The following is a 110,136-nucleotide window of genomic DNA, read 5'->3' on the forward strand; positions in this document are numbered from 1 at the left end:
CGCAGTCGAAGACATGGTTGCCGGTGACGGAAAGGTCCCGGCTCTCGATGGCGTAGAGGGCGTATTCGGCCGCGCCCGAAAGCCGGTTGCGCTCGATGCGCCCGCCCGAGCGCTCCAGGCAAACGGCGGTCTTCGACGAGCCCTGGACCTCGCAGTTCTCGATGACGACGGTGGCGACGCCGCGCAGATGCACGAGGCCCTGCACGGTGTCGTCCAGCCAGCGGTTCGCGCCGTCGATGACGAGATTGGCAAGCTCGATCCGGCCCGCTCCGTCGGCCGCGAAGAGATGGCCGTCGCCGCCATAGACGATGCGGGTCGCGCCCGGCACGCCTGTCAGCCGCGTGTTGTCCGGCAGGGTGATGTTGGAGATCACGTAATCGCCGGGCGGCAGAAAGACGGGCGTGTTCTTCGCGGCGGCATCCTTCAGCAGCTTCGCGAACGCCTTGCTCTTGCGGTCGCCCGCGCCGGGGCGGATGCCGTGTTCTGATGCGTCGATGCTGCCGCGCAGGTCGACGTCGACGATCGGCAGCCGCTGCGTGCGGGCGGCCGCCGGTCCCGCGATACCCGCCGCACCCAAACCGAGACCCGAGAGAAATAACCGCCTGGTAACCATGGAAGCTCCTTGCCGGCCTTGCTGCAGGAAGCGTGCCAATTGGTTTTGTATTGAAACGGAACATTTTGGGTATTGCCCGCTGAGGTTGCCGGCCGGCGCCCGCAAGTGGCCGGATTAGCGGTATTTCGCCGGTTTCCTTTAGGGTTGGATAACGACTTTAAGTGTACCTTCGGCTGTTCCGGAAAGAGGAGGCGGCCGGCAAAGTCCTTCCTTGCGTTGGAAGATTGCAGGGATTCGTACCGATGAAACTGTCTCACCTTGGCAACGAGGACGCCGATGCGACGGCGCGCCTGATGTCCGCCAGCCAGCGCCTCATCGACGAGGCGGCGCGGCTCTTTCCGCTGGCGGCGGCGCAGAACGACCGCACGATCTGGCTGGAGGCCATGATCGACGAGGTGCCGGACTATCTCTATTTCAAGGACCGCAACAGCCGCTTCGTCGTGGCCAACCGCGCCATCGTCAACGACAACAGGCGCGAGGGACTCGACAGCCTCGAAGGCCTTTCCGACTTCGACATCCATCCCGAACACGTCGCCCGCGGCTTCTTCAACACCGAGCAGGAGATCATCCGCACCGGCCGCGCCATGCTCGACATGGAGGAACTGATCCGCGATTCCGGCGGCAGGTTCAAATGGCTGCTCACCTCGAAGCTTCCCGTGCGCGACGGGGCGGGCGACGTGATCGGCATCGTCGGCATCGCCCGCGACATCACGGAGCGCAAGCGCGCGGAAAGCCTGCATCTCGGCCAGGCGCACCTGCTGAAGATGATCGCCCTCGGCGCGCCGCTCACCGACGTCTTCTCCTCGCTCATCCTGCTGATCGAAGCCCATGTCTCCGATGTCACCGGCTCGATCCTCATGCTGGCGCCTGACGGCAGGCACATCGTCACCGGCGCGGCGCCGAACCTAGACCCCGCCTTCTGCAAGCTGATCGAGGGAGCGGAGATCGGCCCGGCTGCGGGGTCCTGCGGCACGGCCATGTGGCGCGGCGAACAGGTCATCGTCAGCGATATCGAGACCGATCCGCTCTGGGCCGGCTTCAAGGCGCTCGTTGCGCCCTACGGGTACCGCGCCTGCTGGTCCGCGCCCATCCGCTCCTACCAAGGCAAGGTGCTCGGCACCTTCGCGCTCTATTCGCGAACGCCCGGCGAGCCCACGGCGGAATGCATGAAGCTCGTCGGCATGGCCACGCACATCGCCGGCATCGCCATCGAGCGCAAGGAGGCGGAAGACAGCATCCAGTTCATGGCCCACCACGACACGCTGACGGGCCTGCCGAACCGCAGCATGCTGGACGAGCGCGTCGCCTCGGCCATCGAGGCGGCGGACGACCGTGGCGGCACCATGACGCTCGCCTTCCTCGACCTCGACAATTTCAAGCTGGTCAATGACAGCCTCGGCCACCATGCCGGCGACGAGCTGCTGAAGATCGTCGCCGCGCGCATGCTGCGCTGCGTGCGGGCGAGCGACAGCATCGTGCGCCTCGGCGGCGACGAGTTCGTCGTGCTGATCAATGGCGGGATGCGCAAGGGCGAGACGGTGGAGGACCGGCTGCGCGCCGTGCGCGAGGCCATCGCCGAGCCGGTGGTGATCGAGGGCCGCTCCTTCCAGGTCACCTGTTCCATGGGCGTCGCCGCCTATCCGGAGCACGGCCGCAACGCAACGGAACTGCTTGCCCGGGCGGACGCTGCCATGTACCGCGCCAAGGAGATCGGCCGCGACGCCATGCAGGTCTTCACCGCCGAGCTTGCCAACCGTGCCCACGAAAAGCTGGAGCGGCAGGAGGAATTGCGCCGCGCGCTGGCGCAGGGCGAGCTCTTCCTGCAATACCAGCCGCAGATGGACCTTGCCACCGGCCGCATCTTCGCCGTCGAGGCGCTGATCCGCTGGCGCCATCCCGAGCGCGGCCTCGTCGGCCCGGGCGATTTCATCCCGCTTGCCGAGGAGACCGGCCTGATCGGCCCGATCGGCGACTGGACGCTGCGCGCCGCCTGCCGGCAGAACAAGGCCTGGCAGGTCTCCGGCCTGCCGCCTATCGTCGTCAGCGTCAACGTCTCGGCCCGCCAGTTCCAGGAGAAGGACTGGGTGGAGCGCGTCGCCGCGGCGCTCGAGGAAAGCGGGCTGGAGGCGCGCTACCTCGAGCTGGAGCTGACCGAAAGCCTGATCATGCAGGACGTGCAGCAGGCGGTGGAGACCATGCACAGGCTGGAGCAGCTCGGCGTGCATCTTGCCATCGACGATTTCGGCACGGGCTATTCCAGCCTCAGTTCGCTGAAGCGCTTCCCGGTCGGCCGGCTCAAGATCGACCGCTCCTTCGTGCAGGACCTGCCGAACGACAGCGACGATGCGGCGATCGCCCGCGCCGTCATCTCGCTCGCCCGCACGCTCCAGCTCCGCGTCATCGCGGAAGGGGTGGAGACGCGCGAGCAGGTCGATTTCCTGCGCGAGGCCGGCTGCCACGAGATCCAGGGCTTCTATCTCAGCCGCCCGATCGATGCGCGCGCCCTCCAGGCAATCCTTTGCATTCCAAATCCCTGATATTCGACGCCCCGGCGGCATCTGCCTCTTGACTTTTTTACGTTGATATCAACAGTAAGAAACATGTCCGACGATGTCCTGATTCCCTATGAAACGACCCTCTTCGTGCGGGACCATTGCCTGTGCCTGCATGCGCAGCGCGCGGCGCGCGCGCTTGCCCGCCGGTTCGACGATGCGCTGCGCCCGGTCGGCCTCACCAACGGCCAGTTCTCGCTGCTGATGGCGCTGAACCGCCCGGAGCCGCCGCCGATGGGGCCGGTCGCCGCCGTGCTCGCCATGGACCGCACGACGCTGACGGCGGCGCTGAAGCCGCTGGAGCGCCGCGGCCTCGTCATCGTCGAGCCCGACCCGCGCGACCGGCGCGGCCGCCTGCTGCGCCTGACCGGGGAGGGCCGCCGCCTCCTGACCGAAGCCTTCCCGATCTGGAAGGACACGCATGCGAAAGTCGACGCGCAGCTTGCCGCCGTCGACATGACCGCGCTGCGCGCCGGCATGCTGGCGATTGCCTGACGGCGACCACTGGCAGAGCGCGTCAAAGCCGCTATCTTTCCCGCCATGAAGCCCGATCAGCTCCTCCATCCGGCGCCCGCCGGCCTCTATTGCCCTGCCGGCGATTTCTACATCGATCCCGTCCGCCCGGTGGCAAGGGCGCTGATCACGCACGGCCATTCCGACCACGCCCGCGCCGGCCATGGCGCGGTGCTGGCGACGCGCGAGACGCTGGACATCATGGAGATCCGCTACGGCGAGGATTTCTGCGGGTCCACGCAGGCGGCCGCCTTCGGCGAGCGCATCGATCTCGGCGGCGTCACCGTGTCCTTCCATCCCGCCGGCCATGTGCTCGGCTCGGCGCAGATCGCGGTCGCAAAGGACGGCCTCACCATCGTCGCCTCCGGCGATTACAAGCGCGGTGCCGACCCGACCTGCGCGCCCTACGAGCCGGTGCCCTGCGACGTCTTCATCACCGAGGCGACCTTCGGCCTGCCGGTCTTCCATCATCCCGAGCCGAGGGCCGAGATGGGCAAGCTGCTGACGTCGCTCAGGCAGTTTCCCGAGCGCAGCCACCTCGTCGGCGCCTATTCGCTCGGCAAGTCCCAGCGCGTCATACGGCTGCTGCGCGATTGCGGCTACGACGCGCCGATCTACATTCACGGCTCGCTCGCGCGGCTCTGCGACTACTATGTCAGCCGCGGCATCGATCTCGGCGACCTGCGCCCCGCCACGCTGGAAAAGGGCGACCCGACGGATTTCCGCGGTGCCGTCATCGTCGGCCCGCCGTCCGCCTTCGCCGACCGCTGGGCACGACGCTTCAACGAACCGCTCATCGCCTTCGCCTCCGGCTGGATGATGGTGCGCCAGCGGGCGAAACAGGGCGGCGTCGAACTGCCGCTCGTCATCTCCGACCATTGCGACTGGCCCGAACTGACCGAGACGATCCGCGCGCTTGCGCCGAGCGAGGTCTGGGTGACGCACGGCCGCGAGGAGGCGCTGGTGCGCTGGTGCGAACTCGCCGGCGTGCCGGCCCGCCCGCTCCATCTCGTCGGCTACGAGGATGAGGGGGATTGATGGTGGCGGCCCAAATTCAGCGAAGCGAGTGCGGCCTGCCCCCCTCTGCCCTGCCGGGCCAGGACCCCTCCCCAACCCCTCCCCACAAGGGGGAGGGGCTTAACCCGTGGCGTCCTCGGCGTAAAAAGGGAAATGAAGAGCAAGCGGCTTGCGTTCTCCCCCCTTGTGGGGGAGATGCCGGCAGGCAGAGAGGGTCTTCCCATCCGTCTGCACTATCCTCAAAGCGAAGATCCCTGGCAGGGCAGAGGGGGGTAGGCCACACCCGCCCTGCGAAAGGCCACCACCCATGAGAGCCTTCGCAACCCTCCTCGACCGCCTCGTCCTCACCCCCTCGCGCAACGGCAAGCTGAAACTGCTCGCCGACTATTTCCGCGATACGCCCGATCCCGACCGGGGCTACGGCCTTTCCGCCATCGCCGGCACGCTGGACCTGAAGAGCGTCAAGCCGGCGCTGCTCCGCGAACTCGTGCTGGAGCGCATGGACGAGGTGCTGTTCCGTTATTCCTACGACTATGTCGGCGACCTCGCCGAGACCATCGCGCTGGTTTGGGACCAGGAGCGCAAGGAGCGGGTGCCGGACGAGGACCAGCCGCGGCTAGGCGCGGTCGTCGCCCGCATGAATGCACTCGGCCGAACCGAGGTGCGCGGCGCCGTGCTCGACCTGCTCGACAGGCTCGATCCCTCCGCGCGCTTCGCCTTCATCAAGCTGGCGACCGGGGGCCTGCGCATCGGCGTCTCGGCGCGGCTCGCCAAGCAGGCGCTCGCCGATTTCTCCGGCCGTGATGTCACCGAGATCGAGACGCTCTGGCATGGCCTGGCGCCGCCCTATGAACCGCTCTTCGCCTGGCTGGAGGGCAAGGCCGACCGCCCGGTGCTGGCGACGCCCGCCATCTTCCACTCCGTCATGCTGGCCAATCCGGTGGGCGAGGGCGATCTCGACAATCTTAATCCCGCCGATTTCGCCGCCGAATGGAAGTGGGACGGCATCCGCGTGCAGCTTTCCGCCGCGGGCGCGACGCGCCGGCTCTATTCCCGCTCCGGCGACGACATTTCCGCCGCCTTCCCGGATGTGCTGGACGCGATCAATTTCGAGGGCGTGGTGGATGGCGAACTGCTCGTCGGCGGCACGGCGCGCACCAACAGCCCGACGCGCACCTTCTCCGATCTCCAGCAGCGCCTCAACCGCAAGACCGTCAATTCGAAGATGCTGGACGACTACCCCGCCTTCGTGCGCGCCTACGACGTGCTGTTCGACGGCGAGGAGGATGTGCGCCCTGAGACCTTCGCCGCCCGCCGCGCCCGGCTCGGCGGCCTCATCGAAAAGGCCCCGCACGACCGCTTCGACCTCTCGCCGCTCGTGCCCTTCGCAAGCTGGGAGGAACTGGAGACGATCCGCCGCGAACCGCCGGATCCGGTCATCGAGGGCGTGATGATCAAGCGGCTCGACAGCCCCTACCAGGCCGGCCGCATGAAGGGGCCGTGGTTCAAGTGGAAGCGCGACCCCTACAATATCGATGCCGTGATGATGTATGCCCAGCGCGGCCACGGCAAACGCTCCAGCTACTATTCCGACTTCACCTTCGGCGTATGGACCGAGGGCGAGGGCGGCGACGTGCTGGTGCCCGTGGGAAAAGCCTATTTCGGCTTCACCGACGCCGAGCTCGAAGTGCTCGACCGCTTCGTGCGCAACAACACGACCGACCGCTTCGGCCCGGTGCGCGCCGTGCGGGCCGAACCCGCCTACGGCTTTGTGCTGGAAGTCGCCTTCGAGGGCATCAACCGCTCCACCCGCCACAAGTCGGGCGTCGCCATGCGCTTCCCGCGCATCGCGCGCCTGCGGCAGGACAAGCTGCCCGCCGACGCCGACCGGCTGGAGACGCTGATGGCGATGGTGGAGGCGAAGGAGGGTTAGCAGCTTTCGCAATCACGCGGCGGTGGTGTGGCGCAATACCCCCCTCTGTCCTGCCGGACATCTCCCCCTCAAGGGGGGAGATTGGATGGAGAGATGCGTCGCCCTTCGCTAGCGTTGCTGATTGAGTGAGGGTCTAGCCTCTTGCCGATCTCCCCCCTTGAGGGGGAGATGCCCGGCAGGGCAGAGGGGGGTGCTCCAGCCTCGCACCATCAAAGCCCCAGCCCCGAAAGGTCCGGCCCGAGCGGCACGATGCGGTTGGGGTTGAGCGCCTTGATCGAATAGTAGCCGTGCTTGATGTGGTCGATGTTGACCGTGTCGCGCACGCCGGGAAGGTCCAGCACGCGCTTCGTGTAGGCCGAGAGCGCCGGATAGTCGGCAAGCCGCTGGCGGTTGCACTTGAAGAGGCCGAAATAGGCGGCGTCGAAGCGGATGAGGGTGACGAAGAGGCGGATGTCGGCCTCGGTGAGGGTTTTCCCCGTCAGGAACGCCCGGCCGTCGCCAAGCCGCGCCTCCAGCTCGTCCAGCATGGCGAAGACGCCCTGATAGGCCTCTTCATAGGCGACCTGCGTGGTGGCGAAGCCGGCGCGGTAGACGCCGTTGTTGAGCGCGGGGTAGATGCGTTCGTTCAGCGCGTCGATTTCTCCGCGCAGCGCCTGCGGATAGAGGTCTACACTCTCGTCCGCCAGCGCGCCGAAACCGCTGTTCAGCATGCGCACGATGTCGGCCGACTCGTTGTTGACGATGGTCTTCCTCTCCTTGTCCCACAGCACCGGCACGGTGGCGCGGCCGGTGAAGGTCGGCGCGGCGCGGGAATAAAGCTCGTGCAGATAGGTCGCGCCGTTGAGCCCGTCGCGGTTTGCGCCCGGATAGTCGCCGAAATGCCAGCCCTCGTCGGAAAGCGCCGGCTCGACGACGGAGACGGAAATCACCTCGTCGAGCTTCTTCAGCTTGCGGGCGATCAACGTGCGCGAGGCCCAGGGGCAGATCAGCGCGACATAGAGGTGGTAGCGGCCGGCGGCGGCGGCAAAACCGTCTTCGCCCGTCGGGCCGGCGCTGCCGTCGGGCGTCACCCAGTTGCGGAAGCTCGAAACCTGCCGCACGAAGCCGCCCTTGGCGTCCGTCGCCTGAACCGGCTGCCAGTCTTCCGTCCACTTGCCGTTGACGAGCATCGCGTCATCTCCTTGCGCATATCGTAGCGCCTCAGAGGTATCGCCCGCGCGCGAAAACGGCAATCGGGACGATGCTTGACACAGCGTTCACAAAGCCGTGGCGCCCGGGCGACACTGTGCCAAAAATATGGCGCGCAAGCTTGAAGCCAGCCGCAATTGCCACAATTAGGGCAGGGTCGTGGACCTAATTGCCTTTCGTTAGTTCCTGATTCAGTCTCCTCGTCCATCCTGCCTTCCGTCAAACGGATACGATCTCTTCATGACCGACACCGCGCTTTCCCGCCGCCGCTTCCTGCAGTTTTCCGGCCTCGCCATGGCAAGCGGCCTTGCCGGCTGCACGTCCTCCATGAACACGGACCGCTTCCGCGAGGAGACGCGTCCCTATTTCCGCAATCCCGCGCTGGAGGGGCGGCCGGAATATATCGACGGCAGGGGGCCGATCAGCATCTACGGCCAGACCCCGCCCTCGGGCCTGCTGCCGGAATCCTCGCACTATGCCGCGATGTACGGCCCGGTCTACGACGGCGGCTTCCAGGTGCCGGCCGTGCCCTATCAGCAGATCGACGCGCGCTTCTATCGCCAGGAGGTCGAGAGCCCGTTCGCCGAAAGGCCGGGCACGATCATCGTCGATACGGGCAACCGCTTCCTCTACCTCATCCTGCCGAGTGGCCGCGCCATGCGCTACGGCGTCGGCATCGGCCGGCAGGGCTTTTCCTGGTCGGGCCGCGGCGTCATCCAGTGGAAGCAGGCCTGGCCGAAATGGACGCCGCCGGACGAAATGGTCGCGCGCCAGCCGGAGCTGGTGAAATATTCCAGCGCCAATGGCGGCATGGCCGGGGGGCTCAACAACCCGCTCGGCGCGCGCGCGCTCTATATCTTCCAGAACGGCCAGGACACGCTCTACCGCCTGCACGGCTCGCCGGAATGGAAGTCGATCGGCAAGGCCGTCTCCTCCGGCTGCGTGCGCATGCTCAACCAGGATGTGATCGATCTCTACGACCGCGTGAAGGGCAAGGCGCCGATCCTCGTCATCTGATGGGGGCTTGTGGCACCCCCCTCTGCCCTGCCGGGCATCTCCCCCTCAAGGGGGGAGATTGGATGGAGCACCGTTTTCGCCCATTTCCGGCGTTGCGATCAGGGCAGTGAGCCAGCCTCTTGCCGATCTCCCCCCTTGAGGGGGAGATGCCCGGCAGGGCAGAGGGGGGTAGTCCCGCCCTAAACCGCCGCCGGCGAAATCAGATAGGCGGCCTCAAGCACCGGCAGGTCGCCGGACGCCACGGCCCGGCCGCCCTCCATGCGCACCTTGCCGTCCGCAACCAGCCGCAGCGCCAGCGGATAGCTCCTGTGCTCCACGGTGAGCACCCGCGCGGCCAGCGTATCGGCCGTATCGCCCGGCAGCACCGGCACGGCGGCCTGCACGATCGCCGGCCCTTCGTCCATGCCCTCCGTCACGAAATGCACCGTGCAGCCGGCGATGCGCATGCCTGCGTCGATGGCGCGCTGGTGCGTGTGGAGACCGGGGAAGAGCGGCAGCAGGGACGGGTGGATGTTGAGGATGCGGCCTTCGTGGCGGTTGATGAAGGCGCCGGAGAGCAGGCGCATGTAGCCCGCAAGGCAGACGATGTCGGGCGAGAGCGCGTCGAGCGCGTCGAGGATCGCCACCTCGTGCTCTTCCTTGCCGGCAAAATCCCGGCGCAGGAAGCTGCGGGTCGGAATGCCGAGCGCTTCGGCCCTGGCAAGGCCGCCGGCGTCCGCCTTGTCGGAGAACACCGCGACGATCTCGGCCGGGAAATCCGGCGCCTGCGCGGCCTTTGCCAGCGCCAGCATGTTGGAGCCGCCGCCGGAAATGAAGGCGACGACGCGCTTGCGGGGCGCTGCGCTCATAGGGCGAGCGTGCCCTTGTAGATCGTGCCGGCGGCGCCTTCCGCGCGGGCGACCATGCGGCCGAGGCGGAAAGCGGTTTCGCCTTCGCCGGCAAGCGCGGCGACGACCGCGTCGGCCTTGTCGGCGGGTACGACGGCGATCATGCCGACGCCGCAGTTGAAGGTGCGCAGCATTTCATGGGCCTCCACGCCGCCTGTGTTGGCAAGCCAGGAGAACACGGCCGGCGCCTTGACGGCGGCAAGGTCGATCTCGGCGGCGAGGTGCTTCGGCAGCACGCGCGGAATGTTCTCCGGGAAACCGCCGCCGGTGATGTGCGCCAGCGCCTTGATCGCGCCCGTCTCGCGGATCGCCTTCAAGAGTGGCTTCACATAGATCTTGGTCGGCGTCAGCAGCGCTTCGCCGAGGCTCTTTGCGGCATCGAACGGCGCGGGGGCGTCCCAGGCAAGGCCCGAGAGCGTGACGATCTTGCGCACCAGCGAATAGCCGTTGGAGTGCACGCCCGAGGAGGCGAGGCCGAGGATCACGTCGCCTTCGGCGATGTCGCCGGACGGCAGCAGCTTTCCGCGCTCGGCGGCGCCGACGGCAAAGCCGGCCAGGTCATAGTCGCCGTGCGAATACATGCCCGGCATTTCGGCGGTCTCGCCGCCGATCAGCGCGCAGCCCGCCTGCCGGCAACCCTCGGCAATGCCCTCGACGATGGCCGCGCCCTGCTCGGGGTCGAGCTTGCCGGTGGCGAAGTAGTCGAGGAAGAAGAGGGGTTCGGCGCCCTGCACGACGAGGTCGTTGACGCACATGGCCACGAGGTCGATGCCAACCGTGTCGTGGCGGTTGGCATCGATGGCGATCTTGAGCTTGGTGCCGACGCCGTCGTTGGCTGCGACGAGCACCGGATCGGTGAAGCCGGCCGCCTTAAGGTCGAACAGGCCGCCGAAGCCGCCGATCTCGCCGTCCGCGCCGGGGCGGCGGGTGGAGCGCACCGCCGGCTTGATCTTCTCGACCATCAGGTTGCCCGCGTCGATGTCGACGCCCGCATCGCTATAGGTGAGGCCGTTCTTTTCCGACTGGCTCATGCTCTCGTCTCCTGATGTGCCACGATTGGCTGGGGCAGCGGCAAGCCGTGCGATTGGCATGATGGGGGCTGGAGTGCAAGAAGAATGCCGGGAAAACCGGGATTTTTTCACCGATTTGAGTTTTGTGGAGGCTGCGGAAGTGCCCCTCTGTCCTGCCGGCCCACAAGGGGAGATCGGCAAGGGGCAACGAAGGCACTCAGATAGCGGTGTGTCTCCTTCTCCCCCGCGGGGAGAAGGTGCCGGCAGGCGGATGAGGGGGATGCCGGAGGCAAAAAGGCAACGTTTCCCGCCGCGTCACCCCCTCATCCGACCCTTCGGGCCACCTTCTCCCCGCGGGGGAGAAGGGGAAAACCGCAACGTTCCGCCATATGCGATAGCCGTGCCCTGAGGGGAGATGCCCGGCAGGGCAGAGGGGGATGGCCACTGGCTCCATCCATAGGAATGGGGAAAACGAGGAAAACAGCGCGAGGCGCGTCCTTCTCCCCGGCGAGCCTTGACCTTTCTCCAGCCTACACCCTATCTCGTCTGCAAACGGCGGCAAACACGGGAAGAAGCACGATGGCAGCCCATATCAGCGGCGCAGGATTGAAGCGGCAGGTGGTCTTCTGGCTCATCGCGCTCGTCTTCTTCGTGCTCTTCCTCATGGTGTTCAGCAATATCCTGCTGCCGTTCATCGCCGGCATGGCGCTGGCCTATTTCCTCGATCCGGTGGCCGACCGGCTGGAGCGCATCGGCCTGTCGCGCATGATGGCGACGGTGGTTATCCTCGTCGCCTTCGTCGTGCTCTTCGCGCTGTCGCTGATGATCGTCATCCCGCTGCTGGCCACGCAGGCCGCCGAATTCCTGGAAAAGCTGCCGGGCTACGTCACCCAGCTCCAGGAGCTCGTCGCCAGCTTCAATCCCGATCTCCTGCCAGGCTGGGTCAGCAGCCAGATGGGCACGATCAAGCAGAGCTTCTCGAGCATCCTCGCCGAAGGCGCTGGCTTCCTCGGCACGGTGTTCAAGCAGCTCTGGAACTCCGGCATGGCGCTGGTCAACATCGTCTCGCTGCTGGTCGTGACGCCCGTCGTCGCCTTCTACCTCCTGCTCGACTGGGACCGCATGATCGCCAAGGTGGACAGCTGGGTGCCGCGCGACCATGTGGCGAACGTGCGCCAGATCGCCACGGAGATCGATGCCGCCATTGCCGGCTTCGTGCGCGGGCAGGGCTCCATCTGCATCATCCTCGGCCTGTTCTATGGCATCGCGCTCTCCTTCGCCGGCCTCAATTTCGGCCTGCTGATCGGCCTCTTCGCCGGCGTCATCGGCTTCATTCCCTATGTCGGCTCGCTGGTCGGCCTGGTGCTGTCGGTCGGCGTCGCCGTCGTGCAGTTCTGGCCGGAATACTGGATGATCGCGCTCATCGCCGCCATCTTCTTCGCCGGCCAGTTCGCCGAGGGCAACATCCTGCAGCCGAAGCTCGTCGGCAAGCGCGTCGGCCTGCATCCGGTCTGGCTGATGTTCGCGCTGGTCGCCTTCGGCGCGCTGTTCGGCTTCGTCGGGCTGATGATCGCGGTGCCGGCCGCCGCCGCCGTCGGCGTCCTTGTCCGTTTCGGCCTCAGCCGCTACCTTGACAGCGACCTTTATTATGGGGCGAGCAAGCCCGTTCTCCTCGAAGAGAGCACGCCGGAAGGCGAATACGAGTAAGAGTACCCGAGCAGACCCATGACTTCGCGCAAGACCGCCGAACAGTTGCCGCTGGCCTTCGGGCACGATCCCGCGACGGGCCGCGACGATTTGCTGATTGCCGAGCCCGTCAATGCGGCCGTCGCGATGATCGACGCCTGGCCGCACTGGCCATCGCCGGTGGTCGTCATCGCCGGTCCCGTCGGCTCGGGAAAATCGCACCTTGCCGCCATCTGGCGCGAGAAGGCGGGCGCGGCGCGCGTCGAGGCGAGGGCCGGGCAGGGCGCGGAGGCGGCGGCCGAGCGCGGTCCGGTGCTCATCGAGGATGCCGACCGCGCCGGCTTTTGCGACCGCACGCTCTTCCACATCATCAACAATGTGCGCCAGCACGGCCACACGCTGCTCATCACCTCGAGGCTCTGGCCGATGTCCTGGCCGGTCGAGCTGCCGGACCTGCGCTCGCGCCTCAAGGCCGCGACCGTGGTGGAGATCGGCGAGCCGGACGACGAACTGCTCTCGCAGGTCATCGTGAAACTCTTCGCCGACCGCCAGCTCTTCGTCGAGGAGAAGCTCGTCGCCTATATCGTCGCGCGCATGGAGCGCTCGCTGGAGGCGGCGCAGACGCTGGTCGAACGCCTCGACCGTCTGGCGCTCGCCCGCGGCAGCCGCATCACGCGCACGCTGGCGCAGGAAGTGCTGGGTGAGATGGTCGGCGGCGAGGATTTAGAGGCGTAAGGGCGACGCAGACGTGGCCACCCCCCTCTGCCCTGCCGGGCATCTCCCCCTCACGGGGGGAGATTGGATGGGGCAATGTTTCGCCCATCTCCAGCGTTGCTGATGAAACAGGTTCTTGCCGCTTGCCGATCTCCCCCCTTGAGGGGGAGATGCCCGGCAGGGCAGAGGGGGGTATTACTTTCCCCGCTAATTCCACCGCCCCGGATTGACTGTCACAGTTCTGTCGTCAAACTGCGCTAAGCGCTTCGCGGAAAAGCAGAAATCGAGCGCGGCCGATCGGGCGGCGAATTGGGCGGAACCTTCAATGGATAGAGCGACTTCGGACCTTACGCAGGAAAAGCCCGTCGAGGACGCGGCCCCGGAAGGCGCGACGATCGATGTCGAGGCCCTGATGGCGAGCCCCGAGCGCTTCATCAACCGCGAATTCTCCTGGCTCCAGTTCAACCGCCGCGTCCTCGAAGAGACGCTGAACACCGCCCATCCGCTCCTGGAGCGCGTGCGCTTCCTGTCGATCTCGGCGGCGAACCTCGACGAATTCTTCATGGTGCGCGTCGCCGGCCTCGAAGGCCAGGTGCGCCAGGGCGTCGGCATCCGCAGCCCCGACGGCAAGACCTCGGCCGAACAGCTCGACGACATCCTGAAGGAGATCGACAATCTCCAGATGGAGCAGCAGGCCTCGCTCGCCGTGCTGCAGCAGTATCTCGCCAAGGAGGACATCCTGATCGTCCGCCCGACGGCGCTCTCCAGCGAGGACAAGGTCTGGCTGCAGCAGGAATTCATCCAGTCGATCTTCCCGGTGCTGACGCCGCTTTCCATCGATCCGGCGCACCCGTTCCCCTTCATCCCGAACCTCGGCTTCTCGATCGGCCTCCAGCTCGACAGCACCATGGGCAAGGAGCCGATGACGGCGCTGCTGCGCCTGCCGGTGGCGCTCGACCGCTTCATCCGCCTGCCAGACGCCAAGGGCGCGATCCGCTACATCACGCTGGAAGATGCCGTCGGCCTCTTCATCGGAAAACTCTTCCCCGGCTATATCGTGCGCGGCTCGGGCACGTTCCGCATCATCCGAGACAGCGATATCGAAGTGGAGGAAGAGGCCGAAGACCTCGTGCGCTTCTTCGAGACGGCGCTGAAGCGCCGCCGCCGCGGTTCGGTGATCCGCATCGAGACCGATTCGGAAATGCCCGAATCGCTGCGTCGCTTCGTCGTCGGCGAACTCAACGTGCCGGACAACCGGGTCGCCATCCTGCCGGGCCTGCTCGCCCTCAACACGCTGTCGGAGATCGCCAAGGCGCCGCGCGACGACCTGAGGTTCGAGCCCTACAATGCCCGATTTCCCGAACGTGTCCGAGAGCACGCCGGAGACTGCCTCGCCGCCATCCGCGAAAAGGACATGGTCGTCCACCACCCCTACGAAAGCTTCGACGTGGTGGTCCAGTTCCTTCTCCAGGCTGCGCGCGATCCTGACGTCCTGGCGATAAAGCAGACGCTCTACCGCACCTCCAACGACAGCCCGATCGTGCGCGCGCTGATCGACGCGGCCGAGGCGGGCAAGTCGGTGACGGCGCTGGTCGAGCTGAAGGCCCGCTTCGACGAGGAGGCGAACATCCGCTGGGCGCGCGACCTCGAGCGCGCCGGCGTGCAGGTCGTCTTCGGCTTCATCGAATTGAAGACCCATTCCAAGATGTCGATGGTGGTGCGCCGCGAGGAGGGCAGGCTGCGCACCTATTGCCACCTCGGCACGGGCAACTACCACCCGGTCACGGCGAAGATCTACACGGACCTGTCCTTCTTCACCTGCAACCCGACCATTGCCAGCGACATGGCGAACATCTTCAATTTCATCACCGGCTACGGCGAGCCCGAGGCCGGCATGAAGCTCGCCTTCTCGCCCTATACGCTGCGCCCGCGCATCCTGCGTCACATCGACGAGGAGATCGCCCATGCCAAGAACGGCGCGCCGGCGGCGATCTGGATGAAGATGAACTCGCTGGTCGACCCCGACATCATCGACGCGCTCTACAGGGCCAGCCAGGCGGGCGTGGAGATCGATCTGGTGGTGCGCGGCATCTGCTGCCTGCGCCCGCAGGTGCCGGGCCTGTCCGACAATATCCGCGTCAAGTCGATCGTCGGCCGCTTCCTGGAACACTCCCGCATCTTCTGCTTCGGCAACGGCCACGGGCTTCCCTCGGACAAGGCGCTGGTCTATATAGGCTCCGCGGACATGATGCCGCGAAACCTGGACCGGCGGGTCGAGACACTCGTGCCTCTGATCAACCGGACTGTGCATGAGCAGGTTCTCTCGCAGATCATGTTGGGCAATCTCATCGATAACCAGCAGAGCTACGAGATTCTTGCGGACGGAACGTCCCGGCGCATGGAAGTGCAGCCCGGCGCCGAGCCGTTCAACGCTCAGCACTACTTCATGACCAACCCCAGCCTCTCCGGCCGGGGCGAGGCCCTGAAGTCCTCGGCACCGAAGGCGATCGCGGGCTGGCAAGGCCGCCGGAAGAAGTAAACTGGATATGCATGGTTGAGTCCGAAGCCCAGGGGCGTTTGCCTGGAATTGCCCCGGTGTCAGTCGTGGATATCGGTTCCAACTCGATTCGCCTCGTCATCTACGAGGGCATGAGCCGGTCGCCGGCCATCCTGTTCAACGAGAAGGTCATGTGCGGCCTCGGCAAGGGCCTCGCCAGGACCGGCCGCATGGACCAGGCGAGCGTCGACCGCGCGCTGGCCGCCCTTCACCGCTTCAAGGCTCTTTCCAGGCAGGCCCGCGCCTCCACCATGTTCGCGCTGGCGACCGCCGCCGCGCGCGAGGCGGAGAACGGCCCCGATTTCATCCACCAGGCGGAGATGATCCTCGGCCAGAAGGTCCGCGTGCTGACCGGCGAGGAGGAAGCCTATTTCTCCGCGCTCGGCATCGTCAGCGGCTTTGCCGATACCGACGGCATCGTCGGCGATCTCGGCGGCGGCTCGCTGGAACTGGTCGATATCTCCGGCGTCAATGTCGGCAAGGGCATCACCCTGCCGCTCGGCGGCATCCGCCTGTCGGAAGCCTCGGGCGGCTCGCCCGCCCAGGCGCGCATCGTCGCGCGCAAATACCTGCGCACCGCCAATCTCCTGAAGAACGGCGCGGGCCGTGCCTTCTACGCCGTCGGCGGCACCTGGCGCGCCATCGGCGCCCTGCACATGGAGGTGCAGAACTATCCGCTGCACATGATCCAGGGCTACGAGCTCGGCTTCTCCGATGCCATGGACTTCCTGACGGATATCGTCACCGCCAAGGACCAGAAGGATTCCGCCTACGCAGCGATCTCCAAGAGCCGGCGCAATCTTCTGCCCTTCGGCGCGGTCGCCCTTCAGGAGACCATCGCCATCATGAAGCCCTCGCGGGTCTTCTTCTCCGCGCAGGGTGTGCGCGAGGGCTATCTCTATTCGCTGCTGCCCGAACGGGAAAAGTCGCGCGATCCGCTGCTGGCGGCCGCGGGCGAACTCGCCATCCTGCGCGCCCGCTCGCCCGAGCATGCCCGCGAGCTTGCCGAATGGACCGGCCGCATGATGCCGCTCTTCGGCGTCACCGAAACCGCGGAGGAGCGGCGCTACCGCGAGGCGGCGTGCCTGCTTGCCGACATAAGCTGGCGCGCGCACCCGGACTACCGCGGTCTCCAGGCGCTGAACCTCATCGCGCACGGCACCTTCATCGGCATCACCCATCCCGGCCGCGCCTTCATCGCGCTCACCAACTACTACCGTTTCGAGGGTCTCAACGACGACGCCGTCAGCAGCTCGCTGGCCGGCATCGCGACGCCGCGCCTGCGCGAACTCGCCAAGATCGTCGGCGGCCTGCTGCGCGTCGTCTACCTCTTCTCGGCCTCCATGCCGGGCGTCGTGCCGAACATCGCCTTCCGCAAGTCGGCCGAGCCGGACGTCGATCTCGAACTCGTCGTGCCCGCCGACTACGCCGAGCTTGCCGGCGAACGCCTCGACGGCCGCCTCCAGCAGCTCGCCAGGCTGACCGGCCGCAAGCTGGCCTTCCGGTACCTGTGAGGCAAGGATGATCGTCCATGTGGCTTAGACCCCCTCATCCGCCTGCCGGCACCTTCTCCCCGCCGGGGAGAAGGGGAGTGTGGGGAGCGTCTCGTTTTCCCTTCTCCCCTACGGGGAGAAGGTGGCCCGAAGGGTCGGATGAGGGGGGTATCTCAGGTTCCGCCGTTTCATGCCTGCGGGCAGGCATCGGTTTCGTCATCGCCGGCCTCTTCTTTGCCGGAAGCGCCGCCGCGCAGGACTGGCAGGCGGTCGAGCGGGTCGAGCCCTATACGGTGCAGGGCGCGACGGGCATGGAGATCTACCAGTCGATCGGCGAGCGCGGCCCCAAGCTCGGTATTGCCCGCGTCATCGCCCATACCGGCTTCAAGCTCACCTGGACGCGCAAATACGAGCGGCAGGGCAATGCCTGCGTGATCACGGTCAACAAGCCGAAGCTCATCATCACCTACACGCTGCCCAAGCTGAAGACGAAGCTCTCCGGGCCGTTGAAGATCCGCTGGGACACCTTCATCTCCGGCGTGACCGCGCATGAAAAGGTGCACGGGGACTTCATCAAGGACATGGTGAAGGAGATCGAGGCGATCAGCGTCGGCATGACGGTCGAGAACGACCCGAACTGCAAGAAGATCCGCCCGCAGCTCCAGGCGCGCCTCGGCGAGCTTTCCAACGCCCAGCGCGCCCGTAGCCGCGATTTCGACCAGGTCGAGCTGAACGACGGCGGCAACGTGCACCAGCTCATCCTGCAGCTGGTCGATCCGCGCTGACCTCGCGCGGCCCGGCGGGATCGCCGCCGAGCCTGCGGCGGATTTCCGCGAGGAAGAGCTGGAGCGCCGGCGCCGGGTCGCGATGGTGATAGATGATGTAGACGTTCGATGTCGGCGGACTGGGCCGGATCGGCAGGAAGGCGAGGGGCCCGGAGGTCAGCTTTGCGATGCCGGCCGGCACGATGCTGACGCCGAAGCCGGCGACGACGAGGCTGGGGATGGACTGGGCGTCGATCACCTGCTGCGAGACGTGCGGCCGATAGCCGGAAGCGACGATGCAGGACATGACATAGGCCGCGAAATCGGAGCTGTCCGGCCGCAGCACTACGTGCTGGTCGTCCTTTAGGTCGGTGATCGAGACGCTTTCCCGTCCGGCGAATTTGTGGTCGCTGCGCACCAGCGCCACCATCTCCTCCTGCCAGCCATATTCGTGGGCAAGCTCGTCCTCGCGCGGGATCGACCTATTGAAGCTGACATCGGTGCGCCGGCTGCGCACCTCGTTTATCTGCGCGGCGGGCGATTGCTCGTGCACGCGCAGCGTGATGCGCGGATAGGCGGCGGCAAAGCCCGCCAGCAGTTCGGAAAGCCCGCCGCGCAGGATCGAGCCTGTCGTGCCGATCTCGATCATGCCGTCCTGGCCCTGCTGCACCTCGCGGATTTCCTGCACGCTGCGCTCGTACTGGTCGAGCATGTTGCTCGCCCGCCGCAGGAAGAGTTCGCCCGCGCGCGTCAGCGACACCTTGCGGCTGGTGCGGCTGATGAGGTCGGCCCCCAGTTCGCGTTCCAGCGTCTGGATCTGCGTGCTGAGCGGCGGCTGCGACATGTTCAGCCGCTGGGCCGCGCGGGTGAAGTTCAGCTCCTCGGCGAGCACCACGAAGCATTGGAGCTGGCGCATTCTCATAGCGTCACCCTATGGATTGGCGATAAATCGATATTAGACATGGATGAAATATTGGACAAGTATGGATGAATGAGGGGGAGCCGCGACGGGCGCCGCGATGCGAGGAGACGGTGGAGGCCGTGCATCGATGCGACCGGCTCGCGGGATGCCCCCTCCTGCCATAGGGAGGAAAATGCATGCCGAATTGGTCGAAGTCGTTGTTTGGGCAGGTCTGCCTTGCGCTGGTGCTGGGCATTGCCGCCGGTTTCTTCGTGCCGGATCTTGCGGCCAAGATGAAGCCGCTGGGAGATGGTTTCATCAAGCTCATCAAGATGCTGGTTCCCATCATCGTCTTCTGCGTCGTCGTTCACGGCATCGCCGGGGCGGGGGATTTGAAGAAGGTCGGCCGCGTCGGCTTCCGCGCGCTCGTCTATTTCGAGATCGTCACCACCATCGCGCTCGCCCTCGGCATCGCCATCGCCTACATTTTCGGACCCGGCCACGGCATGAACATCGACGTCAGCACGCTCGATGCCTCGTCGCTCTCCACCTATGTCGAGAAGGCCCATGAGGTCTCCAGCGGCGGCACCGTCGAATTCCTGATGAAGCTCATTCCGACCACCATGGTCAGCGGCTTCGCCCAGGGCGACGTGCTGCAGGTGCTGCTCGTCGCCATCCTCTTCGGCTGCGCCCTGGCGCAGGTCGGCGAGCGCGGCAAGCCGCTCCTGCACATGATCGAGCTTGCCGGCGACGTCACCTTCAAGATCATGTCCTTCATCGTCCGTTTGGCGCCCATCGGCGTCTTCGGCGCCATCGCCTTCACGGTCGGCAAATACGGCGTCGGCTCGCTGGCGCAGCTCGGCTATCTCGTCGGCCTGTTCTACCTGACGATCGCGCTCTTCGTCTTCGTCGTGCTCGGCTTCATCATGAAGATGGCGGGCTTCAGCATCATCAAGCTGCTGCGCTACCTGCGCACGGAGATCAGCATCGTCGCCGGCACCGCCTCCAGCGATGCCGTGCTGCCGCAGACCATGCGCAAGCTGGAACATCTCGGCATCAAGGACTCGACCGTCGGCCTCGTCATCCCGACCGGCTATTCCTTCAACCTCGACGCCTTCTCGATCTACCTGACGCTGGCGGCCGTCTTCATCGCCCAGGCGACCAACACGCCGCTCGCCTTCACCGACCTCCTCGCCATCCTCGGCGTGGCGCTCGTCACCTCCAAGGGCGCCCATGGCGTGCCGGGCTCGGCCATCGTCATCCTCGCCGCGACGCTCGCGGCGATCCCCAGCATCCCGGCTATCGGCCTCGTCCTGGTGCTCTCGGTCGACTGGTTCATGGGCATCGCCCGCGCACTCGGCAACTATCTCGGCAACTGCGTGGCGACGCTGGCCATCGCTACCTGGGTCGGCGATGTCGACAAGGACCGCGCGCGCCGGGTGCTCGACGGCGAAAGCCTGCCCGCGCCGGCTTTCACGGAAGAACCCGTCCCGCACAGCGCGGCCTGACGGGGACCGCTCAAAGGAAAGGCCTGTGCCGCGGCACAGGCCTTTTCCGTTTCAGCCTTGCGGATGGCCGCTTAAAGCTCCACCGCCTCGATCTTCCGGTCGACGAAGCGCAGCGCCACCTTGCCGCCGATGAGGTTGAGCGCGGTTTCGCCGAAAAGCTCGCGGCGCCAGCCGTGAAGGGCGGCGACCTCGGCGGCCTCGCCATCGATGGCGATCTTTTCGAGATCGTCGGAATTGGCGATGATCTTGGCCGCGACGCCTTCCTTCTCGGCGACGATCTTCAAGAGGACCTTCAGCATCTCGCTGGCGGCGGCAGCGCCTTCCGGCACGTGGTTCTGGCGCGGCAGGCGGGGCAGGTCGGTCTTGGGGATCGCCAGCGCCTCGCCGATCGCCTCCAGCAGTGCCGCGCCCGACTGCGAGCGCTCCCAGCCCTTGGGGATGGTGCGCAGGCGCGCCAGCGCCTCGGCGTCGGCCGGCTGCTGCTGGGCGATCTCGTAGATCGTGTCGTCCTTCAGGATGCGCGAGCGCGGCACGTTGCGGCTGCGCGCCTCGCGCTCCCGCCAGGCGGCGACCTTCTGCAGGACGGCCAGCTCCATCGGCTTCTTGACGCGCATCTTGAGCCGCTTCCAGGCGTCGTCCGGATGCAGGTCGTAGGTGTCGCGCGATTCCAGGACCGCCATTTCCTCGGTCAGCCACAGCGAGCGGCCGGCCTCCTCCAGCTTCGCCTTCAGCGCCAGGTAGACGTCGCGCAGGTGCGTGACGTCGGCCAGCGCATATTCGAGCTGCTTTTCGGTCAGCGGGCGGCGGCTCCAGTCGGTGAAGCGCGAGGACTTGTCGATATGCACGCCCTTGATCTTCTGCACGAGCTGATCATAGGAGACGCTGTCGCCGAAGCCGCAGACCATGGCCGCGACCTGCGTGTCGAAGATCGGGTGGGGAATGAGGTTGCCGCGGTTGACGATGATCTCGATGTCCTGCCGCGCGGCGTGGAACACTTTCAGCACGGCGGGATTGCCCATCAACTCGAAGAAGGGCGTCAGGTCGAGGTCCTTGGCGAGCGGATCGACGATCACCTCGATCTCGGGACCTGCAAGCTGCACCAGGCACAGTTCCGGCCAGAAGGTCGTCTCCCGCAGGAACTCCGTGTCGATGGTGAGATACTCGGACCGGGCGAGCGTCTCACAGGCGTCGCGAAGGGCTGCGGTGGTGTCGATGATCTGCATGATGGGCTCGGGCCGGCTTTTCCTGAAATTTTTGATCGGGCAGCTTTAGACGTTCCACGGTTTTGCCACAATCGAAAATTTGGCCCGCCAAACCTCACGTTACTCGCACATAGCTGGTCATGCCGGTCTTCTGGTGCTCGATGATGTGGCAATGGAACACCCAGTCGCCCGGATTGTCGGCGACGAGGGCGAGCTGCACCTTCTCGTCCGGCAGGATGAGGTAGGTGTCGGAGAAATGCGGCCGGATCTGCTGCTTGTTGGAGTTCATCGGCCGGAAGACGAGGCCGTGCAGGTGCAGCGGATGCACCTGCGGCGTCGGGTTCTCGACGTTGAAGATATAGGTCTTGCCCGCCTTCATCTCGGCGAGCGGGGCGGTCGGGTCGCCCGTGTCGTCCGCCCACGGCACCTTGTTGATGGCCCAGAAATTGTAGCCCAGTGAGCCGCAGATGCCGTCCTTCGGGCGCTCCTCCGCCGAGGCGCTGAGGATGAAGGGGATCTGCGTGGCGGCGGCAAGGTCCGGTTCGGGCAGGGGATTGGCGGCCAGGGCCGGCAGGTCGCCGATGTCCCGCTTCAGCGAGGCACCGACGGCGCGGAAGGTGGCGAGCGTGGCGGGCTTTGTGCCGCGCAGGTCCTTCAATGCGGCCACGGCCCCTTCCGCGTCGGGCATGCGCAGCACGAGGTCGAGCCGCTGGCCGGGGCCGATCATGAGGTGGTCGGGCGTGAAGCGCTCGGCCACCGGATTGCCGTCGGCGGCGATGACCTGCGCTTCGGCGCCCTCGACCACGATCGCCAGGATGCGGGTGACGTCGGTTGCCGCAAGGCGCAGCCGCACCAGCCCGCCGGCGGGCGCGTCATATTGCGGCGATTGACGCCAGTTGGCCGTGCGCACCGTGCCGAAGGTGCCGGCGCGGGCGGCGTCGCGGGGCTTGAACTGCGCGATGAACTGCCCGTCGCCGCCCAGCCGCCAGTCGCGCAGGTTGAGCACGATCTCGGCATCGAAGACAGGATCGGCCGGGTCCTCGACCACGACGAGGCCGGCAAGGCCGCGGCCCATCTGTTCCAGCGTGTTGCAATGGGGGTGATACCAGAAGGTACCGGCATCGGGCGGCGTGAAGGCATAGTCGAAGCCGTCGCCGGTATAGACATAGGGCTGGGTGAGGAACGGCACGCCGTCCATCCTGTTGTCGATGCGCAGGCCGTGCCAGTGGATCGTCGTCGGCTCGTCGAGCCGGTTGTCGAGGCGCAGGCTGAAGGCCTCGCCGCGCCGCATGCGCAGCACCGGTGGGATCTCGCCCTCGCCATAGGTCATGACGCCCTTCGTCGGGCCCTTGTCGGTGATCAGCGCCTCGCTAGTGCGCGCGACGAGCGGCATGGCGGCCTTCGCGCTGGCGATCCCGCCGAGGCGGCCCGCAAGGCCGAGCCCGCCGCCATAGGCCCCGGCGACGAGTGCGCCCTTCATCAGCGTGCGGCGTGTCAGCATGGCGGTCCCTCCGGCAACGGTCGGCGCAGCCCCCCTCATCCGGCCCTTCGGGCCACCTTCTCCCCATGGGGAGAAGGGAACCGGGGCGCTTGCGGTTTTCCCCTTCTCCCCGCCGGGGAGAAGGTGCCGGCAGGCGGATGAGGGGGGCTTGCGAAATGCGTTACCGTTCTAAACCTGAGCGCATCTCTCAGCAATAAGCCGCCCGCGACCAGATTGCCGCAGCCTCAAGGCCGGCCGTTGCGGTCCTTCTCCGAGGCGGCGAGCTTGTTGAAGAAGAAGGAGGTGCGCAGGAGGTTGCGGAAGCGGCTGCGCCGCTCGCCGGCCGGCACGGCGGGGCGCGCGCTCATGCGCAGCGCCGTATAGGCCATGAAGGCGACGAGCACGACGGCCGTATAGAGGAACAGCGCCTGCGGCCCGAAGAACTGCAGCAGCACCGAGGCGAAGAGCGGCCCGATGATCGCCCCGCAGGACCAGAAGAACAGCATGCCCGCCGAGACCAGCGCGTGCTCGCCTTCGCCCGCATGGTCGTTGGCATGGGCCGAGCAGAGCGAATAGAGCGGCATGGCGAAGGCGCCGAAGATGAAGATGCCGACGAGGTTGCGGATTTCGTTGCCGCCGGCGAAGAAGGCGAGGTAGAGGGCGGCGAGCGTCGAGCCGAGCGTCGCGACGAGGATGATCAGGCGTCGGTCGAGCTTGTCGGAATAGAGGCCGAGCGGATATTGCAGCACCACGCCGCCGACGATGCCCGCGCTCATGAAGCTGGCGATGGCCGTTACCGAAAGCCCGATATCATGGCCGTAGATCGGCCCGAGGTTGCGGAAGGACGCATTGGTGAGGCCGACGACGATGCAGCCGACGGTGGCGAGCGGCGAGATGTTCCAGAGCTTCTTGATATCGAAACGGATCGCCTCCGGCACGGTCGGGCTGGAGCGGTCGGCCAGCGAGATCGGCACCAGCGAGAGCGACAGTGCCATGGCGACGATGGCGAAGAGCTCGAAGCCGCCGATGCCGATGCCGGGGATGAGATATTGCGCGGCCGTCACGGAGCCGAGATCGACGAAGCGGTAGATGGAGAGTGTGCGCGCCCGGTTCGCATTGGTGACGGAGGCGTTCAGCCAGCTTTCGACGGTGGCGAACAGGCTGGCGAAACAGATGCCGGCGACGAGGCGCATCGCGAACCAGAACAGCGGATCGATGACGAGCACCATGGCGATGGCGGAAGCCGATGCGATCGCCGCCATAGCCGAAAAGGTGCGGATATGGCCGATGGCCCGCAGCACGCGCGTCACATAGATGCAGCCGATGGCAAAGCCGATGCTGTAGCCCGCGCCGAGAAAGCCGATGAGCGAGGTGGAAAAGCCCTCCTGCGAGGCCCGAAGCGCGATGAACGTGCCTTGCAGCCCGTTGCCCCCGATCAGGATGCCGGCGGTGACGAGCAGGGGAATCAGGGGGCGAATCGTGGACATGCGGCCACTATGGCGAAGCTTTTGCGGAAAGGGAGAGGGAAAGCGGGGTAGGGTGATTAAATTGTATGCAATGAGGGACAGCGCTGTCGCCTGCGATGGAAAACCCCTCCCCAACCCCTCCCCACAAGGGGGAGGGACTTAACCCGCGGCACGCTCGGCGTGAAAAATGGAAGGAAGAGCAAGCATCTTGCGTTCTCCCCCCTTGTGGGGGAGATGCCGGCAGGCAGAGAGGGCCTTCCGAATCACTCGCACGACCATCTGCGGGGGAGATGCCTGGCAGGGCAGAGGGGGGCATCCACACCCGCCCAAGCCGCCGCTCAATCCCCTAGCAGCTCCGCCATGACGGCGAGGTGTTCGGCCTGCAGCGGCTTTTCGAAATAGCTCTTCACGAAACTGTACTGCATGGCCCGTTCGCGATCCTTGCCGAGATGCGAGGAGGTCAGCATGGCGACGATGGGGGCGTGCACCTCGAATTCCTGCGCATAGCGGTCGAGGAATTCGAAGCCGTTCATGACGGGCATGTTGATGTCGAGGATGATGGCGTCAGGCGTCTCGGCCTGCAGGATATCGAGCGCCTCCGTGCCGTCGAAGGCCTTCAGCACGCGGATCGACGGATCGAACTTGCGGATCGTGTATTCGCAGATGAACTGGTCGTTCTCGTCGTCATCGACGACCAGGATCGAGGTGATCTTCATGCCTGTCCCCATCGGGCAGTTCCAGGATGAACCGGCTGCCCTTATCTCTTGCTTCATAGAGCGCGGTTCCGCCGAGGGATTCGGCGCTCTTTCTCAATATGTAGAGGCCGAGCCCGCTGCCGAAGGACCGGTTCGGGTGCAGCCGTTTGAACATCTTGAACAACAAATGGCGGCTTGCGGGCGGAACGCCCAGGCCGTTGTCTTCCACCGACAGCCGCAGCTTGCCGGCATAGCGGAAGGCGCGGACATCGATCGCCGGCTCTGCCTCCTTCGGGTCGTAATACTTGACCGCGTTGGACAGCATGTTGCCGACGATGACGTGGAATTTCGACGGCTTGCTGACGATTGTCAATTCCGGGGGGACGTGATTTTCGATGCGGATGCGCTTGATATGGTCGAGGTCGGACAGCGCGTCGATCGCTTCCGAGACGAGCGCCCGCAGCGAAATGGGCTGGTCGTCCTCCTCCATCAGCCGGTTGCGCGTGATGGTGATGATGTTCTGGATCAGGTGGTCGAGGCGGCGGAAATTCTGCTCCATGCGCTGGAGCATCTGGCCGAGCGCCGGAAGGTCGCCCTCCGCCAGCATGTCGCGCGAAATGGTAAGCAGGCCCATCGAGGAGGCGATCGGCGAGCGCAGGTCGTGCGAGGTGCGGTAGGCGAATTCCTCCAGCTCGGCATTGGCCTCGATCAGCGCCTTCTCGTTCGCCTTGCGCTCGGAAATGTCGCGCACGATGCCGCTGTAGATCGTCGATCCGTTGAGCTCCACCTTCGCGACGGCAAGGTCGAGCGGGAAGGTAAGGCCGCTCTTGCTGCGCCCTTCCACCTCGCGGCCGATGCCGATGACCTTCGCCTCGCCGCTGCGGTGATAGTTGCCGATATAGCCGTCATGGGCGCTGTGGTAGGGCTCCGGCATCAGCATCTTGACGTTGCGGCCGATCATCTCGTCCGGCGCGTAGCCGAAGATGCGCGTGCAGGCGGCATTGACGGTGAGGATGATGCCGCGGTCGTCGATGGTGATGATGCCGTCCACGGCATTGTCGATGATGGCGGCAAGGCGCGCCCGGCTTTCGGCAAGGTCGGCGGCCATGGCGCGGGACCGGCGGGAGGAGAGGTAGAGATGGGCGATCAGGCCGCCATAGAGCGCGCCTGAGATCAGCACGAGCAAGGACAGCGTCGAGCGTGCGTCGCCGCCGCTGGAGAAGGTGATGCCGAAGGAGGCCTCGTAGCGCGCCAGCTCGTAGTAGCTCATGGCCAGAAGCAGGAGATAGGTGGCAAGGCCGAGAAGGCCGGCGATCGTCACCCGGTGGTAGCCGGTGGCCTCGGTGCCGGCGAAGACGAGGGCGATGGCGAGCGCCACGAAACAGCTCGCGCTCTGGAAGGACATGCGCGTGTAGCGCACCCAGTCATGGGCGAAATCGAGCGCGATGGCATAGCCGATGAGGGCGGCGGCGGCGATGATGAAGGTGGCGAAGCCGAGCGCGATCTGGGAGGTGCCGTTGCCCCGCCGCAGCGCGCGCAGGCAGAGCGCAACGCTGACCAGCATGAAGCAGAGCGCCGTGTTGGGCGCGATGCGCCCCGGCAGGCTGGTGCCGATATCGGCGAAGGGCTCGTAAAGCAGCGTGTCGATGCCGGCATCGATGCTGAAGAGATGCTGCGAGAGGGCGAGGGCGCCAAACAGCAACACCGGCACCATCATCAGCGCCGGCAGGCGTCGGAAACCCTTCGTGGCAAGCAGCAGGGCCGTGCCCACGACAGTGAAGGCGAGCGCCGCATTGAACTTCATGCCGAAGAGGGACGGGTGGTCCGCCGCCAGGCCCGCGGGTTCGGCAAGCCACAGCGCCATCATGGCAACGCCCACGGCGATGCACCAAAGGCTCGCCGCGACGTTCGCCTTCTGCCAGGATTCCTGCCGATTCAACCTTGCCCCCGCGCGGTTCCGTTCCGCCGCGCGCACCTTAGCGCGGCGGTTGAATCGGGAACAGGTCCCGCAAGGGAAGAACCTGATAAAATCCTACTTTTCAGGCGGCGTCATCGCGCGCCTGGCCGGTCTCCAGCTTCTCGGTCAGCTTCTGGAGGTCGCCGGTCAGCGCCTGCAGCGCTTCGAGCGAACAGCCGGTCGCCTCGCCGATCGCCGTGCGGATGGCGAGGGCGTCGCGCTGCATCGCGCGGCCCTTGCCGGTCAACGTCACCAGCACCTGCCGCTCGTCGCTTTTGTCGCGGGCGCGGTTGATGTAGCCGGCCGCCTCGAGCCGCTTGAGAAGGGGGGAGAGCGTGCCGGAATCGAGCCCCAGCTTGGCGCCGAGCGCCTTCACCGTGCGCCCGTCCTCCTCCCACAGCGTCATCAGCGCGATATATTGCGGATAGGTGAGGCCGTAGGGGTCGAGCAGGGGCTTGTAGGTGCGGTTCAGCGCGTGCGCGGCGGAATAGACGGCAAAACAGAGCTGCGCGTCGAGCGCCAGCATGCCCGCCGGCCCCGTCGTTGCGCTATCGCTTGTCTCAGCTTCGTCACGTTTGTCGCTCATGCTGCCATTGTCGCATAAAAGGCCGAAATTGCAATTTGCAAAATCATATTGCGCGCAATTTAATTTTGCGATATCTATTCCGCCATCAACAGCAAGGAAGGAGACACTCATGCCCATTCTCTACACGACCAAGGCTTTCGCAACCGGTGGCCGCGCCGGCCATGGCGCGACCGAGGACGGCACCGTCGACGTGACGCTGACGCTGCCGAAGGAACTTGGCGGCGACGGCGCCTCCGGCGCCAACCCGGAAAAGCTGTTCGCCATCGGCTATTCCGCCTGCTTCCTCGGCGCGCTGAAGTTCGTCGCCGGCCAGGAAAAGGTGAAGATCCCTGACGACGCCAAGGTCACCGCGACGGTCGGCATCGGCCCCCGCGAGGACGGTGGCGGCTTCGGCATCGAGGCAGCCCTCGAAGTGTCCGTGCCCGGCGTCGACAAGGCCGTGGTCGAGGACCTCGTCAAGAAGGCCCACGTCGTCTGCCCCTACAGCCACGCCACGCGCGGCAACCTCGACGTCAAGACGACCGTCGCCTGATCCGCTGCGCATCTGAAACTGAAAAGGCCGTCCGGACCCGCACCGGGCGGCTTTTCCATGTGTTCCCCGCGGAACAGCGGCGGGCGGGTCGATGTGAGACCTTCTGATCACCGGACGAGAGAGGCTCGTCCCCACCAAATGATCAGGAGAGACCCCATGCGCAAGTTCATCATTTCCGCCGCCATCGCCGCCGTCGCCGCCGTTTCCTTCGCCGCCCCCTCGCAGGCCGGCTACTACAGCTACGGCTACAAGCCGCACTGCTTCATCAAGAAGGTGAAGTCCTACGACTACTACGGCAATGTCGTGATCAAGAAGATCAAGGTCTGCAAGTAAACCACCCCGACTGACCTCCCCGAAGGCCCGGATGTCCCTGCATCCGGGCTTTTCGCTTGCGCAGGGGCGGAGGGCAATCGCATATGGCAGGACGTTGCGGTTTTCCCCCTTCTCCCCAGTGGGGAGAAGGTGGCCCGAAGGGTCGGATGAGGGGGGATGCGGCGGACAGTGTTGTTCTCTTGCCTACGGCATCCCCCTCATCCGCCTGCCGGCACCTTCTCCCCATTGGGGAGAAGGGGACAAGCCCGCATGTTTCACGTCATATGCGATAGTCCTGCGGTTGTGCAGAGGGTGGAACCCCAGTCGAGCTAGACTTAAGAAGAAAGGGATGGCGGCCATAGAAACCCGCTATTGGTGGCATCACCCTTGTCATAGGAAAAATATTGTCTATATTCTTTCTCATGAAAGGAGATCGCATCATGCAGCGCAAACCCATCCTACAGGCCAATGCCGAAGGCGTCGTGCTCACCAAGGCGGCCGTCAATGCGGCGGACCGGCTGGGGTTGACGGCGCGCGTGCTCTCGGCGGTCATCGGCGTTTCCGAGGCGACGGTCTCGCGCCTGAAGCGGCAGGACGTGCTTTTGGAGCGCGGCACCAAGCCTTTCGAGCTTGCCGTTCTGCTGGTGCGCCTGTTCCGCTCGCTCGATGCCATCACCGGCGGCGACGAGGGCGTCGCGCGTAGCTGGATGACGGCGGACAACACTGTGCTTGGCGCCCGCCCGGTCGATCGCATCATCTCCATTTCCGGTCTGGTCGATGTCCTTGCCTACCTGGACGCCCGCCGCGCTCTCGTCTGAGGCGCGGCCCTTTGCGGGCAGCGTCTGGCGTTTCGTCGAGGCGCAGCACCGCGTCTCCACGCTGAAGCTCGTCGATACGCTGGACGAGCAGGCGCTGCTGGAGGACATCCTGGAGGAGAGCAAGCCGGTGCTGCCGCCCGAATGCGCCGGGCTCGACTACCTGCTAGCAACCCCGTTCCGCTACGGCGCGGTCTATCCGCACGGCTCGCGCTTCCGCAGGGCGGGGCGCACGCTCGGCATCTATTACGCGGGGCTGACGGTGGAGACGGCGCTCGCCGAGATGGCCTTCTACCGGCTCCTCTTCTTCGCCGAATCGCCCGCGACGCCCCTGCCGGGAAATGCCGCCGACTACACCGCCTTTTCCGCCGCGGTCGCGACGGCGGCGGCCATCGACCTCACGCGCCCGCCGCTCGACCGGGACGCCGCCCTCTGGACGCACCCGACCGATTACGCCGCCTGCCAGTCGCTGGCGGACGGCGCGCGGGCGGCCGGCGCCGCCGCCATCCTCTACCGCTCGGTGCGCGATCCTGCCGCCGGCACCAACCTGGCGCTCCTCACCGCCACCGCCTTCGCCCAGCCGAGGCCGGTGGAGCGCCAGACCTGGCGCATCCGGCTTTCCGCCCTCGGCGTGCAGGCGCTGTGCGACCACCCGCCAAGGCGCATCGGCTTTTCCCGCGAGGATTTCAGCGCCGACCCGCGCATCGCCTCACGCCGATAGCGCGGCCTCAGTGAAGAAGTCCTCCGGCCCGTCCACCTCGACCAGCCGCCGCTTCTCGATCAGCCAGAAGCGGTTCGCCACCGCCCGCACGAAGGCGCGGTCGTGCGAGACGAACAGGCAGCTCGCCTCGCGCGCCGTCAGCTCCCGTTCCAGCGCTTCCTGCCCCTCTATGTCGAGATGGTTGGTCGGCTCGTCGAGCAGGAAGAAGTTCGGTTCGGCAAGCCGCAGCACCAGCATGCCGAGCCGAGCCTTCTGCCCGCCCGAGAGCTGCCCGACCGACCGCCCCTGCATCTCGATGGAAAAACCCGCGCCGGCCAGCAGGCTGCGCGCCCGCTGGTCGCCGATATCGAAGCGGTGGATGATCGTGTCGTGCGGCGTCTTCTCGTCGGAAAGGTCCGACAGCGCCTGGTCGCCATAGCCGAGCACCAGCGAGGACGTCGCCTTGATGCCGTCAAGGGTCCCGCCCGCCGCCTCGACCGCGCGGCGCAACTGGCCGACCAGCCGCGTCTTGCCGGCCCCGTTGAGGCCGAGCAGCACGATTCGGTCGCCCTGGCAGATGAATTTCTGCCCGGTGCGGAAGAGCAGGGTGCCGTTGGGCGTTTCCACCGGCGCGTCCTCCAGCGTCACCAGCACCTTGGCATGGGTGCCGCGATTGGCGAGCCGGATGGCGCCGGCGGAATTCTCCTGATGCGCCGGCCTTGCGGCCTCCTCGATCCGCTCCGCCCGCGCCTTGAGCTGCTTGGTCTTCACCACCAGCAGGTCACTGCCGGAATTGATGCCGATATTGTTGAGCTTGGCCGCCTGCTGGCGAAGCTGCTGGGCGGTCTTCATGTCCTTCTCGAAGCGCCGCTCCTCGGCCGCGTCCGCCTCGTCCAGCGCCGCGCGGGCGCGCGAATAGGGCAGGGCGAAGAGCTGCGAGCGCTCGGGGCGCAGGAACAGCGTGCGGTTCGTCACGGCATCGAGGAAGGCGCGGTCATGGCTGGAGATGATCACCGGCATGTCGCGCGGCAGGGCGCCGAGCCAGGCCTCCAGCATGGCGATCTTCGACAGGTCGAGATGGTTGGTCGGCTCGTCCAGCAGCAGCACGTCCGGTTCGCCGACGCGCACGCGGGCAACGAGCGCGATGCGCTGCCAGCCGCCGCTGAGCGCGTCGAGCCGGCGCGCGCGCAGCGCCTCCGGCACCTCCAGCTCCTCCAGCGTCACGTCGGCGCGCCAACTCTCGCTTTCCTGCTGCTCGGGCGTAAGCGCGCTCAGCACCGCCTCGCGAAAGGTGAGCTTTTCCAGCCCGGCGGGAAGATTCTGCTCCATATGCCCGACGGTAAGGCCGCGGGCGCGAAAGATCTCGCCCGTCGTCGGCTCGAATGCGCCGGTGATGCAGCGCAGCAGCGTCGATTTCCCCCGCCCGTTGGCGGCGACGAGCCCGATGCGGTCGCCGGCGGCGAGGGAGAGGGTGAGGTTGGCAAAGAGCGGCGTGGACAGCGTGACGCCGAGCGCACGGATATTGATGAGCGACATGGAAATTCTCTGGTCTTCAAGGCCCCGCGGCGCGGCATGGGCCGTCAAGCGCGCAAAGGCTCAAGGGATTTGACGCAGGCAGCATGAGCGGCCGGCATCGCCGGATAGGGCAGACCAGAAGAGAAAGTGTGTTCGTTCCGATCAGCCCTGCAAACGCATTTGCAGGGCAAAATCAGGACCATGGGTGCGATGTGGCAGGAAGCCGAACTTCACGGCACAGTCCTCTGTTGTGGGGTTGCGAACGGGGGATGGATAGCATTGGGAGGGGGCTGTTGGCAAGCGGAGTGGTGCCCGCGCGGATAACGCGCATCGTCGTCGGCGGTGCCGGAAGCGCGCGGCCTGATGTCTCCCCTCAGCACTCCCCACACCCACCGTCACCCCGGACTTGATCCGGGGTCCAGCCACCGCGCGTCTGCGCGGTGAAAGGACTTTTACGGCAGGAGACTCCGGATCAAGTCCGGGGTGACGGAGGAGAGGTCAGAGCGTGAGGGAGAGGCTTTCCGTCGCTGCGAGGTTTCCCAAAGCGGAGCAGACCGCGCAGCCCCTACCGCCGCAAACTCCCCAAAATCCCCCGCACCAGCGCCCGCCCGAGCGAAGACGCCACGGTGCGCGCTACCGACTTCATCGCCGCTTCCGCCACCGTCTCGCGCTGGTAGCCGCTGCGGGCCTTGGGCTGCTTGGGGGCCGGCTGGGCGGCGGGTTCCTCGTCGCCGAAGCCGGGCAGGGTCCAGCGGCTGCCGCCGGCGGGCTTTTCTTCGGCCTCGGCCTGTTCCTGCGCGGCGGCGGCGTCCGCTGCCTTCTGGGCGCGGGCCATCAGGATCTCGTAGGCCGATTCGCGGTCGATATCCTCGTCGTAGAGGCCGCCGACCGGGCTCACGCCCATGATCTGCTGGCGCTCTGCATCCGTGACCGGGCCGAGCCGCGAGGACGGCGGGCGGACCAGCGTGCGTTCGACCATCGAGGGCGCGCCCTTGCCTTCGAGCGTCGAGACGAGCGCTTCGCCGGTGCCGAGCTGGGTGATCACCTCGGCGCAGTTGAAATCCGGGTTGGGACGGAACGTGTCGGCGGCGGTCTTCACCGCCTTCTGCTCGCGCGGCGTATAGGCGCGCAGCGCATGCTGCACACGGTTGCCGAGCTGGGCGAGCACGGTTTCCGGCACGTCGAGCGGGTTCTGCGTGACGAAATAGACGCCGACGCCCTTGGAGCGGATCAGGCGCACGACCTGCTCCACGCGCTCGATCAGCACCTTCGGCGCGTCGTTGAAGAGCAGGTGCGCCTCGTCGAAGAAGAAGACGAGCTTGGGCTTTTCCGGATCGCCCACTTCCGGCAGCACCTCGAAAAGTTCGGAGAGCATCCAGAGCAGGAAGGTGCCGTAGAGGCGCGGGTTCATCATCAGCTTGTCGGCGGCCAGCACCGAGATCGCGCCGCGCCCGTCATTGGTGGTGCGCATGATGTCGGAGATTTTCAGCGCCGGCTCGCCGAAGAACTGTTCCGCGCCCTGCTGCTCGAGGATCAGCAATTCGCGCTGGATCGAGCCGACGGAGGCCTTGGAGATGAAGCCGAACTGGTTGGAGAGCGCCGAGGCGTTCTCGCCCATATAGTTGAGCAGCGCCTGGAAATCTTTCAGGTCGAGCAGCGGCAGGCCGCCCTGGTCGGCGATCTTGAAGGCGATGTTGATGACGCCTTCCTGCGCGTCCGTCGCATTCATCAGGCGCGACAGGAGGAGGGGGCCCATCTCGGAGATGGTGGTGCGGACCCTATGGCCCTTCTCGCCGTAGAGATCCCAGAAGATGACCGGGAATTCCTGGAACTCGTAAGGGGTGAGGCCGATCTGGTCGGCGCGCTTCTGGAGGAAATCCTTCGCCTCGCCCATCGCGCCGATGCCCGAGAGGTCGCCCTTCACGTCGGCACAGAACACCGGCACGCCGGCATTGGAAAAGCCCTCGGCGAGGATCTGCAGCGTCACCGTCTTGCCGGTGCCGGTGGCGCCGGTGACGAGGCCGTGGCGGTTGCCGAACTTCAGGTCCAGATATTCCGGCTTGTTGTTCGTATCGTCCGGCTTGCGGCTGGTGCCGATATAGAGTTTTCCGTCCTGAAGAATGGGTTCCGCCACGTTGAAACTCCCTGGCTGCCGGTCCCTACGATTCGCGGCCAAGCGACGCTTCGGCCATGTTTTCATTGAATCGTCTCACGCAGGTTATAAGGATAGTCCGGCACGGGAACAACACGGTTTCGCTCCCTGTCGAAGACGCGATGTGCCGGCTTGAGTTTGTCGAAAAAGTCATTTACCTTGACGTCAACGTCAATTCCTTCGGAGGGTTTTCCATGAACGATCTCGTCACCCGCGTTTCCAATGCTGTCGGCATCGACGCCGCTCTGGCTGAAAAGGCCATCGGCATGATGCTCGGCTTTCTGCAGCGCGAAGCGGCCGACGGCCCGGTCGCCAAAATGATCGAAGCCATTCCCGGCGCCTCCGATCTCGTCGCCAAGTACAATGGCGAAGGCCAGGGCGGCGGCGGCCTGCTCGGCGGCCTGATGAGCGCCATCGGCGGCGGCGGCGTGATGGGCCTCGGCCAGCAGCTCATGAGCCAGGGCCTCGGCATGGGCGAGATCACCGGCCTTGCCAAGGAAACCATCGCGGTCGCCCGCGAGCATGCCGGCAGCGACGTGGTCGACGAAGTCGTCGCCTCCGTCCCGGGCCTCAGCCAGTTCGTCTGAGCCTGCCTTCGCCATCCCGTGCCCGCGCGGGATGGCTATCCTTACGCTTTTGCATGGGATTTCAGCCATTTGCGCAGGCGGCCTCGCGCATTGGCATAGGGCGATGACGTGTTGAACTGGATCATCCTGCCCATCGTCCATTTCTCGTACCAGGGACGCCCGTAAAGCGCCGCATCGTCACATTGGCCGATGAAGGCGACGATCCTCTTCTTTGCGGCATGCAGCCGCTCGACGAGCTGCGGATAGGGAACGCCCGCATAATCCCCGTAGAATTTTCCGGCGAGCCTGCCCAATTCGTTCCACTTGAACCCCGTTTCCGGAAAATCGACCTGTAGGCCGGCGGCATCCCGGTCCAGCCATTTGAGCACCAGCTCGTTCCAGCCGGTGAGGTAGGCGACGAGGTCGAAGGGGCTCATCTGCGTGCCTTTGGCGTGCCCCTCCATCGTGCGTTCGTGGACGAGGGCCGCAGGCACGTCTTCCAAGGCCCGGACGAGCTTGCCGAACTCCGCGTCGATCGCCGCCAGCAGCGCGCCCTTGTCTTGCGGAACCGCCATGGTGCCTACCGCCGCCGTGCGAAAAACAGCGCGGCGGTGAAGATGGTGAGGCCGATGCCGACCGAGAGCGGGCCGGCCTTCGGGCCGCCTGCCTCCATGATCGCGCCGGTGATGCTGGAGCCCGCGCCGCTGCCGGCGGCATAGGCGAGCGCGAAGGCGGCGGCGCCTGCCACCAGCATGGCGCCGTTGTAGCGCTCGCCAAGCATGGTGAGCGCGCAGGTATAGAGCGAGAACGTCGCGGTGCCCATCAGCGCGAAGACCGCAAGGATCGCAGGCTCCGATTCCATCGACGGCAGGATGAGGTAGCTTGCGGCGGCCACGGTGACCGCGGCGAGCGCCACGCGTTCGCGCGGCAGCTTGTCCAGCAGCACGCCGATAAAGGGCTGGGCGATGGCGGTCGGCAGCGCCAGCACGGTCACGCTGATCGCCGCAAAGGCCTCGCTATGGCCCATCTTCACGAAATAGACCGGCATGGCGGAGATCGCCGCGATATCGGCGAAGCCGAAGACGAAGACCATGCCGGCAAGAAGCGGCGCCGCCTTGAAGAAGCGGAAGACGTCGCCGGTGGAGGAGGGCTCCGGCACCGTGCGGGTGGAGAACATCAGCATGGCGGTGGCGAAGGCGACGATGGCGAGGTAGACGGCGGTCATCGCAAAACCCAGCCCGCCCTCGCTGCCGAGCAGCGGAATGGCGAGCGGCCCGGCGGCAAAGCCGGCGCACATGCCCGCGCCGTAGAAGCCGGAGACCCGGCCGCGCAGCCGGTCCGGGCAGGCGGAGTTCAGCCACGCCTCGCCCAGCATGAAGATGAGGCTGGCGAAGAAGCCGAGCAGGAAGCGCGCGACGAGCCAGACCGCGAAGGAGCCCGTGGCCGCGAAGGTGGCAAGGCAGAGCGAGCAGCCGACGAGGCTGGCGATGATCAGCCGGTCGGCACGCCAGCGCGCGGTGAGGCTGCCGAGCAGCAGCGTCGAGGCGGCAAGGCCGCCGGCAAAGGCCAGCGCATTGACGCCGATCAGCCCCGGCGAGAAGCCGCGCGCCTCCAGCGTCAGCGAGATCAGCGGATAGGTGAGCCCCTGCGCCACGGAAAAGGCGGTGACGCCGAGGATGACGGCGGCAATGGCCGGCCAGTCCGGCGAAAAGACGGTCGGGGACGAGGACTGCATGAAGGGCTCCCTGCGCCGCGTTCGGGCGCATGCCTTCCATATCGGATCGCTCCGGTGGTTGGAAAGGGGTGGCTCAGAGGATGACGGCGATGAGCGCGCGCAGGATCTCGCCCATGCGCGCATGGCTGATGCCGTTGTCGACATCGGCGGCGCGGTGAACGACCACGAGATCGAGCGGCTTGACGATGATGATGTACTGGCCGCCCGCGCCGCTGGCGTAGAACAGCGGCCAGTCGGCATGGAGGCTGTCGCCCGGCGCGTTCGCCGCCGCCGTCCACCAGAGATAGCCGTAGCCGCGCCCGCCGCCGAGATCGCTGTGGGGCGTGACGCTCTCCTCCACCCAGCGCCGCGGCACGATCTGCTCCGCCTCCCAGCGGCCATCCTGCAGGAAGAGCACGCCGACGCGGGCGAGATCCCGGCCCGACAGGCGCATCTTGTAGACCGGGTGGCGCGATTGCGGGCCGGGCAGGTCGAAAATGTCCTCGGGCCGGAAATCCTGCATGCCGAGCGGTTCGGCCACCCGTTTCCGGAAAGCCTCGCAAAGCGTCCGCCCGGTCTGCTGTCGGTAGATCGTGCCGAGCACGTTGAAATCCCAGTTGTTGTAGTACCAGAACGTACCCGGCGCATGGCTGCCGCGGGCCGGCCTGTCGCGGTCGTCGCCGTAGACGCTGGGATGGTAGACGCCGGAGCGCGCGGCGAGGAGATCGGCGACGGTCGCCTGTTTCTCCCTGTCCGTCAGCGGTGCGAGGTCGTCGATGCCGAGGTCGCCGAGCGTCGCCGCAAGGTCGATGTCGCCCTCGGCGACGGCGATGCCGTAGAGGATGCCGATCAGCGACTTGCGCACGGAGGCGAGGCTGGAGCGGTGGGCATTGTGACCGCGCGCGAAGACGACCCGGCCGCCGCGGATCGCCAGCAGCGCCGTCGAGCCGCCTTGCGACAGCAGCGCGTCGAGAGCGTCAGATGCGGCCAGGGCGGTCCCTCCGGTTCGCAGAATCGTATGCCAAGTCTGGCATGCCCGCCGGCTTGACGGGAGGCTTTTCGGAAGGAGGTCTTCCGCAGCAGTGCCGCGGAAGACCGGTTCTGGGTCAGGCGGCCTTGTCCCAGGCCGGCGCAAGGCCTTCCGGGCTGACGATGCGGCCGTCCGGGCGGGCGAGCCTGTGGATGCGCATCATCTCGTCGTGCGTCAGCACGAAGTCGAACAAGGCGAGGTTTTCCGCAAGCCGGCTTTCCGTCGCCGTCTTGGTAAGGGTGACGACATCCGGCTGCTGCACCAGCCAGCGCAGCACGACCTGCGCCGCCGACTTGCCGTGCGCCGCGCCGATCTCGCGCAGCGCCGGGTCGCCGAGCACCTTGCCGTCGGCCATGGCGTAGTAGGCGGTGAGCGCCATGCCGTGAGTCCCGGCAGCTTCCAGCACCTTCGTCTGGTCGAGATAGGGATGGTATTCCACCTGATTGGTGGCGAGCGGCGCGGCGCTGAGGCGCACGGCCTCGGCCATCAGCGCGGTGTTGAAGTTGCTGACGCCGATATGCCGCGCCAGCCCGCGCTCGCGCACGGCGTTGAGTTCTCCGATCTGCTCGGCGAGCGGCACGGCATCGTTAGGCCAATGCAGCAGGAGGAGATCGACATGGTCGGTCTTCAGCTTCCTGAGGCTTTCCTCGACGGAAGCGGAAAAGGCATCCCTGCCGTAATGGGCGACCCAGACCTTTGTGGTGAGGAAGATGTTTTCGCGCCCGACGCCGGATGCGGCGATGGCCGCGCCGACGGCTGCCTCGTTCTCATAGATCTGGGCGGTGTCGACATGGGTGAAGCCGGCGGCAAGCGCCTTCGGCAGGATGGCGTGGACCTCGGCCTCCGGCATGCGGAACGTGCCGAAGCCGAGCTGGGGTATATGGGCGCCGTTGGCGTTGACGGTTTTCATGGAAGTCTCCTTGTGAGGTTGAGGACCCGCCGGAGCCGGGAGGGGGTGCGCCCCGGCGGGAAAAGGATTTCAGGCCGGCTGGCAGGCGGCGTCCGGCTGGCCGCGTTCGCGCCGGTCGAGCGCGCCGCTGAGAAGCGTGAGGCCGAGCGCGCCGGCGACGAGGATGGCGCCGACAAAGGGCGTTGCGCCAAGGCCGAGGGGCGAGGCGACGGTGAGCCCGCCGATCCACGCGCCCGCTGCGATGCCGAGGTTGAAGGCCGCGATGTTGAGCGCCGAGGCGACGTCCACGCCGGCCGGGCGGTGGCGCTTGGCCATATCGACGACATAGAGCTGGAGGCCCGGCACGTTGGCGAAGGACAGGAAGCCGAGCGCGGCGAGCGTGACGAGCGCAAGGACCGGCGAGGGCGCGGTGAAGGTGAACAGCACCAGCACGAGGGCCTGCAGCGCGAAGAGCACGACAAGCGCCTTCACCGGGTCGCGGTTCGCCGCCTTGCCGCCGACCACGTTGCCGAGCGCGATGGCCGCGCCGTAGAGCACCAGCACGAGGCTGACGGTGCTTTCCGCAAAGCCGGTGATCTCCTGCAGCAGCGGCGAGAGGAAGGTGAAGGTGACGAAGGTGCCGCCATAGCCGAGCGCCGTCATGGCGAACACGATGAGCAGGCGCCCGGAGCCGAGCACGCGCACCTGTTCCATCAGGCCGGCCGGCTCTTCCCGGCGCAGGTTCGCCGGCAGCAGCAGCGCGATGGCGGCGAGGGCGACAAGGCCGAGGCCGGCGACGGCGAAGAAGGTGGCGCGCCAGCCGAAGGTCTGGCCGATGACCGTGCCGAGCGGAACGCCGGTGACGATGGCGACCGTCAGGCCCATGAACATCATGGCGATGGCGGATGCGCGCCTGTCCGGCGTGACCAGATCGGCCGCGATGGTGGCGCCGACGGAGAAGAAGACGCCGTGCGCGAAGGCCGAGAGCACGCGGCCGGCAAGCAGCATGCCGTAGCTCGGCGCAAGTGCCGCAAGCATGTTTCCGGCGATGAAGAGAGCCATGAGGCCGACGAGCAGCGGCTTGCGGCCGAGCCTTCCGGTCAAGGCCGTGAGAACGGGCGCGCCGAACGTGACGCCGAGCGCGTAGACGGAGACGATGAGGCCGGCAAGCGGCAGGGTGATGTGAAGATCGGAGGCGACGGTCGGCAGCAGGCCGACGATCACGAATTCGGTGGTGCCGATCGCGTAGGCCGCGACGGTCAGGGCAAAGAGAGCGAGTGGCATGGCGTATCCCCGCGTCGGGCGTGGAGCCGGACGGATTGCTGGGTTGCGTTCCTGGTTCGGGGCGGAATATGGCGGCTGGCCGCTTGCGCGTTAATCCGGATGAGTGGATAAGAATATGTGAAGTAAATTCACAGGTGGCGCATGGACAACCGGGCGGGCGAAATGGAGGTCTTCGTCACGGCGGCGGAGCTGAAGAGCTTTTCCGCCGCGGGGCGAAAGCTGCGCCTGTCGCCCTCGGCCGTCAGCAAGCTCGTCACCCGCATCGAGGACCGGCTGGGCGCGCGGCTTCTCGTGCGCACGACGCGGCGGCTGGAATTGACGCCGGAAGGGGAGGTCTATCTCGGGCGGGCGCGGCGCATCCTGGCGGAGATCGCCGAGACGGAGCGCATCGTGGCGGAGGGCGCGAAAGTCGTGCCGCGCGGGCTGCTCAGGGTCAACGCCTCGGTCGGCTTCGGCGAGCGCTATATCCTGCCGCTCGTGCCCGACTTCCTGAGCCTCTATCCGGAAATCGAGCTGGACCTGACGCTGACGGACGGCGTCATCGACGTGATCGGCGAGCGCACCGACGTCGCCATCCGCTCCGGCCCCTTGCGCGATTCCTCGCTGAAGGCGCGCAAGCTGCTCGAAAGCCGCAAGGTCGTCATCGCTGCGCCGGCCTATCTTGCGAAAAACGGCATGCCGCAGCATCCCGCCGACCTTGCCGCGCACAATTGCCTGCGCTTCAATTTCCGCCGCAGCATGGACGACTGGCCGTTCCTCTCCGAGGACGGGCAGACCGTCGAGGCCCATGACATTGCCGGCAACATGCTGGTGTCCAGCGGCGCGATCCTGCGCCAGCTCTGCCTCGATGGGCTCGGCCTCGGCCGCATCGGCCGCTTCCATGTCGAGCCCGATATCGCCGCCGGCACGCTCGTGCCGGTGCTGGAGGCGTTCAATCCCGGCGATATCGAGGTCGTGCACGCCGTCTTCGCCGGCCACGAGCACCTGGCGGCGCGCATCCGGGCGTTCATCGATTTCCTGGTGGAGAAGATCTGAGCGATCAGCCCTTCACCGCCGTGATGAAAATCCGCGGAAACCGCAGCAGTCGGCGCCCATCGGCCATTGGGGCATAGGCTTTTGCGATGCGGCTTTCGTAGTCGGCGAGGAAGCCGGCGTGGTGTTCGGCGGGGATGCGGTCGAGATAGGGGCGCAGGCCCGTGCCCTTGACCCATTCGACGATATCGGCCGCCGTCGCCATCGGGTGGTTGTAGGCCGTATGCCAGACGTCGACGCGCGCCGCCTTCGGCCCCAGCGCATCGAAATAGGCGGACGGCGCGGGCAGCGGCTTGCGGCGCGGCGTGCCCTCGGCGAAGGCGTCGCGCCATGGGCCGGAAAGCGCGCTTTCCTCCATCAGGATGTGGGACGGCTCGGTCAGGTTGTCGGGCATTTGTACGGCGAGCACGCCGCCCGGGCGAAGGCCGTCCATCAGCCGCGCCAGCAGCGCCAGATGGTCCGGCAGCCACTGGAATACGGCATTGGCGAAGAGCAGGGCGGCCGGCTCGGGCGGGCGCCACGTCGCAAGGTCGCATTCCACGAAATCGACGCCCGGCAGGCGCCGGCGGGCGGCCTTCAGCATGTCGCCGGCATTGTCGACGCCCCGCACGCCGCGGCCGGGAAACCGCGCGACGAGCAGTTCCGTCGAATTGCCCGGCCCGCAGCCGAGGTCATGGACCATGCCGGCGACGAGGTCCGCCGGCACCTGGGCGAGGAGATCGCGGGCCGGACGCGTGCGCTCGTCCTCGAATTTCAGGTATTGCGCGGCGGACCAGGCCATTTCAGAGGCTCTCCAGCGAGGGCAGGATGAGGGCAGGGCCGAGGTCGAAATATTCGTCCGGCGCGTTGTTGCGGTTGATCCAGACCGTGCGGAAGCCGAATTTCGTCGCCCCCGCAATGTCCCAGCGGTTGGACGACTGGAACGACACGGCGTTGGGATAGAGCCGATAGCTGGTCGTCACGAGGTCGTAGACCGCGGGCGCGGTCTTGTAGGTCTTCAGCGCGTCGACCGAGAAGATGTCGTCGATCACCGTGTCGAGCGCCGCATTCTTCACCGCCGAGGCGAGCATGGCCGGCGAGCCGTTGGACAGGATCGCGATATGCGCGCCGCGCTGCTTCAGTGCCTTCAGCACGGCCGGTACCTCCGGATAGCAGTCGAGCTTCCAGTAGGCGTCGAGCAGCTTCTGGCGCAGCGCCGGATCGACGCCGCTTACGTGCTGGAACGTATAGTCGAGCGCCTGCTCGGTGAGCTGCCAGAAGTCGGCATAGGCGCCCATCAGCGCCCGCGTCCAGGAATATTCGAGCTGTTTTGCGCGCCAGATTTCCGAGAAGAGCTGGTAATTCGGCCCCACATCCCCCGCATGGCGGCGCACTGCCGCATGCACGTCGAACAGCGTGCCATAGGCGTCGAAGACATAGGCGGCGTGGGACATGGCGGCGATTCCTCATGGGTATTGTCACCGACGATTGGCGGGTATCGGCGGGGGAATGTCAATCAGGTGTGGAATGCATAAGACCCTCTCTGCCTGCCGGCATCTCCCCCACAAGGGGGGAGAAGGCTAGCCGCCTGCTCTTCCTTCCATTTTTCACGTCGAGCGTGCCGCGCGTTAAGTCCCTCCCCCTTGTGGGGAGGGGTTGGGGAGGGGTCTTCCTATGCGATAGTATTCCCGCCCCGCCCCCTCAGAACCGCGTGATCACGCTGATGCCGAGGTCCGTCGCCCTGTCCATCGCCATCAGCGCCGGCACGGCCTCCTCGAGGCTGATGTGGCGGCCGATGAGCTTCTGCGGCGCGAGCTTGCCACTTTCGATCATCGCCAGCATCGCGTCGTAGCGCCAGGCCTGCATGCCGTGGCTGCCGTAGATCTCCAGTTCGTGGCCGATGACCTGCGCCATGGGGATCTGCGGCGTCGCATGGTCGGCCAGCATCAGGCCGACCTGCACATGCCGCCCGCGCCGGCGCAGGTTGCGGATCGAGTTGAAGCAGGTGGCGGGCGAGCCGAGCGCGTCGATCGAGGCATGCGCCCCGCCGCCGGTGATCTCGCGCACCGCCTCGGCCACGTCGGCGACGCCACGCGCATCGATCGCCGCGACCGCCCCCATCTTCCTCGCGAAGTCCAGCTTTTCCGCGGAAATGTCGATGGCAACGGGATTGGCGCCCAGCGCGGCCGCGATCATGATGGCGGACAAGCCCACGCCGCCGCAGCCATGCACCGCCACCCATTCGCCGCCGGTCACCCGCGCCTGGTCGACGACCGCGCGGAAGGAGGTGGCGAAGCGGCAGCCGAGGCTGGCGGCGGTGGCGTAGTCGATCGCCTCCGGCAGGTGCACCAGATTGTGGTCGGCATGGTCGATCGCGACATATTCGGCAAACGAGCCCCAATGGGTGAAGCCGGGCTGGAACTGTTCCTCGCAGACCTGTTGGTTGCCCGAGCGGCACTCGCCGCAATGGCCGCAGCCGGAGACGAAGGGCACCGTCACCCGTTCGCCCTCGCGGAACCGCCGCACCGCCTTGCCGACGGCGACCACCGTGCCGGCAAGCTCGTGCCCCGGCACATGCGGCAGCCTGATATCGGGATCGTGCCCCATCCAGCCATGCCAGTCGCTGCGGCAAAGGCCCGTCGCCTCCACCTTGATCACCACGCCGCCCGTCGCCGGGGTCGGGTCGGGCAGCACCCGGATGTCAGGCGCCGCCTCGAAGGCCTCGTAATACATTGCGCGCATGCTTTCCCCCTTTTTCTAGGCGATCCGGGTCAGACGATCCGGCGCATCATCAGGATCTCGTCGATCTCGCGGCCCTCGTGCAGGAACCCGCCCGGAATGCGGCCTACCTCGCTAAAACCCCGCCGGCGGTAGAAGGCGAGCGCCGGGTCGTTCTCGATGCGACGGCGAGTTCCAGCTGGCGCAGGCCCATGCCGCGCGCGTGGTCGGTGACGGTCGCGAGCAGCTCGTCCGCCAGCGCGCGGCCCCGTTCCGCGGCGCGCACATAGACCATGATGACCGTGGCGCGGTGCGCCATCTTGCTGGAGCCGTTGCGCATCAGGCCTATCAGGCCGACCGGGTCGTTGCCGCGGAAGGCGGCGAAGAGGACGAGGTCGGCCAGAGTCATGCGCAGCGCGGCGTCCGAGCGCAGCGCAAAGTCCGCCGCCGTGCTGGCGAAGGCCGCCGGAGCCTCGCGCAGCGCCTCGAGGCGGATGGCGCGGAAGGGCACGACGTCATCGACGGTGAGGCGGCGGATGCGGGGCAGGTCGGCAGTTTCTGCGGTCATGGTCCTCTATCGCATGGTCCGCCGCGCCCCGCCAGAACGCCACTCATGATAAGACCTGATGCACCCATTCAACATCTTGAATGGACAAGAGGCGTCTGCTGTCGGAAGGCAGTTTCGACTTGACCCGTCCTTCCGGTCGGGCCTTGATGGGCGAAAAGGAGCTTGAAAATGCCAGTCGATACCTCACCACGCTCGACGACCTGGACCTTCGTGGACGGCGAATGGATCGCGGGCAACCCGCCGCTCATCGGCCCCACCTCGCATGCCATGTGGCTCGGCTCGACCGTGTTCGACGGCGCGCGCTGGTTCGACGGCATCGCGCCCGACCTCGACCTTCATTGCCAGCGCGTGAACCGCTCCGCCGAGGCGCTCGGCCTTGCGGCGACGATGCAGGCCGGGGAAATCGAGACGCTCGCCTGGGAGGGCGTGCAGAAATTCGACGGCAAGACCGCCATCTATATCAAGCCGATGTACTGGGCCGAGCACGGCTCGTCCACCAGCGTCGTCGCGCCGGATCCGGGCTCGACCCGGTTCGCGCTCTGCCTCTTCGAGGCGTCGATGGGCGATCCGAAGGCCGGCTCGTCGCTCACCGTCTCGCCCTTCCGCCGCCCGACGGTCGAATGCATGCCGACCGACGCGAAGGCGGGCTGCCTCTATCCCAACAATGCCCGCATGCTGGTGGAGGCGAGGAAACGCGGCTTCGACAACGCGCTGGTGCGCGACATGCTGGGCAATGTCGCCGAGACCGCCTCGTCCAACATCTTCATGGTCCGCGACGGCGTCGTCTTCACGCCCGCCGCCAACCGCACCTTCCTTGCCGGCATCACGCGCATGCGCGTCATCGGCCTCTTGAAGGAGGCCGGCTTCGAAGTGGTGGAAACCACGCTGGCGCTCGCCGATTTCCAGACCGCCGACGAGATCTTCACCTCGGGCAACTATTCCAAGGTGGTCCCCGTCACCCGCCTCGACGACCGCGACCTCCAGCCCGGTCCCGTCACCGCCAAGGCCCGCGACCTCTATTTCGACTGGGCGCATTCCAACGGCGATGCTTGAAGCATAAAGGACCCGGTCTGAAAGCTGCGTCCGGAATATGATTGGAAGAGTGCTTCCTGCCCCTTCTCCCCTCGGGGAGAAGGTCGCGGCAGCGGGATGAGGGGGTGGCGCCGACGCTGAAAAGTCGTGCAACCCCCTCATCCGACCCTTCGGGCCACCTTTTCCCCGAGGGGAGAAGGGGAAGGCGGCGACCTCGTACGCTATGCGGTAGTCTGTCCCTGAAGAGAGAGCCCGTCGAGCAGGAAGCCGAGGCCTTTCCGGAAGACTCCGTCCCAATCGTCCTCCTGCAAGAGGCCGGAGCGCTCGATCGCCGGATGCTGCCCGCCGGGCTGCGCAAGGCGCTGCTGCGCATCGGCCCTGTCCTTGGCGGAGAGGTCGAAGCTCGACCGCGTGATGGTCGCGCCCATGACATAGTTCCAGAACGACCATATGGCGGCGTTCAGGTCCGCCTCCGCCACGCCGGCCTTCGACAAGGTCATGCTCAGTCGTTCCAGCCGGGCGAGGGCATTGCGGCCGAGCACCTGGCGCGGCAGGAGCGATGCCGACCAGGGATGGCGAAGCATGACGGCGCGCCAGTCCTCGAGCAGGTGAAGCACCTCGTCGCGCCAGTCCGAAGGCCCGGCCATGTCCGGCGGCCGGCGATAGTCGAGCACGCAATCGAGCGCCAGCGCAAGCACGTCCTCCTTGTTGTCGACATGCCAGTAGAGGCTCATCACGCCCGCGCCGATGTGATCGGCCAGCCGGCGCATCGTCAGGCCGCCGACGCCCTCGGCGTCCAGCAGCTCCACGGCGGCAGTGACGATGCGTTCGCGGGAGAGAGGCGGCTCGGCACGCGGCTCCTGCACGGTCTCGGGCCGCTTCTTCCGGGTGCTGCTGCGCTTGGCTGTCATCCGTCTTCCCTGCTGTTCACGACACCATTTTGACCGGCAACACGACGAATGTCGATCTTTTCCGATTGACTCGTACATTGTACCATACGACAACTCGTGCAGCGTACGAGTCAATCCTTTCGACAAGGCGAGGCTCGTTCCTGCCGGCCGCGAAGGGCATCGCCCGCAGCCGGCAAAACCGGGAGAAAACCATGTCACGCGCAATCAGGCATCTGCTCATCGGAGGGCTATTCATCATGACCACGGCACTTTCCACCGCGGCGTCAGCGAACAGGCTGACCATCGTCAACCCGAAGGCGCTGGGCGACCCGACGCAGAACGGCTACAGCACGGCGGTGATCGTGCCCGCCGGCGCCCGGGTGGCCTATATTTCGGGGCAGGGCGGCCAGGACGGCGCCGGGGCCTTGTCGCCCGACTTCGCCGCGCAGGTCGGGCAGGCCTACGCCAATCTGCGCACCGCGCTCGACGCGGTGGGCGCAAGGCCGGATCAGGTCGCTAAGCTCACGGTCTACGTGGTGGACCACGACATGTCCAAGCTCGGCGTGCTGACCCGGAACGTCAAGGAGATGTTCGGCGAAACGCTGCCGGCCCAGACCCTGGTTCCCGTTCCCAGGCTCGCGATCGACCCCATGCTGTTCGAGGTGGAGGCGGTCGTCGTCCTCGACTAGCCGGTCGAACCGTCCCGGGCACCCGTTGTTGGACCGGCCGGCAGACTGTAGATTGCGGCATCAGCTCGGAGGATGGACGCATGGCGCTCAAGCGGATGGACAATATCGGCATCGTGGTCGAGGACCTCGATGGGGCGATCGATTTCTTTCGCGAACTCGGCCTCGAACTCGAAGGACGCGCGATGGTCGAAGGGGAGTGGGCCGGACGTGTCACCGGCCTCGGCGACCAGCATGTCGAGATCGCCATGATGCGCACGCCGGACGGGCACAGCCGTCTGGAACTCTCCCGCTTCCTGAGGCCGGCCGTCGTCGCCGATCACCGCAAGGCCCCGGTCAACGCGCTCGGCTACCTGCGCGCCATGTTCACCGTCGACGACATCGACGATACGCTTGCAAGGCTCGGCGCACACGGCGCCGAGCTGGTCGGCGAGGTCGTCCGCTACAAGGACGTCTATCGGCTCTGCTATATCCGCGGGCCCGAGGGACTGCTCATCGGCCTCGCGCAGGAACTCGGCTGATCCGGTTCGAGGCCCATTCCACATAGGCGTCGCGTTCGCGTTGAGGCACGACGCCGCTTCCCCTTCTCCCCTCGGGGAGAAGGTGGCCCGAAGGGTCGGATGAGCATCTGTGTTGAAGGTCAAGGTGGATTTGGCGTCCAGCATCGATTTTGGGTAAGAAGCGTGTTGGCGAGGACGACGAGTTTTCGCATGACGGCGGTGAGAACGACCTTGGCCTGCTTTCCGTTGTCCTTCAGCCGTGTGGCGAAGGTTTTCATATCCGGATTGTAGCGGCAGGCCGACAGCGCCGCCATGTAGAGGGCGTTGCGCGGCGTCTTGCGGCCGCCACTGATCGAGCGCTGCCCCTGGCGCGCGCCACTGTCGTTGGCGATCGGCGCCAAGCCGGCCAGCATGGCCGCCTGCTTGGCATTGCAGTGCCCCAACTCGCTCAGGCCGATGACCAGGCAATGAGCCGTGACGGCGCCGACGCCGGGAACGGAGGTCAGGATTTCCACCCTGCGGCAAAGCTCGGGATCCTCGGCGATGCGCTGGGCGATCTCCTTGTCCAAGCTTTCGATATGCCGCTGCAAGGCTATGACCAGCTTGCCGAGCTGCTGGCGCAGGAAAGCACTATCCGTCGCTTTCAGGCGGTTCTTGTGCGCCGCCAGATCGGCTGCGGCCGCGCAGCGCGCATTGATCAGTTCGCCAAGTGTTTCCAGAAGCTTGTCGGGAGGCGCGGTGGGCGCTGGCTGCTGCATTTGCGAGAGAATGGCGAGAAAGCGGGCATCCAGCCGATCGGTCTTGGCCAAGTGGCCGCAGGCTCTGGCGAACATGCGGGCGCGATACGGATCGACGATAGCGACCGGAAAGCCGCTCTCATGCAGACTGCGATGGGCCAGTCGGTGAAACTTGCCCGTCGCCTCCATCACGATAGAGGCCGGCTGCAGCCCGCGCAGTAGCCGCTTCAGCGCTTGCAGCCCGGCCTTGCCATTGGCGAGCCTGAGGTCGCGGCCCAGCGGATGCAAATGAATGTCGAGCCACTCTTTACAGACATCGACACCGACATAAACTGGTGCCGCGTTTGGTTTTGACGATACCTTGCCTTGCATGCGGGACTTGCTCCCCATCATCTGTTCAGGACAAACGCGAAGGACGGCCGGACCAAGCTCATCCCCGGTTCAAGCCAAGGGGGTCGCGGTCCCGACCGTCCGCACTCCGGCGGATGGCCATCCGCCGGAGTGCGCATCGATCATCAAGCAATCAATGCAAAATGAACATGCAAGGGGGCGGTCGCTTCGCCTTCGGCGCCCCCCTCATCCCGCTGCCGCGACCTTCTCCCCGAGGGGAGAAGGGAAACATGGCGTCCCCCGGCTTTTATATATGCGACGGTTGGAGCTGGGGCGCCACAAAAGCCGTGGTCAGAAGCGTGACGCCTATTCCTGCCCTGCCGCATCCTCCGTCTTGTTGTCGCCGGTCGCCGCGCGCTCCTTCGCGGCGGCCTCGCGTTCGCTCTCGCGCACCACATGCAGGAATTCGGCGGCGATGGGGGGCGAGACTTCCACGGTCTTCTTCTGCTTGTCGTAGATGCAGACATAGGTGATCTGGCTCTTCGATTCCGGCGAAAGCCCCTCGATGGCGGCGATGCCGAAGGACTGCGTGCCCGTCGGCTCGACGAAGACGCTCGGCGTGCCGAGTGCTTCCGGCAGGCTGGCAAGGCAGCTTTTCTCCACGTCGGCACGGAATTCCTCCCAAGCATCAGGCGCGGAGGCGTGGGCGAGCGGGGTGGCGAGCGAGAGGCAGAGGACGGCAAGCGGGATGGCGCGCATGGAAAACTCCGGGTTGGCGGGAAGGGACGAAATGTCCCGAATCGGGCGGATGTTCCCTTCACCCTTGATCTGACAGGAAAAACCGGAAGGATTTTGTCGCATGCCGGGAAAATTTGGAAGGCGGGCGGTTGCCTCTTCCGGTTGCCGATCCTATGTTCCGCTCACGGATTTCCTTCATAAAATTCCGTCGCCAGAGCAATTCCGGCAAAGCGGCCCAGCCATTTTGCATCCGGAGTTGCGGCAAACAAAGAGGAGACACCACGATGGCTTTCGAACTTCCGCCGCTTCCCTATGATTACGACGCGCTTTCGCCCTTCATGTCGCGCGAGACGCTCGAATATCACCACGACAAGCACCACAAGGCCTATGTCGACAACGGCAACAAGCTGGCGGAAGAAGCCGGCCTCGCGAACCTCTCCCTCGAAGAGATCGTCAAGAAGTCCTACGGCACCAACCAGGGCCTCTTCAACAATGCCGGCCAGCACTACAACCACGTCCATTTCTGGAAGTGGATGAAGAAGGGCGGCGGCGGCAAGAGCCTGCCGGGCGCCCTTCAGAAGGCGATCGACAGCGATCTCGGCGGCTATGACAAGTTCAAGGCCGATTTCGTCGCCGCCGGCACGACGCAGTTCGGCTCCGGCTGGGCCTGGCTCTCCGTCAAGGACGGCAAGCTCGCCATCTCCAAGACCCCGAACGGCGAGAACCCATTGGTGCACGGCGCGGAACCGATCCTCGGCGTCGACGTGTGGGAACACTCCTACTACATCGACTACCGCAACGCCCGCCCGAAATACCTCGAAGCCTTCGTCGACAGCCTGATCAACTGGGACTACGTCCTGGAGCGCTACGAAGCCGCCGCGAAGTAAGCCCGCCGGCTTTTTCGAGTTTGCGAGACCCCGGCCGGGAACGGCCGGGGTTTTTCGTTTTTGCGCAGGTGGGTGGCGTTGTGCTACTATGTACACAAAACAGCACAGGTGACCGCCATGAGCAGCACGACGATGACGATCCGCGTCAGCGCGGACATCAAGGAAAAGCTCGACAGGCTTGCGGCCGACACGCGCCGCAGCCGTTCCTTCCTCGCGGCCGAAGCGGTCTCGGCCTATGTCGCCCGGGAGCTGGCCATCGTCGAGGGCATCAACGAAGGGCTGGACGATGTGCGCAACGGGCGGACGGTTCCGCATGACGAGGCCATGTCCGAGCTTGCGTCCGTGATCGAGGCGGCCGGGCGCGACCGGTCTTGAAGCGGCCCGTCCGGTGGTCCCGTGCGGCGCTTGACGACCTGAAACAGCAAATCCGCCACATCGCCAAGGACGATCCTGTGGCGGCGCGATCGGTTGCCGGGCGCATCGACGCGGCGGCTACCCTCTTGGGCGAACGCGCCGTCGGACGGCCCGGTCGGGTCGGCGGGACCTACGAGAAATCGGTGAACGGTCTTCCCTATGTCATCGCCTATTGCATGGACATGGCCGAGGGGCGGGAAACCCTGTTCATCCTGCGCGTCATCCATACGGCACGGCAATGGCGACGCGAGGAATGGCCGGACTAGGACGCCGCCTGCCCATTCTCCGCCCAGCCGGAAATCCACACCTGCCGCAGTCCGTCGCCCTCGCCGCGGAAATGCGTGCCCGTCAGCGCGCAGGCTTCCACCCGGTCGGCGCGGAAGTTGCGGATCGCCGTGCGCAGCTCGCACCAGGCGACGATGTTCGCCGTCTGCGAATAATAGATGAGGGCGACCGGGCGGATGGTGCGCTCGGTGGCGCGGCCGTATTCGTCGCGATAGTCGATGAGCAGTTTCTCCTCGTCGCGGATCGCCCGGCGCACGGTGGCAAGGTCGATGCCCTCGGGCTGGGCCGGCGTGGTGCCCCAGGCGTGCAGCGCGCGGGCGGAAAACGTCTGGCGCAGCGGCGGCGGCACGGCGCCCGCGATCTTGTCGCCCACCCTTTTCGCGGCGGCGCGCAGGTCCGCATCGCCGGTGCGCTCCAGAAGCGCCAGCGCCAGCACCACCGCTTCCGTCTCCTCGATGGAGAACATCAGCGGCGGCAGGTCGAAACCCGGGCGCAGGATATAGCCGATACCGCGCTCGCCCTCGACCGGCACGCGCATCGCCTGAAGCGCCGCGATGTCGCGGTAGATCGAGCGCACCGTCACCTCCAGCCGCGCGGCGATATCGGCGGCCGTCACCGGATGGCGGGCGAGCCGCAGGATCTGGATGATCTCGAAAAGCCGCGATGCCTTGCGCATGGTTTCTCCGTCACAACTGACACATCCCTGTCAGTTGGCCCTCTGTATAGCACGCTTCAAGCGCTTGAAACAAAAGGCGGCATCCGGCCGCGGCGCGAAAGAAGGCGACGGCCAACTGACATGACCTATAGCGAAAACCTCTGGCTCTATTTCCTCCTCGTCTCCGGCATCGTCATCGTGCCGGGCATGGACATGGTCTTCGTGCTGGCGAGCTCCCTGTCCGGCGGCCGGAAGGCGGGGCTCTCGGCGACATTCGGCATCATGGCGGGCGGCCTGGTGCACACGCTGTACGCCGCGCTCGGCGTCGGCATGCTCCTGTATTTCGCGCCCAAACTCTTCGATGCGCTGCTGATCGTCGGCGCGGCCTATGTCGCGTGGATCGGCTGGCAGCTCTTTCGCAGCTCCATCGTGGTCGACACGGTGGGCAGCCTCGACCGGCGCGGGCTCGTCACGCGGTTCCGGCAGGGTGCCTTGACCAGCCTGATGAACCCGAAGGCCTATCTCTTCATGCTGGCGGTCTTCCCGCAGTTCCTGCGGCCGGAATTCGGCCCCGTCTGGCGCCAGGCGCTCGTCATGCTGCTCGTGACCTGGGTGACTCAGCTCGCCATCTATGGCGGGCTGGCGCTCGCCGCCGCCCGCAGCCGCGACGCTCTCGTCGCCAGCCCCGCCGCCACCCGCTTCATCGGCCGCGCCGCAGGTGTGCTGCTCGTCGCTATCGCGGTGCTTACGGTGTGGCGGGGCTGGAGCATGACTTGACGCAGTCTTTCTGTCCTCAAAAAGATTTTACTTTCATCGACTTCCTAAAATGCAATCATGCCGGCGCATCGTAAACCGGCGGCGCGGAATCAACCGGCCGCCTGAAAAGGGAGTTGTCGATGAGGTTCAGGACTTTGGCGGCCGCGGCCGCGCTTGCGGCCCTTGGCGCGGGCGCCGTCGTGGCGGCGGACGAGCCACAGGTCGTCCGCCAGGAGATGATGAAGAAGGTGGGCGGCGCCATGGGCGCGCTTGCAGGCATCGCCAAGGGCGAGAAGCCCTACGACGCGGAGATCGTCAAGGCATCGCTGACGACGATGAGCGAAGTGGCGAAGGCCTTCCCGGACCAGTTCCCGGCCGGCTCCGAGGCGGGGTACGAGACCGAGGCGAAAGCCGAGATCTGGGAGAAGATGGACGACTTCAAGGCCAAGTCCGCCAAGTTAGGCACGGATGCCGAAACCGTGCTCGCCGGCATGCCGGCGGACCAGGCGGCGGTCGGCGCCGCGCTCAAGACGATCGGCTCCAATTGCGGCGGCTGTCATGAGGTCTACCGCGTCAAGAAATAGACGCGGTAGGCCGGCTCCCAGGAAGAGATGCCGACTGCCCCGGCGCGCGCCGCCGGGGCGGCGGCTTTGCGTTTCAGGCCGCCGCATCATCGCGCGGCCGGAAAAAGGGAATGGTTCATGGCATTCAAGAAAATCCTCGGCGCCGTCGTGGTGCTCGGCGCGCTCGGCGCGGGCGCGTTCCTCTTCGTCACGGCGCCCGAGCGGCTGCCGGCCGAGACCTGGGCGTCGGCGGGCGAGCCGGACCTTGCCAATGGCGAGCGCATCTTCCATGCCGGCGGCTGCGTGAGCTGTCATGCCGCGCCCGGCGCACCCGACGACCAGAAGCTGGTGCTCGCCGGCGGCCTTGCGCTGAAAAGCCCGTTCGGCACCTTCCATGCGCCGAACATCTCGCCCGACGAGACGGCGGGCATCGGCGCGTGGACGCTGGCGGAGTTCGGCGATGCCATGATGCGCGGCACGGGCCGGGACGGCGAACACCTCTATCCGTCCTTCCCCTATGCCTCCTATGCCCGCATGACGGTGAAGGACGTCGTTGACCTCTACGGCTACCTGAAGACGCTGCCGAAGAGCGCGAACGTCGCGCCGGACCATGAATTGCCGTTCCCGTTCAACATCCGCCTGGCGCTGGGCGGCTGGAAATTCCTCTACCTCAACGACGCCCCGCGCGTGGAGTTGGCCGATGCCGACGACGCGGTCAAGCGCGGCCAGTATCTCGTGGAAGGGCCGGGGCATTGCGGCGAGTGCCATACGCCCCGCGACATGCTCGGCGGGCTGAAGACCGGCCAGTGGCTGGCCGGCGGGCCGAACCCGGAAGGCGAGGGGCGCATCCCCAACATCACCCCGGCCGAAGGCGGTTTCGGAAGCTGGAGCGTGGGCGACATCGTCAGCTATCTCGAAACCGGCTTCACCCCGGAATTCGACAGCGTCGGCGGCGCGATGGTCTCGGTGCAGAAGAACATGGCGCTCCTGCCGAAGGAAGACCGCGAGGCGATCGCGGCCTATCTGAAGGCAGTCCCGGCGCATTGAGGCGGCTGGCCGGGGAGGTTACCGGTGGCCCTTATGTCCCTGCTGAGACTATCTTTCCGAGGGTGGATGAGCGATAGACTATCGCAAAATGCCCCTCTCTGCCTGCCGGCATCTCCCCCACAAGGGGGGAGAAAGGCTAGCAGCCTGCTTTTCCCTCGATTTTTGAATGCCGAGCGTGCCGCGCGTTAAGTCCCTCCCCCTTGTGGGGAGGGGTTGGGGAGGGGTTTTCTTCTCTCAGGCCTTCGCCTGCCGATGCTCATCGCCATAGAGGGCGAGATAGTCGATGAGTTCGGCCGAGCCGAGGCCGATCGCGTCGAGGATTTCGCGGGCGAAGGTGACGGGCGCGGCGCCGGAGGCGGTGATGATGCCATGGTCGCGCACTGCCTGCGGCTGGTCGCGGTAGTGGGCTTCGCCGCGATAGGCGGGCACGACTTCCGGCAGTTGTCCGGGATAGTTGCCGGTATGCGCCCGCGCGTCGAGCAGCCCGAGGCGGCCGAGCGCCAGCGTGGCGTCGCAGATCGCCGCGACCGGCTTTCCCGCCGCCACGAAACGCCCGACCGGAGCCGAAAGGTCGGGCACGGCGTCGGATTGCCAGATCGTGCCGCCACACAGCACCAGCACGTCGAAGTCGTCGGGCGAGGCGTCCTCCGCCTTGCCGGCGGACCTGACCGAAACGCCGCCGAGCGAGGCGACGTCCGCCCCGCCGGGCGTCAGCACCACGGTTTCCGCCCCGCATTCATGCCGCGCCGTCGCCATCAGCAGCCCGCATTCCCAGTCGGCATAACCCTCGGTCAGCACGATCGCCAGTCGCTTCGTCATCGTCGTCGTCCCTCAGCCGAGTGCCTGAACGTAGCGCATGCCGGTCACCGGGCCCGCCCGGAAATTCATCTGCTCGTAGAAGCGGTGCGCGCCGAAATTGCCGGTCGCCGCGCTCACCGAGAGGTAGCCGCAGCCGGAGATGCGGGCATGCTCGCGGGCACGCGACACCAGATGGCGGCCGATGCCGTGGCCGCGATGGCCGTCACGCACGAAGATCTGGTGCAGTTCCATGCCGCGCAGGCCTTCGAGGGCGCGGTACATCGGAACGAGCAGCGCGTAGCCGATCAGCCGGCCGCCGGCTTCCGCGACGAGGGCATTGATCCAGGGATTGGCGCCGAACAGGTCGCGGTCGAGATCGACGGCGGAAATCTTCGCCGTGTCGCCATGGCACTCCGCGTGCAGCGCGATCATGTCGAGGATCTGCTGCAGGTCGCCCGGGCGCGCGGTGCGGATGGTCAGCATCGGCGGCCGGTCGGCGTGGGGCTCAAGCTTGATGACGGTATTGTGCATTTCGGGCTCCTTCGGTTTTCTGCCATCAGGTGCCCTAGAAACAACAAAGCCGCCTGATGGCGGCTTGTTGACATGATCGAACAGCCGCTCCCTATCGGAACAGCCAAAAATACGTTGCGGCGATGTGCGTGCTCTTGATCATGGGCGCGATATTCTCCCTTTCGCGCGGTTTGTCAATCGGGTTTTTCGGTGCCGCGTCGTGGTAATTGAAGACCCCTCCCTAATCCCTCCCCACAAGGGGGAGGGACTTAATGCGCGGCACCCTCGGCGTAAAAAATGGAAGGAAGAGCAGGCGGCCAGCCTTCTCCCCCCTTGTGGGGGAGATGCCGGCAGGCAGAGAGGGTGTTCCTCTGCGATTATCCCGTCGCGAGCGGGACGTGGAGACAGGAGGCCAGGCAAGGGACCGCCTGCGGTAAGAAAATGAAGCGAAGGCTGGTCAGGCCTTCGCTCCCTGCGGACCAGCGACGGATTGCCCTTGCGCGCCGTCGGCCTGAGAAATCGTTTCGCAGCCACCATTCCCGGTTGCGGCTTTTGCGAGACTTGCGGGTGGTCAGCTCTCGCTTTCGACACGCCCGCCGGCAAGGCGCACGACATGGTCCAGGGGGCCGATCACGCTCTTGCGGTGCGTCACGGCAAGGATCGTCACCTCGCCGGCAAGGCCGCGGATATGCTGCATGATGCCGGCCTCCGTGGTCTCGTCCAGCGCCGAGCTCGCCTCGTCGAGGAAGAGGAACTGCGGATCGGCATAGAGCGCGCGGGCAATGGCGATGCGCTGGCGCTCGCCGCCCGAGAGCTTCATGCCGCGCTCGCCCACCAGCGTCTCGAAGCCCTCCGGCAGCTCCTCGATGAAGGCGAGGATCGCCGCCTTCTCGGCCGCCCGCCGCAGCCGGTCGCGGTCGACGGCGCGGCCGAGCACGATATTGACGGCGAGCGTGTCGTTGAGCAGCGTCGGCTCCTGCGGCACGATGCCGACGGCGGCGTACCAGTCGCGTTGCGAAACGGCCGCGAGGTCGACGCCGTCGACGGCGATCCGCCCGGCGGCGGGGCTCAGCGATTTCAGCGCGAGCCGCAGGAGGGTGGATTTGCCGGAGCCGGTCTCGCCGACGAGATAGGTGATCCGGCCGCGCTCGGCGGCGAAGCTGACATCCTCGATCCCGCGGCCGTTCTCATGGGCGTAGGAGACGTCTTCGAAGGCAAGCCGGCCCTGCCGGTGCGAAAAGCCGCCGGGCGTCGCGGCGTCGGGCTCTTCCGGCGCGGCCCAGATGCGGGCGAGCGGCAGCAGCGAGGCGCGTGCCCGCACCACATCGTCGAGCGCATGGCCGATCATCTCGAAGGGCATGTTGAGCTGAAGCAGCAGCGTGTTGAACAGCACGACATCGCCGACGCTGAGATCGCCCGCCCGGTAGCGCGGCAGGAGCAGCAGGAAGGTGACGACGAACTGCACGGCAAGGCCCGCCCCGAGCACGGAGCTGTAGCCGATGCGGCGGCGGCAGAAGGCGGCCCAGTTGTCGCGCTCCTCGCGGGCCTTTTCGGCAAAGCGCGCCTGCATCCAGCGGTGGCTGCCGAAATGGCGCAGCGTCTCCATCGCCGCCATGGCGTTGCCGACGAACTTGGCGTTCGCCTGTCCCGCCTCGATGGCCGCGTCGAGGAAGCGGCGGGTGCGGTGGTTGGCAATGGCCGTGAGGGCGATGAAGCCGCAGCCATAGGCGAAGACGATCAGCACGACCTCCAGGTTGATCGTCGCGCCCAGCATGAGAAGGGCGAGCACGATCTGCGTGGCGCCGGGGATGAAGACGACGAGGCCGAGCTGCACGAGCGTCATCAGCGCGCCCTGGCCGCGCCGCCGCGCCCCTTCGATCTCGGCCGGGTTGTGCTCGACGAAGAAGCCGGCGTGCTTGCGCAGGAGCCGTTCGAACAGGCTGGTGCTGGCGATGAAGCTGAGGTTCTCCGCGCTCATGTAGGAGAGGTACTGCACCATGTGCTGCATCGCCGCCGCCATGCCGATGAGCAGGGCATAGACGACGAGGCCGAGGGCCAGCGTCTCGGCGAAGCGGTCGGCGGTCATGGCGTCGATCAGCCGCGAAAAGAGATAGGGCGCGGCGACGGCCGAGATCGCCGACAGGAAGACGATGACCGCGACGAGCGCCAGCAGGCCGCGCGAGGCGCGCCAGTAATTGCCAAGGATGATCTTCACCGGCGCGGCGATCAGCCGCCAGTCGTCTTTCATGGCGAATCTCCCGGGGAGGATGGGGAAGGCGGGATAATGGGTGGGGCGAGGCGGGGAGGCAAGCCTTAGAAGGGGGGCTTTGCTTCGGTCGGTAGATGACTGCGTCTTACCCCCTCTACCTGCCGGGCGATTCCCTCGGCAGGGCCATCGCACATGAAGCGAACCCATTGCGGCTTGTCCCTTCTCCCCCGCGGGGAGAAGGTGCCGGCAGGCGGATGAGGGGGATGGCGCCGACAAAGGACCCCGCCGCACCACCCCCTCATCCGACCCTTCGGGCCACCTTCTCCCCGCGGGGGAGAAGGGGAAAACCGCAACGCTCTGCCATATACGATAACCCTGCCCTTGGGGGAGCCCGGCAGGGCAGAGGGGGGTAAACCCGCCCTCCGCACCAGAAGGCCGCAAGCCCCCTTACGGCAGCGTATAGGCGATGACGTAATCGCCCGGCTTCGTCCCGACGGAGCCGTGGCCGCCGGCGACGATCAGGACGTATTGCTTGTCGCCGACCGTATAGGTCATCGGTGTCGCCTGTCCGCCGGCCGGAAGGCGGGCTTCCCAGAGCTGGCGGCCGCTGGTCACGTCGTAGGCGCGCAGGTAGTCGTCGACCGCCGCGCCGAGGAAGGCGACGCCGCCCTTGGTGATGATCGGGCCGCCGATGCCCGGCACGCCGACCTTGAAGGGCAGCGGCAGCGGCGTCATGTCCATGACCGTGCCGTTCTTGTGCTTGTAGGCGATGTCGCCCGTCGCAAGGTTGGCGCCCGCGACATAGCCCCATGGCGGCGCCTGGCAGGGAATGCCGAGCGGGCCGAGGAACGGCCCCATGAAGACGCCGTAGGGTGCGCCCTCATTGCGGTTGAGGCCCTGCTCGGAGCCCTTCTCGTCCTGTCCCTTGGGAGGGATCTGGTCACGCGGCACGAGGCGGGAGGTGAAGGCGAGGTAGGTCGGCATGCCGAACATCACCTGCCGTTCGGGATCCACCGCGACCGAGCCCCAGTTGAACGTGCCGAAATTGCCGGGATAGACGATGGTGCCTTCCAGCGACGGCGGCGTGTAGCGGCCCTCGTACTTCATCGACAGGAAGTCGATGCGGCACGCGAGCTGGTCGAACATGGTGATGCCCCACATGTTCTTCTCCGTCAGCGGCGGCGGCATGAAGGTGAGGCCGGAGACCGGCTGGGTCGGGGCGGTGAAGTCCTCCGGGATCGCGCCGGTCGGGGCAGGCACTTCCTCGATCGGGATGATCGGCTCGCCCGAGCGCCGGTCGAGCACGTAGATGTCGCCCTGCTTGGTCGGGCCGACGAGGGCGGGAATGGTCGCGCCATCCTTCGTGATGTCGATCAGCGCAGGCTGGGCCGGCACGTCCATGTCCCAGAGGTCGTGATGCACGGTCTGGCGTACCCAGCGTACCGCACCGGACTTGATGTCGAGCGCCACGATGGAGGACGAATATTTCTCGACATGCTCGCTGCGGCCCATGCCGAGCTGGTCGGGCACGCGGTTGCCGAGCGGTATGTAGACGAGGCCGAGCGCCTCGTCATAGCTGAACACCGACCAGGAGTTCGGCGAGTTGACGGTGTAGACCTGTCCTTCCAGCAGCGGCGTCGTGACGTCGGGATTGCCCGAATCCCAGTTCCAGACGAGGGCGCCGGAATTGACGTCGAAGGCGCGGATGACGCCGGACTGCGACTGGGTCGAGTAATTGTCGTTCACCGCCCCGCCGATGATGATCTTGCCGTCGGTGATGACGGGCGGCGAGGTGGAGTAGTAGTAGCCGGCCGGATTGTACGGCATGCCCTGTGCGAGCTGCAGCACGCCGTTCTGGGCGAACCCGGTGCACACGTCGCCGGTCGCCGCGTCGAGCGCGATCAGCCGGGCGTCCGAGGTCGGCAGGTAGACGCGCGTCGCGCAGGTCGTGCCTGATGTGGCGGCCGGATCGGCATAGTAGGTCACGCCGCGGCAGGTCTGGTGCTGGCGATCCGGGTTCATGCCGGAGTTGGAATCGTATTTCCATTTCTCCTTGCCGGTCGCCGCATCGAGCGCGATCGCCCAGTTGTGCGGGGTGCACATGTAGAGCGTGTCGCCGATCTTCAGCGGCGTCACCTGATAGGTGGTTTCGCCCACGTCGTCAGGCAGCTTCACGTCGCCGGTCTGGTACTGCCAGGCGACCTTCAGCGTCGAGACGTTCTCCGTGTTCACCTGATCGAGCGGCGAATAGCGCTGGCCGTATTGCGTGCGGCCGTACTGGTGCCATTCGCCGGCCGGCACGTTGCCGCCGAGGGCCGGCGTGGCGTTCACCACGTCGGTCGGCAGGTCGCCGGCGATGTCGTGCGGGTCCTGCGTCATCGAATAGCCGGCAACGGCGATGGCGACGATGGTGGCGACGGCAAGCGGCAGGGCGGAGGCGGCATAGCGCGTGCCGGTGGGGCTTGCGAAGCCGAGCGGCCGGCGGATGGCCGGCAGCATCAGCCACAGGCCGATGAGCACGATGACGCCGCCGCGCGGGCCGAGCTGCCACCAGTCGAAGCCGACTTCGAAGATCGCCCAGCCGAGCGAACCGAGGATGATGAGGGCATAGAGCCAGAGCGCCGCGCTGGAGCGGCGCAAGAGGAGGACGGCAGTAACGAGGAAGGCGATGCCGGTGACGAGATAGTAGGGGCTGCCGCCAAGCGAAAGCAGCCACCCGCCTCCGCCCGTCAGCACCAGTCCGATGAGGGCGATGACGGCGGCGGTAATTGTTAGCAACATGATGATCTCCGTTAGCGATGCCGGCCAGGGAGGAGAGCCGGCATGACGTCCGGCTCAGGGAGGGACGCTGGAGAAATTAGGGCAGAAACGTGTCGCTTCAATGCCATCGCCACGACTTTGCCAAAAACTATACTTTTCGGCGCAAGTATTTCGTGCAGACTGGGTCACGTCCCGCAGAACGTGGCGGTGATCTCCTCGCCCGGCTTCGGCGGCAGCGCATAGGCGGCAAAGGCCGGCTGGTCCTCGTAGGGCTTCGACAGCACGTCGTTCAGCGCCTCGAACAGCGAGAAGTCGCCATGGTCGACCGCCGCCGTCAGGGCCTCCTCGACCTTGTGGTTGCGCGGAATGAAGGCCGGGTTGACCCGGCGCATCGCCGCCGCGCGCTCCTGCGGCGAGGTCGCGTCCTGCGCCAGCCGCGCGCGCCAGGCGGCAAGCCAGGGCGCCAGCGCGGCCGGGTCTTCCATGACGTTGGCGAAGCCTGCCTCCGTGAAACCCCCTCTGCCTGCCGGCATCTCCCCCACAAGGGGGGAGACAGCAGGGGGCTGGCTCCTCGCAGAATTATGCCCCGAAGAGTGCAACTGGGTGAGCCCCTCCCCCTTGTGGGGAGGGGTTGGGGAGGGGTCTTGGCTCTCCGCCGCGTCCGCCAGCCGGCGGAAGGTCAGCGTATAGTCGGCCTTCTGCTCGTAGAGCGTGACGAGCAGGTCGCGGATCAGCGCCTGGTCGCTCTCCTGCTCCTCCTCGCCAAGGCCGATCTTGCCGCGGATCACCGTTTTCCAGTGCGCCTGGAAGCGCTCCATGAAACGGCCGACCGCTTCGTTCGCCGCTTCCACCGCCTTGTCCTGGTCGTCGTCGAGGATTGCGAGCATCGCCTCGGCGAGCCGCGCGATGTTCCACTGGCCGATCATCGGCTGGTTGCCGAAGGCATAGCGCCCGCCCTGGTCGATGGAGGAATAGACGGTGCGCGGGTCGTAGCGGTCCATGAAGGCGCAGGGGCCGAAGTCGATGGTCTCGCCCGAGATCGTCATATTGTCGGTGTTCATCACGCCGTGGATGAAGCCGACGCCGAGCCATTTGGCGATCAGCGCCGCCTGCCTTTCCGCCACCGCGTCGATGAGGGCGAGATAGGGTCTGTCCGCGCCCTTCAGCTCTGGATAGTGCCGGTCGATGACATGGTCGGCGAGCACCCGCACATTGTCCGTGTCGCCGCGCGCGGCGAAGAACTGGAAGGTGCCGACGCGGATATGGCTGGCGGCGACGCGGGTGAACACCGCGCCGGGCAGCACGCGGTCGCGATAGACCGGCTGGCCGGTGGCGACCGCCGCCAGCGCCCGCGTCGTCGGGATGCCGAGCGCGTGCATGGCCTCGCTGACGATATATTCGCGCAGCACCGGCCCGAGCGCCGCGCGCCCATCGCCGCGGCGCGAATAGGGCGTCTGGCCGGCGCCCTTGAGCTGGATGTCGCGCCGCCGGCCGTGCCGGTCGATCACCTCGCCGAGGAGGATCGCCCGCCCGTCGCCGAGCCGCGGCACGAACTGGCCGAACTGGTGGCCGGCATAGGCCATGGCGAGCGGCAGGCCGCCGGGCAGGGCGACATTGCCCGAAAAATAGCCCGCGCCGTGCCGCTCCAGCGCGTCGGCGTCGAGGCCGAGCTCGTCGGCGAGCGCCCGGTTGAACTTGATAAGGCGCGGCGCTTCCACCGGCGTCGGGTCGACCGGCGCGAAGAACGCGTCCGGCAGGCGTGCATAGCTGTTGTCGAAGGAAATGCCCGTTGCGCCGCTCATGATCCGTCCGTCCGTTGCTGCATCACCCTATCAGATAGGGTCTGCGGCCGGCGAACGGAAGGCGTATCAGGCGATCATCACGAAAAGCCCGAAACTATGGCCGAACTGGGTGAGGCGGCGGATCTGCTCGGGCAGGCTGCGATACAGCTTCTGCAGCCGTGGCCGCACACGCGCCGTCCAGAGGTTGGCATAGGCCATGCCGACGAAATTAGTCGGCAGCGCATAGGTTTCGAGCCCGATGGTGCGGTTGCTCCAGCTTTCCTTGTAGTCGGTCGGGTGGCCGAGCAGGTCGTAGGTCTTCACCCCCTGCTCGATCAGCCAGCACACCGTCATGTCCATCTGCGTCTTGCCGGGGGAGGCATCGCGCAGCGCCCAGTCGAAGGCGCCGAGATAGGCATAGTAGTGGCAGTGGTGCACGAAGCCGAGCTCGGCGGCCGCCATGCGGTCTCCGGCCTTCAGCAGGAAGAGGCAGGCGCCGGAGAGCGGGTCCCGGTCGCCGGGAAGCGCGGTCAGGAAACGGTCGAAATCGGGGGAGGCGATGGCGTGGCCGCGCCGCGCCGTCTCGCGCAGCCACTGGCGCTTGTGGTGCAGGAAGAGGGGAATGGCCGCCGCGAAGCCGGCATCGCCCGGAAACAGCACCTCGAAGGAAAGTTCGCCGTGCCGCGCCAGCGCGTTGCGCCGGCGGTTGCGGTTGCGCCGCTGCGTCTTGCTGAACCGGCTCGCATAGTCCTCCGGCGAGGCGAAGGCGGAAAGGTCGAGCATGGAGGCGGTGTTGCCGCGGCCGGAAAGCGGCGCCGTCTGCGTCAGGAGCCCGGCGAGCGCCGAGCCCACCGGCACGCTCTCGAGCAGCGCGAGGTCGTGGCTTCCCTTCGCGAGCGCGGCAAGAAGGTTCTGGGCCGCCTCCTGCCCGAGGGCGGGGTCGGCCAGCATGTTGGAATATTGGCAATGCGGCGTGCTGAGCGGTTCGAGGCGCTTCAGCCGGCCGCCGGTCAGCATCAGCGGCCAGACGGCGACCAGCCGCTCGCCCTGCCACAGCGTATGGATTTCCGGCCGGCAATCCTCGCCGCCATAGCTGTCGATCCAGCAGGCGCACCAGTCGTAGCTCTGGAAATAGGACAGCGGATCGGCCGCGCGGGCATCGAGCGCACGCCAGGCAGCCGCCGCATCCTCCATCGCGGCACGGTCCCGGAGCACGCGGTGCTCCACGTCCACGACGCCGGTGATGTCGATGCGCTGAATGGTCATGTCTCTTTCCTCGTTCTGCCAGCGAAAGTAGCGGCGCGCACTTAACAAACCTTTTCGGTTGGTCCCGCAGCCCCTTGCGGAGCGGATCGAGATGGAATTTCATGACCTTCTGAATAAGCGCGGGGCGCGGCCCGTTTCCTTTTTCAACAGGGCCGATCGATTCTTGGAGGATATCGTGCAGCGGAATGTCCATCGACTGATCGGGGCGCTCGCCGCCTGTCTCCTCATCCTCGCCGCGCCCGCTGCCTTCGCGGCCGAGCGCTACGCCCTCCTCATCGGCAATGCCGAATACGAGGATGCCGAGCCGCTGGAAAACCCGCTGAACGACATCGACCTCGTCGGCGAGGCGCTGGAGCGGGCCGATTTCTCCGTGACGCGCGCCACCGACGTCGACTATCTCGGCATGCTGTCGGCCCTCAACAACTTCACGCGCGTGGCAGAGAAGGTGGAGAACCCGGTGCTCTTCGTCTATTTCTCCGGTTACGCGGTGCAGATCGACGGCGACAACTACCTGCTGCCGACCGACGCGTCCGGCCGCACGCTGACGGGCCTGCGCAACCGTTCGCTTGCGGTCTCCGAGGTGACCGGCGCACTGCGCAAGCTCGGCACCGGCCTCAAGGTCGTGCTGTTCGACGCCGCGCACGAAAACCCGTTCCTGACCCTGCGCGACATTCCCGAGGGCCTTGCCGAGCCGAAGAACGCCGACGGCATCCACTATGCCTACGCCGCCGCGCCCGGCACGACCTACGACTATGAAGGCACGCCGATCAGCCCCTTCGCCTCGGCCTTCGTCGATGCGGTCAGCATTCCCGGCATCGCGCTGGAGGAGGCGTTCCGAAAGGTCTCCGACATCGTCAAGGAGCGCAGCCAGGGCAAGCAGGAGGTCTGGCAGAGCGATGCCGACTACGGCAAGTTCGCCCTGAGCGCCAAGGACGGCAAGGTCGACGAGGCGGAAGTCTCGTTCTACGAATTCGCCTCGCTCTCCGATAACCGCGAGGCCTACGACCGCTACCTCAGCCGCTACCCGGAAGGCGTCTTCGCCTATATCGCCGAGCGCAAGATCGAGCTGCTCGGCAAGCGCTTCGAGCGCGAGCACGAGGATGCCGGCAACCTGCCCTATGTCACGGTCGCCAACGACCGGCACGACCCCTGCGGGCGCCTGTCCTTCGGTGGCAAGGATCGCGACCGCCGGCTTTCCGACCTTTACAAGGACGGCCAGCTCGTCTTGATCGACTTCAGCTTCTGGGCTCCGCCGGAAAGCTGCGACTACCTTTCCTATTTCTCGACCGTCTATTCGCGCGAGCGCCTTCGCAACATCATCACCTCGGCGAGCATTCCCGAGCGCCGCATCTACGTGGCGAGCGAGGATGATCTCAGCCCCAGCGAGGAACGTGCGATCTACGACTATTTCGACGAGGATCGCCGCGGTTACGCCCAGTCGCTGATGTTCCGTGCAATCAACGACGAGCGCCGCCACGGCCTCGGCATCGCGGTGAAGACGCCTGACGACAATGCGCGCGAATATGTCGATGAGATCGACTGCGGCGACGGCTGCCTGCGCGTTCGCGGCCTCGTGCGCTTCCGCGACAATTCCGTGCGCGGGCTGGAGGACTACGAGTTCGAATTCGTTGACGTGCGCCGCCTCGGCTATTTCGACCGCTACCGCGATGCCCTGCGCGACTTCCCGGTCGAGGAGCATGCTTCGAACGATACCCGCCACGATGCGAAGTCGGACGGCTATGCGGCCACGAGTTCATCCGGCAGCGGCAGCGGCGACGGCTACGGCGCGGATGCCGATCGCTACCGCGACGCGCGCACGGTGGGCGGCTGGGACATCGTCGCGGACTTTTCCGGCGACCGGCGCTTTTCGAACTGCCGCGCGGTCCGGCGCGGCGACGGCGGCCGTTTTGCCGCCTTCCGCTGGTACGACGACGGCCACGTGACCTTCGGCTTCCAGGATACGTCCTATGACTATGCTGACAACTACACCAATGATGCGAAATACTGGATCGACGACGGTGAGGGTTACGACATCGTCGGCAAGGCCTATGGAAGCCAGGAGATCGCCTACGATCTCGGCAGCGACCGGTCGGTCATCGAGGCATTGAAACGCGGCAACCACATCCGTATCGGCGACGTGCGAACCAGCCTCAAGGGCTCGAGCGCCATGCTGAACGACCTGCAGGAATGCGTGGGCGCATTCCGCTGATCCCGGTCAGGTCCGACCCTCTGACCGGCTTCTTGGCCGGCGCGAACGATGCGCCGGCTTTTTCTTTCGAGCGCTTTGCGGCTCCTACATCTTTCCCGCAACCTTGATGGCGAAGGCATATTCGAAGGCGATCTCCTCGAGCCGCTGGAAGCGGCCGGAGGCGCCGCCGTGGCCGGCGCCCATGTTCGTCTTGAGCAGGATCGGTTCCGAGCCGGTCGTCTTCTCGCGCAGCCGCGCCACCCACTTGGTCGGCTCCCAGTAGGTGACGCGCGGATCGGTGAGGCCGGAAAGGGCGAGGATGGCGGGGTAGGGCCTGGCCGCGACATTGTCGTAGGGCGAGTAGCTGGCCATGAGCTGGTAGAAGTCCTTGCTCTCGATCGGGTTGCCCCATTCGGGCCATTCCGGCGGGGTGAGCGGCAGCGTGTCGTCCAGCATGGTGTTGAGCACGTCGACGAAGGGCACGGCGGCGATGATGCCGCCGAACTTTTCCGGCGCCATGTTGGCGATCGCGCCCATCAGCATGCCGCCGGCCGAACCGCCCTCGGCGACGATCCTCGCGTAGGACGTGAACTTCTCTTGATTCAGATAGTCGGCCGCGGCGATGAAGTCCTTGAACGTATTGGTCTTCCTGTCCATCTTGCCGTTCTCGTACCAGGCAAAGCCCTTGTCCTTGCCGCCGCGGATATGGGCGATGGCATAGACGAAGCCGCGGTCGACCAGCGATAGGCAATTCGTGTTGAAGGACGCCGGGATGGTGATGCCGTAGGCGCCGTAGCCGTAGAGCAGGCACGGCGCGGAGCCGTCGAGCGGGGTGTCCTTGCGGTAGAGCAGGGTGACCGGCACACTCTCGCCGTCGAGGGCGGGAGCGAAGACGCGGCGGGTGACGTAGTCGTCCGGGTTGTGGCCGGAGGGCACTTCCTGCGTCTTCAGCAACGTGCGCTCGCGCGTCGCCATGTCGTAGTCGAAGAGCTGCGAGGGCGTCGTCATCGAGGAATAGGAGAAGCGGATGACATCAGTGTCATATTCCGCCGCGCCCGAAAGGCCGAGCGAATAGGCCTCTTCCGCAAAGGCGATGGCATGCTCCTCGCCGCTCTTGCGGTCGCGCACCACGATGCGCGGCAGGCCCTCGTGGCGCTCCAGCCAGACGAGGTGGCGGGCGAAGGCCATGTGGCTGAGGATGAGCGTGCCGGGGCGGTGCGGCACGACCTCGCTCCAGTTCTCGCGGCCCGGCGCCGTCACCGGCGCCTCCATGATCTTGAAGTCCTTGGCGCCGTCGGCATTGGTGAGGATGTAGAAGACGTCGCCGCCCTCCGTCATCGAGTATTCGAGGCCCACCTGGCGCGGAGCGACGACGACGGGGGTCGCGAGAAGGTCGTTGGTCGAGAGCAGGCGGTATTCGCTCGTCTCGTGGTCGTGGATATCGATATAGACGAAGTCGTCGATCAGCGAGCCGCCGACCGAGAGGAAGAAGCCGGCATCCTTCTCCTCGTAGACGAGGCGGTCCTTGTCCTGCGGCTCGCCGAGGATGTGATGGAAGATCTTCGAGGGACGGTGGTTCTCGTCGAGCGCGGTGTAGAAGAAGCTCTTCGCATCCGGCGCCCAGACGCCGCCGCCGCCCGAATTGACGATCGTGTCCGCGCGGTCCTCGCCGCTTGCAAGGTCGCGCACCTTCAGCGTGAAATATTCCGAGCCCTTGTCGTCATAGCCCCAGATGCCCACCGAATGGTCGGTCGAATGGTCGATGCCCGACAGGCGGAAATAGTCCTTGCCGGCCGCCTCCTTGTCGCCGTCGAGCAGGATGGTGCGCGTCCCGCCGTCGCGCGGCTCGCGGAAATAGCGCGGCTGCTCCCCGCCGGTGACATAGGCAGTGCCGTAGGCGAAGGGGCCGTCCTTGACCGGCACGGAGCTGTCGTCCTCCTTGATGCGCCCGCGCATCTCGGCAAACAGCGCCTTCTGCAAGGCCTCCGTATCGGCCATGGCCGCCGTCATATAGGCGTTCTCGGCCTCCAGATGCGCGCGGATCTCCGGCTGCAGGATGGAAGGATCCTTGAACATCGCCTGCCAGTTCTCGTCGCGGAACCAGGCATAGTCGTCGGTGCGGGTGATGCCGTGGCGGGTGTCGGAGACGGGCTTCTTGGCGGCGAGGGGGGCGGCAGGCAGGTTTTTGAAGACGGACAAGATTTCACTCCGGCGGAAGGATAGGCGGGATCAAAGAGATAGAGAGCCGGGGCGTTCGCATCAAGCGGAGGTTTCGGCAGAGACACGAGAAAGACCCCTCCCCAACCCCTCCCCACAAGGGGGAGGGGCTTAACGCGCGGCAGGCTCAGCGTGACAAATGGAAGGAGGAGCAAGCATCTTGCGTTCTCCCCCCTTGTGGGGGAGATGCCGGCAGGCAGAGAGGGTCTTACCCCGGCAGGCTGCGCTTGGCCTTGCGCTTGGCGGGGCGCAGTTCGTCGGCGATGGTCATGCCGATGATGGAGAGGGGAAGGGCGAGCATGGCGCCGGCGGCGCCCCACATCCAGGTCCAGAAGATGATCGCCGTGAAGATGATGAAGGCGTTGACCTCCAGGCGCTTGCCCATCACCGCCGGCATGACGAGGTTTTCCATGGCGAGGTGCACGAGGAAGAAGGCGAGCGCCGGCAGGAGGCCCATCATCAGCGTCTCGTGCGTCAGGAGCCCCGCGGCGGCGAGCGCGATGGTCATCAGCGTCACGCCGAGGAAGGGCACGAAGCTGGAGAGGAAGGCGAACAGCCCCCACAGCGCCGGCATGGCGAGCCCTCCGCCCCAGGTGATGAGGCCGGTGACGACGCCGAGCGCGGCATAGACCAGTGCGGCCGTGGCGAAATAGTAGCCGAGCGAGCTGTCGATGGCGTTCATGATGCGGATCGTCGTCAGCCGCTGGCTGCGGCGGGGAAACGACATGATGATCATCTGGCGCAGCTTCAGCCGCGCGGAGAGGAAGAGCACGAGCGCGGCGAAGAAGATCATGCCCTGCAGCAAAGCGGGGGTGAGGCTTGACGAGAGGATGCCGAGGATGCTGCCGGTGTTCTCCAGCACCTTCTCCATCGACATCTGGCCGCCCTGGAAGGTTTCCGGGCTTATGTTCAGCCAGCCGAGGCGGGAGAACAGCGGCGTGATGCGGTCATAGGCGCCGCGCACGAGATCCGGCGCATTGGCGGCAAGTTGCGCGATCGGGTCGGCCAGGAGCCCCGCGACGAGGAAGAGGCCGGAGCCGAAGACGCCGGCGAGCAGCAGCGCGGTCGGCAGCGGCGGGATGCCGAACTCGTTGAGCTTTTCCGCCGCCACGCCGAAGATGAGGCCGGTGACGACCGCAAGGCAGAGCGGAATGAGGATCGGCGCCATGATGTAGACGACGCCCATGGCCATGATGGCGAAGATGCCGATGGCCGCCCAGGCGGCGGCGATGTCGAGCCCGTAGCGGCGCGGCGCGTCCTCCACGAGGTCTGCTTCGAGGTCGACGCTGCCCTGCAGGAGGCGGCGTTCGGCCGGTTTTCCGGATATGTCATGCATGGCGCATTCCCCAATTCGCGCCAGAAACGCTTTTGCCCGAGAGAAGTTCCAGCAATCGCGCATGAAACCATGGGTAGGTTGCGGCCTGTCGTCAAATCGACATATTGCGCGTTAACCCCAAATTAAGACGTCGCCACCGATGGCACGAAGAGGAGGCAGATTGTTGAAACGGCAGGCAATCGGGCTTGTAACCGCCCTTTGTACCCTGACGCTGGCGGCATTCCCGGCAATGGCCATCGACGCGCGCATCCGCGGCCAGCTCGAAAAGCTGACGCCGGAAGAGCGGCTGGAGCAGCGCTGCGACATCGAGGCGATGGATCGCATCAGCGACGGCAAGGGCGGCTTTCGCCCCGACAAGGTGATCGCCTACGCCTTCGGCGATCCCAAGCTCGACGGCACGACCTTGAAGACGAAGGGCGCGGTCTTCCGCAGCAAAGGCGAGTGGTTCCGGCTGTCCTACAAGTGCGAGGCGAGCGACGACCGGCTGGAGGTCAACGCCTTCAAGTACAAGGTCGGCGACATGGTGCCGCGCGAGGACTGGGCGGCGCATTATCTCTACGATTGAGGAAGCGGACGGCGCGGCTTGATGTAACCCCCTCATCCGCCTGCCGGCACCTTCTCCCCGAGGGGAGAAGGGAAATGCGACACGCGTGGTCGTCCCCTTCTCCCCTCGGGGAGAAGGTGGCCCGAAGGGCCGGATGAGGGGGAGACGTCGCGTTCAGGCCGAGAGCTTGAGGCCGATGCCCCAGGGGTCGACGAGCGAGACCGTACCGCCCGAGCGGGTGGTGGGGAGCGCGAGCGCGTCGAGCTTCCCGATGGCGGCCTCCAGCTTGGCCGGGTCGTTGAAGCGGATCGTATAGTCCGAAAGGCCCGTCATGCCGCCCTGCCGCTTCGGCTGGCCGCGCGAGTTCCAGACATTCGCCGCGACATGGTGGTGGTACTTGCCGGTGGCGAAGAAGCTCGCCCCCGGATAGCGCGCCATGATGTCGAGGCCGAGCACGCCCTGGAAGAAGGCGTCCGCTTCCGGGATATCCGTGACCTGGAGGTGGATGTGGCCGATCACCGTGCCGTTCTCCTGGCCGGTCCAGCCGTCCTTCGGCGCCTCGTCGTAGAGCGCCTGCAGGTCGAGCCGGTGCGTCGCCATCTTCACCGTGCCGTCGGGCACGTAGGTCCATTCGGCGCGGTCGCGGTCGCGATAGATCTCGATGCCGTTGCCTTCCGGGTCGTCGAGGTAGATCGCCTCGCTGACGAGGTGGTCCGAGGCGCCGGTGAGCGGCACGTTGTTGTGCGCGGCATGGGCCAGCCAGCGACCGAGTTCCTTGCGATCGGGCACGAGGAACGCGGTGTGGAAGAGGCCCGGCGCGTTGCGCGGCGCGCGGGCGGCGTTGCCCCCGGTCGTCAGCGTCAGCAGCGGCCGGCCGGCGACGCCGAGCGTTTCGCCCGAAGCCGATGTGTCGAGCACCGAAAGGCCCATCACCTGCTGGTAGAAGGATGACACCATCGGCATGTCGATCACCGTCAGGTGCGAATGGTCGACGAAGGCCGGCATGTCGGCGGCATGGGTGGCGCTGGTGGTCATGGGGGCGGTCTCCGCGCGTGTGGGGCCGGCCTTGCTTGCGGCGATGCCAGCGGCGGCGGCGCCGAGGAATGTCCGTCTGTCGAGGTCCGTCATGATATGATCCCTGTTTCGGTTTCCCTCGGAAACCGTTTGTCGGGAGGAATATGGCGGAGCGGCAGCGTTCACGAAAGATGGTGTTTCGGCGATTTACTGTCAATGCAGCGTTGACGATGCGCCGACGGAACTTGATTCCGATCAATGCCGTTCAACCCTGACGATGCCAATTTCGCAGCCATCGAAACGAAGGAGACGGTATCGTGACGGACGTGGCGCATTACAAGGACATTCTTCTGACCCGCAAGCGCGAGCTCTACGGACGCCTGAACAGGATCGAGAAGGACCTCGACACGCTGAAAAGCGGCGACAGCGGCGAGCGCGCCATCGAGCGGGAGAATGACGAGGTTCTCGAGGAGTTCGGCACGACCGGCCTCAAGGAGCTTGCCGCCATCGATGCGGCGCTCGACCGCATCGCCGCCGGCACGTTCGGCGCCTGTGCCAAGTGCGGCGAGCCGATCTCCCCCGCGCGCCTTGCCGCGGTCCCGCATGCCGCGCTCTGCGAGGAGTGCATCGCTCAGCAATAGCCTCGCTTGCCGTGTCACGCGGCAAACTATCGTGATGCCCGCGCGCCCTCCAACCCCTTGCCCCGGCGATGTAAAAACGTCACCATGGCCGTAGTACGAGGCAGGATCGGCGACGGTGGAAATCAAGGGCGTCAAGTGGAACTATGACCGGTACGAGGTGATCGCCGACGGCATCGTGCATGGTGTCGGCGTGGTCTTCGCGCTGATCGGCGTGACGGCGCTGATCTTCTACGCCACGGTCTGGGCGACGAGCGGCCAGCTTGCCGCCGCCTGGGTCTATGGCGTCGGCCTTGTCCTCGCGCTCTCGACCTCCTTCGCCTACAATCTCTGGCCGGTCTCCAACGTGAAGTGGCACCTTCGCCGCTTCGACCATTCGGCGATCTTCCTGCTGATCGCGGCCACCTACACGCCCTTCCTGCAACGCGGCATCGAGGACCCGTTCCTTGCCGGCATGCTGGTCTTCATCTGGAGCATGGCGGCGGCGGGCGTGGCGCTGAAATTCTTCTTTCCCGGCCGCTACGACCGGCTGGCGATCCTCATCTATCTCGGCATGGGGTGGAGCGGCGTCTTCGCCGCCGGGCCGCTGCTGACGCATCTGTCCGTCGCCACGCTGACGCTGATCGTCGTCGGCGGCGTGCTCTATTCGGTCGGCGTCATCTTCCATGTCTGGGAGAAGCTGCGCTTCCAGAACGCCATCTGGCACGGCTTCGTGGTGGCGGCGGCCGCCGTGCACTATTCGGCGGTCGTCTCCAGCGTCGTCTCCGGGATCTAGCCTCGCGTTTTACTGCGCGGCGGCGGGGGCCGCGCCCTGGGCGCTGGTGCATCCCTCGGCCGGATGCAGCGATTTCACCAGCTTGCCGACGAAGGGCGAAACCTCGGCTTTCATCGCCTGCGGATATTCCAGCACGAAGGACGCGACGGCATTCTCGCAGAGCCTGACGACGCGGTGATAGAGGATCGTATCGCCGCGCGTGCCCGAAAGGCTCGCCCAGCCGGCCGCCTGCCGGTCGTAGGAAAGGTCCCAGCCTTCCTGCTGGTAGGTGACGCGGCGGTCGGCCACTTCCTCCTCGAAATCGCCCGACGTCAGGTAATGCGCCCAGACGGCGAGCGTCGCCGCGCCGTTCGCATAGGTCCGCCCGTCGCCATTGTCGGCCTCGCGCGAAAGCGTGAAGCCCGGCGGGATATCCACCGAAAAGCCGAAGCGGGCGTTGGCATAGGGCTCCCAGGCTTGCGCGAAGGCGGCGGCGGGGAGAAGCAGGAGGAGGAGAACAAGGAAGCGTTGCAAGGGAACCACTCGTTGATGATGTCATGCGGATAACGGACAAGGGCGGGCGTTTCATCGTCCGGCCTGCAAGCAGGCTGGACAGCTTTCCCGCTCCTCCTGTATGGCATGAGGCAAAACCGGGGGGAACCATGGACATTACGATACGCGACGCCGTGGAGGGCGATCTTCCCGGCATCATGGACATCTACAACGATGCCGTCGCCAATACGACGGCGATCTGGAACGAGGCGGTGGTCGATCTCGACAACCGCAAGGCCTGGTTCGCCGCCCGCCGCGAGCGCGGCTTTCCCATTCTCGTGGCGCTGCGCGGCAAGCAGGTGGTCGGCTACGCCTCCTATGGTGACTGGCGCGCCTTCGACGGCTACCGCCATACGGTCGAGCATTCCGTCTACGTGCACAAGGATGGGCGCGGCACCGGCACGGGCAAGCGCCTGCTCAAGGCGCTGATCGACCGGGCGAGCTTCAACGGCGTGCATGTGATGATCGCCGGCATCGAGGCGGAGAACGCCGCCTCGATCAAGCTGCACGAGAAGCTCGGCTTCCGCGTCGTCGGCCGGTTCAGCGAGGTCGGTATCAAGTTCGGCCGCTGGCTGGACCTGACCTGTATGGAGCTGAAGGTGCCGAAGCGCTAGGCTGTCCGGCACGCCGATTTACGCTCATCGACGGTGCAAGTGGCAGGAAGGCCCTCTCTGCCTGCCGGCATCTCCCCCTGCAAAGGTAGGGGCTATCGCATATGGACAGGGAGCTTGCATCTTGCCCCTTCTCCCCGACGGGGAGAAGGTCGCGGCAGCGGGATGAGGGGGTGGCGCAGACGCATGAGCCTTGCAAGCCCCCTCATCCGACCCTTCGGGCCACCTTCTCCCCGTCGGGGAGAAGGGGAGAGCCGCAACGCGCTGCCATATGCGATGGCCCGATCAATCCTCGTCGAAGCTGAGCGCCACGCCGTTCATGCAGTAGCGCAGGCCCGTCGGCGGCGGGCCGTCAGGGAAGACGTGGCCGAGATGGGCGTCGCAGTCCGCGCAGCGGATTTCCGTGCGCGTCATGCCGTAGGAGCGGTCGGAATGATCCGTCACCGCGCCGGGCTCGATCGGCTGGTAGAAGCTCGGCCAGCCGGTGCCGGAATTGTATTTGGTTTCCGAGCGGTAGAGCGGCCTGTTGCAGCAGATGCAGCGATAGGTGCCCTTCTTGGAAAGGTCGAAATCCGGGCTGGAGAAGGCGCGTTCCGTGCCGTGTTCGCGCGTGATGCGGAACTGCTCCGGCGTCAGCAACTGCCGCCATTCTTCCTTCGTCTTGTGGACCTTCAATGTCGTCGTGTCGCTCATGGCGTCCTCCTGTTGGCTCCATAGATAGGACGCGGAATGTGGCAAGACAATCGGCGCGCCTGCCGCAATGCTGACCGGTATTCCGGCGTCGACCTTCGCACGCCCGGCGGCGGAAGCGATGAAGGTGGGTGAAAACGTCGCGGGCTTGCCGTTCATGGGTGGCGATTTCGTGCAAACCGACATAGAAACAATGCTCTGACGATTTCGGGGCGAACGACGGGCGAAGTCCGCGCACATAAGGAGAGGGAATGATACCAGACACGATGGGCCTGACCTTCCTCGCCTTCTGTCTGCCGTTCCTCGGGGCGCTGGTCGCGCCCGCGCTCACGCGGCTGCTCGGCCACAACGCCGCCTGGCCGCTGGCGCTCGTGCCGCTCGCCGTCTTCCTGCATTTCCTCGGCTTCAACGCGGAAGTGGCGCGCGGCGAGATCGTCACCGGCGGCTATGCCTGGGTGCCGTCCTACAATGTCAGCTTCTCCTGGCTGATCGACGGCCTGTCGCTCGCCTTCCTGCTGCTGATCTCCGGCATCGGCACGCTGATCGTGCTCTACGCCGGCGGCTACCTGAAGGGGCATCCGCACCAGGGGCGGTTCTTCTCCTTCATCCTGATGTTCATGGGCGCGATGCTCGGCCTCGTCGCTTCCGACAGCTTCCTGATGCTCTTCGTCTTCTGGGAGCTGACCTCGATCACCTCCTTCCTCTTGATCGGCTTCGACCATGCGCGCGAGGCCTCGCGCCGGGCGGCCCTGCAGGCGCTGGTGGTGACGGGCGGCGGCGGGCTCTTCCTGCTCGCCGGCCTGCTGCTTTTGTGGAACGTCACCGACGTCACGCAGCTCTCGCTCCTGATGTCCTTCGGCGCGGAGGTGCGGGCAAGCCCGTTCTATCTGGCGATCCTCTTCCTCGTCCTCGGCGGCGCCTTCACCAAGTCCGCGCAGTTCCCGTTCCATTTCTGGCTGCCGAACGCCATGGAGGCGCCGACGCCGGTTTCCGCCTATCTCCATTCGGCGACCATGGTGAAGGCCGGCGTCTATCTCCTGATGCGGCTCAACCCGGTGATGGGCGACACGCTCGCCTGGGAAACCATCCTGCCGGCCTTCGGCGGGCTGACGCTGCTGGTCGGCGCGGTGCTCGCCATCCGCCAGACCGACCTCAAGCTGATGCTCGCCTATACGACGGTCGCCTCGCTCGGCCTGCTCGTCATGCTGACCGGCTTCGGCTCGCAATATGCGGTCGCGGCGGCGGCGCTCTATCTGGTGGCCCATTCGCTCTTCAAGGGCGCGCTCTTCATGGTCGCCGGCCTCATCGACCACGAGACCGGCACGCGCGACATCACGAAGCTCGGCGGTCTGCGCGGCGCCATGCCGGTGACCTTCCTCGCCGCGCTGCTTGCCGCGCTCTCCATGGCGGGCCTGCCGCCTTTCTTCGGTTTCCTCGCCAAGGAGGAGATCTATGTGGCGCTTGCCGGCGGCAGCCCGCGCGCCATCGCCTTCACGCTCGCCGCCGTCATCGGCAACGGCCTGATGTTCGCCGTCGCCTTCGCCGTGGCGCTGAAGCCGTTCCTCGGCAATCCCGTGAAAACGCCGAAACACGCGCATGAGGGGCCGGCGCTGCTGTGGATCGGGCCCATGCTGCTCGCCGTGAAGGGGCTCGTCATCGGCCTGTTCTCCGCCACGGCGCATGCGCTGCTGACCTCGCCGCTTGCCTCCGCCATTGCCGGAAGGCCGGAGACGATCACCATTTCGGCGGTGCCGCATCTCGGCATGGCGCTCCTTCTGTCCATCGTCACCGTGGCCTTCGGCATCCTCGCCTTCCTGGCGCTCGACAAGGCGCGCGCTGCCGCGAACCGGCTGGTCGAGGACATCGGCTGGGGGCCGGACAGGGGTTTCGACCAGGCGATGCGCGCTCTGGTGCGCGGCGCCTCCTTCGTCACCCGCCTGACCCAGCCGGGCCTGATGGAAGTCTACATGACCGCCACCTTCGCCGTGGTGGCGCTGGCGCTGCTCGTGCCGCCGGCCGTCTATGGCGAATGGCCGCGCCTGCCGGTCTGGCCGGCCAACGTGCCGTTCCATGAAACGGCTGTGATGGTGCTCGCCGTCCTCGGTATATGCGCGGTGCTGACGGCGAAAAGCCGCCTGACGGCCATCGTCGCGCTCGGCATCCAGGGCTTCTGCGTGGCGCTGCTCTTCCTGCTCTTCGGCGCGCCGGACCTCGCCTTCACCCAGTTCATGATCGAGACGCTCTCCGTCGTCATCCTGGCGCTCGTCATGACGCGGCTGAAGCTCACGCCGCGCGACCACCGGCCGCTGCGCGAGAAGATCCCGGACGCCGTGATCGCGGTCGCCTGCGGCCTCGGCTTCGCGCTCTACCTTCTGAAGGTCACGCAGGGCCGCTTCGACACGGCGCTGACCGACTTCTTCAACCTCTATTCCAAGACGATCGCCCACGGCGCCAATGTGGTGAACGTCATCATCGTCGATTTCCGTGGCACGGACACGCTCGGCGAGATCGCCGTCGTCATGGTGACGGGGCTGGCGATCCTGTCGATCATCCGCATTCGCAAGGGCGGCAAGGCGGGAGGAAAGGCATGATGGTGGCGACGCGCGGCCAGCCGCCTCGGTCCTTGCGGGCAAACCCCTCCCCAACCCCTCCCCACAAGGGGGAGGGACTTAACCCGTGGCACCCTCGGCGTGAAAAATGGGATGAAGAGCAGGCGGCTTGCGTTCTCCCCCCTTGTGGGGGAGATGCCGGCAGGCAGAGAGGGTCTTCCCCTCTGCCTGCACTATCCTGCCCGGCAGGCCAGAGGGGGGTATTCCTGCTCGCCGTCCCAGGAGGCGTCAGATGAACACCCTCATCTTCCGCACCGTCGCGCCGTTCCTCACCGCCCTCATGGTGCTCTTCTCGATCTTCGTGCTGCTGCGCGGCCATAACGAGCCGGGCGGGGGTTTCATCGGGGGGCTGATCGCGGTCTCGGCGCTTGCCATCTTCGGCATCGCCAACGGCATCGTCGCCGTGCGCAAGGCGCTGTGGTTCCACCCGATGGCGATCTCGGCCTTCGGGCTGTTCATGGCGTGCATCGCCGGCCTTCTCTCCATGGCTTTCGCGGTGCCATTCATGACGGGCCTGTGGATCTATCCGGTCATCCTCGGCGTCGAGATCCCGCTCTCCAGCGTCATGCTGTTCGATGCCGGCGTCTATCTCGTCGTGGTGGGTTCGATCACCTCCATCGCGCTGGCGCTCGAAGCGGAGGAGAACGTCTGATGGAAGTACCTTTCGCGCTCCTCATCGGCCTTTTCTTCGCCGCCGCCGTCTACCTGATGCTGTCGAAGTTCCTGGTGCGCGTGCTGCTGGGCGTCGTGCTGCTCGGCAATGCGGTCAACCTCTCGCTCTTCACCAATGGCCGCATCCTGCGCGAGGTGCCGCCGATCATCCCGGCCGGCCACGACGTGCCGGCGGGGCTGACGGCCAATCCGCTGCCGCAGGCGCTGATCCTGACGGCCATCGTCATTTCCTTCTCCTTCTTCGCCTTCCTTCTCGTGCTCGTCTACCGTGCCTACCAGGACCTCGGCACCGACAACGGCAACGAGATGCGCGTGGCGGAGCCGGAGAACGATCCCCTTCCGCCGACCGGCTACTGACAGGAACCGCCCCGCCAATGGCCGCTACGCCCGCCGATCTCTCCGCAGCCCTCGTCATGACGCCCGTCGCCCCCGCCGACTGGCTGGTCGTGCTGCCGCCCGCCTGGTGCCTCACGGCCGGCGCGCTGCTGCTCATGCTGCGCAAGTCGCTGCATCTGCAGGGCTGGCTTGCCGTGCCGGCGCTTGCCGTGCTGGTGGTGCTCGACGCGCTGCTGCTGGCCCATGTCGCCGCGAACGGCCCCGTCACCATGGTCATGGGCCGCTGGCTGCCGCCCTTCGGCATCGCGTTCACGGCGGACCTGACGGGCGTGCTCTTCGCGCTTGCCGGCGCGGTCGTGGCGCTGGCCGGCGCCGTGCACGCGCTCACCGATATCGACGGCGGCGGACGGCGCTACGGCTTCTACCCGTTCCTCCTGCTGCTGATGGCCGGCGTCTCCGGCGCGTTCCTGACGGGCGACATCTTCAACCTCTATGTCTGGTTCGAGGTACTGCTGATCTCGTCCTTCGGCCTGATCACGCTCGGCTCCGAGCCCCGGCAGATCGACGGGGCGATCAAATACGCCTTCCTGAACCTCGTCGCGACGACGCTGTTCCTCATCACGACGGGCTATCTCTACGGCATCTTCGGCACGCTCAACATGGCCGACATCGCCGAGAAGGCCGCCGCCGGGCGGGCCGACCTGCCGCTGATGACGCTGGCGACGCTCTATCTGCTGGCCTTCGGCATGAAGGCGGCGGCCTTCCCGGTGAACTTCTGGCTGCCGGCTTCCTACCACACGCCGCGCATCGTCGTGTCGGCGCTCTTTGCCGGCCTGCTCACCAAGGTCGGCATCTACGCGCTGCTGCGCACGCTGATCATGCTCTTCCCCATCGAGCGCGAGGAGCTGAGCTTCGTCATCGCGCTCGCCGGCGCGGCGACCATGATCCTCGGCGCGCTCGGGGCGATCGCCCAGAGCGACCTGCGCCGGCTGCTCGGCTATGTCGTCATTTCCGGCATCGGCGTCATGCTGGCCGGCCTGTCGCTCGGCAGTCCCGGCGGCGTCGGCGGAGCGATCTTCTACGCGCTGCATTCCATGGTGGTCATGACGGCGCTCTACATGGCGGTGGGGCTGGCCGGACGGCTCGCCGGCTCGTTCGACCTCAACCGGCTCGGCGGCCTCTATACGCGCTCGGCGCTGTTTTCCGCCCTGTCGCTCGTGCTGTTCTTCGCCGCCTCCGGCCTGCCGCCGTTCTCCGGCTTCTGGCCCAAGGTCATGGTGGCCAAGGCCGCGATGGACATCGGCGCCTGGTGGCTGGTGGCGACGGTGTTCCTCACCGGCTTCCTCACCACCATCGCGCTCGGCCGCGTCTTCCTGCTGGCCTACTGGCGGCCGGCAGGCGCGGCGCTGCCGGGCGAAACCGTTCCGGCAAGCGCGCTGCTGCCGCTCGCGGCCCTGACGGCGCTGGCGGTGGTCTTCGGCCTCCTGCCCGATGCGCTGCTGTCGACCGTCCAGCTTGCCGCGCAGGGGCTCGCCGATCCGCGCGCCTACATCGGCTCCGTCTTCCCGGGGGGGAACTGACCATGCGGCCCGCTGCCATCATCGCCGTCTTCGCCCTCGTCTGGCTTGCCGTCTCGGGCAGCTTCACCATTCCCAATCTGCTGCTCGGCATCATCGCCGGCGCGCTGTCGCTGCTCCTGATCCGCAGCCATATCCAGCCCGACGGACGGCGCATCCGCCCGCTGAAGCTCCTGTCGCTGGTCCTGCTGTTCATCAAGGAACTGGCGCTGTCGGCCTTCAAGGTCGCGGTGCTGGTGGCGAGCCCGAAAATGGCGCTGAAGCCCGGCATCTTCGCCTTCCCGCTGACGGTGGACCGGGATTTCGAGATCACGCTGCTCGCCAACCTCATCACGCTGACGCCGGGCACGCTCTCCGTCGACGTCTCCGAGGACCGGACGGTGCTCTACGTGCACGCGCTCGACTGCTCCGATCCGGTCGGCATCCGCCGCGACATCGCCGGCGGCTTCGAGAAGAAGATCCTGGAGGCCTTTCGCTGATGGGCGCTGAAACCGTCATTTCCGCCGCCGTGACGATCGCGCTCTTCCTGATGTGCGCCGCCTTCTTCCTGACGGCCTGGCGCGTCGTCAAGGGGCCGACGCTGCCGGACCGCATCGTGGCGCTCGACATGCTGGTGGCCATCGCCATCGGCTTCATCGCCGTCATCGCGATCAGGACCGGCTTCAACCTCTATATCGACATCGCCATCGCGCTCGGCCTCGTCGGCTTCCTTGCAACCGTGGCGTTCGCGCGCTTCGTGATGCGCCAGGGCATGGAGCCGGAAGCGGAAGAGGAAACGGGCCCCCCGCCGCCGCCCCGCGGCCGGCAGGGCAGGAAGGGAAGGGCACGCCGATGATGGATCTCGCTCTTGCGCTCGTCGTCGGCGCCATGCTGGTGGCAGGCGGCGTCTTCACCTTCCTCGCGGCGCTCGGCATCGTGCGCCTGCCGGATGTCTATACCCGCATGCATGCGGCCTCCAAGGCCGGCACGGTGGGCTCGGGCCTCATGCTCTTTGCCGCCGGCATCCATGCTGAGGACCCTGCGATCCTCACGCGGGCGCTGGCCGGCTTCGTCTTCTTCGTGCTGACCGCGCCGGTCGCCGCCCATCTGGTGGCGAAGGCCGCGCATGGCGCCGGCTATCGCCTGACGCGCCTCACCGTCATCGACGACATGCGCGCCGCACGCGAACGCAACGCCAAGAAGCGTTGACATTCCGTTGAAATTCCTACCCCTAAATTTTATAGTATCGGTTGAATTTCGGCCGGTAGATCAGCTTCTTTGAAAATGGAAGTTTGTATTCTTAAAATAATACTGGACATGGTTAGACGGAATGATATTTCAAGGTGAAGTAAAGCATTCGCGTTGATTTAGCTTGCGTGTGGTTTTCCTGTTTAAGTTGAGTTGGTGCCATAATCGTGCCTTCGCGGTATATATAATGGCCAAGAGATTCGGTGAAAGCAGCAGCCGCCTTGGTGAAAAGTTATATTAGAGAACAATGCCGTCGAACCGACGGGCATCGCGCTCCAGAGCATTTTCGCGCCGCGCAATCAGCTTGAGCAAGGCTTTACCTGAAGTTTAATCGCCAGGTCGATGGGTGGGGCCATCGACCGCTGTATTGTCCGACAGGAGAAAGAAATGACCGAAACAACCCTTGGCGCCGGCTCCAACCTGCTCGTCGAACTGACTGCCGATATCGTCGCCGCCTATGTCGGCAATCATGTCGTGCCGGTTTCCGAGCTGCCGGGCCTGATCGCCGACGTGCATGCAGCGCTGAACAACACGACGCAGCCGGCCGCCGCCGTCGAGGCGCCCGTCGTCGCGGAAAAGCCGAAGCCGCCGGTGCCGGTGAAGAAGTCGGTGCAGAACGACTACATCATTTGTCTCGAAGACGGCCAGAAGTTCAAGTCGCTGAAGCGCCACCTGATGACCCACTACGGCATGACCCCGGAAGAGTACCGCGAGAAGTGGGACCTGCCGGCCGATTACCCGATGGTCGCTCCGGCCTATGCCGAAGCCCGCTCGCGCCTCGCCAAGGAAATGGGCCTAGGCCAGCGCCGCAAGGGCAAGTAAGCACCGCATTCGCCGCCAGATCGGAAGGCCGGAGCCGCAAGGTTCCGGCCTTTTTGCGTTGCGGGCGGGGAATGATTGGTTCTGGAATGAGGAAAAAAAGCCTAGAACGGGGATATCTGTCGGAAATTTGTTAAAAAATTCAAGGAAAAGTTGTGGCTGGGCGCTTCATTCATCCCCACTTGTCCTCTAGGGTGTATGAATAAATTCCTATAAACGGAGTGGCCAGTCATGCACCAGTTCATCGTCCCCCACCGGCGGTCTTTCCCTCGGCTCGTCCCAGGCGCCGATCCGGCGCCCGAGACCAAGAGCGGCGCGCCGGGCGAGGGGCCGCCGCCGGTGCGCCGGACGATGGACATGCCGGAGGCGCCCAACGTGCCGCCCTCGATCGCCTGCCGCATCGTGCGCCAGCTCACGCTGGAGATGATGGCGATGGCCAGTGACCGGCCGCTCTGGCGCCGCGACGGCCGCCGTTCCACCTGCCATGTGCGCCAGATCGCCATGTATGTCTCCCATGTCGTGCTGGGCCTGTCGCTGTCGGATATCGGCGCGGCCTTCGGGCGCGACCGCACCACCGTCAGCCATGCCTGCAACGTGGTGGAGGACCGCCGCGACGACGCCTCCTTCGACGCCTTCGTCTCGACCATCGAGCGCGTCGTGCTGTCCGTCTTCGGTCCGGCGGGGATCGGCAGCCATGAGTGAGAGCGTGGACAAGAAGAAGGATGGCGAACTGGCAAAGCTCCTGCGTTTCCTGCTGGCAAGCGGGGAGGCGTCCCTTGCCGGCGATGACGAGCTGAGCGCGCGGGACGGGCGGGTGCAGTCGCTGTCCCCGGCGGTGTTGGCGGAGGCCGTGCGTCTCGGCCTGGTTTGCCGCAGGGGCGACCGGCTCGCCGCGACCGCCGAGGCGCGCGCATATCTGAAGCGCCGGCTTTGCGCGGCGGAAACGACCTTCGCCGACCAGCACCGGGATCTCGCCGCGGTGACGATCCTGCGCGACGGGGCGAGGGAGACGGTCGTTTCCAACCGGCTGGAATCGCCGCTGGCGGGCCTTGCGCGGCTGAAGGAGAAGACGGGCGAGCGCTACCTGCCCGAGAGCGCTATTGCGGCCGGCGATCGGCTGCATGCGGATTTCACCCGCGGCGGTCTCCAGCCGCGCATGACCATGTCCTTCGAGCCGCGCATCGCCGGCCGCCAGAAGGGGGAGGCGGGCGCGGCGCGCGAACTCACCGACACGGCGCTTGCCGCGCGGCTGCGCGTCGCCCGCGCCGTCGAGGCGATCGGCCCGGAACTATCCGGCGTCGCGCTCGACGTCTGCTGCTTCATGAAGGGGCTGGAGACGGTGGAGCGCGAACGGCAATGGCCGGCGCGCTCGGCAAAGCTCATGCTGCGCGCCGCACTGATGGCGCTCGCCCGCCACTACGCCCCGCCCGCCCGCCCTTCGCGCTCGTCGCACGCCTGGGGCGCGGAGGGGTATCGGCCGGAATTGGGTGCTTCGCGCTGAAGAATGACGACAGCGCAAGTGGCTCGAAAAGCCCTCTCTGCCTGCCGGCATCTCCCCCACAAGGGGGGAGAAAGGCTGGCAGCCTGCTCTTCATTTCTCTTTTTACGCCGAGCGTGCCGCGCGTTAAGTCCCTCCCCCTTGTGGGGAGGGATTTAGGGAGGGGTCTTCCGGTTAACGAAAGTACTTCAGAAAAAACCCGCTCAGGCCGCGACCTTCACCGCCGCCTCTTCGCGGATGCGCTTGACCATCGAGCGCAGGCCGTTGGCGCGCTGGGAGGAGAGGTGCTCGACGAGGCCGATCTCGTTGAACGTGTCGATGGCGTCGAGGCCGGCGATCTCGGAGGCGCGCTTGCCGGAATAGATGGCGAGCACGATGGCGACGAGGCCGCGCACGATATGGGCGTCGGAATCGCCCTCGAAGGTCATCACCGGATCGCCGCCCTCGCCGGTGCGGCTGACGAGCCAGACCTGGCTGGCGCAGCCCTGCACCTTGTTTTGCGCGGTGCGCGCGCTCTCCGGCAGGTCCGGCAGCGCCTTGCCGAGCTCGATGACATAGCGGTAGCGGTCCTCCCACTCGTCGAGGAAAGCGAAGTCGTCGATGATCTGCTGAAGCGTGGCCATGGGATTTCCGTGTGCGGACATTTGTCTTCATATAGGGGAGCGCGCCCCGGATTTGAACCGGAATCCGTCCGGACAAAAAGAAACGCCGTATGGATAAGGTCCATACGGCGGTTGCAGGGCAACGAGTGAGGCAGGCAGAAACTTTAAGGCAGTATCGGGGGCTCAGCCCTTGTGGGCGGGGCGGCGGGTCGGAATGGCGACGGTGCCGGTGATGACCTCGTCGTCGGCATCGACTTCGGCGACGGCCGGAAGCGGCTGGCCGAGCGCTTCCTTCTTCTCCGGATCGGCCTTGGCGACATCGGCGCCCTCTTCGGCAAACTGGGTATCGAGGAACTGGTAGGCGATGCGGGCGCCCTCGCGGGCCCGGTGGCCGAGGGCGACGAAGGTTTCCGCACCCTTCTCGCAGACGTCAGGCTTCTCCAGGCACATCGCCGTCACATAGCCGAACGCCTCGCTTGCGGCGCTGAACGTATCGCCGATCTCGACGGTCGGGCCCCTTTCCAGCTTCGCGGAGGATTCCGCGTCCAGGAAGGGGAGCAGCACGAGAACCATCGAGAACCAGAACGTTCCCTTGATCAGAAACCACATCGCTTGCCATCCTCATTATAGGGCCTCGGCTCTTTGCGGCCTTCGGCTTGTTTGGTCCTTGGCGAACCGTTGATGCGAGAATAGGGGGCGGAAGGAAATTCCCCTTTGCTGGAATCACTCGGGTTTTGCCCAGTTTTGATTAAAATGCGACCTAATCCGCACTTTACCGGCATTTGAGGCAGATTTTAGCGAACCGCGTTAAGGATGAAGGCAGGGCTTGCCGGTGGCAGTGCCCGGAATGCCGGGAAGGCGGTTTGCGGCACGCTGCCCAAGAAGTTAATATGAACAGAAAAATGCCGCAAAATGAGGCGCTTACGCCCCGTTAACCACGCCGGACGAATGGCCTTTGGATTGACCCGAAATGGGACTTTTGGGGCTTTTTCGGCCCTTTCCGGCCCCTCCCGTTTATTCTTTCCTTAAGTCGCCGATGCGATTTTGGGCTCACAGAAAAGAACATGAACGACAGGGTTTCGCGTTGCGCCAATTGACCACCATCGCTGACAGAATGGCAGCCCGCCTGGGCGCCGTTGCGGGCGTTGCTGGCATGGGCGCAGCCGCCGAGCGCCCCTCCGCGTCGCTGCGCGCGACGACGCTGGCGCTGCTCGCCGCCGTGCCCGGCCTGCCGCTCGCCCTTTCCGCCGTCATGCCCGCCTCCGCCGCCTTGCCGGCCGGTGTCGCGCTTGCCGGCACCGGTGCGCTGCTTGCCGCCGCCGCGACCTCGGTGCGCCAGCCCAAGCCCCTCCCGGCGCGGACCTTTGCCGAAGAACTGGCCAACGCCGCGCCGCCCGCGACCTCTCCTTATGATCTCTTCGCGGGCCTCGTGACGCTGCACGATGCGCGCGGCTTCGTGACCGCCGTGCACGGCCGCGACCGCGCCGACATGCTGACCTGGATGCGCGACCCCGCAGGCCGCGGCTATCTCGACCAGATCCACGTTTCCGACCGGCTCGGCTTCCTTGCCGCGATCGACCGCCTGCGCCAGGGCGGCGCGCGCGAGACCGTGGACATCCGCATCGACCGTCCGCGCATGGAGGCGGACGCCGAGCAGTTCGTGCACATGCGCGTGGAGATGACGGCGCTGGCCGGCCCGGACGGCGCGCTTGCCGCGGTCGTCGCCCAGTCGCGTGACATTTCCGACGAGGCGAAGCTGAGGAACGAGAATGTCCGCAAGGCCGCGGAAGCCGAATCGGCCAACGACGCCAAGACCCGCTTTCTCGCCGCCGTCAGCCACGAGCTGCGCACGCCGCTGAACGCCATCCTCGGCTTCTCGGATATCCTTTCGGGCGAATATTTCGGCAAGCTGGAGAACGACCGCCAGCGCGAATATGTGGCGCTGATCCACCAGTCGGGCTCGCACCTCCTGTCGGTGGTCAACACCATGCTTGACGTCTCGAAGATCGAGGCCGGCCGCTACGAGCTGCTGACGGAGCCCTTCATCGTCGCCGACAGCGTGCGGGCCTGCGAGCAGATGCTCGGCCTTCAGGCGCGCGACAAGGGCATCAAGCTGACGAGCCGCGTGCCGCGCGCCATCGGCGAGGCGGTGGCCGACCAGCGGGCGATCCAGCAGATCCTCATCAACCTCGTCGGCAACGCCATCAAGTTCACCGACCGCGGCGGCATCGTCACCATCGATGCGGCGCGCGAGGGCAAGGACCTGCTGCTTATCGTCAGCGACACCGGCATCGGCATCCCGGCCGACAAGCTGGCGCTGATCGGCCAGCCGTTCATGCAGGTGCAGAACGAATATACCCGCAAGTACGAGGGCACCGGCCTCGGCCTCTCGCTGGTCAAGGGCCTCGTGGCGCTGCACGGCGGCAGCTTCGCCATCCACAGCAAGCCGGGCGAGGGCACCGTCATCACCATCCGCGTGCCGGCCGACGGTTCCGGCGTTTCAGGTGAGGGCGAGCCCGGCATGGCGCCGTCGTCCACCGTCGATTTCCCGCCGCGCCTTGCGGTGGACATGGAGACCGTTTACCAGCCGTCGATGGATGGCAAGGACACGCAAGATGAACGCGCACGTCAGAAGACAGCCTGAGCGGCGGCCCCAGGGCCAGGCCCGCAAGGGCCGGTCCGGCGCGCGCCCCCAGCCGCAGCGGCGGCCCAACATTGTGATGACGGGGCTTGCCGCGCTCGGCGGGCTGGCGGCGCGCCATCCAAGCACCGTCGGCGGCACCTGCGCCTTCCTCGTCGTCTTCTCCTTCGTCGCGGCCAATGCGCTCTGGTACCAGCCCGGCGGCCATCCGTCGCCGTTCCTGAAGATGCGCTCGGCCGACAATTCGCTCGGTTTCAGCGCCACCAAGCCCGAACCGCACGACGTGACGACCTTCGTCATCGAGCGCGAGGAGGAGGGGCAGGAACTGCCCGAGGTCACCGACGTGACGCCGGCCGACCGGCCCTTCGACGAGGTGGCGAAGGTCATCGAGAGGCAGCCGGCGCAGACGCAGGCCGAGGCGGAAGCCGACCCGGTCGCCGCCGCGATCATGGAGGCCGAGGCCGATCCCGCCGTCACCTCCGCCGTGGCAAGGCCGGTCCCGAGCGAGCTGGTGATGAAGATCCAGAAGGGTCTCAGCAACATCGCCTATACCGACATCGCCGTGGACGGGCTGATCGGCGAGAAGACGCGCACCGCGATCCGCCATTTCGAGAAGCATTACCGCCTGCCGGTGACCGGCGAGCCCAACGAGCTGGTGCTCGCCAAGCTCAAGGATATCGGCGCGCTGTAGCGCCGGCATTGCCCCGCCACCCGGCGCCGTGTATGCCGGCCTGATGCGCCTTCGTACCGACATCTTCGTTTCCGCCCTGATGCGCCGCGTCTTCGCGTGCGGCGATTTCGCCGCCGTGGAGGCGAAGGGCGCGGAAGAGGCGGGGGCGGTGTTCGTGCGGCAGGTCTTTCGCGATGGGACCGAGAGCCTGCATGCACCGGCGCCGCAGAGCTTCTTCGACGAGGACGACAGCGGCCGGCGGCTGTTCGAGACGCGGCTGGCGCGGGTGGGCGCCGGCGCGGTGGCCGAGGCGATCGCGCGCGAGCGCCGCTTCGACGGCGATCTCTGGGTCGTGTCCATCGAGACCGACGATCTCGGCGACCTGATCGAATTTGCCGGCGCAGAGCCTGATGACGACGGGTTCTTCCGGCGTTAGTCCTGCTGTTCCGGCGGGAACAGCGCGGCGCGCCGCGCCATGGGACAACGGGGCACACAGGCAGCGGCCTGTGGCCAACGCCCTGGAGGAACGCCCCATGTTTATCGTGCTGCCTGCCCTTGCACTGCTGATTTCGGGAATGTTCGTCGCGACCCTCCTGGCCGCGCTTACGGCCGAGCGCCGCGAGGACGATGCCGTTCGCGTTCCGGCCCGGCGCCGGGTCCTCTAGACAAAGCCGGCCCTTCACCCAAAAGGATTAGTGCGGCGCGACAATTCGTGAAACGGGCGGCACTTGTTCCGTAACCGTTCATGATTGAATTAGTTTTTTCTAATTTTATAGCTTTCGGGAAAACCCCTCCCTAAATCCCTCCCCACAAGGGGGAGGGACTTAACGCGCGGCACGCTCGGCGTAAAAAGAGAAATGAAGAGCAGGCTGCCAGCCTTTCTCCCCCCCTTGTGGGGGAGATGCCGGCAGGCAGAGAGGGTCTTTCTCCTTCCGCCTGCGGGTGGCTCCCTTTCACGCGCCGTCGCGTCCGTAGCCGGGTATCCCGTCGAGCCGGTTGACGACGACGCCGAGGGAGCGGACGGCCTCCATGGTGATCGCCAGGCCCTGCATCAGCAAGGCGGTGTCGTCGTCCTGGTGCTTGTGCGAGAGGGCGCGTGCGCGTTGGTTCAGGCGGTCGCTGAACGCGTTCAGGCCTGCAATAAGGTCGTCGTTCATTTCCAATCTCCCGACATTGTCTTGAGCCCTCAAAACCACGTCCACGCCGCCCAGAAGCAGACATAGGCGCCGACGAGGATCAGGACACAAAGAGCTATCTTCCGGGCCATAACGCACAACCCCGCTGATTCGATCCCCGCAGGATGCGATGAGGCGGCACGGGGAGATGGGAAACCGTTACTTGGTCGGCCTTACAAGGGAGATGACACGCGGCTTGGACGGCGCGTCCAGCCAGTCGATCCACTTGTCCCGTTCCTCGATCGTGTCGAAGAACCGCCACAGCTTGTATTCCTCCTCCGTGGTCTCCAGCATCTCGCCGATGGAGACCAGTTCCAGGGGCAGCGTCACCTCGTTGCCGTCGAAGCGGACGAAGTAGATGCCCTCTGCGGCAAGGCGGATGACCTGGCCGGTTCCGTAGCTGCCATCGGGATCGTCGACCGTGAAATACATGCCGGTCAGGGTGTCGAAGATTTTGTCGTTCATGGGATTCGAATGCCATTTCTGAAGAAGCGAGACCTGCAAGCATCCGACAAGTCTGGAAAACAAGCAAGGCGGTCTGTTGGCGGAGGATGCCCGCGCATGGGCTGATCAGCCGGCGGCGCGCTGGCGATCCTGTTCGGCCGGGGCGCTGTCGCCGTTGGCCGCTCTCGGCCGGCCGTCGCCGTTCGTGTAGCGGTCCGCCCGCTGCCAGCTCTCGACCCGGCGGATCGCCTCGGCCGGATCCAGCGCGGCAAGCAGCGCATCCGCGCCGCCATCGGCAAGGTGTGGATAGATGTTCTGCAGCACGAACAGGCTGTCGGCGGAGGGAACGTCGAGCGCCACCAGCGTCTCGGCCAGTTGCCGTCCCGAGACGTCGAGAAGAATGCGCTCCGAAAGCCACTGGCTGGAGGCGAGCGCGTCGGCGAGCGTCACGGCGATCATGCCCACCTCGCCGGCGCGCGCGAAGCGCACGAACAGTATCTGGTGCATGCCGGTCGCGGGTTCAAGGCGAGGCGGGGCCTCGACCTGCGGCGTCGCCGCGCGTACCAGCGCACGCAGTTCGTCGCGCATCTGCTCTTCCCGCTCCAGCCGCGCGGCTTCCTGAAGGACGGCCTCGCGCTCCTCGCCGGTGCGGCGGCTGGCATGCTCCTGGTGCGTGCCGACCAGCGCCTCGATGATGATGGGCGAAAGGTCGTCGCGCCGGCCGATGGCGCGGGCATGGTCGGGGCCGGTCGCGCGCAGGATGCGCAGCAGCACACCGTCGTCTATCGCCCTGGAGCCCATGAGGAAGATGGCGGCGGTGCTTATCGGCTGGCGGGCGATGAAGAGGGCGGTCTCCTCCGGCACCTGCGGGCAGCGCGACAGGGCGGCGACGGCCTGCCGGCGCGCTTCCTCCGTGGAAGCGCTATAAAGCTGTTCGAAGAGCTCGCCGAACTGGCGCAGGTCCGATCTGGACGGAAAACGCAGGCTCTCGAAGCTGGAAACCGTGGCCATCAGAACGATGTCCTTCGGCCGCCCGGCTTGCGGTCTCTCCAGTTCGCGAAACCTGTCCGCCACAAAACACCTGTCATCCCCGGACCGGCAGCCCCCTGCAGATCCCCATTGTCGTTCATGAAAAGTAGAGGAAAAACGTTAGCGAGCCGTTAACCTTGCTCGCGCGGAAACCGCAATGTTTACAAGGCAGTGTCGCCGGGGTTGCAGGCGCCGGCTGAGCGTGGGCGTGCCGGATCGGGACGATGGCCGTTCTTTTTCCCTGTGCCGCAGGGAACAGCGCAAAGCGCCTGTTCACGTTAGTGTTAACAGCATGTTAACCCGATCGTCGTTAGTTTTGGGGACATGGTTCGGCTCGTCATTTGCGTTTCGCGTGATATGATTCGACCATGGAAGCGGTTATTCGCCGGAAGGCGCTACCGCTTTGCAGGGAAAGGTGCGATGTTCCGGATACCGGACGGCCGCCAGACAACTTCCCGTGAAGGGGAAACTTCTGGTTCCGTATCGCCGTTTTCCACCCGTATGCGACAGGGATGACATCAGCTCATGTCGCATCCGGGTGACGGAACCGGATGCACCGGCCCGCTCAACGGGCAGGGTGAGATTTGTAGCAGTACTTCATCCGTCTCGATTCTTCTTTTGGAGGCGAGAATGGCAGACGTGGTACGATTGACGGAATGGCTCGCGCGAACGCCGAGACGCGATACCATTCGCCCTGAGGCTCCGGCCCAGATATTGCTGTTTACCGGTGTGCGCTACGAGCGCCTGACGCCCGCAATGCTTGCGGCGCGCAAGACGACCAAGCGCGGCACCCCCGATACGGCCCGCCGGCCGTAAGACCTTGCCGGTCGCTACGCGGCAGCGATGGGCGGCGTGTGCCTTTGCGCGCCACGGTGGATAGGGAGGGCAGAACGCCGCTGCCTCTCACGTCTCCCCCCTTGAGGCAGAGCGATCGCCTATGACACAGCGTTGCGGGTTTCCCCTTCTCCCCCAAGGGGAGAAGGTGGCCCGAAGGGTCGGATGAGGGGGCTTGCACGACCTCTCAGCGTCTGCGCCACCCCCTCATCCCGCTGCCGCGACCTTCTCCCCGCCGGGGAGAAGGGGCAAGACGCAAGCTCCCTGTTCATATGCGATAGCCCTGGGGCGCCCGGGCGGCTACCTATTGTTCGGCCGGGAAGGGCTCGCAGCTCGCGTCGGCGAGGAAGGCAGTCGCCGCTTCCTCACGGCTTTCCGTCGGCACGAAGGTGCGCAGGACGGCGTAGCCCTCATCTCCCCGCATCTCCACCAGGATCGACTGTTCCAGTTCCGCCGGCACCGCCTTGCGGATGCCGATGAGCTGGATGGGCGTTGCGACGAGCGTGTCGAGCGCGCCGGATACCGAGGTGCGGTCGTTCATGCTGAAGACCTCGTTGGAGGCGCTGTCATAGACGGCGAGCGACCAGAAGGGCACGTCGCCCTCGGCAAAGAGCCGGATCGGGCCGTTTTCCACCGAGAAGGTGCACACGGCGGTCTTCATCGCCGGATCGTCGTTGATCGGCGCCAGCCCCACCGCGGCATTGGCCAGCGGGAAGAAGCGGTTCGCCTCGCCGAGGGTCTGCACGCGCGTATAGGCGTCGCGGCCAGTAAAGCTCGGCAGCGAGAGGATGATGACGATATGGAGCAGCGCCGCGCCGACGAGGCCGACGGCGATGGCATAGAGGAAGCTACGCATCGGCGCAGTCCAGCCGCTTGATGCCGGGCATGGCAAGGTCGATGACGCCGGAGCTGCCGGCGGTGGGCGTGTCGAGCAGCGTCATGACCAGAAGGAACGACGCCCGGCCCTCGGGAACCGCCAGCCAGTTGCCCGACGTCGCCGAGGAGGCGATGCGGATCGAAAAATTGCTGTCGCCGCCGCGCAGCACCGACCAGGCGTTGAGGCCGGTCGGCAGGCCCGGGCGGGCACCGTCGAGCGGGTTGCCGTCGCGGTCGGCCGCATGCAGCGTCCAGAGGCGGGCAGGGGGCGTGATGCCGGCGATCTCATAGCGGCAGTTTGCGACGAGCGTGCGGTTGTCGCTGTCCCGGGCGGCCGTGAAGGTCAGGCCCTCGGCCCCGCCGAGCAGCAGCTTGCCGTCGCGCGCGCGGTGGGCCTTGGCGTAGGGATCGGCATCGACCGTCTGGGCGGCCGGGAAGGCCGTCCACGGCCCGAGCGCGATGGCGCCGAAGCCGACGGTCGCCCTCAGCGCGTAGACCGAGCTCAGGATGCCGAGGCCGAAGGCGACGGCGAGCGCTGTGGCGATGACGAGGGGAGTGCGGAACAAGACGGTCAACCGTTGGAATCAGCTTTCCGTCACTCTGTCCGGTTCGAAACGGTGCCGTCAAGCGCGGCCACGCGGCCGTCCGCCTTGAGCGGCTTTGCTTCGTTGAACTGGCGGGCGACATCCTTCAGGAGTTTCGTGACGTCCGCCGAGAGCGAACGGGGACGGACGAGCGCGGGAAGCGCGTTCTCGTCGCTCGGGGTCGCGGCGACCTCAGTGGCCTTCGTGCCGTCGGGCAGCGGGTTCTCGATGCCGGGAATGGGGCGCAGCTCGATGCCCTGGTGGGCATAGTCCATCAGCCGCTTGAAGGTCATGGCGGGCAGCGAGCCGCCGGTCATGTTGTTCGTCGACGTGTAGTCGTCGTTGCCGAACCAGACGGCCGTTGTATAGTTGCCGGTGAAGCCGACATACCAGGCGTCGCGGTAGGCCTGCGTCGTGCCGGTCTTGCCGCCCGAGACGATGCCCCGGTCGAGCGCGCCGCGCCGCGCCGTGCCGCTGACGGGAATGGTGACGAAGATCTTATTCATCGAGGCATTGGCCGCATCCGACAGGATATGCCGGGCAGGCGGCTCGTCACGGCCGAAATCGTAGAGGATATCGCCGTCGTAGTTGAGCATCTGGCTGATGCCGTGGCGGCGCGACTGCATGCCGCCGGCAGGGAAGACGGCATAGGCGGTCGCCTGGTCGAGCACGGTGACCTCCGACGTGCCGAGCGGCATGGTCTTGTCGGTGCGGATCGGCGTCTCCACGCCCATCTCCTTGGCGGTTTCGGCGATGCGCTTGGTGCCGAGCTTGTCCTTGGCAAGGCGCACCGGCACCGTGTTGATCGACTTGGCCATCGCCGTCATCAGCGAGATGCGGCCCGAATAGCTGCGGCCGTAGTTCTGCGGCGACCAGCCGTTCCAGCTGATCGGCGCATCGACGATCGTCGTCTCGGGCGTCATGCCGGCCTCCATGGCCGCGGCATAGGTATAGGCCTTGAAGGACGAGCCTGGCTGGCGCAGCGCCCTTGTCGCGCGGTTGAACTGGCTTTCGCCATAGTCGCGCCCGCCGACCATGGCGCGCACGGCGCCGCCGTTCTCCACCATCACCAGCGCGCCCTGCTTGACGCGGTAGCTTTCGCCGTACTGGCGCAGGCCGCTTTCCACCGCCTCCTCGGCGGCGGCCTGCAGGCCCATGTCGATGGTCGTGCGCACGATGAGCGAGTGCTGGGCGAAGGGCTTTGCGATGCGCTGGACCTCCTCAAAGGCCCAGTCGAGGAAGAAATCCGGCGCCGTCTTCTCGTTGCGGTCGATGACGGTGGCGGGATTGCGCCGCGCGGCGATCACCTGGCCCTCGGTCATCAGCCCGCCCTGCACGAGGTTGGTCAGGACCTCGTTGGCGCGGGCGCGCGCGGCCGGAAGGTTGACGTGCGGGGCGTAGCGGGCGGGGGCCTTGAAGAGGCCGGCCAGCATGGCGGATTCGGCAAGGTTCACATCGGTGACGTTCTTGCCGAAGTAGAACTGCGCCGCCGCCGCCGCGCCGAAGGTGCCGCCGCCCATATAGGCGCGGTCGAGATAGAGGCGCAGGATCTCCTTCTTGGAGAGGTTCGCTTCCAGCCAGAGGGCGAGGAAGGCCTCCTTGATCTTGCGTTCGATGGTGCGCTCGTTCGACAGGAACAGGTTCTTGGCGAGCTGCTGGGTGAGCGTGGAGCCGCCCTGCACGACGCCGCCGGCGCGCGCATTCTCGTTCATGGCGCGGGCAAGGCCGAGGAAATCGATGCCGAAATGGCTGAAGAAACGGCGGTCCTCGGTCGCCAGCACCGCCTTGATCAGGTGATCAGGCAGTTCGTCGATAGGGGCGGAATCCTCGTGGATAATGCCGCGATGGCCGATCTCGTTGCCGTAGCGGTCGAGGAAGGTGACGGCGAAATCGCTCTGGGCGCGCCAGTCGCCCTTGGTCTCCTCGAAGGCCGGCAGCGCCAGCGCCAGCAGCAGCACGAAGCCGGCCGTGCCGAGGTTCATGCCTTCGCCGGCCACTTCGAAGACGGCCTTCTTCCAGCCTTTGACGTGGAAGCGGCGGAAGAAGATGGTGATCTCCTCCCAGATTTCGGCGGCGCGGAAACCGGCGTTCCAGACCGTGGAATCGATCCAGGAATCGATCCGCAGGAGGAAGTGCCGCTTGCGGCGGCGCGGGGTTTCGGTCTTCTGGCTGTCGTCTTCCACGATCGCGGTCTCTTGCGTTCCTCGGCACGGGCGCCGTGACACTGCCCGTCTCCGGTTAACGTCCTCTCACCACCGGTTTATTCTGGCACGATATCAGTCTTTTGAAGGCGGCGACACGGAATTTGCCGGGAAGGGTTACCGCCGGCGGCTCTTGACCTTTGGGCCCGAGGGGTTCAGGGGTCGGGCATGATGACGAAGAATGCGCAAAAACCCGACGACCTGCCGTTCTGGAAGACGAAGACGCTCGCCGAGATGAACGACGCCGAGTGGGAGAGCCTTTGCGACGGCTGCGGGCTCTGTTGCCTCAACAAGCTGGAGGACTGGGAGACGGCGGAAATCGCCTGGACCTCGATCCGCTGCGTGCTGCTCGACGGGGAAAGCTGTCGCTGCTCGGACTACGAGAACCGGCAGGCGACCGTGCCGGACTGCATTCGCCTGACCGTCGAGAGCGTCTCGAAGATCTCCTGGCTGCCGCCGACCTGCGGCTATCGCCTCGTGCGCGACGGCCACGACCTCTACTGGTGGCACCCGCTGGTCTCGGGCGATCCTGAAACGGTGCACCAGGCGGGCATTTCCGCGCGCGGGCGCACGGTGAGCGAGGAGGGCATCGATATCGAGGATTACGAGGACTACCTCGTCACCTGGCCGCTGGAGGTGGGCGAGGGGAAATAGGTTAGTGGAGGCTCGCCTTCACCAGCTTCTTCGGCGCGACATTGCGCCAGGCCGTGCCGATGAGATCGCGCACCCGCTCGCCGTCCGCCCCGTCGAAATAGAGCGAGGTCCAGCCCTTGAGGCCCCAGCCGCCCGGCACCGGCGCGCAGAGCCCCGGATCGGTCTCCAGCACGAGGAGCTGCTGGTCGGGCGTAAACTTTAGGACCGCGCGGCCGGGCTCCGGCAGGGTCATGAAAACCCGCTCGCCCACCCGGAAGTCACGCTTCCCGAAATGGGCACTTTCCTGAGCGCCGGGCATGCCGAGCGCCATGACGACGAGATCCTCGGATATCATGAAAAGAGCATAGCACCGAACCGAGGGGGCGAAAAGATTTCGAGAAAATAGGAAAATAGTCCTTGACGGTGTGACGGTCGTCTGATAGGGTTATGGCATAGTCGGAAAGGTGCGGGCGGAGGGATCGCCGGGCTTTTCGGAGGCTGGAAGGTCTGGCGGTATCCGCCCGCGGCCGGCTCGACAGGAATATTTTGACAGGCGCTCGTTCCATCAGGACCGGGCGCCTTTTCATTTTCGGGTGTGGCGATGGAAACGGACCTGGCGATCGATCTCGACCTCTTCGGCGTCTTGCCGGAACCGGCGGCCTATGACGGCCTTTCCGGGCGACGGGCGGATTTTTCGGGCGGAGCGGTGCTGCTGCTCGACACCAAGGCGGCTTCGCCGGGCGACCCCTTCCTCGACATGCAGGCCATGCTTCTGGAGATGACCAAGGAGCTGCGCGAACGCTTCCAGCGCTTCCAGAGCCAGAAGGCGTTGGCCGAGCGCGACGCGGACGCCGCCGATGACGAGGCCGCGCGCAAGCTGGCGCAGACCGACGCCAAGGCGGCGATCGAGGCGGTCTCGCTGATCGTGCGCACGCTGGAGAAGATCGACAGCCTGCAGCGCACGCTGATCACCGAGCGGGCCGAGGCGGAAGCCGCGGCCGGCGAACTGGAGGACGAGGCGGCCTTGATCGAGGAATTCGACCGGCTTGTCGAGGAACGGGTGAAGGATCGGTTGAATGCCGCGAAACAGGACTGGATGCGGGAAGCCGGGGCTGGCGGCGATGCTGCCGCGCGAGCGGAAAGCGGGCCGTAGCGATCTCCTTGCCCAGAGGGCGATCCGGCGCAGGCTCGACAGGACGATGAAGAAGGCGGCTGCGGGTTTGCGGATGATCGAGGAACAGCGGGCGCGGGTGGATTTCGACAAGGTTGCAGATGCGCTTGAGGCAGATATTTCTCAGCGGGGAGCGGTGGTTGCCCGTGAAGAGTGCCCCTTATCCCCCTGCCGGGATGAAGACCCCTCCCCAACCCCTCCCCACAAGGGGGAGGGGCTTAACCCGCGGCGCGCTGGGCGTGAAAAATTTCAGGAGAACCAAGCTGCCAGCCTTTCTCCCCCCTTGTGGGGGAGATGCCGGCAGGCAGAGGGGGAGTTCATCGGCGATTGCCCTGCCGGCGGGGCTGGGCCTTCGGCTGATCCTCAAAAGCGGATCGGCTTCCGCACGCCGGAACAATCCCGCCAATGGCACTTCACCTACCGCATGGCCCAACTGCCGCCGGAGGGCGACTGGCGGGTCTGGCTGCTGATGGGCGGCCGCGGTTCGGGCAAGACGCGGGCGGGGGCGGAGTGGGTGCATGCGCTGGCGCTGGCGCGGCCGGAAAGCCGCATCGCGCTGGTGGCCGAAACGCTCGGCGACGGGCGCGAGGTGATGATCGACGGCGTTTCGGGCATCTGCCGGATCGCCGGGCGCTTGCGGCCGGAATTCGAGGCGTCGCGCCGGCGGCTGGTCTGGCCGAACGGCTCGATCGGGCAGATCTTCTCCTCCGAAGATCCCGAAAGCCTGCGCGGACCGCAGTTCCACTTCGCCTGGTGCGACGAGCTCGGCAAATGGAAGCATGCGCAGGAGACTTGGGACATGCTGCAGTTCGGCCTTCGCCTCGGGGACGATCCGCGCGTGCTGGTGACGACGACGCCGCGCCCTGTGCCGGTGCTGCGGGCCCTGGCGGCCGACCCGAAGACAGCGGTGCGGCGCATCGCGACTTCGGACAATGCGCAGAATTTGTCGCCGGGGTTCCTGACGGCCATGGCGGACCGCTACGGCGGCACGCGGCTCGGGCGGCAGGAGCTGGACGGCGAACTTATCGCCGACCGCGAGGACGCGCTGTGGAACCGGGCGCGGCTGGAGGCGATCCGTCTCAGGCAGCCCGGACCGCTCTCGCGCATCGTCGTGGCGGTCGATCCGCCGGCGACGGCGTCCGCGGCCTCCGTCTGCGGCATCGTGGTCGCGGGGCTGGACGGCGACGGGCGTGCGGTGGTGCTGGCCGACTGTTCGGTGACGGGTGCAAGCCCGGCGGGCTGGGCAGGCGCGGTGGTGCGCGCCTTCCGCCGCTTTAATGCCGACCGGGTGGTCGCCGAGGTCAACCAGGGCGGCGACATGGTGACGGCGATGCTGCGAAGCGTCGACGCCAACCTGCCGGTTTCGACCGTGCGGGCGACGCGCGGCAAGTTCCTGCGCGCCGAGCCGGTTGCGGCGCTCTACGAGCAGGGGCGGGTGGCCCATGCCGGCGCCTTCGCCGAACTGGAAGACCAGATGTGCGATTTCGGGCCGGACGGGCTGTCCTCCGGCCGCTCGCCGGACCGGCTCGATGCGCTGGTCTGGGCGCTGACGGCGCTGGTGATCGACCGGCAGGGCGAACCGCGGGTGCGCGGAATCTAGGGCAATTCCAGCAAAAGTGCGCAGCGGTTTTGCGTCCGGAATTGCGGAAGGCTCAAGAACTTTAGGGAACATGGCGATGATCGAACGCAGGGCGTTTTTCGACGGCGTGCGCGGAGCGCTCTATGGCGGGCGGCTGCGCGGCGGGCAGGTGGAGGGACTGACGGCGCTGCTCGACCGGTTCGAGCGCGGCGGCGGGCCGGACGACCGGCGCTTCCTCGCCTATATGCTGGCGACGGCCCATCACGAGACGGGCGGGCGTCTGCAGCCGGTGCGCGAGACCTTCGCCGCGACGGACGGGGCGGCGATCGCGCGGCTCGACCGGGCGTATGCGCAAGGGCGCCTGCCGCAGGTCGCCGTGCCCTATTGGCGGCGCGACCCGCACGGCACGAGCTGGCTCGGCCGGGGGCTGGTGCAACTGACGCACCGGCGGAACTACCGGCGCATGGCCGATCTCACCGGCATCGACCTCGTCACCCGGCCGGAACGGGCGATGGAAATGGCGGTGTCGGTGGAAATTCTTTTTTGCGGCATGCTGAAGGGCGCCTTCACCGGGCACAAGCTGGCCGACTATTTTTGCGGGACCCGCGCCGACTGGGCCGGTGCGCGGCGCATCATCAACGGGCTCGACCGCGCCGAGCGGGTGGCGGGCTACGGGCGGGCGTTCCTGGCGGCGCTGGGCGGGTAGCAGGCGTTTTGCCGTGCGGCTGCCGCAGGCTCTATGAAGGCAAGACATTTCATGTCGGCGCAGCGTTGCGGTTGTTCCCTTCTCCCCTCGGGGAGAAGGTGGCCCGCAGGGTCGGATGAGGGGGTGTCTACGGCATCCCCCTCATCCCGCTGCCGCGACCTTCTCCCCGAGGGGAGAAGGGGCAGGAGGCGCCCTCCGTTTTCCATTTGCCCGTTTGTCGAGTGACCGGCGGGGCAGAAGGCGGGTTGCTGCGAACAATCGCATTTTCACAAGATCCGAGGACATCATGAAGCTACCATCCTTCCTTTCGCGGCGGCGCCAGGCGGCGGCGGAAACCAAGGCGTCGGGCTTTTTCGCGCTGACGGCCGAGGGCCGGGCGCACTGGTCGAGCCGTTCCTATGCCTCGCTGTCGCGCGAGGGGTTCATGAAGAACCCGGTGGCGCACCGGGCGGTGCGCATGATCGCGGAAGCGGCGGCCTCGGTGCCATGGCTGGCCTATGAGGGCGAGGCGGAGCGGCCGGACGACGGCCGGCTGGCGCTGCTTTCCCGGCCGAACGGGCGCATGGCGGGCACGGATTTCTTCGAGACGCTCTACGGGCACCTGATGCTCTCCGGCAATGCCTTTGTCGAGGGCGTGCGCATCGGCGAGGAGCTGCGCGAGCTGCATCTGCTCAGGCCCGACCGGATGCGCATCCCTGAGGGGCGGGACGGCTGGCCGGAGGCCTACGAATACCGCACCGGCAACCATGTGCGCCGGCATATGGCGGGCGACGGGGCGGCGGGCGAGGGGCAGGCGATCCTGCATCTCCGGCTCTTTCATCCGCTCGACGACCAGCTCGGCTTCGCGCCGCTGGAAGCGGCCTCCATGGCGCTCGACCTCTCCAATGCGGCGGCGATCTGGAACAAGGCGCTGCTCGACAATTCGGCGCGTCCCTCCGGCGCGCTGGTCTACCAGCCGAAGGAGGGCGGCAATCTCTCGCTCGACCAGTACGACCGGCTGAAGAGCGAGCTGGAGGAGGGCTATTCCGGGCCGGCGCGGGCCGGGCGGCCGATGCTGCTGGAGGGCGGGCTCGACTGGAAGGCGATGGGGCTCAGTCCCCGCGAGATGGATTTCGTCGAGGCGAAGAACGGCGCGGCGCGCGACATCGCGCTCGCCTTCGGCGTGCCGCCCATGCTGATCGGCATTCCAGGCGACGCGACCTATGCCAACTACCAGGAGGCCAACCGCGCCTTCTGGCGGCTCACCGTGCTGCCGCTGGTCGCCCGCACGGCGGCCTCCTTCGCGGTGTGGTTCTCCGAGGACGGCGAGGCGCTGCGTCTGGTGCCGGATCTCGACCAGGTGAACGGGCTGGTGGCGGAGCGCTCGGAGCTTTGGGCGCGGGTGGGGGCGGCGGGGTTCCTGACCGACGAGGAGAAGCGGCGGGCGGTGGGGTATTGAGGGGCGATGCGGGTGTGGCTGTACCCCCCTCTGCCCTGCCGGGCATCTCCCCCTCGAAGGGGGGAGATCGGCAAGGAGTGAGAGCCTTGCTTCATCTGTGACGCTGGAGATGCGCGAAACGCTGTTCCATCCAATCTCCCCCCTTGAGGGGGAGATGGCCGGCAGGCCAGAGGGGGGTAAACGCCGGCTAGAGATTTGAGCGATAAAACAATCGCTTGGGCCGGGAATGTGAATCACCTTGCCGCCTGCCGGATTCGATCCGTGAAGTCCTTGAATCGGATTTCGAGAAAAGCGGCGTAAAGGATTCATAGGATTCGAGGATTTCCCTCGCTGGTCCTGCATGTGCCGGCGCGCCTTCGGCCGCCTGGGCCGACCCTTCTGGATTTCGATAATAATCTGAAAGGCTTAACAATGGCTGACTTCGGAAACGACGGCGGGCTGTGGACGGCCCGGCTGCTGGGCGCGTCCGCGGGCGCGGCCGTCTCGCTCATCTATCTCTTGCCGAAAAGCCGCCGCGAGGCGGCGTGCCGGTTCCTCACCGGCCTTGCCTGCGGCCTCGTCTTTGGCGGGCCGGCGGGGCTGTGGATCGCGGTCCGGCTCGGCATCGCGGGCTATCTCGGGCCGGCGGAATTGCTGCTGACCGGATCGGCGGCGGCGAGCCTTTCGGCCTGGTGGGGGCTCGGCGTGCTGGCGCGGCTGGCGGAGCGGATGAGGCAGTAGGCGATAGCCAATAGGCAGTAGGCAGTAGGGATTGAGGGGGCACCGTTCCCTATTGGCTACTGCCTACTGCCTAACCCCTTTCCCAACCATCGGAGAGAGCAATGAAAACCGACGACCTGCCGGTCTGGCGGACGAAGAAATATGCCGACCTGACGCTCCAGGGCGTTTCCGGCGACGGGGTGTTTTCCGGCTATGCGAGCCTGTTCGGCGAGGTGGACCTCGGCAAGGACGCGATCGCGCCCGGCGCCTTCGTCCACTCGCTGGAAAAGCGCGGGCCCTCGGGCGTGCGCATGCTGTTCCAGCACGATCCGGCCGAACCGATCGGCCGCTGGCGCACGATCCGCGAGGACACGCGCGGGCTCTATGTCGAGGGCGTGCTTTCGCCCGGCGTGGCGCGGGCCCGCGAAGTGCTGAACCTCATGAAATCGGGCGCGCTCGACGGCCTGTCCATCGGCTTCCAGACGGTGCGCTCGAAGACCGAGCGGGGCAGCGGCGTGCGCCGCATCCTGGAGGCGGACCTCTGGGAGATATCGATCGTCACCTTCCCCATGCTGCCCTCGGCGCGGGTGTCGAACGTGAAGAATGCGCGGTGGTTCCGCGACCGCGAGACGGAGCTCGTGCGCATCATGCGCCGGGCGACCCGGATGATGAAACGCTAACGGAGAAGAGGAAGACATGACGCAGACGCAGAAGACCGCGCCGGAAATCAAGGCGGTGCCGGAAACGATGACCGCCGCCTTCGAAGACTTCATGGAGACCTTCGAAGCCTTCAAGGAAAACAACGACCGCCGGCTCGGCGAGATCGAGCAGAAGATGACCGCCGACGTGGTGACGCGCGACAAGGTTGACCGCATCAACCGCGCCATGGACGAGCACAAGCGCGTGCTGGACGGGCTGGCGCTGAAGAAGGCGCGACCGGCGCTCGGCGGCGGCGGCGAGGGCAGCCTCGAGGCGGCCGAGCACAAGGCGGCCTTCTCGGCCTATATGCGCCGGGGCGACGAAAGCGCCCTGCGCGCGCTGGAGGGCAAGGCCATGTCGATCGGCTCGGCGGCCGACGGCGGCTATCTCGTGCCGCCGGAGACGGACACGGAGATCGGCCGCCGGCTTTCCGCCGCCTCGCCGATCCGGGCGCTCGCCACCGTGCGGCAGGTCTCCGGCGCGGTGCTGAAGAAGCCGTTCGCGACCAGCGGCATGGCCTGCGGCTGGGTGGCGGAGACGGCCTCGCGGCCGCAGACCAACACCGCGCAGCTCGCCGAGCTCTCCTTCCCGACCATGGAGCTCTATGCGATGCCGGCGGCGACGGCCGCGCTGCTCGACGACGCGGCGGTGGACGTGGAAAGCTGGATCGCCTCGGAGGTCGACATCGTCTTCGGCGAGCAGGAGGGCACGGCCTTCGTCTCCGGCGACGGCACCAACAAGCCGAAGGGTTTCCTCAGCTATACCAATGTGGCGGATGCCAGCTGGAGCTGGGGCAATATCGGCTATGTCGCGACGGGCGCGGCCGGCGCCTTCAAGGCGAGCGGGCCGTCCGACACGCTGATCGACACGATCTATGCGCTGAAGGCCGGGCACCGGCAGAATGCCAGCTTCGTAATGAACCGCAAGACGCAGGCCGCGATCCGCAAGTTCAAGGACGCGGACGGCAACTATCTCTGGCGTCCGCCGGCAACGCCCGGCCAGCCCGCCTCGCTGATGGGCTTTGCCATCGCGGAGGCCGAGGATATGCCGGACGTGGCGGCCGACAGCTTCTCCATCGCCTTCGGTGACTTCCGCGCCGGCTATCTCGTCGTCGACCGCACGGGCGTGCGCGTGCTGCGCGACCCGTATTCCGCCAAGCCCTACGTGCTGTTCTACACGACCAAGCGCGTCGGCGGCGGGGTGCAGAACTTCGAGGCGATCAAGCTGGTGAAGTTCGCGGCAAGCTGAGGCTACCAGCGGGCGGGAAGACCCCTCCCCAACCCCTCCCCACAAGGGGGAGGGGCTTACCGTGCCTCCTTCCTGGCGTTCGATCTTTGAACGGCGGGCAAGCCTCCTGCATCTCCCCCCTTGTGGGGGAGATGCAGGCAGGCAGAGGGGGACTTTCTTCCGTTTCTTTTCCCTGCCACCGGCGGTCGTCCCCTGACGCCGGTGCCGCGGGCGCGGTTTTCCTCCCGGCCGCGCCCGCATCCCTCTTCTTTCTGGACAGGACGATCATGACCATCGCCGAACTCCTGCCGCCGGCCGGCGAGCCGATCACGCTCGCCGAGGCGAAGGCGCATCTGCGCCTCGACACGAACGACGAGGACGGGCTGCTGACGGCGCTCATCCGCACGGCGCGCCTCCATCTGGAAGCCGAGACGGGGCTCTGCCTCATCACGCGGCTGCTGCGCCTCTATCTCGACGGCTGGCCCGAAGGCAGGGTGATTCAGATTGCCAAGGGGCCGGTGCAAACCATTGAACTGGTGACGGTTTACGATGCCGCCGGCGCACCGGCGGAGGCCGACACGGCGGGCTATGTGCTCGACGGCGCGGCAAGGCCGGCGCGGTTGGTGCTGCCCGAGCGCCCGGCGACGGAACGCGCGGTCAACGGCATCGAGATCGATTTCACGGCCGGCTTCGGCGAAAGCGGCGCGGACGTACCGGACACGCTGAAGCGGGCGCTGCTGCTGCACGTCGCGGCGATGTTCGAGCTGCGCGGCGTGATCGCCCCCGACGACCAGCCGGGGGCGGTGCCCGCGGGCTACAACCGGCTGGTCGCGCCCTATCGCCTCAGGAGGCTGTGATGGCCAGGCTCCTCGATCCCGGATCGCTCAACGTGCGCCTGATGCTGGAGCGGCCGGTGGAAACGCCGGACGGACAGGGCGGCGCGACGGTGGGCTTTGCCGCGCTTGCGACGCTCTGGGCGCGCATCGAGCCCGTTGCCGCCCGGGCGGAGGAGGCGGCGGGAGCGCAGCGGATCGCGGTGACGCACCGCATCTGGCTGCGCCGGCGGGGCGACCTTGCCGGCGGCATGCGGCTGCGCAAGGGCGCGCGGCTGTTCGTCATCCACGCCTTCCGCGATCCCGACGAGACGGGGCGCTACATGCTCTGCGACTGCGAGGAGACCCGGCCATGAGCGCGGCATCCGCCCTGCAGAAGGCGATCTTCGCCCGGCTTTCCGGCGACGCGGCGCTGACCGCGCTTGTCGGCGCGAACGGCATCACGGACCGCCGGCTCGCCGAGCCGGCCTCGCCGCTGGTGGTGATCGCCGGCATCGACAGCACCGACCATTCGACCGCCACCGAGGCGGGCGAGGCGCACATGGTGACGCTGGAGGCCTGGTCCGAGGCGGCCGGGCACCGGCAGGCGCAGGCGATCGCCGCCGCGGTGCGCGCGGCGCTGCACGATGCGCCGCTGGCGCTGGCCGGCCATCATCTGGTGCTGCTCCTCCATCGCGACACGCGGCTGAAGCGCGACGGCAAATCCCGCTTCCACCGCGCCGAAATGCGGTTCCGGGCGGTGACGGAACCGAACGAGTAACCCGATTTAACGGAAAGGAACCTTGCCATGGTAGCACAGAAGGGGCGGGACCTCCTGCTCAAGATCGACAACGGATCGGGCTTCGTGACGGTCGCGGGGCTGCGCTCGAAAAAACTGGCGTTCAATGCCGCGCTCGTCGACGTGACGGATGCCGAATCGGCGGGGCGCTGGCGCGAGCTGCTGGGCGGGGCGGGCGTGCAGCGCGCGGCGGTCTCCGGCAGCGGCATCTTCAAGGACCAGGCGTCCGACGCGCTGGTGCGCACGCAGTTCTTTGCCGGCACGATCGCCAACTGGCAGATCGTGATCCCGGATTTCGGCACGATCGCCGGGGCGTTCCAGATCGCGGCGCTCGAATATTCCGGCGCCCATGACGGCGAGGTGCTGTTCGAGATCGCGCTGGAATCGGCCGGATCGCTCACCTTCGGTGCACCCTGATGGGCGCGCGGGCGAACCGGCATCGCGGCGAGATCGAAGCCGACTTCGGCGGCGAGCGGCGCGTGCTGTGCCTGACGCTCGGGGCGCTCGCCGAGCTGGAGACGGCCTTTGCCGTCGACAGCCTGGAGGGGCTGGCCGAGCGCTTTTCCACCGGCCGACTGAAGGCCGACGACCTCATCCGCATCATCGGCGCGGGCCTGCGCGGCGGCGGCAACCTCTTCGGCGATGAGGAGGTGGCGGCCATGCCGGTGGCCGACGGGCTGGCGGGCTTCGCGCGCATCGCCGCCGACCTGCTGCAGGCGACCTTCGGGACCGGCGAGGAGGCGCGAAACCCTCGGTAGCCGCATCCGGCCCGAGCGGCGGGAGCGCCGCCTTTCCCTGGAAGGCGGCGCTTCATGCCGGGCTCTGCCGGATGCGGCTGCCCGCAAGGGATTTCTGGGCGATGACGCCGCGTGAGCTCGGCTTCGCGCTCGGGCTGACGCGGCCTTCGCCGGCCGCGCCGGGGCGGGCGGCGCTCGCGGCGCTGATCGAGGCCTATCCCGACAAACAAGGAGACGACCATGCCGGACTGGAATGATCCAGCCTATCCGCTGGCCGGCGCGCTCGACGATGCCGAGCAGCTTTCGGCCATCTTCGAGGGCCTGGAGGCGCGCTCGCGCTCCTTCGGCTCGGCACTGACCAGTGCGCTGAAGGGCGCGGTGGTGGATGGCAAAGGGCTGGAAAGCGTGCTGCGCGGACTTGCGCTGCGCATGAGCGACATCGCGCTTTCGGTCGGGCTGAAGCCGCTCGAGGGACTGCTGAGCTCGGGCATTTCCACGCTCCTGGGCGGGGCCGCCGCCGCGACGCAGGGCGGCGTGACGGCCTTTGCGAAGGGAGGCGTCATTCCCTTCGCGAAAGGCGGCGTCGTGGCCGCGCCCACCTATTTCGGCATGGGCGGCGATCTCGGCCTGATGGGCGAGGCGGGAGCGGAGGCGATCCTGCCGCTCAGGCGCGGCCCCGACGGGGCGCTGGGCGTCACCGCCGGCGGCGGCAGCGGCGGCGCGCGCATCGTCTTCAACGTGACGACGCCGGATGCGGCAAGCTTCCGCAAGTCCGAGGGCCAGATCGCGGCCATGCTGACCCGCGCGGTGGGGCGGGGGCAGCGGAGTTTGTGAGCGCCGAGGCGTGGGTGGCCCCTCATCCGGCTACCCCTTCTGCCCGCAGGCGCCAGGGCAATTGCGTATGGAGTGAAACCGTTGCCTCTTCACCTTCTCCCCAGCGGGGAGAAGGTGCCGGCAGGCGGATGAGCATCTGTGTTGAAGGTCAAGGTGGATTTGGCGTCCAGCATCGATTTTGGGTAAGAAGCGTGTTGGCGAGGACGACGAGTTTTCGCATGACGGCGGTGAGAACGACCTTGGCCTGCTTTCCGTTGTCCTTCAGCCGTGTGGCGAAGGTTTTCATATCCGGATTGTAGCGGCAGGCCGACAGCGCCGCCATGTAGAGGGCGTTGCGCGGCGTCTTGCGGCCGCCACTGATCGAGCGCTGCCCCTGGCGCGCGCCACTGTCGTTGGCGATCGGCGCCAAGCCGGCCAGCATGGCCGCCTGCTTGGCATTGCAGTGCCCCAACTCGCTCAGGCCGATGACCAGGCAATGAGCCGTGACGGCGCCGACGCCGGGAACGGAGGTCAGGATTTCCACCCTGCGGCAAAGCTCGGGATCCTCGGCGATGCGCTGGGCGATCTCCTTGTCCAAGCTTTCGATATGCCGCTGCAAGGCTATGACCAGCTTGCCGAGCTGCTGGCGCAGGAAAGCACTATCCGTCGCTTTCAGGCGGTTCTTGTGCGCCGCCAGATCGGCTGCGGCCGCGCAGCGCGCATTGATCAGTTCGCCAAGTGTTTCCAGAAGCTTGTCGGGAGGCGCGGTGGGCGCTGGCTGCTGCATTTGCGAGAGAATGGCGAGAAAGCGGGCATCCAGCCGATCGGTCTTGGCCAAGTGGCCGCAGGCTCTGGCGAACATGCGGGCGCGATACGGATCGACGATAGCGACCGGAAAGCCGCTCTCATGCAGACTGCGATGGGCCAGTCGGTGAAACTTGCCCGTCGCCTCCATCACGGTAGAGGCCGGCTGCAGCCCGCGCAGTAGCCGCTTCAGCGCTTGCAGCCCGGCCTTGCCATTGGCGAGCCTGAGGTCGCGGCCCAGCGGATGCAAATGAATGTCGAGCCACTCTTTACAGACATCGACACCGACATAAACTGGTGCCGCGTTTGGTTTTGACGATACCTTGCCTTGCATGCGGGACTTGCTCCCCATCATCTGTTCAGGACAAACGCGAAGGACGGCCGGACCAAGCTCATCCCCGGTTCAAGCCAAGGGGGTCGCGGTCCCGACCGTCCGCACTCCGGCGGATGGCCATCCGCCGGAGTGCGCATCGATCATCAAGCAATCAATGCAAAATGAACATGCAAGGGGGGATGCCGCGGCCGGAAAAGCCAACGCATTCACCAGCACCACCCCCTCATCCGCCCCTTCGGGCCACCTTCTCCCCGCTGGGGAGAAGGGAGAACGGCAACGTCGAACACCGATGGGGGCGGCGCTGCGGCATTTTTCGGAGACATCGACATGGCAGGATTTCATGAGGTCCGGTTTCCGCTGCGGGTGGCGCTCGGCACCAGCGGCGGGCCGGTGCGGCGTACGGATATTGTCAGCCTTTCCAACGGGCGGGAGAACCGCAATCGCCGCTGGCAGGATGCGCGCCGGCGCTACGACGCGGGTTCGGGCGTGCGCTCGCTCGACGACCTCTACGCCGTCCTTGCCTTCTTCGAGGCGCGGGCGGGGCAGTTCCATGGCTTCCGCTTCCGCGATCCGGTGGACCACAAGTCCTGTGCGCCGGCCGCAAACGTCAGTGCCGGGGACCAGTTCCTCGGGGCGGCGGACGGCGTCACCGCGACCTTCGCGCTCGTCAAGCGCTATGCGGATGCCGGCGGCGAGGCGGTGCGCCGGATCGACAAGCCCGTCGCGGAAACGGTCGTCGTCTCCGTCGCGGGCAGCCTCGTGCCGGCGGCCGACTACACGGTGAACGGCGCGACGGGGACCGTGACCTTCAAGCCGGGCAAGGTGCCGGCGTCCGGCGCGGTGCGGGCGGGATTCGAGTTCGACGTGCCGGTGCGCTTCGATGCGGACCGCATCGATATCGATCTCGCGCAGTTCGACGCCGGCCGCATTCCCTCCATTCCGCTTGTGGAGATCAAGCCATGAGAAGCATTCCGGACGGGCTCCAGGCCCATTTCGACGGCGAGGTGACGACCTTGTGCAGCGCCTGGCGCGTGACGCGTCGGGACGGCACGGTGATGGGGTTCACCGACCACGACCACGACCTTTCCTTCGGCGGGCTCACCTATCTCGCCGCCTCCGGCTTTGCGGCGAGCGAGGCCGAGGACGGCAACGGGCTTTCCGCCGAGGGCGGGGATGTCTCGGGCGGCTTTTCGGCCGACGCCATCCGCGCCGAGGACCTTTCCGCCGGCCGCTACGACGGGGCGAAGGTCGAGGTCTATACGGTCAACTGGCAGGACCCGGCGCAACGCCTGCTGCTGCGGACCGCCGAGCTTGGCGAGGTGCGGCGCGAGGGCGGGCTTTTCCGCGTGGAGCTGCGGCGCCTGACGCACAGGCTGGACCAGGTGCGCGGGCGCATCTACGGCCGCCAGTGCGACGCGACGCTGGGCGATGCCCGCTGCGGACTGAACGTCGCCGTGCCCGCCTATCGCGGGACCGCCACGGTGAGCGCGGCGCCTGATGACATGCATGCGCGCGTGACCGGCCTTTCCGGCTTTGCCGAGCGCTTCTTCCGCCATGGCGTGCTCACCTTCACGAGCGGAGCGGCGGCCGGGCTTTCGGCCGACATCGAGGATCACCGCACGGCCGGCGGCGAGGCCGAGCTGACCTTCTGGCTGCCGGTGGCCGCCGGGATTGCCGCGGGCGATACGCTGGAGGTGACGGCGGGCTGCGACAAGCGCTTTTCCACCTGTAAGGCGAAGTTCGGCAACGGACTGAATTTCCAGGGGTTTCCGCACATGCCCGGCAGCGACTTCAGCTACGGTTATGCCGATGGCGGGACCGTGCACGACGGGAGCGCGCTCTATGAGTGAGCGTTTCGGCGAACAGGTCGTTGCCGTCGCGCGCGGCTTCATCGGCACACCCTACCGCCACCAGGGCTCGCTGAAGGGCGTCGGCTGCGATTGCCTGGGCCTCGTGCGCGGCGTCTGGCGGGAGCTTTACGGCGTCGAGCCCGAGACGCCGGCGCCCTACGCGCCGGATTGGGCGGAGCGCACCGGCGAGGAACGGCTGCTCGACGCGGCGATGCGCCATTGCGGGCCGGCCCTGCCGCTCGCCGCATTGCGGCCGGGCGATCTCCTCGTCTTCCGCTGGCGGGACGGTGTTGCGGCCAAGCATGCCGGCATCGCCGCGCCGGACGACCGCTTCATCCATGCCTACGAGCAGGCGGCGGTGATCGAATCGCCGCTTATTGCCTGCTGGCGCCGGCGCATCGCCGGCGTCTTCCGTTTTCCGGAGCATTGCTGATCCATGGCGACACTTCTCTTCCAGGCCGCCGGCGCGGCGCTCGGCAGCGTGTTCGGTCCGTTCGGCGCCATCCTCGGGCGGGCGGTCGGCGCGCTCGCCGGCTCGGCCCTCGACCGCTCGCTTGTCAGTGGCACGAAGACGATCACCGGCCCGCGGCTGGGCGACGCGCGCCTGCCCGGCGCCGACGAGGGCACGGCGATCAGCCGCGTCTACGGCACGGCGCGCATCGGCGGAACGCTGATCTGGGCGACGCGCTTCGAGGAGCGGGTGATCGTCGAGCGCGGCGGCGGCAAGGCGAGCGGGCCGCGGTCCGAGAGCTACCGCTACTGCGCCAACATCGCGCTCGGGCTTTGCGAGGGGCGGGTGGCCGGCGTCCGCCGCATCTGGGCGGATGGGCGCGAGGTCGACCTCTCGTCGCTGCATGTCCGCGTCTATACCGGCGATCGCGCGCAGCCGCCCGACCCGCTGATCGAGGCGAAGCAGGGGGCAGGCAACACGCCGGCCTATCGCGGGCTTTCCTATGTCGTGCTCGAGCGCTTCCCCCTCGACGCCTACGGCAACCGCATCCCCGTCCTCCAGTTCGAGGTCGTGCGGCCGATCGGCGCGCTGGAAGAGAAGATCCGGGCGGTGACCATCATTCCCGGCTCGACCGAGCACGGCTACGATCCGCGGCTCGTCACCGAGCGGCCGGGCGGCGGTTCGGCGCGCCACCTCAACCGCAACATGGTGCAGTCCTCGACCGACTGGCTCGCCTCGCTCTCCGAATTGCAGGGCGCGTGCCCGAACCTCAAGCGCGTCGCCCTCGTGGTCGCCTGGTTCGGCACGGACCTGCGCGCCGGGCATTGCCGGATCGTGCCGGGCGTGGAGACCTATGCGCGCTCGAACGAGACGTGGCCGTGGCGTGTTTCCGGCATCGGGCGCGGCAGCGCCTATCTGGTGAGCCGGAACGGCGGCGCGCCGGCCTATGGCGGCACGCCCTCCGACGCCAGCGTGATCGCGGCGATCCGTGACCTGAAGGCGCGGGGCCTTGAAGTCTATCTCTATCCTTTCGTGATGATGGACGTGCCAGACGGCAACACCTTGCCCGATCCCTATGGCGGCGCGCAGCAGGCGCCCTATCCCTGGCGCGGACGTATCACCTGCCACCCGCCCTCGGCGGACGGAACGGGCGCTGCGCGCGATCAGGTCCAGGCGTTCCTGGGCGGCGTCCATGCGGGGCATTTCTCCATTTCGGGCGAAAGCGTCGTGGCGCCCTCCGGCGACGAGGGTTTTCGCCGGATGGTGCTGCACTACGCGCTTCTGGCGGAGGTGGCGGGCGGCGTCGACGGCTTCCTGATCGGCTCGGAAATGCGCGGGCTTACGCAACTGCGCGACGGCGAGGGGCAATTCCCCTTCGTCAATGGCCTGTGCGACCTTGCCGGCGACGTGCGCTGGGTGCTGCGCGCCGGCACGAAGATCACCTATGCGGCGGATTGGAGCGAGTATTTCGGCTACCATCCGCCGGGCGGAAACCGCGAGGTGCGCTTCCACCTCGATGCGCTCTGGGCCCATCCCGCCATCGACGCGGTCGGCATCGACAACTACATGCCGCTTTCCGACTGGCAGGACGGCGACACGCTGGCCGGCAATCCCGATGGTTTCCGCCATGCGGAGGACGTGGCGGGCATGCGCGGCATGATCGCGGGCGGCGAGGGCTTCGACTGGTACTATGCCGGCGAAGTCGCCCGGCGGGCGCGCAACCGCACGCCGATCACCGATGGCGCGGCGGGAAAACCCTGGGTCTACCGCGTCAAGGACCTCGAAAGCTGGTGGACCAACCCGCATTACGACCGGGAGCCGGGCGGCGCGGAGGTGACGAGCCCGACCGCCTGGGTGCCGCGCTCCAAGCCGATCTGGTTCACGGAACTGGGCTGCCCGGCGATCGACAAGGGCGCCAACCAGCCGAATGTCTTCGTCGATGCCAAGAGCGTGGAGAGCGCGCTGCCCTATCACTCCGGCGGCGCGCGCAGCGATTCGATGCAGCGGCGCTTCCTCGACGCCCACCATGGCTGGTGGCAGGGCGGCGGGCCGGAGCCGGGCATGGTGGACCCCGACCACATCTTCCTGTGGACCTGGGACGCGCGGCCCTATCCGACCTTCCCGGAAAACCTCTCGCTCTGGGCCGACGGCGTCAACTGGCAGCGCGGGCACTGGCTGAACGGTCGCCTCGGCGCGGCAACGCTCGCCGACGTCATCGCCGCCATCCTCACCGATCACGGCTTTGAAGATTTCGACGTGTCGGGCGTGACGGGCGACCTGCAGGGCTTCGTGCAGGGCGAGCAGGCCTCGGCGCGCGGGCTGATCGAGCCGCTGATGGAGGCCTTCCAGATCGACGCGCTGGAGGTGGACGGCAAGCTCGCGTTCCGCTCGCGGCTCAAATCCGCTCTGCCGGCGGCGGAGCTCGACGTGCTGGCCGAGCGCCCGGACGAGGCGCCGTTCGAGGAGAGCCGCAGCCATATCAGCGATCTCTCGGGCGAGGCGATCCTCGACCATTTCGACGAGGCGGCCGGCTATGCGCGGGTGACCGCACGCTCCCGGCGCATGGCCGGCGACACGGACCGGGTGCTGCGCCTGTCGCTGCCGGCGGTGCTGCATGCGGACGCGGCGGCGGCGAGCGTCGAGACGGCACTGCGCGA

112 protein-coding genes and 1 pseudogene (2 of these 113 cut by a window edge) are annotated in these 110,136 nt (G+C 66.6%); 66 read left to right on the forward strand and 47 right to left on the reverse strand.

The features are described from left to right. Positions 1-613, reverse strand: the 5' end (the start) of a protein-coding gene (locus Q9316_RS05045) for a TIGR03808 family TAT-translocated repetitive protein (protein ID WP_306034142.1). It extends 758 nt beyond the left edge of the window; 613 of the gene's 1,371 nt are visible here — the first part of the coding sequence; its start codon is at positions 611-613; the stop codon falls past the left edge of the window. Positions 614-855: 242 nt separating this feature from the next. Between Q9316_RS05045 and Q9316_RS05050 the strand changes: the two genes are divergently transcribed. From Q9316_RS05050 to Q9316_RS05065, 4 genes are all read left to right on the forward strand, one after another. Continuing rightward, positions 856-3,150, forward strand: a complete 2,295-nt coding sequence (locus tag Q9316_RS05050; protein WP_306034143.1) for a putative bifunctional diguanylate cyclase/phosphodiesterase — start codon at positions 856-858, stop codon at positions 3,148-3,150. Positions 3,151-3,213: 63 nt separating this feature from the next. Next, positions 3,214-3,660, forward strand: coding sequence for a MarR family winged helix-turn-helix transcriptional regulator (locus tag Q9316_RS05055; protein WP_306034144.1), 447 nt, complete (start codon positions 3,214-3,216; stop codon positions 3,658-3,660). A 45-nt stretch (positions 3,661-3,705) separates the two neighbouring features. Then, complete coding sequence (locus Q9316_RS05060) at positions 3,706-4,716, forward strand: ligase-associated DNA damage response exonuclease (protein ID WP_306034145.1); 1,011 nt, start codon at positions 3,706-3,708, stop codon at positions 4,714-4,716. A 286-nt stretch (positions 4,717-5,002) separates the two neighbouring features. Next, positions 5,003-6,628 (forward strand): cisplatin damage response ATP-dependent DNA ligase, encoded by a 1,626-nt coding sequence (locus Q9316_RS05065; RefSeq protein WP_306034146.1) that lies wholly within the window; start codon positions 5,003-5,005, stop codon positions 6,626-6,628. 209 nt (positions 6,629-6,837) lie between these two features. Here Q9316_RS05065 and Q9316_RS05070 read toward each other — a convergent pair whose 3' ends face one another. Continuing rightward, complete coding sequence (locus tag Q9316_RS05070) at positions 6,838-7,797, reverse strand: glutathione S-transferase family protein (protein WP_306034147.1); 960 nt, start codon at positions 7,795-7,797, stop codon at positions 6,838-6,840. Between the two features lie 259 nt (positions 7,798-8,056). Here Q9316_RS05070 and Q9316_RS05075 point away from each other — a divergent pair, with 259 nt between their 5' ends. After that, complete coding sequence (locus Q9316_RS05075) at positions 8,057-8,833, forward strand: L,D-transpeptidase (RefSeq protein WP_306034148.1); 777 nt, start codon at positions 8,057-8,059, stop codon at positions 8,831-8,833. Positions 8,834-9,012: 179 nt separating this feature from the next. Here the strand turns inward: Q9316_RS05075 and purN are convergent, their stop codons facing one another. Together purN and purM are read right to left on the reverse strand one after the other, a co-directional pair. Continuing rightward, complete coding sequence (purN, locus tag Q9316_RS05080) at positions 9,013-9,681, reverse strand: phosphoribosylglycinamide formyltransferase (protein ID WP_306034149.1); 669 nt, start codon at positions 9,679-9,681, stop codon at positions 9,013-9,015. Further along, positions 9,678-10,751, reverse strand: coding sequence for a phosphoribosylformylglycinamidine cyclo-ligase (purM, locus tag Q9316_RS05085; protein ID WP_306034150.1), 1,074 nt, complete (start codon positions 10,749-10,751; stop codon positions 9,678-9,680). The genes purN and purM overlap by 4 nt, the downstream gene beginning before the upstream one ends. A gap of 558 nt (positions 10,752-11,309) precedes the next feature. Here purM and Q9316_RS05090 point away from each other — a divergent pair. From Q9316_RS05090 to Q9316_RS05115, 5 genes are all read left to right on the forward strand, one after another. Then, positions 11,310-12,437 carry an AI-2E family transporter gene (locus Q9316_RS05090; RefSeq protein ID WP_306034151.1) on the forward strand — a complete coding sequence of 376 codons (1,128 nt, stop codon included), beginning with the start codon at positions 11,310-11,312 and terminating at the stop codon, positions 12,435-12,437. 18 nt (positions 12,438-12,455) lie between these two features. Further along, a complete protein-coding gene (hdaA, locus tag Q9316_RS05095; RefSeq protein WP_306034152.1) occupies positions 12,456-13,151 on the forward strand; it encodes a DnaA regulatory inactivator HdaA in 696 nt (231 codons plus the stop codon). Between the two features lie 304 nt (positions 13,152-13,455). Next, entirely contained in the window at positions 13,456-15,669 is a 2,214-nt protein-coding gene (locus tag Q9316_RS05105; protein ID WP_306034153.1) for an RNA degradosome polyphosphate kinase, read from the forward strand. Between the two features lie 11 nt (positions 15,670-15,680). After that, complete coding sequence (locus tag Q9316_RS05110; RefSeq protein WP_306034154.1) at positions 15,681-17,201, forward strand: Ppx/GppA family phosphatase; 1,521 nt, start codon at positions 15,681-15,683, stop codon at positions 17,199-17,201. 173 nt (positions 17,202-17,374) lie between these two features. Next, positions 17,375-17,965, forward strand: coding sequence for a DUF922 domain-containing Zn-dependent protease (locus Q9316_RS05115; RefSeq protein WP_306035216.1), 591 nt, complete (start codon positions 17,375-17,377; stop codon positions 17,963-17,965). Here Q9316_RS05115 and Q9316_RS05120 read toward each other — a convergent pair. Then, complete coding sequence (locus Q9316_RS05120; protein ID WP_306034155.1) at positions 17,937-18,860, reverse strand: LysR family transcriptional regulator; 924 nt, start codon at positions 18,858-18,860, stop codon at positions 17,937-17,939. The two genes, Q9316_RS05115 and Q9316_RS05120, sit on opposite strands and share 29 nt — an antisense overlap. Positions 18,861-19,042: 182 nt before the next feature. Between Q9316_RS05120 and Q9316_RS05125 the strand changes: the two genes are divergently transcribed. Further along, positions 19,043-20,353, forward strand: a complete 1,311-nt coding sequence (locus Q9316_RS05125) for a dicarboxylate/amino acid:cation symporter (protein WP_306034156.1) — start codon at positions 19,043-19,045, stop codon at positions 20,351-20,353. Between the two features lie 71 nt (positions 20,354-20,424). On the opposite strand, the gene rnd is transcribed toward Q9316_RS05125, so the two are convergent. The 6 genes from rnd to Q9316_RS05155 form a co-directional block, all read right to left on the reverse strand. After that, positions 20,425-21,570, reverse strand: a complete 1,146-nt coding sequence (gene rnd / locus Q9316_RS05130; RefSeq protein ID WP_306035217.1) for a ribonuclease D — start codon at positions 21,568-21,570, stop codon at positions 20,425-20,427. Positions 21,571-21,670: 100 nt separating this feature from the next. Beyond that, on the reverse strand, positions 21,671-23,056 hold the full coding sequence (locus tag Q9316_RS05135) for a multicopper oxidase family protein (protein ID WP_306034157.1): 1,386 nt from the start codon (positions 23,054-23,056) through the stop codon (positions 21,671-21,673). 224 nt (positions 23,057-23,280) lie between these two features. After that, positions 23,281-24,522 carry an MFS transporter gene (locus Q9316_RS05140; protein WP_306034158.1) on the reverse strand — a complete coding sequence of 414 codons (1,242 nt, stop codon included), beginning with the start codon at positions 24,520-24,522 and terminating at the stop codon, positions 23,281-23,283. 317 nt (positions 24,523-24,839) lie between these two features. Then, positions 24,840-25,217 carry a response regulator gene (locus Q9316_RS05145; protein WP_306034159.1) on the reverse strand — a complete coding sequence of 126 codons (378 nt, stop codon included), beginning with the start codon at positions 25,215-25,217 and terminating at the stop codon, positions 24,840-24,842. Next, a complete protein-coding gene (locus Q9316_RS05150; RefSeq protein WP_306034160.1) occupies positions 25,186-27,135 on the reverse strand; it encodes a sensor histidine kinase in 1,950 nt (649 codons plus the stop codon). The genes Q9316_RS05145 and Q9316_RS05150 overlap by 32 nt, the downstream gene beginning before the upstream one ends. Positions 27,136-27,235: 100 nt before the next feature. Further along, positions 27,236-27,679 (reverse strand): MarR family winged helix-turn-helix transcriptional regulator, encoded by a 444-nt coding sequence (locus Q9316_RS05155; protein ID WP_306035218.1) that lies wholly within the window; start codon positions 27,677-27,679, stop codon positions 27,236-27,238. Positions 27,680-27,848: 169 nt separating this feature from the next. On the opposite strand from Q9316_RS05155, the gene Q9316_RS05160 reads away from it, so the two are divergent. The 4 genes from Q9316_RS05160 to Q9316_RS05175 all read left to right on the forward strand — a co-directional run bounded on the left by Q9316_RS05160 (position 27,849) and on the right by Q9316_RS05175 (position 30,119). Next, positions 27,849-28,271: an organic hydroperoxide resistance protein gene (locus Q9316_RS05160; RefSeq protein ID WP_306034161.1), complete on the forward strand. Its 423-nt coding sequence runs from the start codon at positions 27,849-27,851 to the stop codon at positions 28,269-28,271. Between the two features lie 156 nt (positions 28,272-28,427). Continuing rightward, entirely contained in the window at positions 28,428-28,604 is a 177-nt protein-coding gene (locus Q9316_RS05165) for a hypothetical protein (RefSeq protein WP_306034162.1), read from the forward strand. Positions 28,605-29,023: 419 nt separating this feature from the next. Beyond that, entirely contained in the window at positions 29,024-29,401 is a 378-nt protein-coding gene (locus tag Q9316_RS05170) for an MbcA/ParS/Xre antitoxin family protein (protein WP_306034163.1), read from the forward strand. Further along, the gene (locus Q9316_RS05175) at positions 29,361-30,119 is read left to right on the forward strand and encodes an RES family NAD+ phosphorylase (RefSeq protein ID WP_306034164.1); all 759 of its coding nucleotides are present in this window, start codon (positions 29,361-29,363) and stop codon (positions 30,117-30,119) included. The genes Q9316_RS05170 and Q9316_RS05175 overlap by 41 nt, the downstream gene beginning before the upstream one ends. Here the strand turns inward: Q9316_RS05175 and Q9316_RS05180 are convergent. Beyond that, positions 30,108-31,634 (reverse strand): ABC-F family ATP-binding cassette domain-containing protein, encoded by a 1,527-nt coding sequence (locus Q9316_RS05180; protein ID WP_306034165.1) that lies wholly within the window; start codon positions 31,632-31,634, stop codon positions 30,108-30,110. The two genes, Q9316_RS05175 and Q9316_RS05180, sit on opposite strands and share 12 nt — an antisense overlap. A 544-nt stretch (positions 31,635-32,178) precedes the next feature. Next, positions 32,179-33,735, reverse strand: a complete 1,557-nt coding sequence (locus Q9316_RS05185; RefSeq protein ID WP_306035219.1) for a helicase HerA-like C-terminal domain-containing protein — start codon at positions 33,733-33,735, stop codon at positions 32,179-32,181. A gap of 224 nt (positions 33,736-33,959) precedes the next feature. On the opposite strand from Q9316_RS05185, the gene Q9316_RS05190 reads away from it, so the two are divergent. Beyond that, on the forward strand, positions 33,960-34,352 hold the full coding sequence (locus Q9316_RS05190; protein WP_306034166.1) for a hypothetical protein: 393 nt from the start codon (positions 33,960-33,962) through the stop codon (positions 34,350-34,352). Between the two features lie 41 nt (positions 34,353-34,393). Here Q9316_RS05190 and Q9316_RS05195 read toward each other — a convergent pair whose 3' ends face one another. The 5 genes from Q9316_RS05195 to Q9316_RS05215 all read right to left on the reverse strand — a co-directional run bounded on the left by Q9316_RS05195 (position 34,394) and on the right by Q9316_RS05215 (position 39,248). Next, positions 34,394-34,906 (reverse strand): ClbS/DfsB family four-helix bundle protein, encoded by a 513-nt coding sequence (locus tag Q9316_RS05195; protein ID WP_306034167.1) that lies wholly within the window; start codon positions 34,904-34,906, stop codon positions 34,394-34,396. 5 nt (positions 34,907-34,911) lie between these two features. Then, positions 34,912-36,066, reverse strand: coding sequence for an MFS transporter (locus Q9316_RS05200; protein ID WP_306034168.1), 1,155 nt, complete (start codon positions 36,064-36,066; stop codon positions 34,912-34,914). A 73-nt stretch (positions 36,067-36,139) separates the two neighbouring features. Further along, entirely contained in the window at positions 36,140-37,180 is a 1,041-nt protein-coding gene (locus tag Q9316_RS05205; RefSeq protein ID WP_306034169.1) for a serine hydrolase domain-containing protein, read from the reverse strand. Beyond that, complete coding sequence (locus Q9316_RS05210) at positions 37,152-37,985, reverse strand: aldo/keto reductase (protein ID WP_306034170.1); 834 nt, start codon at positions 37,983-37,985, stop codon at positions 37,152-37,154. The genes Q9316_RS05205 and Q9316_RS05210 overlap by 29 nt, the downstream gene beginning before the upstream one ends. Positions 37,986-38,054: 69 nt before the next feature. Further along, positions 38,055-39,248: an MFS transporter gene (locus Q9316_RS05215; RefSeq protein ID WP_306034171.1), complete on the reverse strand. Its 1,194-nt coding sequence runs from the start codon at positions 39,246-39,248 to the stop codon at positions 38,055-38,057. 141 nt (positions 39,249-39,389) lie between these two features. Between Q9316_RS05215 and Q9316_RS05220 the strand changes: the two genes are divergently transcribed. Continuing rightward, the gene (locus Q9316_RS05220; protein ID WP_306034172.1) at positions 39,390-40,283 is read left to right on the forward strand and encodes a LysR family transcriptional regulator; all 894 of its coding nucleotides are present in this window, start codon (positions 39,390-39,392) and stop codon (positions 40,281-40,283) included. Positions 40,284-40,287: 4 nt separating this feature from the next. Here Q9316_RS05220 and tam read toward each other — a convergent pair whose 3' ends face one another. From tam to Q9316_RS05240, 4 genes and pseudogenes are all read right to left on the reverse strand, one after another. Continuing rightward, positions 40,288-41,061 carry a trans-aconitate 2-methyltransferase gene (gene tam, locus Q9316_RS05225; RefSeq protein ID WP_306034173.1) on the reverse strand — a complete coding sequence of 258 codons (774 nt, stop codon included), beginning with the start codon at positions 41,059-41,061 and terminating at the stop codon, positions 40,288-40,290. Between the two features lies 1 nt (position 41,062). Then, a complete protein-coding gene (locus Q9316_RS05230; protein ID WP_306034174.1) occupies positions 41,063-41,713 on the reverse strand; it encodes a haloacid dehalogenase type II in 651 nt (216 codons plus the stop codon). 247 nt (positions 41,714-41,960) lie between these two features. Then, on the reverse strand, positions 41,961-43,001 hold the full coding sequence (locus tag Q9316_RS05235) for a zinc-dependent alcohol dehydrogenase family protein (protein WP_306034175.1): 1,041 nt from the start codon (positions 42,999-43,001) through the stop codon (positions 41,961-41,963). A gap of 29 nt (positions 43,002-43,030) precedes the next feature. Beyond that, positions 43,031-43,545 (reverse strand): annotated as a pseudogene (locus tag Q9316_RS05240) (GNAT family N-acetyltransferase). Between the two features lie 168 nt (positions 43,546-43,713). Here Q9316_RS05240 and Q9316_RS05245 point away from each other — a divergent pair. Then, positions 43,714-44,598 carry a branched-chain amino acid aminotransferase gene (locus Q9316_RS05245; protein ID WP_306034176.1) on the forward strand — a complete coding sequence of 295 codons (885 nt, stop codon included), beginning with the start codon at positions 43,714-43,716 and terminating at the stop codon, positions 44,596-44,598. A 200-nt stretch (positions 44,599-44,798) separates the two neighbouring features. On the opposite strand, the gene Q9316_RS05250 is transcribed toward Q9316_RS05245, so the two are convergent. Next, complete coding sequence (locus Q9316_RS05250; RefSeq protein ID WP_306034178.1) at positions 44,799-45,488, reverse strand: TetR/AcrR family transcriptional regulator; 690 nt, start codon at positions 45,486-45,488, stop codon at positions 44,799-44,801. A gap of 191 nt (positions 45,489-45,679) precedes the next feature. On the opposite strand from Q9316_RS05250, the gene Q9316_RS05255 reads away from it, so the two are divergent. Both Q9316_RS05255 and Q9316_RS05260 read left to right on the forward strand, forming a co-directional pair. Continuing rightward, positions 45,680-46,156 (forward strand): RidA family protein, encoded by a 477-nt coding sequence (locus tag Q9316_RS05255; RefSeq protein ID WP_306034179.1) that lies wholly within the window; start codon positions 45,680-45,682, stop codon positions 46,154-46,156. Positions 46,157-46,236: 80 nt separating this feature from the next. Then, positions 46,237-46,674 carry a VOC family protein gene (locus tag Q9316_RS05260; protein ID WP_306034180.1) on the forward strand — a complete coding sequence of 146 codons (438 nt, stop codon included), beginning with the start codon at positions 46,237-46,239 and terminating at the stop codon, positions 46,672-46,674. Between the two features lie 119 nt (positions 46,675-46,793). On the opposite strand, the gene Q9316_RS05265 is transcribed toward Q9316_RS05260, so the two are convergent. Continuing rightward, the gene (locus Q9316_RS05265) at positions 46,794-47,762 is read right to left on the reverse strand and encodes an IS110 family transposase (protein ID WP_306034026.1); all 969 of its coding nucleotides are present in this window, start codon (positions 47,760-47,762) and stop codon (positions 46,794-46,796) included. 324 nt (positions 47,763-48,086) lie between these two features. After that, complete coding sequence (locus Q9316_RS05270; protein WP_306034181.1) at positions 48,087-48,479, reverse strand: hypothetical protein; 393 nt, start codon at positions 48,477-48,479, stop codon at positions 48,087-48,089. Positions 48,480-48,742: 263 nt separating this feature from the next. Here Q9316_RS05270 and Q9316_RS05275 point away from each other — a divergent pair, with 263 nt between their 5' ends. The 3 genes from Q9316_RS05275 to Q9316_RS05285 all read left to right on the forward strand — a co-directional run bounded on the left by Q9316_RS05275 (position 48,743) and on the right by Q9316_RS05285 (position 50,025). Next, complete coding sequence (locus Q9316_RS05275) at positions 48,743-49,345, forward strand: superoxide dismutase (protein WP_306034182.1); 603 nt, start codon at positions 48,743-48,745, stop codon at positions 49,343-49,345. A gap of 117 nt (positions 49,346-49,462) precedes the next feature. Next, on the forward strand, positions 49,463-49,720 hold the full coding sequence (locus Q9316_RS05280; protein WP_306034183.1) for a CopG family ribbon-helix-helix protein: 258 nt from the start codon (positions 49,463-49,465) through the stop codon (positions 49,718-49,720). Beyond that, positions 49,717-50,025 carry a type II toxin-antitoxin system RelE/ParE family toxin gene (locus Q9316_RS05285; RefSeq protein ID WP_306034184.1) on the forward strand — a complete coding sequence of 103 codons (309 nt, stop codon included), beginning with the start codon at positions 49,717-49,719 and terminating at the stop codon, positions 50,023-50,025. The genes Q9316_RS05280 and Q9316_RS05285 overlap by 4 nt, the downstream gene beginning before the upstream one ends. On the opposite strand, the gene Q9316_RS05290 is transcribed toward Q9316_RS05285, so the two are convergent. Continuing rightward, positions 50,022-50,720, reverse strand: a complete 699-nt coding sequence (locus tag Q9316_RS05290; protein ID WP_306034185.1) for a helix-turn-helix transcriptional regulator — start codon at positions 50,718-50,720, stop codon at positions 50,022-50,024. The two genes, Q9316_RS05285 and Q9316_RS05290, sit on opposite strands and share 4 nt — an antisense overlap. Positions 50,721-50,840: 120 nt before the next feature. Here Q9316_RS05290 and Q9316_RS05295 point away from each other — a divergent pair, with 120 nt between their 5' ends. The 3 genes from Q9316_RS05295 to Q9316_RS05305 all read left to right on the forward strand — a co-directional run bounded on the left by Q9316_RS05295 (position 50,841) and on the right by Q9316_RS05305 (position 53,065). After that, a complete protein-coding gene (locus Q9316_RS05295; protein WP_306034186.1) occupies positions 50,841-51,476 on the forward strand; it encodes a LysE family translocator in 636 nt (211 codons plus the stop codon). A 119-nt stretch (positions 51,477-51,595) separates the two neighbouring features. Beyond that, positions 51,596-52,039: a c-type cytochrome gene (locus Q9316_RS05300; RefSeq protein ID WP_306034187.1), complete on the forward strand. Its 444-nt coding sequence runs from the start codon at positions 51,596-51,598 to the stop codon at positions 52,037-52,039. A 117-nt stretch (positions 52,040-52,156) separates the two neighbouring features. After that, positions 52,157-53,065: a c-type cytochrome gene (locus Q9316_RS05305; RefSeq protein WP_306034188.1), complete on the forward strand. Its 909-nt coding sequence runs from the start codon at positions 52,157-52,159 to the stop codon at positions 53,063-53,065. Between the two features lie 234 nt (positions 53,066-53,299). Here the strand turns inward: Q9316_RS05305 and Q9316_RS05310 are convergent, their stop codons facing one another. From Q9316_RS05310 to Q9316_RS05335, 6 genes are all read right to left on the reverse strand, one after another. Beyond that, positions 53,300-53,884 carry a DJ-1/PfpI family protein gene (locus tag Q9316_RS05310; RefSeq protein WP_306034190.1) on the reverse strand — a complete coding sequence of 195 codons (585 nt, stop codon included), beginning with the start codon at positions 53,882-53,884 and terminating at the stop codon, positions 53,300-53,302. 12 nt (positions 53,885-53,896) lie between these two features. Then, entirely contained in the window at positions 53,897-54,394 is a 498-nt protein-coding gene (locus Q9316_RS05315) for a GNAT family N-acetyltransferase (protein ID WP_306034191.1), read from the reverse strand. 550 nt (positions 54,395-54,944) lie between these two features. Further along, complete coding sequence (locus tag Q9316_RS05320; protein WP_306034192.1) at positions 54,945-56,621, reverse strand: ABC transporter ATP-binding protein; 1,677 nt, start codon at positions 56,619-56,621, stop codon at positions 54,945-54,947. A 408-nt stretch (positions 56,622-57,029) separates the two neighbouring features. Next, positions 57,030-59,363 carry a glucose/quinate/shikimate family membrane-bound PQQ-dependent dehydrogenase gene (locus Q9316_RS05325; RefSeq protein WP_306034193.1) on the reverse strand — a complete coding sequence of 778 codons (2,334 nt, stop codon included), beginning with the start codon at positions 59,361-59,363 and terminating at the stop codon, positions 57,030-57,032. Positions 59,364-59,527: 164 nt separating this feature from the next. Further along, positions 59,528-61,144, reverse strand: coding sequence for a protein adenylyltransferase SelO (locus tag Q9316_RS05330; RefSeq protein ID WP_306034194.1), 1,617 nt, complete (start codon positions 61,142-61,144; stop codon positions 59,528-59,530). Between the two features lie 66 nt (positions 61,145-61,210). Beyond that, positions 61,211-62,389, reverse strand: a complete 1,179-nt coding sequence (locus Q9316_RS05335; protein ID WP_306034195.1) for a GNAT family N-acetyltransferase — start codon at positions 62,387-62,389, stop codon at positions 61,211-61,213. A 175-nt stretch (positions 62,390-62,564) separates the two neighbouring features. On the opposite strand from Q9316_RS05335, the gene Q9316_RS05340 reads away from it, so the two are divergent. Next, on the forward strand, positions 62,565-64,598 hold the full coding sequence (locus tag Q9316_RS05340) for a caspase family protein (RefSeq protein WP_306034196.1): 2,034 nt from the start codon (positions 62,565-62,567) through the stop codon (positions 64,596-64,598). 84 nt (positions 64,599-64,682) lie between these two features. Here Q9316_RS05340 and Q9316_RS05345 read toward each other — a convergent pair whose 3' ends face one another. Together Q9316_RS05345 and Q9316_RS05350 are read right to left on the reverse strand one after the other, a co-directional pair. Beyond that, entirely contained in the window at positions 64,683-66,776 is a 2,094-nt protein-coding gene (locus Q9316_RS05345) for a S9 family peptidase (protein WP_306034197.1), read from the reverse strand. Positions 66,777-67,002: 226 nt separating this feature from the next. Next, the gene (locus tag Q9316_RS05350; protein WP_306034198.1) at positions 67,003-68,130 is read right to left on the reverse strand and encodes an AI-2E family transporter; all 1,128 of its coding nucleotides are present in this window, start codon (positions 68,128-68,130) and stop codon (positions 67,003-67,005) included. A gap of 229 nt (positions 68,131-68,359) precedes the next feature. Here Q9316_RS05350 and Q9316_RS05355 point away from each other — a divergent pair, with 229 nt between their 5' ends. Beyond that, complete coding sequence (locus Q9316_RS05355; RefSeq protein WP_306035220.1) at positions 68,360-68,695, forward strand: DUF930 domain-containing protein; 336 nt, start codon at positions 68,360-68,362, stop codon at positions 68,693-68,695. A gap of 153 nt (positions 68,696-68,848) precedes the next feature. Here Q9316_RS05355 and Q9316_RS05360 read toward each other — a convergent pair whose 3' ends face one another. Beyond that, positions 68,849-69,709, reverse strand: coding sequence for a VOC family protein (locus Q9316_RS05360; protein ID WP_306035221.1), 861 nt, complete (start codon positions 69,707-69,709; stop codon positions 68,849-68,851). Between the two features lie 296 nt (positions 69,710-70,005). Here Q9316_RS05360 and Q9316_RS05365 point away from each other — a divergent pair, with 296 nt between their 5' ends. Together Q9316_RS05365 and trhA are read left to right on the forward strand one after the other, a co-directional pair. Further along, positions 70,006-70,329, forward strand: coding sequence for a TraR/DksA family transcriptional regulator (locus Q9316_RS05365; RefSeq protein ID WP_306034199.1), 324 nt, complete (start codon positions 70,006-70,008; stop codon positions 70,327-70,329). Positions 70,330-70,444: 115 nt separating this feature from the next. Further along, positions 70,445-71,101 carry a PAQR family membrane homeostasis protein TrhA gene (gene trhA / locus Q9316_RS05370; RefSeq protein ID WP_306034200.1) on the forward strand — a complete coding sequence of 219 codons (657 nt, stop codon included), beginning with the start codon at positions 70,445-70,447 and terminating at the stop codon, positions 71,099-71,101. A 9-nt stretch (positions 71,102-71,110) separates the two neighbouring features. On the opposite strand, the gene Q9316_RS05375 is transcribed toward trhA, so the two are convergent. Beyond that, positions 71,111-71,614 (reverse strand): hypothetical protein, encoded by a 504-nt coding sequence (locus tag Q9316_RS05375; RefSeq protein ID WP_306034201.1) that lies wholly within the window; start codon positions 71,612-71,614, stop codon positions 71,111-71,113. A gap of 128 nt (positions 71,615-71,742) precedes the next feature. Between Q9316_RS05375 and Q9316_RS05380 the strand changes: the two genes are divergently transcribed. After that, entirely contained in the window at positions 71,743-72,246 is a 504-nt protein-coding gene (locus tag Q9316_RS05380; RefSeq protein ID WP_306034202.1) for a GNAT family N-acetyltransferase, read from the forward strand. 282 nt (positions 72,247-72,528) lie between these two features. Here the strand turns inward: Q9316_RS05380 and msrB are convergent, their stop codons facing one another. Further along, the gene (gene msrB, locus Q9316_RS05385) at positions 72,529-72,936 is read right to left on the reverse strand and encodes a peptide-methionine (R)-S-oxide reductase MsrB (protein WP_306034203.1); all 408 of its coding nucleotides are present in this window, start codon (positions 72,934-72,936) and stop codon (positions 72,529-72,531) included. 67 nt (positions 72,937-73,003) lie between these two features. On the opposite strand from msrB, the gene Q9316_RS05390 reads away from it, so the two are divergent. From Q9316_RS05390 to Q9316_RS05440, 11 genes are all read left to right on the forward strand, one after another. Continuing rightward, positions 73,004-73,135, forward strand: coding sequence for a hypothetical protein (locus tag Q9316_RS05390; RefSeq protein ID WP_306034204.1), 132 nt, complete (start codon positions 73,004-73,006; stop codon positions 73,133-73,135). A gap of 49 nt (positions 73,136-73,184) precedes the next feature. Further along, complete coding sequence (locus Q9316_RS05395; protein WP_306034205.1) at positions 73,185-75,524, forward strand: putative monovalent cation/H+ antiporter subunit A; 2,340 nt, start codon at positions 73,185-73,187, stop codon at positions 75,522-75,524. Positions 75,525-75,774: 250 nt separating this feature from the next. After that, positions 75,775-76,194, forward strand: coding sequence for a Na(+)/H(+) antiporter subunit B (locus Q9316_RS05400; RefSeq protein WP_306034206.1), 420 nt, complete (start codon positions 75,775-75,777; stop codon positions 76,192-76,194). After that, positions 76,194-76,571 (forward strand): Na+/H+ antiporter subunit C, encoded by a 378-nt coding sequence (locus Q9316_RS05405; protein ID WP_306034207.1) that lies wholly within the window; start codon positions 76,194-76,196, stop codon positions 76,569-76,571. The genes Q9316_RS05400 and Q9316_RS05405 overlap by 1 nt, the downstream gene beginning before the upstream one ends. Before the next feature lie 17 nt (positions 76,572-76,588). After that, on the forward strand, positions 76,589-78,130 hold the full coding sequence (locus tag Q9316_RS05410) for a Na+/H+ antiporter subunit D (RefSeq protein WP_306034208.1): 1,542 nt from the start codon (positions 76,589-76,591) through the stop codon (positions 78,128-78,130). Between the two features lie 2 nt (positions 78,131-78,132). Continuing rightward, positions 78,133-78,606 carry a Na+/H+ antiporter subunit E gene (locus Q9316_RS05415; protein ID WP_306034209.1) on the forward strand — a complete coding sequence of 158 codons (474 nt, stop codon included), beginning with the start codon at positions 78,133-78,135 and terminating at the stop codon, positions 78,604-78,606. Then, positions 78,606-78,962 carry a cation:proton antiporter gene (locus tag Q9316_RS05420; RefSeq protein WP_306034210.1) on the forward strand — a complete coding sequence of 119 codons (357 nt, stop codon included), beginning with the start codon at positions 78,606-78,608 and terminating at the stop codon, positions 78,960-78,962. The genes Q9316_RS05415 and Q9316_RS05420 overlap by 1 nt, the downstream gene beginning before the upstream one ends. Beyond that, positions 78,962-79,315: a monovalent cation/H(+) antiporter subunit G gene (gene mnhG / locus Q9316_RS05425; protein ID WP_371877991.1), complete on the forward strand. Its 354-nt coding sequence runs from the start codon at positions 78,962-78,964 to the stop codon at positions 79,313-79,315. Before Q9316_RS05420 ends, mnhG begins: the two co-directional genes overlap by 1 nt. Positions 79,316-79,741: 426 nt before the next feature. Beyond that, the gene (locus Q9316_RS05430; RefSeq protein WP_306034212.1) at positions 79,742-80,176 is read left to right on the forward strand and encodes a MucR family transcriptional regulator; all 435 of its coding nucleotides are present in this window, start codon (positions 79,742-79,744) and stop codon (positions 80,174-80,176) included. Positions 80,177-80,404: 228 nt separating this feature from the next. Continuing rightward, positions 80,405-80,875 carry a helix-turn-helix domain-containing protein gene (locus Q9316_RS05435; protein WP_371877960.1) on the forward strand — a complete coding sequence of 157 codons (471 nt, stop codon included), beginning with the start codon at positions 80,405-80,407 and terminating at the stop codon, positions 80,873-80,875. Next, a complete protein-coding gene (locus tag Q9316_RS05440) occupies positions 80,868-81,674 on the forward strand; it encodes a DUF6456 domain-containing protein (RefSeq protein WP_306034213.1) in 807 nt (268 codons plus the stop codon). Before Q9316_RS05435 ends, Q9316_RS05440 begins: the two co-directional genes overlap by 8 nt. Positions 81,675-81,874: 200 nt before the next feature. On the opposite strand, the gene Q9316_RS05445 is transcribed toward Q9316_RS05440, so the two are convergent. Beyond that, on the reverse strand, positions 81,875-82,294 hold the full coding sequence (locus Q9316_RS05445) for a SufE family protein (protein WP_306034214.1): 420 nt from the start codon (positions 82,292-82,294) through the stop codon (positions 81,875-81,877). Positions 82,295-82,456: 162 nt separating this feature from the next. Further along, positions 82,457-82,882: a DUF5330 domain-containing protein gene (locus Q9316_RS05450; protein ID WP_306034215.1), complete on the reverse strand. Its 426-nt coding sequence runs from the start codon at positions 82,880-82,882 to the stop codon at positions 82,457-82,459. A gap of 505 nt (positions 82,883-83,387) precedes the next feature. On the opposite strand from Q9316_RS05450, the gene Q9316_RS05455 reads away from it, so the two are divergent. The 4 genes from Q9316_RS05455 (at position 83,388) to Q9316_RS05470 (ending at position 86,249) form a co-directional block, all read left to right on the forward strand. Next, complete coding sequence (locus Q9316_RS05455; RefSeq protein WP_371877961.1) at positions 83,388-84,917, forward strand: sensor histidine kinase; 1,530 nt, start codon at positions 83,388-83,390, stop codon at positions 84,915-84,917. Continuing rightward, positions 84,889-85,605, forward strand: a complete 717-nt coding sequence (locus tag Q9316_RS05460) for a peptidoglycan-binding domain-containing protein (RefSeq protein ID WP_306034216.1) — start codon at positions 84,889-84,891, stop codon at positions 85,603-85,605. Before Q9316_RS05455 ends, Q9316_RS05460 begins: the two co-directional genes overlap by 29 nt. Positions 85,606-85,648: 43 nt before the next feature. Further along, on the forward strand, positions 85,649-86,020 hold the full coding sequence (locus Q9316_RS05465) for a DUF1491 family protein (RefSeq protein WP_306034217.1): 372 nt from the start codon (positions 85,649-85,651) through the stop codon (positions 86,018-86,020). A gap of 97 nt (positions 86,021-86,117) precedes the next feature. Then, complete coding sequence (locus Q9316_RS05470; RefSeq protein WP_306034218.1) at positions 86,118-86,249, forward strand: hypothetical protein; 132 nt, start codon at positions 86,118-86,120, stop codon at positions 86,247-86,249. Between the two features lie 288 nt (positions 86,250-86,537). Here the strand turns inward: Q9316_RS05470 and Q9316_RS05475 are convergent, their stop codons facing one another. The 3 genes from Q9316_RS05475 to Q9316_RS05485 form a co-directional block, all read right to left on the reverse strand. Next, positions 86,538-86,741: a hypothetical protein gene (locus Q9316_RS05475; RefSeq protein ID WP_306034219.1), complete on the reverse strand. Its 204-nt coding sequence runs from the start codon at positions 86,739-86,741 to the stop codon at positions 86,538-86,540. Positions 86,742-86,918: 177 nt separating this feature from the next. Further along, the gene (locus Q9316_RS05480; RefSeq protein ID WP_306034220.1) at positions 86,919-87,224 is read right to left on the reverse strand and encodes a hypothetical protein; all 306 of its coding nucleotides are present in this window, start codon (positions 87,222-87,224) and stop codon (positions 86,919-86,921) included. A 105-nt stretch (positions 87,225-87,329) separates the two neighbouring features. After that, complete coding sequence (locus Q9316_RS05485; RefSeq protein ID WP_306034221.1) at positions 87,330-88,214, reverse strand: hypothetical protein; 885 nt, start codon at positions 88,212-88,214, stop codon at positions 87,330-87,332. 648 nt (positions 88,215-88,862) lie between these two features. On the opposite strand from Q9316_RS05485, the gene Q9316_RS05490 reads away from it, so the two are divergent. Further along, entirely contained in the window at positions 88,863-89,048 is a 186-nt protein-coding gene (locus Q9316_RS05490; protein ID WP_306034222.1) for a hypothetical protein, read from the forward strand. Positions 89,049-89,370: 322 nt separating this feature from the next. Here Q9316_RS05490 and Q9316_RS05495 read toward each other — a convergent pair whose 3' ends face one another. The 3 genes from Q9316_RS05495 to Q9316_RS05505 are packed head-to-tail and all read right to left on the reverse strand — an operon-like array spanning position 89,371 to position 92,709. Next, the gene (locus tag Q9316_RS05495) at positions 89,371-89,922 is read right to left on the reverse strand and encodes a DUF1254 domain-containing protein (RefSeq protein WP_306034223.1); all 552 of its coding nucleotides are present in this window, start codon (positions 89,920-89,922) and stop codon (positions 89,371-89,373) included. Beyond that, positions 89,915-90,508 carry a DUF1214 domain-containing protein gene (locus Q9316_RS05500; protein WP_306034224.1) on the reverse strand — a complete coding sequence of 198 codons (594 nt, stop codon included), beginning with the start codon at positions 90,506-90,508 and terminating at the stop codon, positions 89,915-89,917. The genes Q9316_RS05495 and Q9316_RS05500 overlap by 8 nt, the downstream gene beginning before the upstream one ends. A gap of 29 nt (positions 90,509-90,537) precedes the next feature. After that, on the reverse strand, positions 90,538-92,709 hold the full coding sequence (locus Q9316_RS05505) for a transglycosylase domain-containing protein (RefSeq protein WP_306034225.1): 2,172 nt from the start codon (positions 92,707-92,709) through the stop codon (positions 90,538-90,540). A gap of 189 nt (positions 92,710-92,898) precedes the next feature. Between Q9316_RS05505 and Q9316_RS05510 the strand changes: the two genes are divergently transcribed. Further along, positions 92,899-93,381 carry a YcgN family cysteine cluster protein gene (locus Q9316_RS05510; RefSeq protein WP_371877992.1) on the forward strand — a complete coding sequence of 161 codons (483 nt, stop codon included), beginning with the start codon at positions 92,899-92,901 and terminating at the stop codon, positions 93,379-93,381. Position 93,382: 1 nt separating this feature from the next. Here Q9316_RS05510 and Q9316_RS05515 read toward each other — a convergent pair whose 3' ends face one another. Beyond that, positions 93,383-93,715 (reverse strand): MmcQ/YjbR family DNA-binding protein, encoded by a 333-nt coding sequence (locus tag Q9316_RS05515; RefSeq protein ID WP_306034227.1) that lies wholly within the window; start codon positions 93,713-93,715, stop codon positions 93,383-93,385. A 246-nt stretch (positions 93,716-93,961) separates the two neighbouring features. Here Q9316_RS05515 and Q9316_RS05520 point away from each other — a divergent pair, with 246 nt between their 5' ends. From Q9316_RS05520 to Q9316_RS05585, 14 genes are all read left to right on the forward strand, one after another. Beyond that, complete coding sequence (locus Q9316_RS05520; protein WP_306034228.1) at positions 93,962-94,513, forward strand: hypothetical protein; 552 nt, start codon at positions 93,962-93,964, stop codon at positions 94,511-94,513. 391 nt (positions 94,514-94,904) lie between these two features. Then, positions 94,905-96,131 carry a DNA-packaging protein gene (locus Q9316_RS05525; protein ID WP_306035224.1) on the forward strand — a complete coding sequence of 409 codons (1,227 nt, stop codon included), beginning with the start codon at positions 94,905-94,907 and terminating at the stop codon, positions 96,129-96,131. 70 nt (positions 96,132-96,201) lie between these two features. Continuing rightward, complete coding sequence (locus Q9316_RS05530) at positions 96,202-96,816, forward strand: hypothetical protein (RefSeq protein ID WP_306034229.1); 615 nt, start codon at positions 96,202-96,204, stop codon at positions 96,814-96,816. A 286-nt stretch (positions 96,817-97,102) separates the two neighbouring features. Continuing rightward, on the forward strand, positions 97,103-98,254 hold the full coding sequence (locus Q9316_RS05535; protein WP_306034230.1) for a phage portal protein: 1,152 nt from the start codon (positions 97,103-97,105) through the stop codon (positions 98,252-98,254). Between the two features lie 411 nt (positions 98,255-98,665). Then, complete coding sequence (locus tag Q9316_RS05540; RefSeq protein ID WP_306034231.1) at positions 98,666-98,974, forward strand: DUF6107 family protein; 309 nt, start codon at positions 98,666-98,668, stop codon at positions 98,972-98,974. A 101-nt stretch (positions 98,975-99,075) separates the two neighbouring features. Beyond that, the gene (locus Q9316_RS05545) at positions 99,076-99,633 is read left to right on the forward strand and encodes an HK97 family phage prohead protease (protein WP_306034232.1); all 558 of its coding nucleotides are present in this window, start codon (positions 99,076-99,078) and stop codon (positions 99,631-99,633) included. A 16-nt stretch (positions 99,634-99,649) separates the two neighbouring features. Beyond that, on the forward strand, positions 99,650-100,900 hold the full coding sequence (locus tag Q9316_RS05550; RefSeq protein ID WP_306034233.1) for a phage major capsid protein: 1,251 nt from the start codon (positions 99,650-99,652) through the stop codon (positions 100,898-100,900). Positions 100,901-101,166: 266 nt separating this feature from the next. Further along, positions 101,167-101,736 carry a head-tail connector protein gene (locus tag Q9316_RS05555; protein WP_306034234.1) on the forward strand — a complete coding sequence of 190 codons (570 nt, stop codon included), beginning with the start codon at positions 101,167-101,169 and terminating at the stop codon, positions 101,734-101,736. After that, positions 101,736-102,068, forward strand: a complete 333-nt coding sequence (locus Q9316_RS05560; RefSeq protein WP_306034235.1) for a phage head closure protein — start codon at positions 101,736-101,738, stop codon at positions 102,066-102,068. The genes Q9316_RS05555 and Q9316_RS05560 overlap by 1 nt, the downstream gene beginning before the upstream one ends. After that, on the forward strand, positions 102,065-102,472 hold the full coding sequence (locus Q9316_RS05565; protein ID WP_306034236.1) for a DUF3168 domain-containing protein: 408 nt from the start codon (positions 102,065-102,067) through the stop codon (positions 102,470-102,472). The genes Q9316_RS05560 and Q9316_RS05565 overlap by 4 nt, the downstream gene beginning before the upstream one ends. Before the next feature lie 27 nt (positions 102,473-102,499). Next, positions 102,500-102,907, forward strand: coding sequence for a phage major tail protein, TP901-1 family (locus Q9316_RS05570; protein WP_306034237.1), 408 nt, complete (start codon positions 102,500-102,502; stop codon positions 102,905-102,907). After that, positions 102,907-103,248 (forward strand): gene transfer agent family protein, encoded by a 342-nt coding sequence (locus Q9316_RS05575; RefSeq protein WP_306034238.1) that lies wholly within the window; start codon positions 102,907-102,909, stop codon positions 103,246-103,248. Before Q9316_RS05570 ends, Q9316_RS05575 begins: the two co-directional genes overlap by 1 nt. Before the next feature lie 71 nt (positions 103,249-103,319). Further along, on the forward strand, positions 103,320-103,484 hold the full coding sequence (locus Q9316_RS05580) for a phage tail assembly chaperone (RefSeq protein WP_371877962.1): 165 nt from the start codon (positions 103,320-103,322) through the stop codon (positions 103,482-103,484). Continuing rightward, positions 103,468-104,061 carry a phage tail tape measure protein gene (locus tag Q9316_RS05585; protein WP_306034239.1) on the forward strand — a complete coding sequence of 198 codons (594 nt, stop codon included), beginning with the start codon at positions 103,468-103,470 and terminating at the stop codon, positions 104,059-104,061. Before Q9316_RS05580 ends, Q9316_RS05585 begins: the two co-directional genes overlap by 17 nt. A gap of 148 nt (positions 104,062-104,209) precedes the next feature. Here the strand turns inward: Q9316_RS05585 and Q9316_RS05590 are convergent, their stop codons facing one another. After that, positions 104,210-105,178 (reverse strand): IS110 family transposase, encoded by a 969-nt coding sequence (locus Q9316_RS05590; protein ID WP_306034240.1) that lies wholly within the window; start codon positions 105,176-105,178, stop codon positions 104,210-104,212. A 327-nt stretch (positions 105,179-105,505) separates the two neighbouring features. On the opposite strand from Q9316_RS05590, the gene Q9316_RS05595 reads away from it, so the two are divergent. The 4 genes in view from Q9316_RS05595 to Q9316_RS05610 are tightly spaced (at most 3 nt apart) and all read left to right on the forward strand, a layout consistent with a single transcriptional unit that may run on beyond the window. Next, on the forward strand, positions 105,506-106,141 hold the full coding sequence (locus tag Q9316_RS05595; RefSeq protein ID WP_306034241.1) for a DUF2460 domain-containing protein: 636 nt from the start codon (positions 105,506-105,508) through the stop codon (positions 106,139-106,141). Further along, entirely contained in the window at positions 106,138-107,028 is an 891-nt protein-coding gene (locus tag Q9316_RS05600) for a DUF2163 domain-containing protein (RefSeq protein ID WP_306034242.1), read from the forward strand. Before Q9316_RS05595 ends, Q9316_RS05600 begins: the two co-directional genes overlap by 4 nt. After that, positions 107,021-107,461: an NlpC/P60 family protein gene (locus Q9316_RS05605; RefSeq protein WP_306034243.1), complete on the forward strand. Its 441-nt coding sequence runs from the start codon at positions 107,021-107,023 to the stop codon at positions 107,459-107,461. The genes Q9316_RS05600 and Q9316_RS05605 overlap by 8 nt, the downstream gene beginning before the upstream one ends. A 3-nt stretch (positions 107,462-107,464) precedes the next feature. Continuing rightward, positions 107,465-110,136, forward strand: the 5' portion of a protein-coding gene (locus Q9316_RS05610; RefSeq protein WP_306034244.1) for a baseplate multidomain protein megatron. The gene runs 1,165 nt beyond the window's last position; the window shows 2,672 of its 3,837 coding nt (coding positions 1-2,672); it begins with the start codon at positions 107,465-107,467; its stop codon lies off the right edge, out of view.

Origin of the sequence: Shinella zoogloeoides (assembly GCF_030733845.1) — a bacterium.
GTDB classification, from domain to species: Bacteria; Pseudomonadota; Alphaproteobacteria; order Rhizobiales; family Rhizobiaceae; genus Shinella; species Shinella zoogloeoides_C.

Bases quoted from the DNA above. Each gene is read 5' to 3' on its own strand.
- Q9316_RS05170 (WP_306034163.1), top strand. From the start codon at position 29,024: ATGCAGCGCAAACCCATCCTACAGGCCAATGCCGAAGGCGTCGTGCTC.
- Q9316_RS05480 (WP_306034220.1), bottom strand. From the start codon at position 87,224: ATGAACGACAAAATCTTCGACACCCTGACCGGCATGTATTTCACGGTC.
- Q9316_RS05570 (WP_306034237.1), top strand. From the start codon at position 102,500: ATGGTAGCACAGAAGGGGCGGGACCTCCTGCTCAAGATCGACAACGGA.
- Q9316_RS05110 (WP_306034154.1), top strand. From the start codon at position 15,681: ATGGTTGAGTCCGAAGCCCAGGGGCGTTTGCCTGGAATTGCCCCGGTG.
- Q9316_RS05465 (WP_306034217.1), top strand. From the start codon at position 85,649: ATGCGCCTTCGTACCGACATCTTCGTTTCCGCCCTGATGCGCCGCGTC.
- purN (WP_306034149.1), bottom strand. From the start codon at position 9,681: ATGAGCGCAGCGCCCCGCAAGCGCGTCGTCGCCTTCATTTCCGGCGGC.
- Q9316_RS05290 (WP_306034185.1), bottom strand. From the start codon at position 50,720: ATGCGCAAGGCATCGCGGCTTTTCGAGATCATCCAGATCCTGCGGCTC.
- Q9316_RS05550 (WP_306034233.1), top strand. From the start codon at position 99,650: ATGACGCAGACGCAGAAGACCGCGCCGGAAATCAAGGCGGTGCCGGAA.
- Q9316_RS05315 (WP_306034191.1), bottom strand. From the start codon at position 54,394: ATGCACAATACCGTCATCAAGCTTGAGCCCCACGCCGACCGGCCGCCG.
- Q9316_RS05530 (WP_306034229.1), top strand. From the start codon at position 96,202: ATGGCGATGATCGAACGCAGGGCGTTTTTCGACGGCGTGCGCGGAGCG.
- Q9316_RS05125 (WP_306034156.1), top strand. From the start codon at position 19,043: ATGCCGAATTGGTCGAAGTCGTTGTTTGGGCAGGTCTGCCTTGCGCTG.
- Q9316_RS05395 (WP_306034205.1), top strand. From the start codon at position 73,185: ATGATACCAGACACGATGGGCCTGACCTTCCTCGCCTTCTGTCTGCCG.
- Q9316_RS05455 (WP_371877961.1), top strand. From the start codon at position 83,388: ATGGCAGCCCGCCTGGGCGCCGTTGCGGGCGTTGCTGGCATGGGCGCA.
- Q9316_RS05090 (WP_306034151.1), top strand. From the start codon at position 11,310: ATGGCAGCCCATATCAGCGGCGCAGGATTGAAGCGGCAGGTGGTCTTC.
- Q9316_RS05180 (WP_306034165.1), bottom strand. From the start codon at position 31,634: ATGTCGCTCATCAATATCCGTGCGCTCGGCGTCACGCTGTCCACGCCG.
- Q9316_RS05585 (WP_306034239.1), top strand. From the start codon at position 103,468: ATGCCGGACTGGAATGATCCAGCCTATCCGCTGGCCGGCGCGCTCGAC.
- Q9316_RS05515 (WP_306034227.1), bottom strand. From the start codon at position 93,715: ATGATATCCGAGGATCTCGTCGTCATGGCGCTCGGCATGCCCGGCGCT.
- Q9316_RS05485 (WP_306034221.1), bottom strand. From the start codon at position 88,214: ATGGCCACGGTTTCCAGCTTCGAGAGCCTGCGTTTTCCGTCCAGATCG.
- Q9316_RS05160 (WP_306034161.1), top strand. From the start codon at position 27,849: ATGCCCATTCTCTACACGACCAAGGCTTTCGCAACCGGTGGCCGCGCC.
- Q9316_RS05605 (WP_306034243.1), top strand. From the start codon at position 107,021: ATGAGTGAGCGTTTCGGCGAACAGGTCGTTGCCGTCGCGCGCGGCTTC.
- Q9316_RS05220 (WP_306034172.1), top strand. From the start codon at position 39,390: ATGGACAACCGGGCGGGCGAAATGGAGGTCTTCGTCACGGCGGCGGAG.
- Q9316_RS05535 (WP_306034230.1), top strand. From the start codon at position 97,103: ATGAAGCTACCATCCTTCCTTTCGCGGCGGCGCCAGGCGGCGGCGGAA.
- Q9316_RS05495 (WP_306034223.1), bottom strand. From the start codon at position 89,922: ATGCGTAGCTTCCTCTATGCCATCGCCGTCGGCCTCGTCGGCGCGGCG.
- Q9316_RS05310 (WP_306034190.1), bottom strand. From the start codon at position 53,884: ATGACGAAGCGACTGGCGATCGTGCTGACCGAGGGTTATGCCGACTGG.
- Q9316_RS05295 (WP_306034186.1), top strand. From the start codon at position 50,841: ATGACCTATAGCGAAAACCTCTGGCTCTATTTCCTCCTCGTCTCCGGC.
- Q9316_RS05265 (WP_306034026.1), bottom strand. From the start codon at position 47,762: ATGCAAGGCAAGGTATCGTCAAAACCAAACGCGGCACCAGTTTATGTC.
- Q9316_RS05565 (WP_306034236.1), top strand. From the start codon at position 102,065: ATGAGCGCGGCATCCGCCCTGCAGAAGGCGATCTTCGCCCGGCTTTCC.
- Q9316_RS05140 (WP_306034158.1), bottom strand. From the start codon at position 24,522: ATGTCCACGATTCGCCCCCTGATTCCCCTGCTCGTCACCGCCGGCATC.
- Q9316_RS05195 (WP_306034167.1), bottom strand. From the start codon at position 34,906: ATGGCGGTTCCGCAAGACAAGGGCGCGCTGCTGGCGGCGATCGACGCG.
- Q9316_RS05235 (WP_306034175.1), bottom strand. From the start codon at position 43,001: ATGCGCGCAATGTATTACGAGGCCTTCGAGGCGGCGCCTGACATCCGG.
- Q9316_RS05165 (WP_306034162.1), top strand. From the start codon at position 28,428: ATGCGCAAGTTCATCATTTCCGCCGCCATCGCCGCCGTCGCCGCCGTT.
- Q9316_RS05575 (WP_306034238.1), top strand. From the start codon at position 102,907: ATGGGCGCGCGGGCGAACCGGCATCGCGGCGAGATCGAAGCCGACTTC.
- Q9316_RS05595 (WP_306034241.1), top strand. From the start codon at position 105,506: ATGGCAGGATTTCATGAGGTCCGGTTTCCGCTGCGGGTGGCGCTCGGC.
- Q9316_RS05560 (WP_306034235.1), top strand. From the start codon at position 101,736: ATGGCCAGGCTCCTCGATCCCGGATCGCTCAACGTGCGCCTGATGCTG.
- Q9316_RS05410 (WP_306034208.1), top strand. From the start codon at position 76,589: ATGGCCGCTACGCCCGCCGATCTCTCCGCAGCCCTCGTCATGACGCCC.
- Q9316_RS05135 (WP_306034157.1), bottom strand. From the start codon at position 23,056: ATGCTGACACGCCGCACGCTGATGAAGGGCGCACTCGTCGCCGGGGCC.
- Q9316_RS05330 (WP_306034194.1), bottom strand. From the start codon at position 61,144: ATGAGCGGCGCAACGGGCATTTCCTTCGACAACAGCTATGCACGCCTG.
- Q9316_RS05460 (WP_306034216.1), top strand. From the start codon at position 84,889: ATGAACGCGCACGTCAGAAGACAGCCTGAGCGGCGGCCCCAGGGCCAG.
- Q9316_RS05420 (WP_306034210.1), top strand. From the start codon at position 78,606: ATGGGCGCTGAAACCGTCATTTCCGCCGCCGTGACGATCGCGCTCTTC.
- Q9316_RS05155 (WP_306035218.1), bottom strand. From the start codon at position 27,679: ATGCTGGCGCTCGACGCGCAGCTCTGTTTTGCCGTCTATTCCGCCGCG.
- Q9316_RS05060 (WP_306034145.1), top strand. From the start codon at position 3,706: ATGAAGCCCGATCAGCTCCTCCATCCGGCGCCCGCCGGCCTCTATTGC.
- Q9316_RS05590 (WP_306034240.1), bottom strand. From the start codon at position 105,178: ATGCAAGGCAAGGTATCGTCAAAACCAAACGCGGCACCAGTTTATGTC.
- Q9316_RS05490 (WP_306034222.1), top strand. From the start codon at position 88,863: ATGGCAGACGTGGTACGATTGACGGAATGGCTCGCGCGAACGCCGAGA.
- Q9316_RS05175 (WP_306034164.1), top strand. From the start codon at position 29,361: ATGTCCTTGCCTACCTGGACGCCCGCCGCGCTCTCGTCTGAGGCGCGG.
- Q9316_RS05355 (WP_306035220.1), top strand. From the start codon at position 68,360: ATGGCCATCGACGCGCGCATCCGCGGCCAGCTCGAAAAGCTGACGCCG.
- Q9316_RS05350 (WP_306034198.1), bottom strand. From the start codon at position 68,130: ATGCATGACATATCCGGAAAACCGGCCGAACGCCGCCTCCTGCAGGGC.
- Q9316_RS05145 (WP_306034159.1), bottom strand. From the start codon at position 25,217: ATGAAGATCACCTCGATCCTGGTCGTCGATGACGACGAGAACGACCAG.
- Q9316_RS05470 (WP_306034218.1), top strand. From the start codon at position 86,118: ATGTTTATCGTGCTGCCTGCCCTTGCACTGCTGATTTCGGGAATGTTC.
- Q9316_RS05445 (WP_306034214.1), bottom strand. From the start codon at position 82,294: ATGGCCACGCTTCAGCAGATCATCGACGACTTCGCTTTCCTCGACGAG.
- Q9316_RS05415 (WP_306034209.1), top strand. From the start codon at position 78,133: ATGCGGCCCGCTGCCATCATCGCCGTCTTCGCCCTCGTCTGGCTTGCC.
- Q9316_RS05250 (WP_306034178.1), bottom strand. From the start codon at position 45,488: ATGACAGCCAAGCGCAGCAGCACCCGGAAGAAGCGGCCCGAGACCGTG.
- Q9316_RS05320 (WP_306034192.1), bottom strand. From the start codon at position 56,621: ATGAAAGACGACTGGCGGCTGATCGCCGCGCCGGTGAAGATCATCCTT.
- Q9316_RS05430 (WP_306034212.1), top strand. From the start codon at position 79,742: ATGACCGAAACAACCCTTGGCGCCGGCTCCAACCTGCTCGTCGAACTG.
- Q9316_RS05230 (WP_306034174.1), bottom strand. From the start codon at position 41,713: ATGTCCCACGCCGCCTATGTCTTCGACGCCTATGGCACGCTGTTCGAC.
- mnhG (WP_371877991.1), top strand. From the start codon at position 78,962: ATGGATCTCGCTCTTGCGCTCGTCGTCGGCGCCATGCTGGTGGCAGGC.
- Q9316_RS05600 (WP_306034242.1), top strand. From the start codon at position 106,138: ATGAGAAGCATTCCGGACGGGCTCCAGGCCCATTTCGACGGCGAGGTG.
- Q9316_RS05300 (WP_306034187.1), top strand. From the start codon at position 51,596: ATGAGGTTCAGGACTTTGGCGGCCGCGGCCGCGCTTGCGGCCCTTGGC.
- Q9316_RS05520 (WP_306034228.1), top strand. From the start codon at position 93,962: ATGGAAACGGACCTGGCGATCGATCTCGACCTCTTCGGCGTCTTGCCG.
- Q9316_RS05335 (WP_306034195.1), bottom strand. From the start codon at position 62,389: ATGACCATTCAGCGCATCGACATCACCGGCGTCGTGGACGTGGAGCAC.
- tam (WP_306034173.1), bottom strand. From the start codon at position 41,061: ATGGCCTGGTCCGCCGCGCAATACCTGAAATTCGAGGACGAGCGCACG.
- Q9316_RS05065 (WP_306034146.1), top strand. From the start codon at position 5,003: ATGAGAGCCTTCGCAACCCTCCTCGACCGCCTCGTCCTCACCCCCTCG.
- Q9316_RS05510 (WP_371877992.1), top strand. From the start codon at position 92,899: ATGACGAAGAATGCGCAAAAACCCGACGACCTGCCGTTCTGGAAGACG.
- Q9316_RS05190 (WP_306034166.1), top strand. From the start codon at position 33,960: ATGAACGATCTCGTCACCCGCGTTTCCAATGCTGTCGGCATCGACGCC.
- Q9316_RS05105 (WP_306034153.1), top strand. From the start codon at position 13,456: ATGGATAGAGCGACTTCGGACCTTACGCAGGAAAAGCCCGTCGAGGAC.
- Q9316_RS05360 (WP_306035221.1), bottom strand. From the start codon at position 69,709: ATGACCACCAGCGCCACCCATGCCGCCGACATGCCGGCCTTCGTCGAC.
- Q9316_RS05215 (WP_306034171.1), bottom strand. From the start codon at position 39,248: ATGCCACTCGCTCTCTTTGCCCTGACCGTCGCGGCCTACGCGATCGGC.
- Q9316_RS05305 (WP_306034188.1), top strand. From the start codon at position 52,157: ATGGCATTCAAGAAAATCCTCGGCGCCGTCGTGGTGCTCGGCGCGCTC.
- msrB (WP_306034203.1), bottom strand. From the start codon at position 72,936: ATGAGCGACACGACGACATTGAAGGTCCACAAGACGAAGGAAGAATGG.
- Q9316_RS05280 (WP_306034183.1), top strand. From the start codon at position 49,463: ATGAGCAGCACGACGATGACGATCCGCGTCAGCGCGGACATCAAGGAA.
- Q9316_RS05440 (WP_306034213.1), top strand. From the start codon at position 80,868: ATGAGTGAGAGCGTGGACAAGAAGAAGGATGGCGAACTGGCAAAGCTC.
- hdaA (WP_306034152.1), top strand. From the start codon at position 12,456: ATGACTTCGCGCAAGACCGCCGAACAGTTGCCGCTGGCCTTCGGGCAC.
- Q9316_RS05450 (WP_306034215.1), bottom strand. From the start codon at position 82,882: ATGTGGTTTCTGATCAAGGGAACGTTCTGGTTCTCGATGGTTCTCGTG.
- Q9316_RS05050 (WP_306034143.1), top strand. From the start codon at position 856: ATGAAACTGTCTCACCTTGGCAACGAGGACGCCGATGCGACGGCGCGC.
- Q9316_RS05400 (WP_306034206.1), top strand. From the start codon at position 75,775: ATGAACACCCTCATCTTCCGCACCGTCGCGCCGTTCCTCACCGCCCTC.
- Q9316_RS05075 (WP_306034148.1), top strand. From the start codon at position 8,057: ATGACCGACACCGCGCTTTCCCGCCGCCGCTTCCTGCAGTTTTCCGGC.
- Q9316_RS05580 (WP_371877962.1), top strand. From the start codon at position 103,320: ATGCGGCTGCCCGCAAGGGATTTCTGGGCGATGACGCCGCGTGAGCTC.
- Q9316_RS05070 (WP_306034147.1), bottom strand. From the start codon at position 7,797: ATGCTCGTCAACGGCAAGTGGACGGAAGACTGGCAGCCGGTTCAGGCG.
- Q9316_RS05245 (WP_306034176.1), top strand. From the start codon at position 43,714: ATGCCAGTCGATACCTCACCACGCTCGACGACCTGGACCTTCGTGGAC.
- Q9316_RS05260 (WP_306034180.1), top strand. From the start codon at position 46,237: ATGGCGCTCAAGCGGATGGACAATATCGGCATCGTGGTCGAGGACCTC.
- Q9316_RS05210 (WP_306034170.1), bottom strand. From the start codon at position 37,985: ATGAAAACCGTCAACGCCAACGGCGCCCATATACCCCAGCTCGGCTTC.
- Q9316_RS05055 (WP_306034144.1), top strand. From the start codon at position 3,214: ATGTCCGACGATGTCCTGATTCCCTATGAAACGACCCTCTTCGTGCGG.
- Q9316_RS05380 (WP_306034202.1), top strand. From the start codon at position 71,743: ATGGACATTACGATACGCGACGCCGTGGAGGGCGATCTTCCCGGCATC.
- Q9316_RS05325 (WP_306034193.1), bottom strand. From the start codon at position 59,363: ATGTTGCTAACAATTACCGCCGCCGTCATCGCCCTCATCGGACTGGTG.
- Q9316_RS05120 (WP_306034155.1), bottom strand. From the start codon at position 18,860: ATGCGCCAGCTCCAATGCTTCGTGGTGCTCGCCGAGGAGCTGAACTTC.
- purM (WP_306034150.1), bottom strand. From the start codon at position 10,751: ATGAGCCAGTCGGAAAAGAACGGCCTCACCTATAGCGATGCGGGCGTC.
- Q9316_RS05255 (WP_306034179.1), top strand. From the start codon at position 45,680: ATGTCACGCGCAATCAGGCATCTGCTCATCGGAGGGCTATTCATCATG.
- Q9316_RS05270 (WP_306034181.1), bottom strand. From the start codon at position 48,479: ATGCGCGCCATCCCGCTTGCCGTCCTCTGCCTCTCGCTCGCCACCCCG.
- Q9316_RS05200 (WP_306034168.1), bottom strand. From the start codon at position 36,066: ATGCAGTCCTCGTCCCCGACCGTCTTTTCGCCGGACTGGCCGGCCATT.
- Q9316_RS05275 (WP_306034182.1), top strand. From the start codon at position 48,743: ATGGCTTTCGAACTTCCGCCGCTTCCCTATGATTACGACGCGCTTTCG.
- Q9316_RS05545 (WP_306034232.1), top strand. From the start codon at position 99,076: ATGAAAACCGACGACCTGCCGGTCTGGCGGACGAAGAAATATGCCGAC.
- Q9316_RS05390 (WP_306034204.1), top strand. From the start codon at position 73,004: ATGCTGACCGGTATTCCGGCGTCGACCTTCGCACGCCCGGCGGCGGAA.
- Q9316_RS05540 (WP_306034231.1), top strand. From the start codon at position 98,666: ATGGCTGACTTCGGAAACGACGGCGGGCTGTGGACGGCCCGGCTGCTG.
- Q9316_RS05555 (WP_306034234.1), top strand. From the start codon at position 101,167: ATGACCATCGCCGAACTCCTGCCGCCGGCCGGCGAGCCGATCACGCTC.
- Q9316_RS05475 (WP_306034219.1), bottom strand. From the start codon at position 86,741: ATGAACGACGACCTTATTGCAGGCCTGAACGCGTTCAGCGACCGCCTG.
- Q9316_RS05435 (WP_371877960.1), top strand. From the start codon at position 80,405: ATGCACCAGTTCATCGTCCCCCACCGGCGGTCTTTCCCTCGGCTCGTC.
- Q9316_RS05405 (WP_306034207.1), top strand. From the start codon at position 76,194: ATGGAAGTACCTTTCGCGCTCCTCATCGGCCTTTTCTTCGCCGCCGCC.